This is a genomic window from Streptomyces sp. NPDC093221 (assembly GCF_044753885.1).
Lineage (GTDB): Bacteria > Actinomycetota > Actinomycetes > Streptomycetales > Streptomycetaceae > Actinacidiphila.
Map to the genome: position 1 here is coordinate 172,413 of NZ_JBIVOA010000005.1, position 115,343 is coordinate 287,755.

Annotated in this window: 90 protein-coding genes, 1 other RNA gene and 2 pseudogenes (2 of these 93 cut by a window edge); 47 read left to right on the forward strand and 46 right to left on the reverse strand. The window is 70.2% G+C overall.

Annotated features, from left to right (window positions below):
- Both ACIQCJ_RS21175 and ACIQCJ_RS21180 read left to right on the forward strand, forming a co-directional pair.
- A protein-coding gene (locus ACIQCJ_RS21175) for a polysaccharide deacetylase family protein (protein WP_402712198.1) crosses the window boundary here: on the forward strand, positions 1-601 show its 3' portion. 209 nt of this gene lie to the left of the window's left edge; only the last 601 of its 810 coding nucleotides appear in the window; the start codon falls outside the window, past its left edge; its stop codon occupies positions 599-601.
- A complete protein-coding gene (locus tag ACIQCJ_RS21180) occupies positions 601-1,878 on the forward strand; it encodes a hypothetical protein (RefSeq protein WP_402712199.1) in 1,278 nt (425 codons plus the stop codon). Before ACIQCJ_RS21175 ends, ACIQCJ_RS21180 begins: the two co-directional genes overlap by 1 nt.
- Positions 1,879-1,939: 61 nt before the next feature.
- Here ACIQCJ_RS21180 and ACIQCJ_RS21185 read toward each other — a convergent pair whose 3' ends face one another.
- The 3 genes from ACIQCJ_RS21185 to ACIQCJ_RS21195 form a co-directional block, all read right to left on the reverse strand.
- Complete coding sequence (locus ACIQCJ_RS21185) at positions 1,940-3,040, reverse strand: serine hydrolase domain-containing protein (protein ID WP_401853089.1); 1,101 nt, start codon at positions 3,038-3,040, stop codon at positions 1,940-1,942.
- The gene (locus tag ACIQCJ_RS21190; protein ID WP_402712200.1) at positions 3,006-3,275 is read right to left on the reverse strand and encodes a hypothetical protein; all 270 of its coding nucleotides are present in this window, start codon (positions 3,273-3,275) and stop codon (positions 3,006-3,008) included. The genes ACIQCJ_RS21185 and ACIQCJ_RS21190 overlap by 35 nt, the downstream gene beginning before the upstream one ends.
- Before the next feature lie 71 nt (positions 3,276-3,346).
- Entirely contained in the window at positions 3,347-4,651 is a 1,305-nt protein-coding gene (locus ACIQCJ_RS21195; protein ID WP_401714899.1) for a multidrug effflux MFS transporter, read from the reverse strand.
- A gap of 103 nt (positions 4,652-4,754) precedes the next feature.
- On the opposite strand from ACIQCJ_RS21195, the gene ACIQCJ_RS21200 reads away from it, so the two are divergent.
- Positions 4,755-5,771 (forward strand): Gfo/Idh/MocA family oxidoreductase, encoded by a 1,017-nt coding sequence (locus ACIQCJ_RS21200; RefSeq protein ID WP_355334584.1) that lies wholly within the window; start codon positions 4,755-4,757, stop codon positions 5,769-5,771.
- A 156-nt stretch (positions 5,772-5,927) separates the two neighbouring features.
- On the opposite strand, the gene ACIQCJ_RS21205 is transcribed toward ACIQCJ_RS21200, so the two are convergent.
- Positions 5,928-6,248, reverse strand: a complete 321-nt coding sequence (locus tag ACIQCJ_RS21205) for a 4a-hydroxytetrahydrobiopterin dehydratase (RefSeq protein WP_402712201.1) — start codon at positions 6,246-6,248, stop codon at positions 5,928-5,930.
- A gap of 86 nt (positions 6,249-6,334) precedes the next feature.
- Here ACIQCJ_RS21205 and ACIQCJ_RS21210 point away from each other — a divergent pair, with 86 nt between their 5' ends.
- Positions 6,335-7,090 carry an SDR family oxidoreductase gene (locus ACIQCJ_RS21210; protein ID WP_402712202.1) on the forward strand — a complete coding sequence of 252 codons (756 nt, stop codon included), beginning with the start codon at positions 6,335-6,337 and terminating at the stop codon, positions 7,088-7,090.
- A 67-nt stretch (positions 7,091-7,157) separates the two neighbouring features.
- Entirely contained in the window at positions 7,158-8,018 is an 861-nt protein-coding gene (locus ACIQCJ_RS21215; RefSeq protein WP_355334593.1) for a PhzF family phenazine biosynthesis isomerase, read from the forward strand.
- A gap of 18 nt (positions 8,019-8,036) precedes the next feature.
- On the opposite strand, the gene ACIQCJ_RS21220 is transcribed toward ACIQCJ_RS21215, so the two are convergent.
- A complete protein-coding gene (locus ACIQCJ_RS21220) occupies positions 8,037-8,909 on the reverse strand; it encodes an SAM-dependent methyltransferase (RefSeq protein WP_402712203.1) in 873 nt (290 codons plus the stop codon).
- Positions 8,910-9,108: 199 nt separating this feature from the next.
- Between ACIQCJ_RS21220 and ACIQCJ_RS21225 the strand changes: the two genes are divergently transcribed.
- Positions 9,109-9,948: a polysaccharide deacetylase family protein gene (locus ACIQCJ_RS21225; RefSeq protein WP_402712204.1), complete on the forward strand. Its 840-nt coding sequence runs from the start codon at positions 9,109-9,111 to the stop codon at positions 9,946-9,948.
- Positions 9,949-10,001: 53 nt separating this feature from the next.
- Positions 10,002-11,018 (forward strand): acetylxylan esterase, encoded by a 1,017-nt coding sequence (locus ACIQCJ_RS21230; RefSeq protein WP_402712205.1) that lies wholly within the window; start codon positions 10,002-10,004, stop codon positions 11,016-11,018.
- A gap of 160 nt (positions 11,019-11,178) precedes the next feature.
- On the opposite strand, the gene ACIQCJ_RS21235 is transcribed toward ACIQCJ_RS21230, so the two are convergent.
- The 8 genes from ACIQCJ_RS21235 to ACIQCJ_RS21270 form a co-directional block, all read right to left on the reverse strand.
- Positions 11,179-15,321, reverse strand: a complete 4,143-nt coding sequence (locus ACIQCJ_RS21235; RefSeq protein ID WP_402712206.1) for a beta-galactosidase — start codon at positions 15,319-15,321, stop codon at positions 11,179-11,181.
- Positions 15,322-15,666: 345 nt separating this feature from the next.
- Positions 15,667-16,683 (reverse strand): ABC transporter permease, encoded by a 1,017-nt coding sequence (locus ACIQCJ_RS21240; RefSeq protein WP_355334606.1) that lies wholly within the window; start codon positions 16,681-16,683, stop codon positions 15,667-15,669.
- Between the two features lie 61 nt (positions 16,684-16,744).
- Complete coding sequence (locus ACIQCJ_RS21245) at positions 16,745-18,487, reverse strand: sugar ABC transporter ATP-binding protein (protein ID WP_402712207.1); 1,743 nt, start codon at positions 18,485-18,487, stop codon at positions 16,745-16,747.
- Positions 18,487-19,584 carry a substrate-binding domain-containing protein gene (locus ACIQCJ_RS21250; RefSeq protein WP_402712208.1) on the reverse strand — a complete coding sequence of 366 codons (1,098 nt, stop codon included), beginning with the start codon at positions 19,582-19,584 and terminating at the stop codon, positions 18,487-18,489. The genes ACIQCJ_RS21245 and ACIQCJ_RS21250 overlap by 1 nt, the downstream gene beginning before the upstream one ends.
- A 453-nt stretch (positions 19,585-20,037) precedes the next feature.
- Positions 20,038-21,543, reverse strand: a complete 1,506-nt coding sequence (gene araA, locus ACIQCJ_RS21255) for an L-arabinose isomerase (protein WP_402712209.1) — start codon at positions 21,541-21,543, stop codon at positions 20,038-20,040.
- Positions 21,540-22,397 carry an L-ribulose-5-phosphate 4-epimerase gene (locus ACIQCJ_RS21260; protein ID WP_402712210.1) on the reverse strand — a complete coding sequence of 286 codons (858 nt, stop codon included), beginning with the start codon at positions 22,395-22,397 and terminating at the stop codon, positions 21,540-21,542. Before ACIQCJ_RS21260 ends, araA begins: the two co-directional genes overlap by 4 nt.
- A 75-nt stretch (positions 22,398-22,472) precedes the next feature.
- Positions 22,473-24,149, reverse strand: coding sequence for a ribulokinase (gene araB, locus ACIQCJ_RS21265; protein ID WP_402712211.1), 1,677 nt, complete (start codon positions 24,147-24,149; stop codon positions 22,473-22,475).
- A gap of 238 nt (positions 24,150-24,387) precedes the next feature.
- Positions 24,388-25,446 carry a substrate-binding domain-containing protein gene (locus ACIQCJ_RS21270; protein WP_391043637.1) on the reverse strand — a complete coding sequence of 353 codons (1,059 nt, stop codon included), beginning with the start codon at positions 25,444-25,446 and terminating at the stop codon, positions 24,388-24,390.
- 209 nt (positions 25,447-25,655) lie between these two features.
- Between ACIQCJ_RS21270 and ACIQCJ_RS21275 the strand changes: the two are divergent.
- Positions 25,656-26,458, forward strand: a pseudogene (locus ACIQCJ_RS21275) (IS5 family transposase).
- Here ACIQCJ_RS21275 and ACIQCJ_RS21280 read toward each other — a convergent pair.
- Complete coding sequence (locus ACIQCJ_RS21280) at positions 26,450-26,938, reverse strand: DUF5959 family protein (RefSeq protein WP_401853119.1); 489 nt, start codon at positions 26,936-26,938, stop codon at positions 26,450-26,452. The pseudogene ACIQCJ_RS21275 and the gene ACIQCJ_RS21280 overlap by 9 nt on opposite strands.
- 356 nt (positions 26,939-27,294) lie before the next feature.
- On the opposite strand from ACIQCJ_RS21280, the gene ACIQCJ_RS21285 reads away from it, so the two are divergent.
- Positions 27,295-28,215, forward strand: coding sequence for an aminoglycoside phosphotransferase family protein (locus ACIQCJ_RS21285; RefSeq protein WP_402712212.1), 921 nt, complete (start codon positions 27,295-27,297; stop codon positions 28,213-28,215).
- 50 nt (positions 28,216-28,265) lie between these two features.
- Here ACIQCJ_RS21285 and ACIQCJ_RS21290 read toward each other — a convergent pair whose 3' ends face one another.
- The 5 genes from ACIQCJ_RS21290 to ACIQCJ_RS21310 form a co-directional block, all read right to left on the reverse strand.
- Positions 28,266-28,433 (reverse strand): hypothetical protein, encoded by a 168-nt coding sequence (locus tag ACIQCJ_RS21290; RefSeq protein ID WP_402712363.1) that lies wholly within the window; start codon positions 28,431-28,433, stop codon positions 28,266-28,268.
- Between the two features lie 9 nt (positions 28,434-28,442).
- Positions 28,443-29,351, reverse strand: coding sequence for a hypothetical protein (locus tag ACIQCJ_RS21295; protein WP_402712213.1), 909 nt, complete (start codon positions 29,349-29,351; stop codon positions 28,443-28,445).
- Positions 29,352-29,612: 261 nt separating this feature from the next.
- Positions 29,613-30,827, reverse strand: a complete 1,215-nt coding sequence (locus ACIQCJ_RS21300) for a GDSL-type esterase/lipase family protein (RefSeq protein WP_402712214.1) — start codon at positions 30,825-30,827, stop codon at positions 29,613-29,615.
- A gap of 6 nt (positions 30,828-30,833) precedes the next feature.
- Positions 30,834-31,412: a WHG domain-containing protein gene (locus ACIQCJ_RS21305; RefSeq protein WP_355334633.1), complete on the reverse strand. Its 579-nt coding sequence runs from the start codon at positions 31,410-31,412 to the stop codon at positions 30,834-30,836.
- Between the two features lie 215 nt (positions 31,413-31,627).
- Positions 31,628-32,562 (reverse strand): IS5 family transposase gene (locus ACIQCJ_RS21310; protein ID WP_402712215.1). Its coding sequence is split into 2 segments (ribosomal slippage): positions 31,628-32,224 and positions 32,227-32,562, totalling 933 coding nucleotides; the frame shifts between segments, so codons are not numbered across the junction.
- A gap of 69 nt (positions 32,563-32,631) precedes the next feature.
- On the opposite strand from ACIQCJ_RS21310, the gene ACIQCJ_RS21315 reads away from it, so the two are divergent.
- Complete coding sequence (locus ACIQCJ_RS21315; protein ID WP_402712216.1) at positions 32,632-33,375, forward strand: hypothetical protein; 744 nt, start codon at positions 32,632-32,634, stop codon at positions 33,373-33,375.
- A gap of 70 nt (positions 33,376-33,445) precedes the next feature.
- Here ACIQCJ_RS21315 and ACIQCJ_RS21320 read toward each other — a convergent pair whose 3' ends face one another.
- Complete coding sequence (locus tag ACIQCJ_RS21320; RefSeq protein ID WP_402712217.1) at positions 33,446-33,892, reverse strand: GNAT family N-acetyltransferase; 447 nt, start codon at positions 33,890-33,892, stop codon at positions 33,446-33,448.
- 510 nt (positions 33,893-34,402) lie between these two features.
- Positions 34,403-34,954 carry a winged helix-turn-helix domain-containing protein gene (locus ACIQCJ_RS21325; protein ID WP_402712218.1) on the reverse strand — a complete coding sequence of 184 codons (552 nt, stop codon included), beginning with the start codon at positions 34,952-34,954 and terminating at the stop codon, positions 34,403-34,405.
- A gap of 76 nt (positions 34,955-35,030) precedes the next feature.
- On the opposite strand from ACIQCJ_RS21325, the gene def reads away from it, so the two are divergent.
- On the forward strand, positions 35,031-35,624 hold the full coding sequence (def, locus tag ACIQCJ_RS21330) for a peptide deformylase (protein ID WP_355334644.1): 594 nt from the start codon (positions 35,031-35,033) through the stop codon (positions 35,622-35,624).
- A gap of 40 nt (positions 35,625-35,664) precedes the next feature.
- Here def and ACIQCJ_RS21335 read toward each other — a convergent pair whose 3' ends face one another.
- Both ACIQCJ_RS21335 and eno read right to left on the reverse strand, forming a co-directional pair.
- Positions 35,665-36,264 (reverse strand): molybdopterin-dependent oxidoreductase, encoded by a 600-nt coding sequence (locus ACIQCJ_RS21335; protein WP_391047229.1) that lies wholly within the window; start codon positions 36,262-36,264, stop codon positions 35,665-35,667.
- A gap of 353 nt (positions 36,265-36,617) precedes the next feature.
- Positions 36,618-37,910, reverse strand: a complete 1,293-nt coding sequence (gene eno / locus ACIQCJ_RS21340; RefSeq protein WP_402712219.1) for a phosphopyruvate hydratase — start codon at positions 37,908-37,910, stop codon at positions 36,618-36,620.
- On the opposite strand from eno, the gene ACIQCJ_RS21345 reads away from it, so the two are divergent.
- Together ACIQCJ_RS21345 and ACIQCJ_RS21350 are read left to right on the forward strand one after the other, a co-directional pair.
- Positions 37,891-38,028 carry a hypothetical protein gene (locus ACIQCJ_RS21345; RefSeq protein ID WP_402712220.1) on the forward strand — a complete coding sequence of 46 codons (138 nt, stop codon included), beginning with the start codon at positions 37,891-37,893 and terminating at the stop codon, positions 38,026-38,028. The genes eno and ACIQCJ_RS21345 overlap by 20 nt on opposite strands.
- A 50-nt stretch (positions 38,029-38,078) precedes the next feature.
- A complete protein-coding gene (locus ACIQCJ_RS21350) occupies positions 38,079-38,981 on the forward strand; it encodes a winged helix-turn-helix transcriptional regulator (protein ID WP_402712221.1) in 903 nt (300 codons plus the stop codon).
- 15 nt (positions 38,982-38,996) lie between these two features.
- Here the strand turns inward: ACIQCJ_RS21350 and ACIQCJ_RS21355 are convergent, their stop codons facing one another.
- Positions 38,997-39,752 (reverse strand): AraC family transcriptional regulator, encoded by a 756-nt coding sequence (locus ACIQCJ_RS21355; protein ID WP_401714936.1) that lies wholly within the window; start codon positions 39,750-39,752, stop codon positions 38,997-38,999.
- 46 nt (positions 39,753-39,798) lie between these two features.
- Between ACIQCJ_RS21355 and ACIQCJ_RS21360 the strand changes: the two genes are divergently transcribed.
- The 3 genes from ACIQCJ_RS21360 (at position 39,799) to ACIQCJ_RS21370 (ending at position 42,635) form a co-directional block, all read left to right on the forward strand.
- Complete coding sequence (locus ACIQCJ_RS21360) at positions 39,799-41,004, forward strand: MFS transporter (protein ID WP_402712222.1); 1,206 nt, start codon at positions 39,799-39,801, stop codon at positions 41,002-41,004.
- Positions 41,005-41,067: 63 nt separating this feature from the next.
- Complete coding sequence (locus ACIQCJ_RS21365; protein WP_366823727.1) at positions 41,068-41,280, forward strand: hypothetical protein; 213 nt, start codon at positions 41,068-41,070, stop codon at positions 41,278-41,280.
- A 188-nt stretch (positions 41,281-41,468) separates the two neighbouring features.
- Complete coding sequence (locus ACIQCJ_RS21370; RefSeq protein ID WP_402712223.1) at positions 41,469-42,635, forward strand: type III polyketide synthase; 1,167 nt, start codon at positions 41,469-41,471, stop codon at positions 42,633-42,635.
- A gap of 171 nt (positions 42,636-42,806) precedes the next feature.
- Here the strand turns inward: ACIQCJ_RS21370 and ACIQCJ_RS21375 are convergent, their stop codons facing one another.
- Both ACIQCJ_RS21375 and ACIQCJ_RS21380 read right to left on the reverse strand, forming a co-directional pair.
- Positions 42,807-44,963, reverse strand: a complete 2,157-nt coding sequence (locus ACIQCJ_RS21375) for a SpoIIE family protein phosphatase (protein WP_402712224.1) — start codon at positions 44,961-44,963, stop codon at positions 42,807-42,809.
- A gap of 531 nt (positions 44,964-45,494) precedes the next feature.
- Complete coding sequence (locus ACIQCJ_RS21380; protein ID WP_402712225.1) at positions 45,495-46,196, reverse strand: hypothetical protein; 702 nt, start codon at positions 46,194-46,196, stop codon at positions 45,495-45,497.
- A 102-nt stretch (positions 46,197-46,298) separates the two neighbouring features.
- Here ACIQCJ_RS21380 and ACIQCJ_RS21385 point away from each other — a divergent pair, with 102 nt between their 5' ends.
- The 9 genes from ACIQCJ_RS21385 to ACIQCJ_RS21425 all read left to right on the forward strand — a co-directional run bounded on the left by ACIQCJ_RS21385 (position 46,299) and on the right by ACIQCJ_RS21425 (position 56,672).
- Positions 46,299-46,811, forward strand: coding sequence for a very short patch repair endonuclease (locus ACIQCJ_RS21385; RefSeq protein WP_402712226.1), 513 nt, complete (start codon positions 46,299-46,301; stop codon positions 46,809-46,811).
- A 42-nt stretch (positions 46,812-46,853) separates the two neighbouring features.
- The gene (locus ACIQCJ_RS21390) at positions 46,854-47,045 is read left to right on the forward strand and encodes a hypothetical protein (protein WP_402712227.1); all 192 of its coding nucleotides are present in this window, start codon (positions 46,854-46,856) and stop codon (positions 47,043-47,045) included.
- Positions 47,046-47,307: 262 nt separating this feature from the next.
- On the forward strand, positions 47,308-48,612 hold the full coding sequence (locus ACIQCJ_RS21395) for a DNA cytosine methyltransferase (RefSeq protein ID WP_402712228.1): 1,305 nt from the start codon (positions 47,308-47,310) through the stop codon (positions 48,610-48,612).
- Between the two features lie 218 nt (positions 48,613-48,830).
- Positions 48,831-51,458, forward strand: a complete 2,628-nt coding sequence (locus ACIQCJ_RS21400; protein WP_402712229.1) for a Z1 domain-containing protein — start codon at positions 48,831-48,833, stop codon at positions 51,456-51,458.
- Positions 51,455-52,489: a PD-(D/E)XK motif protein gene (locus tag ACIQCJ_RS21405; protein ID WP_402712230.1), complete on the forward strand. Its 1,035-nt coding sequence runs from the start codon at positions 51,455-51,457 to the stop codon at positions 52,487-52,489. The genes ACIQCJ_RS21400 and ACIQCJ_RS21405 overlap by 4 nt, the downstream gene beginning before the upstream one ends.
- Positions 52,486-54,426 carry a hypothetical protein gene (locus tag ACIQCJ_RS21410; RefSeq protein ID WP_402712231.1) on the forward strand — a complete coding sequence of 647 codons (1,941 nt, stop codon included), beginning with the start codon at positions 52,486-52,488 and terminating at the stop codon, positions 54,424-54,426. Before ACIQCJ_RS21405 ends, ACIQCJ_RS21410 begins: the two co-directional genes overlap by 4 nt.
- Before the next feature lie 38 nt (positions 54,427-54,464).
- Entirely contained in the window at positions 54,465-55,349 is an 885-nt protein-coding gene (locus tag ACIQCJ_RS21415; RefSeq protein WP_402712232.1) for a hypothetical protein, read from the forward strand.
- The gene (locus tag ACIQCJ_RS21420) at positions 55,346-56,116 is read left to right on the forward strand and encodes a DUF6339 family protein (RefSeq protein WP_402712233.1); all 771 of its coding nucleotides are present in this window, start codon (positions 55,346-55,348) and stop codon (positions 56,114-56,116) included. The genes ACIQCJ_RS21415 and ACIQCJ_RS21420 overlap by 4 nt, the downstream gene beginning before the upstream one ends.
- A 226-nt stretch (positions 56,117-56,342) precedes the next feature.
- Positions 56,343-56,672 (forward strand): DUF6602 domain-containing protein, encoded by a 330-nt coding sequence (locus ACIQCJ_RS21425; RefSeq protein WP_402712364.1) that lies wholly within the window; start codon positions 56,343-56,345, stop codon positions 56,670-56,672.
- A gap of 462 nt (positions 56,673-57,134) precedes the next feature.
- On the opposite strand, the gene ACIQCJ_RS21430 is transcribed toward ACIQCJ_RS21425, so the two are convergent.
- From ACIQCJ_RS21430 to ACIQCJ_RS21440, 3 genes are all read right to left on the reverse strand, one after another.
- Entirely contained in the window at positions 57,135-58,220 is a 1,086-nt protein-coding gene (locus ACIQCJ_RS21430) for a hypothetical protein (RefSeq protein WP_402712234.1), read from the reverse strand.
- A gap of 150 nt (positions 58,221-58,370) precedes the next feature.
- A complete protein-coding gene (locus ACIQCJ_RS21435) occupies positions 58,371-60,275 on the reverse strand; it encodes a hypothetical protein (RefSeq protein WP_402712235.1) in 1,905 nt (634 codons plus the stop codon).
- Positions 60,275-63,733 (reverse strand): helicase-related protein, encoded by a 3,459-nt coding sequence (locus ACIQCJ_RS21440; protein ID WP_402712236.1) that lies wholly within the window; start codon positions 63,731-63,733, stop codon positions 60,275-60,277. Before ACIQCJ_RS21440 ends, ACIQCJ_RS21435 begins: the two co-directional genes overlap by 1 nt.
- A 912-nt stretch (positions 63,734-64,645) precedes the next feature.
- Between ACIQCJ_RS21440 and ACIQCJ_RS21445 the strand changes: the two genes are divergently transcribed.
- The 5 genes from ACIQCJ_RS21445 to ACIQCJ_RS21465 all read left to right on the forward strand — a co-directional run bounded on the left by ACIQCJ_RS21445 (position 64,646) and on the right by ACIQCJ_RS21465 (position 77,627).
- Positions 64,646-69,355 carry a sacsin N-terminal ATP-binding-like domain-containing protein gene (locus tag ACIQCJ_RS21445; protein ID WP_402712237.1) on the forward strand — a complete coding sequence of 1,570 codons (4,710 nt, stop codon included), beginning with the start codon at positions 64,646-64,648 and terminating at the stop codon, positions 69,353-69,355.
- Positions 69,352-70,872, forward strand: a complete 1,521-nt coding sequence (locus tag ACIQCJ_RS21450) for an NERD domain-containing protein (protein WP_402712238.1) — start codon at positions 69,352-69,354, stop codon at positions 70,870-70,872. Before ACIQCJ_RS21445 ends, ACIQCJ_RS21450 begins: the two co-directional genes overlap by 4 nt.
- Positions 70,869-74,054 (forward strand): helicase-related protein, encoded by a 3,186-nt coding sequence (locus ACIQCJ_RS21455; protein ID WP_402712239.1) that lies wholly within the window; start codon positions 70,869-70,871, stop codon positions 74,052-74,054. The genes ACIQCJ_RS21450 and ACIQCJ_RS21455 overlap by 4 nt, the downstream gene beginning before the upstream one ends.
- Positions 74,035-75,843: a DrmB family protein gene (gene drmB, locus ACIQCJ_RS21460; RefSeq protein WP_402712240.1), complete on the forward strand. Its 1,809-nt coding sequence runs from the start codon at positions 74,035-74,037 to the stop codon at positions 75,841-75,843. The genes ACIQCJ_RS21455 and drmB overlap by 20 nt, the downstream gene beginning before the upstream one ends.
- 470 nt (positions 75,844-76,313) lie before the next feature.
- Positions 76,314-77,627: a hypothetical protein gene (locus tag ACIQCJ_RS21465; protein ID WP_402712241.1), complete on the forward strand. Its 1,314-nt coding sequence runs from the start codon at positions 76,314-76,316 to the stop codon at positions 77,625-77,627.
- A gap of 638 nt (positions 77,628-78,265) precedes the next feature.
- Here ACIQCJ_RS21465 and ACIQCJ_RS21470 read toward each other — a convergent pair.
- Together ACIQCJ_RS21470 and rnpB are read right to left on the reverse strand one after the other, a co-directional pair.
- The gene (locus tag ACIQCJ_RS21470) at positions 78,266-78,733 is read right to left on the reverse strand and encodes a hypothetical protein (protein ID WP_402712242.1); all 468 of its coding nucleotides are present in this window, start codon (positions 78,731-78,733) and stop codon (positions 78,266-78,268) included.
- A 184-nt stretch (positions 78,734-78,917) separates the two neighbouring features.
- Positions 78,918-79,323: RNase P RNA component class A (gene rnpB / locus ACIQCJ_RS21475), an RNA gene on the reverse strand.
- 254 nt (positions 79,324-79,577) lie between these two features.
- Between rnpB and yaaA the strand changes: the two genes are divergently transcribed.
- Together yaaA and eda are read left to right on the forward strand one after the other, a co-directional pair.
- Positions 79,578-80,363: a peroxide stress protein YaaA gene (gene yaaA / locus ACIQCJ_RS21480; RefSeq protein WP_355345317.1), complete on the forward strand. Its 786-nt coding sequence runs from the start codon at positions 79,578-79,580 to the stop codon at positions 80,361-80,363.
- A 93-nt stretch (positions 80,364-80,456) separates the two neighbouring features.
- Positions 80,457-81,074 carry a bifunctional 4-hydroxy-2-oxoglutarate aldolase/2-dehydro-3-deoxy-phosphogluconate aldolase gene (eda, locus tag ACIQCJ_RS21485; protein ID WP_391047249.1) on the forward strand — a complete coding sequence of 206 codons (618 nt, stop codon included), beginning with the start codon at positions 80,457-80,459 and terminating at the stop codon, positions 81,072-81,074.
- A 76-nt stretch (positions 81,075-81,150) separates the two neighbouring features.
- On the opposite strand, the pseudogene ACIQCJ_RS21490 reads toward eda, so the two are convergent.
- From ACIQCJ_RS21490 to ACIQCJ_RS21500, 3 genes and pseudogenes are all read right to left on the reverse strand, one after another.
- Positions 81,151-81,846: pseudogene (locus ACIQCJ_RS21490) on the reverse strand (histidine phosphatase family protein); the annotation flags it as partial.
- 20 nt (positions 81,847-81,866) lie between these two features.
- Complete coding sequence (locus tag ACIQCJ_RS21495) at positions 81,867-82,610, reverse strand: zinc ribbon domain-containing protein (RefSeq protein WP_402712365.1); 744 nt, start codon at positions 82,608-82,610, stop codon at positions 81,867-81,869.
- Positions 82,607-83,530 carry a Nif3-like dinuclear metal center hexameric protein gene (locus ACIQCJ_RS21500; protein WP_355345323.1) on the reverse strand — a complete coding sequence of 308 codons (924 nt, stop codon included), beginning with the start codon at positions 83,528-83,530 and terminating at the stop codon, positions 82,607-82,609. The genes ACIQCJ_RS21495 and ACIQCJ_RS21500 overlap by 4 nt, the downstream gene beginning before the upstream one ends.
- Before the next feature lie 326 nt (positions 83,531-83,856).
- On the opposite strand from ACIQCJ_RS21500, the gene ACIQCJ_RS21505 reads away from it, so the two are divergent.
- Positions 83,857-85,227, forward strand: a complete 1,371-nt coding sequence (locus ACIQCJ_RS21505; RefSeq protein ID WP_402712243.1) for a hypothetical protein — start codon at positions 83,857-83,859, stop codon at positions 85,225-85,227.
- Positions 85,228-86,064: 837 nt separating this feature from the next.
- Here the strand turns inward: ACIQCJ_RS21505 and ACIQCJ_RS21510 are convergent.
- Positions 86,065-86,718, reverse strand: a complete 654-nt coding sequence (locus ACIQCJ_RS21510; RefSeq protein ID WP_355345326.1) for a TetR family transcriptional regulator — start codon at positions 86,716-86,718, stop codon at positions 86,065-86,067.
- A 157-nt stretch (positions 86,719-86,875) separates the two neighbouring features.
- On the opposite strand from ACIQCJ_RS21510, the gene ACIQCJ_RS21515 reads away from it, so the two are divergent.
- Positions 86,876-88,345, forward strand: a complete 1,470-nt coding sequence (locus tag ACIQCJ_RS21515; RefSeq protein ID WP_401304176.1) for an MFS transporter — start codon at positions 86,876-86,878, stop codon at positions 88,343-88,345.
- 394 nt (positions 88,346-88,739) lie between these two features.
- Here ACIQCJ_RS21515 and ACIQCJ_RS21520 read toward each other — a convergent pair whose 3' ends face one another.
- The 3 genes from ACIQCJ_RS21520 to ACIQCJ_RS21530 form a co-directional block, all read right to left on the reverse strand.
- Positions 88,740-89,678, reverse strand: a complete 939-nt coding sequence (locus ACIQCJ_RS21520) for a 3-oxoacyl-ACP reductase (RefSeq protein WP_401304179.1) — start codon at positions 89,676-89,678, stop codon at positions 88,740-88,742.
- Positions 89,679-89,692: 14 nt separating this feature from the next.
- Positions 89,693-90,778: a Zn-dependent alcohol dehydrogenase gene (locus ACIQCJ_RS21525; RefSeq protein WP_355345335.1), complete on the reverse strand. Its 1,086-nt coding sequence runs from the start codon at positions 90,776-90,778 to the stop codon at positions 89,693-89,695.
- 118 nt (positions 90,779-90,896) lie between these two features.
- On the reverse strand, positions 90,897-91,772 hold the full coding sequence (locus ACIQCJ_RS21530) for a MaoC/PaaZ C-terminal domain-containing protein (RefSeq protein ID WP_402712244.1): 876 nt from the start codon (positions 91,770-91,772) through the stop codon (positions 90,897-90,899).
- 318 nt (positions 91,773-92,090) lie between these two features.
- Here ACIQCJ_RS21530 and ACIQCJ_RS21535 point away from each other — a divergent pair, with 318 nt between their 5' ends.
- Genes ACIQCJ_RS21535 through ACIQCJ_RS21545 form a run of 3 tightly spaced genes read left to right on the forward strand, consistent with a single transcriptional unit; the run spans position 92,091 to position 95,238 of the window.
- Entirely contained in the window at positions 92,091-93,146 is a 1,056-nt protein-coding gene (locus ACIQCJ_RS21535; protein WP_401853161.1) for an ATP-binding cassette domain-containing protein, read from the forward strand.
- Entirely contained in the window at positions 93,143-93,874 is a 732-nt protein-coding gene (locus ACIQCJ_RS21540) for an ABC transporter permease (RefSeq protein WP_355345344.1), read from the forward strand. Before ACIQCJ_RS21535 ends, ACIQCJ_RS21540 begins: the two co-directional genes overlap by 4 nt.
- A complete protein-coding gene (locus ACIQCJ_RS21545) occupies positions 93,871-95,238 on the forward strand; it encodes a sensor histidine kinase (protein ID WP_402712245.1) in 1,368 nt (455 codons plus the stop codon). Before ACIQCJ_RS21540 ends, ACIQCJ_RS21545 begins: the two co-directional genes overlap by 4 nt.
- A gap of 27 nt (positions 95,239-95,265) precedes the next feature.
- Here ACIQCJ_RS21545 and ACIQCJ_RS21550 read toward each other — a convergent pair whose 3' ends face one another.
- From ACIQCJ_RS21550 to ACIQCJ_RS21565, 4 genes are all read right to left on the reverse strand, one after another.
- The gene (locus ACIQCJ_RS21550) at positions 95,266-98,955 is read right to left on the reverse strand and encodes a LamG-like jellyroll fold domain-containing protein (RefSeq protein ID WP_402712246.1); all 3,690 of its coding nucleotides are present in this window, start codon (positions 98,953-98,955) and stop codon (positions 95,266-95,268) included.
- Between the two features lie 268 nt (positions 98,956-99,223).
- Positions 99,224-100,825 (reverse strand): FG-GAP repeat domain-containing protein, encoded by a 1,602-nt coding sequence (locus ACIQCJ_RS21555; protein WP_402712247.1) that lies wholly within the window; start codon positions 100,823-100,825, stop codon positions 99,224-99,226.
- 140 nt (positions 100,826-100,965) lie between these two features.
- A complete protein-coding gene (locus ACIQCJ_RS21560; RefSeq protein ID WP_402712248.1) occupies positions 100,966-101,616 on the reverse strand; it encodes a PRC-barrel domain-containing protein in 651 nt (216 codons plus the stop codon).
- A gap of 298 nt (positions 101,617-101,914) precedes the next feature.
- On the reverse strand, positions 101,915-102,280 hold the full coding sequence (locus ACIQCJ_RS21565) for a nuclear transport factor 2 family protein (RefSeq protein WP_355345356.1): 366 nt from the start codon (positions 102,278-102,280) through the stop codon (positions 101,915-101,917).
- A gap of 219 nt (positions 102,281-102,499) precedes the next feature.
- On the opposite strand from ACIQCJ_RS21565, the gene ACIQCJ_RS21570 reads away from it, so the two are divergent.
- Positions 102,500-103,105: a response regulator gene (locus ACIQCJ_RS21570; protein ID WP_391047638.1), complete on the forward strand. Its 606-nt coding sequence runs from the start codon at positions 102,500-102,502 to the stop codon at positions 103,103-103,105.
- A 4-nt stretch (positions 103,106-103,109) separates the two neighbouring features.
- Here ACIQCJ_RS21570 and ACIQCJ_RS21575 read toward each other — a convergent pair whose 3' ends face one another.
- Positions 103,110-103,712 carry a TetR/AcrR family transcriptional regulator gene (locus tag ACIQCJ_RS21575; RefSeq protein ID WP_402712249.1) on the reverse strand — a complete coding sequence of 201 codons (603 nt, stop codon included), beginning with the start codon at positions 103,710-103,712 and terminating at the stop codon, positions 103,110-103,112.
- Between the two features lie 184 nt (positions 103,713-103,896).
- Between ACIQCJ_RS21575 and ACIQCJ_RS21580 the strand changes: the two genes are divergently transcribed.
- From ACIQCJ_RS21580 to ACIQCJ_RS21590, 3 genes are all read left to right on the forward strand, one after another.
- Positions 103,897-104,886, forward strand: coding sequence for an SDR family oxidoreductase (locus ACIQCJ_RS21580; protein ID WP_402712251.1), 990 nt, complete (start codon positions 103,897-103,899; stop codon positions 104,884-104,886).
- A 118-nt stretch (positions 104,887-105,004) separates the two neighbouring features.
- Complete coding sequence (locus tag ACIQCJ_RS21585; RefSeq protein ID WP_402712366.1) at positions 105,005-105,454, forward strand: SRPBCC family protein; 450 nt, start codon at positions 105,005-105,007, stop codon at positions 105,452-105,454.
- Positions 105,455-105,540: 86 nt separating this feature from the next.
- Positions 105,541-106,101 (forward strand): hypothetical protein, encoded by a 561-nt coding sequence (locus ACIQCJ_RS21590; RefSeq protein ID WP_402712252.1) that lies wholly within the window; start codon positions 105,541-105,543, stop codon positions 106,099-106,101.
- A 212-nt stretch (positions 106,102-106,313) separates the two neighbouring features.
- On the opposite strand, the gene ACIQCJ_RS21595 is transcribed toward ACIQCJ_RS21590, so the two are convergent.
- Positions 106,314-106,667, reverse strand: a complete 354-nt coding sequence (locus ACIQCJ_RS21595; protein WP_402712253.1) for a hypothetical protein — start codon at positions 106,665-106,667, stop codon at positions 106,314-106,316.
- Positions 106,668-106,819: 152 nt separating this feature from the next.
- Entirely contained in the window at positions 106,820-107,473 is a 654-nt protein-coding gene (locus ACIQCJ_RS21600; RefSeq protein WP_355345373.1) for a hypothetical protein, read from the reverse strand.
- A gap of 810 nt (positions 107,474-108,283) precedes the next feature.
- On the opposite strand from ACIQCJ_RS21600, the gene ACIQCJ_RS21605 reads away from it, so the two are divergent.
- Positions 108,284-109,261 (forward strand): helix-turn-helix transcriptional regulator, encoded by a 978-nt coding sequence (locus tag ACIQCJ_RS21605; RefSeq protein WP_402712254.1) that lies wholly within the window; start codon positions 108,284-108,286, stop codon positions 109,259-109,261.
- Here ACIQCJ_RS21605 and ACIQCJ_RS21610 read toward each other — a convergent pair.
- Positions 109,212-110,666: a DHA2 family efflux MFS transporter permease subunit gene (locus ACIQCJ_RS21610; protein ID WP_391116493.1), complete on the reverse strand. Its 1,455-nt coding sequence runs from the start codon at positions 110,664-110,666 to the stop codon at positions 109,212-109,214. The two genes, ACIQCJ_RS21605 and ACIQCJ_RS21610, sit on opposite strands and share 50 nt — an antisense overlap.
- Positions 110,667-110,804: 138 nt before the next feature.
- On the opposite strand from ACIQCJ_RS21610, the gene ACIQCJ_RS21615 reads away from it, so the two are divergent.
- The 5 genes from ACIQCJ_RS21615 to ACIQCJ_RS21635 all read left to right on the forward strand — a co-directional run.
- On the forward strand, positions 110,805-111,392 hold the full coding sequence (locus tag ACIQCJ_RS21615; RefSeq protein ID WP_402712255.1) for a hypothetical protein: 588 nt from the start codon (positions 110,805-110,807) through the stop codon (positions 111,390-111,392).
- 44 nt (positions 111,393-111,436) lie between these two features.
- On the forward strand, positions 111,437-112,087 hold the full coding sequence (locus tag ACIQCJ_RS21620) for a class I SAM-dependent methyltransferase (protein WP_402712256.1): 651 nt from the start codon (positions 111,437-111,439) through the stop codon (positions 112,085-112,087).
- Positions 112,088-112,276: 189 nt separating this feature from the next.
- Entirely contained in the window at positions 112,277-113,260 is a 984-nt protein-coding gene (locus ACIQCJ_RS21625; RefSeq protein ID WP_355345388.1) for an N-acetylmuramoyl-L-alanine amidase, read from the forward strand.
- A 138-nt stretch (positions 113,261-113,398) separates the two neighbouring features.
- Complete coding sequence (locus ACIQCJ_RS21630; protein WP_355345391.1) at positions 113,399-114,238, forward strand: hypothetical protein; 840 nt, start codon at positions 113,399-113,401, stop codon at positions 114,236-114,238.
- A gap of 234 nt (positions 114,239-114,472) precedes the next feature.
- Positions 114,473-115,343, forward strand: the 5' portion of a protein-coding gene (locus ACIQCJ_RS21635) for an LLM class F420-dependent oxidoreductase (RefSeq protein ID WP_401304218.1). The gene runs 140 nt beyond the window's last position; 871 of the gene's 1,011 nt are visible here — the first part of the coding sequence; the start codon lies at positions 114,473-114,475; the stop codon falls past the right edge of the window.

The window sequence follows — 115,343 nt, forward strand, 5'->3', positions numbered from 1 at the left end:
CGGCCTGCCCGACCAGATCGAGCACGGCCCGCGCGACCGCGAGCGGCTCGCCCTCACCTTCCACGGCCAGGGCGAACCGGCGCTGGCCACGGCGCTGCTGGCCGAGGCGGAGAAGGCCGGGGCGCGGGTGACCGTGCTGGCGGTCGGCGCCTGGCTCGACACGTATCCGCGGCTCGCCCGCCGGATTCTGGACGGCGGTCACGAACTGGGCAACCACACCCAGACGCACGGCGACATCGGCGCGATGGACGCCGCCGCGGCCACCGCGGAGATCGAGGGCTGCGCCCGGCGGCTGACCGAGCTCACGGGCTCGCGGGGCCGCTGGTTCCGCCCGTCCCAGGCGCGGATGGCGACCCCGCTGGTGGTGAGACTCGCCCGCGAGGCGGGTTACCACGTGCTGTCGTACGACGTCGACCCGCTCGACTACACCGACCCGGGGGCCGACCGGGTGCGCGCCGCGGTGGCCGCCCGGGCCCGCGCGGGCTCGGTGGTCTCCCTGCACTTCGGGCACTCCGGCACGGTCGCCGCGCTGCCCGGGATCCTCGACGACCTGCACCGCCGGGGCCTCCGCGCGGTCACGACCTCGGAGCTGCTGACCTGATGCGCCGCATCCCGTTCCGTTCCCCGCACCCGGCCCCCGGCCACTCCCGGCCGCCCGCGGTCTCCGCCCGCACGCTCCTCGTGGCGGGCGCCGCCACCGTCGCCGTACTCGCGGGCGGTGTGCTCACCGCGGGCTGCGGTACGACGGCCACCGGCGGGCACCCGCACGCGACCGCCTCCGCCAAGGCCGCCAAACCCGCCGCCGGGGCGACACCGCAGTCCGCGCCGCGCGTCCCGGCCGCCGGGCAGGGCCTGCCGGGCATGCCGCCGCCGCTCGACCCGAAGGACGTCTACGCCGCCGACCGGCCGAACGCGCTGTCCCCCGTGGTGCGGAACTTCCCTTCGCGGGTCTACGTGCCGAACACCGACTCCAACACGGTCTCGGTCATCGACCCGAAGACGTACAAGGTCATCGAGACGATCCCGGTCGGCGAGCAGCCGCAGCACGTGGTGCCGTCGTGGGACCTGAAGACGCTGTGGGTGAACAACGACGTCGGCAACACCCTCACCCCGCTCGACCCGGCCACCGGCAAGGCGGGTCCGACGGTCGACGTGCACGACCCGTACAACCTGTACTTCACGCCGGACGGCAAGTACGCGGTGGTGATGGCGTCGCTCGACCGCGAGCTGGTCTTCCGTGACGCGCACACGATGGCGGTCAAGAAGACCGTGCCGGTGAGCTGTTACGGCGTGAACCACGCGGACTTCTCGCCCGACGGCCGGTACTTCATCGTGTCCTGCGAGTTCTCCGGCGAGCTGCTGAAGGTCGACACGGCGGAGATGAAGGTCGTCGGCCAGCAGCGGCTGCCGTTCGAGGGCGCGATGCCGCAGGACGTGAAGATCTCGCCGGACGGCAAGACCTGGTACATCGCCGACATGATGGCCGACGGCGTGTGGGTGATGAACGGCGACACCTTCTCCAAGCCGACGCTGCTGCGCACCGGCAAGGGCGCGCACGGCCTGTACGTCTCGCGCGACTCGAAGGTGATGTACATCTCCAACCGCGGCGAGGGCTCGATCTCGCTGCTCGACTTCGCCACCGGCAAGCTGGTCCGCAAGTGGCACATCGAGGGCGGCGGCAGCCCCGACATGGGCGGGGTGTCCGCGGACGGCAAGGTGCTGTGGCTGTCCGGGCGGTACGACGGCGAGGTGTACGCGATCGACACCGCCGACGGGCGCACCCTGGCGAAGATCCCGGTCGGCTCGGGTCCGCACGGCCTGGCCGTCTACCCGCAGCCGGGCCGCTACTCGCTCGGCCACACCGGCATCTTCCGCTGAACGGCCGCACGGGCGTCTCATGTTCAACGGCCGCACGGGCGACCCGCGTTGAACAGGCCCGCTACCCGGGCCCCGCGGTTTCGGCCTTGAGGATCGCCCTGGCCAGTCCGGTCGCGGCGGCGGCGCGTGGCGCGCTGCCGTCGCGCCAGGTCCTGGTCGGGTGGACGGAGTTGGCGAGCAGCACGAGAAAGCTGTCGCTCTCCGGGTCGACCACGAGGCTCGTGCCGGTGAAACCGGTGTGCCCGTACGCGCCGCGCCCGGCCAACTCGCCCATGAACCACGCCTGGTCGGTCTCGAAGCCGCCCCAGGGCCCGCCCCGGTCGAGCAGCGCCCGGCAGAACAGCGCCAGGTCCCAGGCCGTCGAGAACAGCCCGGCGTGCCCGCTGACCCCGCCCATCGCGTACGCGTTCTCGTCGTGCACGCTCCCGCGCACCATGCCGCGGTCGAGCCTGCCCCACGGCCGCCGCTGGTCCTCGGTGGCGGCGATCCGCGACAGCGCGGCGGACGGCGGGTTGAAGCCGGTGTCGAGCATGCCGAGGGGGCCGGTGACCTCCTCGCTGATCAGCACCGCGAGCGGGCGGCCCGTGGCGGCCTCCAGCGCGTACTGGACCGCGATGAGGTTCAGGTCGGAGTAGACCCGCAGGGTGCCCGGCGGGTGCACCGGCTCCTCGTCCCACAGCATCCGCGCCCGGCCCTGCGCCGTCGGCCGGTCGTAGAAGGGCAGTTCGGGGCGCAGGCCCGAGGTGTGGTCGAGGAGCTGCCGCACGGTGATCGCGCCCTTGCCCGCCGCGCCGAACTCCGGCACGTACGCGGCGACCTCCCGGTCCTGGTCGAGGTGGGTGGCCGCGACGGTGGCCGTGAAGAGCTTGGTGAGCGAGGCCAGGTCGAAGACGGTGTCCTCGCGCATCGGCACCCACTGCCCCGGCGGCAGCTCCACGCCGACGTCCGCGCTCTCGTCGTACGCGCCGTAGCGCACCGCCCAGCCGACCGCCTCGTGCAACGCGACGGTCCTGCCCCGGCCGGCCAGCACGACGGCGCCCGCGCACCAGGGGTGCGCGGGCGCCGGGCGCGTGTACGCGGCCAGCGCGGGGACGATACGGCTCAGCTCTGCGGCGTCGAGACCCGCCTCAGGGCAGGTACCTCTCGACAGCGGCGGCGCCATGTTCCTCCAGTGCTCTGCGGGCCTTCTCGATCCGTTCCGGCGTGGGCTCACGGCCGGAGAGCAGTACCAGGTCCTCCGGGCTCACCGAGCCGTCGGCCGCCCCCTCCGCGCCCGTGCGCAGGGAGCTGTCGGCGCTCTTGAACGCCCATGTGCGCTCGTCGTCGCCCGGCTCGGCGAGCCGGTCGGTACGCGCGCCCACGCTGTTTCCGGGGCTCTCGTCCGCGGTATCGGACATCGCATCCTCCTGATGGCCCGCGGGCCTCCTGATGGTCCGCGCCGCGAGCCGCCTGATGGCCCGCGTGCCGCCTAGGGTCCCTCCACGGTACGACGCCCGCGCACGCACAGCCCGACGAAACAGGCGACGGCCACGAGTGCGCAGGTCAACTGCACGAGGGCCATCGGCACCGCGGTGCCGTCACCGGCCACTCCGGCCAGCGGCGACGCGAGGGCGCCGATCAGGAAGGACGAGGTGCCCACCAGCGCGGACGCCGAGCCCACGTCCCGCTTGACGCGCAGCAGCGCCAGTGTGTTCGCGGTGGGCAGGGTCAGGCCCATCGACGCCATCAGCACGAAGAGCGCGGCGGAGACGGCGGGCAGTCCCGCCCGGCCGAAGACGCCGGTGGTCAGCAGCACCAGGGCCACCGAGGCGGCGGTGATCAGCGCGAGCCCGATCGTGAGGATCTTCTCCATCGCGACCCGGCCGACCAGCACCTTGCCGTTGAGCTGGCCCACGCCGACGATGCCGATGGAGTTCAGCCCGAACAGCAGGCTGAAGGTCTGCGGCGAGGCGCCGTAGATGTCCTGGATGACGAAGGCGGACGCGGACACGTAGGTGAACAGCGCCGCGAAGGCGAAGCTGCCCGAGAGCACGTACCCGGTGAAGATCCGGTCGCCGAGCAGCCGCTTGACCGCGCCGAAGGTGCCCAGCAGCCCGCCGGAGTGCCGGCGCTCGGGCGGCAGCGTCTCGTGCAGCCAGCGCCACACCACCAGGGTGAGCAGGACGCCGATCACGGTGAGGACGGCGAAGACGCCGCGCCAGTCGGTGATCCGCAGGATCTGGCCGCCGATCACCGGGGCGACGATCGGGGCGACGCCGGAGATCAGCATCAGGGTGGAGAAGAAGCGGGCCATCTCCACGCCGTCGTAGAGGTCGCGGACGACCGCGCGGGCGATGACGATGCCCGCCGCGCCCGCCAGGCCCTGGATCAGCCGGAAGGTGATCAGCAGGCCCGCCGAGGGCGCGAAGGCGCAGACGGCGGTGGCGAGGATGTAGATGACCATGCCGGTCAGCAGGGGACGGCGGCGTCCCCAGCGGTCGCTGAGCGGCCCGACCACGAGCTGGCCGAGCGCCATGCCCGCGAGGCAGGCGGTGAGGGTGAGCTGCGCCGTCGCCGCGGTGCTGTGCAGGGCGTCGGTGACCTGGGGCAGCGCGGGCAGATACATGTCCATCGACAACGGCGGCACCGCGGTGAGGCCGCCGAGAACGAGCGTGACGAGCAGGCCGGTACGGCGCTGCGTGCCGATGGTCGGGGTAGGGGTGGTGGTGTGGGTGGTGGTGACATCGGTGATGTCAGCGGTGTGCGCGGGTATGGGCGGCCCGGCGTCCTGCACGGCACTCTCCGTAGGTGGTAGTTGAACCGTTCTCTATCCTTCCAGTGATCGCGCACGACCGAGACCACGTTTTGACCCTGACCGACGAGTGGGAGACCGACCGATGAGCGACGACGGCGTACGGACCATCCGCTGGGGCATCCTGGCGACCGGCGGGATCGCCGCGACCTTCACCGAGGCGTTGCTGACGCTGCCGGACGCGGAGGTCGTCGCCGTGGGCTCGCGCACCCTCGAGGGCGCGAAGGCGTTCGCCGAGCGGTACGGGATCGCGCGCGCGTACGGCTCCTGGGCGGAGCTGGCCGCGGACGACGGGGTCGACGTGGTGTACGTCGCCACGCCGCACTCCGCGCACCGCGAGGCGACCGGGATCTGTCTGGAGGCCGGGCGGGCCGTGCTGTGCGAGAAGGCGTTCACCATCAACGCCCGTGAGGCGCACGAGCTGGTGGACCTCGCCCGCGACCGCGGCCTGTTCCTCATGGAAGCCATGTGGATGTACTGCAACCCGCTGATCCGGCACATGCTCGCGCTCATCGCCGAGGGGCTGATCGGTGAGGTGCGGGACGTCTCGGCCGCCTTCGGATTCTCCGGGGACTTCCCCGCCACCCACCGGCTGCGCGACCCCGACCAGGGCGGCGGCGCCCTGCTCGACCTCGGCGTCTACCCGGTCTCCTTCGCCCAGCTCCTGCTCGGCGAGCCCGACGAGGTCCGGGCGTGGTCCCACCTCACGCCCGAGCGCGTGGACGACAACACCGGCATCGTCCTGGGCTGGAACGACGGCGCCGTCGCCACTTTGACCTGCTCCATCACCGCCGACACCGGCGCCCGCGCCGTCGTCACCGGCAGCGCCGGCCGCATCGAGCTTCCCGAGGGCTTCTTCAACCCTGAGCGCTTCGTCGTCCACCGCCAGGGCGAGGAGCCCCGCACCGTCCTCTTCTCCGACGTCGTCGCCGACGGCCTCACCCGCGGCACCATGGCCTACGAGGCCGCCGAAGTCATGCGCTGCCTCCGCGCCGACGAACTCGAGTCCCCCCTCGTCCCCCTCGCCGGCTCCCTCTCCATCATGCGAACCCTCGACACCATCCGCGAACACACCGGCGTCACCTACCCCGGCATCGACTAGGGCCTGTCCGGGACGTGCCCCGTCACGGGCGCCGGGGGCACCTCCCGGCCGAAGGCCGGGGGAGGAACCGCGCGAGCAACCCGTCACCGGCGGGTGGTCCGGAGACCACCGGACTGTCCCGCCGGGGCGGGTGGTGATCCGCGGGAGCGCCGCGGCTCAGGCGGCGGAGTGGGCCGGGGCGATGGCCTCGATGCGGGCGGCGAGGTCGAAGTCCTTGGCGGTGAGGCGCCCGCCGGCGGCGTGGGTGGTGAGGGCCACCGTCAAGGTGTCGTAGCCGAGGGTGAGTTCCGAGTGATGGTCGAGCTCGGCTTGGATCCCCGCGATGTGCAGCGCGAAGATCGCGGCGGGAAGGTGCGCCAACCGGTAGACCCGCCGGAGCGAGGCGGCCCCGTCACCACCGGGCAGCACCTCCCAGCCGGGAAGCCCGGCGAGCCGCGCGGCCGCCTGGTCGGACGAGAGCGGTTCGGCGTAGGGCATCCGGGGGCCTCCACGGAAAAGGGGCGGGCGGGTGGGCGGGCGGGCGAATTCATCCTCGCACCGCCCAGCGCATAACCTGCGGTGCCATGAGCGAGAACGAGCGAGTCGCGGTCGTCACGGGTGCGGGTTCGGGCATCGGCCGGTCCGTCGCGGTGGAACTGGCGGCGGCGGGCTGGACGGTACTGCTGGCGGGCCGCCGCGAAAAGACGCTGGCCGAGACGGCGGAGCTGGCGGCGGCCGGCCCCGGACGGACACTGACCGTACCGACCGACGTCACCCGTCCGGAGGACGTGGAGCGGCTGTTCGCGCGGGACACCGCCCCCGGCCGCCTGGACCTGCTGTTCAACAACGCCGGGATGTTCGGCCCGCCGGTCCCGGTCGAGGACCTGTCGTACGACGAGTGGCGCGCCGTCGTGGACGTGAATCTGCACGGCGCGTTCCTGTGCGCGCAGGCGGCGTTCCGGCGGATGAAGGACCAGGACCCGTCCGGCGGCCGGATCATCAACAACGGCTCCGTCTCGGCCCACGTCCCGCGCCCGCACAGCATCGCGTACACCGCGACCAAGCACGCCATGACCGGCCTGACGAAGTCGCTGTCGCTGGACGGCCGCCCGTACCGCATCGCCTGCGGCCAGATCGACATCGGCAACGCGGCGACCGAGATGACGGCCCGGATGCGGACCGGGATTCTCCAGGCGAACGGCACCACGGCCGTCGAGCCGGTGATGGACGTCGCCGACGTGGCCCGTACGGTGCGGCACATGGCCGAGCTGCCGCTGGAGGCCAACGTGCAGTTCGCGACGGTGACGGCGACGACGATGCCGTTCATCGGACGCGGCTGAGGGCGCGCCGCGCCCGGCGGCGACAGCCACGGGAATACGCGCGGGACGGCGCCGGGTTGGAGCGGTCATGACGACACCCTCGGGGCCCGACATCCTGCGCTACACGGCCTTCTCCGACGACCCCGAAGGCGGCAACCCCGCCGGGGTCGTCCTCGACGCCTCGGCGCTCGACGCCCCCGGCATGCTGGCCGTCGCCGCCGACGTCGGCTACTCCGAGACCGCCTTCGTCACGGCGACGGACGGCCGCACGCTGACCGTGCGGTACTTCAGCCCGAAGGCGGAGGTCTCCTTCTGCGGCCACGCCACCCTCGCCACCGCCGTGGCGGTGGCGGACCGACTCGGCGCGGGCGACCTGCTGTTCCGCACCCGGGCGGGCGACGTCCCGGTCACCGTCTCGACCGGCCCGGACGGTACGCCGCTGGCGACGATGACCAGCGTCGAGCCGTACGTCGAGGACATCGCGCCCGACGCCCTCGCCGAGGCGCTGGCCGCCCTCGACTGGCCCGCCGCCGACCTCGACCCGGCCTTCCCGCCCCGGGTCGCGTACGCGGGCGCCCGGCATCTGGTGCTGGCCGCGGCCACCCGCGAGCGGCTGGCCGACCTCGCCTACGACTTCGACCGGCTCGCCGCGCTGATGACCGCCGTGGACCTGACCACCGTCCAACTCCTGTGGCGCGAGAGCCCGTCGGTCTTCCACGTCCGCGACCCGTTCCCGGTCGGCGGTGTGGTCGAGGACCCGGCGACCGGCGCCGCCGCGCTGGCCCTGGGCGCGTACCTGCGCGACCTCGGCCTGGTCGCCCCGCCGGCCACCCTCACCCTCCACCAGGGCCACGACCTCGGCCGCCCGGCCACCCTCACGGTCACCGTCCCGCCGCCCGCGACCCCGTACATCCAGGTCACGGGCACGGCCGTCCCGATCCCGGCGTAAGGCCACCGTCCCGGCGGGTCAGACCGCTTCCTTCTCCCATACCGAGACGTGCCGGGTGCTGTCCTGCGTGAACGGCTCGCGCGACCAGCCCGCCCACCGCTCCCGCAGCCGCATGCCCGCCAGTTGGGCCATCAGGTCCAGCTCGGCGGGCCAGACGTAGCGGAACGGCGTCGAGGTGACCTGTCCCCTGCCGTCCTCGGTGACCGTCACGTAGTGGCAGGTCGCGTCCTGCGTGACCGTGTCGTAGACGGTGTACGAGCAGCCGTCGGGGCCGGTGTGGAACGGCACGACGTTCTGTCCGTGCGGGATCTTCCGCAGCTCGGGGACCATGACCTCCACGACGAACCGGCCACCGGGGCGCAGGTGCGCCGCCGCGTTGCGGAAGCAGGCGACCTGTGACTCCTGCGTGGCGAGGTTCATGACGGTGTTGAACACCAGGTAGGCCAGCGCGTATCCGCCGCCGTCACCGTTCCCGTTCCCGTCCGCGGTCCCGTCCGTGCTCGCGTTTCCGCCCGCGGTCCCGTCCGTGCGCGCGTTCCCGTCCGCGGTCCCCGCCGCGTACCCTTCCGCCGTCGTCGTCGCGATGTCCCCGATCGTGACGGGGATGTCCCGTCCGCCGGGCTTGGCCCGCAGCCGGGCCACCATCGCGCGCGACATGTCGATGCCCGCCACCGGCACACCGCGCTCGGCGAGCGGCACCGCGATCCGGCCGGTCCCGATGGCCAGTTCCAGCGCCCGCCCGCCGCCGGCCTGGTCCGCGAGGAAGTCCACCGTCCGCCGCACCACGCCCGGATCGAACTCCTCACTCGTGTCCGCGTCGTACCGCCCGGCCACGTCTTCGCCGAAGTACCCGTCGTCATGTCCGTCGTCGTGTCCGTCGTCATTGCTCACGCGCCGGACGCTAACCCGATCCCCGGGACGGCCGCGCCCGATTATTCCCGGCCACCGCGGCCTGCTCCGGCCTGCTCCGCCGCCCCGGCCGCCCGCGCTGTCCTGGCCGGGGGGCCGTGAGGTGGGCGGATACGGCGTGGATAGAGTGCTGGACGGTCCGCGCGAGCGGGCGTCCGTCACGACGAGGGGGAACTCGCGCATGCGCAGCACGACCGGGGCACGCAGGGCCGGAATCGGGGCCGAGGCCAGGCGGCGGGTGCGACTCGGGGCCGCGGTCGTGGTCACGGCGGCGCTGGGGCTCGGGCTGGCCGGGTGCAACGGGTACCAGAGCACGTCGCCGTCGGCCGCGCGCAAGCATGTGGCGGCGGACGGCACGACGGCCGCCTTCGCGCAGGGTGCGGACGGGCCCGTGGACTGCCGGAAGGCGAAGTGCGTGGCGCTGACCTTCGACGCGGGGCCGAGCGTGCGGGCGCCGCAGATCATGAGCATTCTGCGGAAGTACCACGTGCACGCGACCTTCTTCACGCTCGGCAAGAACCACGTGATGAAGCACCCGCAGATGGTGCGGGACATGGTGGCGCAGGGCGACGAGGTGGAGACGCTGACCTGGTCCCACCAGATCCTCACCAAGATCAGCTCGTCCGAGATCCGCAAGGAGATCACCGAGGGGCGGGACGCGGTGCAGAAGGTGACCGGCGTCCGGCCGATGCTGCTGCGCCCGCCGCAGGGCCGTACGAGCAGCAAGGTGACGGCCATCGCGCGGGACCTGGGCATGGCGGAGGTGGTGTGGAGCGCCAACGGCCAGGACTACCGGACCACCGACTCCGCGCTGATCGCCAAGCGCATCCTCCAGCAGACCAAGCCGGACGGCATCATCCTGCTGCACGATCTGGTCGACCCGACGAACAAGGGCTACAACGGCACGGTCGCCTCGATCGCGCCGATCGTCTCCACGCTCCAGGCCCGCGGCTACACCTTCGTCACCGTCTCCCAACTCCTCGCGCCGGGCACACCGCAGCCCGGCAAGGTCTACAAGTAGCCACGCCCCGAACGACGTTCACAGCGAAGCCCTGACTGACGAAGGCGGACCCGATGGCCCTGTTCGACCTGCCCCTCGACGAACTCCGCGCGTACCGCAGCCGGTCCGCGGAGCCCGCCGACTTCGACGCCTTCTGGTCGCAGACCCTGGAGGAGGCCCGCGCGCACCCGCTCGAGGCGCGGTTCGAGCCGGTACGGACCGGGCTCTCGACGGTCGACGTGTACGACGTCACCTTCGCGGGCTTCGGCGGCCAGCCGGTCAAGGGCTGGTTCGTGGCGCCCGCCCACGCGGCCGAACCCCTGCCGCTGCTGGTCGAGTTCGTCGGCTACGGCGGTGGGCGCGGCCTGCCGCACACCCATCTGCTGTGGGCCTCGGCCGGTTTCGCGCACCTGGTGATGGACACCCGTGGCCAGGGCAGCGGTTGGTCCGTCGGTGACACCCCCGACGAGGCGGGCAGCGGGCCCGCCGTCCCCGGTTTCATGACCCGTGGCATCGAGGACCCGCGATCCTTCTACTACCGCCGGGTGTTCACCGACGCGGTGCGCGCCGTCGAGGCGGGCCGCGCGCACCCGTTGACCGACGCCGCGCGTACGGTCGCGCTCGGCACCAGCCAGGGCGGCGGGATCACGCTGGCCGTCGCGGGCCTCGTACCGGACCTGGCGGCCGTCGCCCCCGACGTCCCCTTCCTGTGCGACTTCCCGCGCGCGATCCGGCTCACCGACCGCGACCCGTACCGCGAGGTGGGCCGCTACCTCAACACCCATCGCGCGAGCGTCGACCGGGTCACCCGGACGCTGTCCTACTTCGACGGCGTCCACTTCGCGGCCCGCGCCAACGCCCCCGCCCTCTTCTCCACCGCGCTCGAAGACCAGACGTGCCCGCCGTCCACCGTCTTCGCCGCCTTCAACGCCTACGCGCACGCCGACAAGCAGATCGAGATCTACGACTTCAACGGCCACGAGGGCGGTGGTCCTCACCAAGAGGCCACCCGCCTCGACTGGCTCCCCAACCACCTCACCCCCCGCCGCCCGGCCTCGGAGGACGGGAACCCCGCCCCGTCGGGGCCGTGAACCCTCGCCTCAACTGCGCGCAGGAGGACGACCTGCGCGACGCCCCGGACCTCGGCCCGTTGGAGGAGTAGCCGCTCCGCGGAGAAGAGGCAGCGCGACGACGAGCCCGCGCACCGCGGTCGCGGTGGCGCGGGCTCGTCGTCGCCGCTGTCGGCCGCGGTCAGCCCGTGCAGGTCAGGGTCGGATTGACCCAGTCCCCGTGGTCGTTGCCGTTGCCGTCGCCTCCGTCGCCGACGCCGAGGTCGATGACCTGGCCGCCGGTGACCGGCACGTCGATCGCGACCGGGGCCGAACCGCCGTTCAGCACGGGCGTGGTGGTGAGCGCCTTGCCGTCGAGGGTCACGGAGAAGGTGACCGTGCCCGGATCGCCGTTGTCGACGCCGACCAGGGCGGTGAACCTGGTGCAGCGCCCGTCGAGGTAGATCTGCACGTCGCTGGGCGAGTTGGTGCCCAGGCCCTTGGCGTAGGTGACGCCGCCCAGCTTCAGCGGGGTGCCGTCGCCGGACGCGGTGTCGCCGACGCTCTGGTCGCGTTCCACCGGTCCCCAGCCGTTGGTCGCGGACAGGAACTCCAGGTCGCTGACCTGGTTGTCCCCGGCCGGCGGCGGCGCGGGCACCGCCCCGACGATCCGTACGTCACGCGGGGCCGTGGTGGACCGGCCCTGCGTCAGACGGGCCTTCACCGTCAGGGAGTTGACCTTGGCGGGGCTCTGCGGCGCGGTGACCTTCCAGGTGAAGGCGGCCGAGGAGCCGCCGCGTATCCGGTCGACGGCGGCGGGCGCGGACCGCGGGCTCACGGTCCACCCCGACGGTACGTCGAGTGCCGCCGTGACCTTGGTGGCGGTCCGGCCGCCCTTGGGCACGGTGACCGTCGCGGTCGCGGTGAACGTCGCGCCGCCGCCCACCGATCCGGGGACCTGGAGGGAGACCGCGGAGGCCGGGTCGCCCGGCATGGCGTAACGGGCCTTGTCGTAGCGGGGGCTCTGGTTCCGGGCGACGGTCAGCGAGGAGGCGTAGCTGCCGTAGTCGGTCAGCGCGACCTTGCCGAGTCCGCCGGTCGTGCCGTCGAGATTCCACACGGCGAGGCTGACGGTGTTCCTGCCGTGCGGGTCGATGACGCCGTTGGGCAGCGGGAAACTGTGCTGCGGGCCCACGTAGTTGACGTAGTTGCCCATGTTCCAGCCGTTGACGTAGATCTCGACGCGGTACTTGCGGGACGGGTCGTCGGTGAAGGTCAGGCCGAGCGAGGTGTCCTGGCCCTTGGGGAGGTCGAGGTTGACGTCGGTGGTGTACCAGGAGACGCCGGGCGTGGTGTCGGTGGTCGGCAGGGTGACCGGCGTCCAGCCGTCGGTGGGGTGGCCGGGCAGCGGGTATCCGGCACGCTCGCCGTACAGGCCACCGGAGTTGAGCGGGCCGCGCACGGTGTCGACGGGGGTCTCGCCGCCGCGTACGCCCTGGAGCCGCCAGGTGATCGTGTCCAGCGGCGCGCCGGCCAGTGAGGCGCCGGTCAGGCCGCGGGCGGCCTTGTTGCCGTTGGGCGGGTTGTAGTCCTCCTCGTGGCCCATGTTGACGGTGAGCACCGAGACGACGTTGTCGCCGGTCGTCTTGAGCACTCCGGCCGGGAACGCGTACGTCTTCTGGCCGTCCGCGGTCGCGCTGCCGAGGAAGGTGCCGTTGAGCCAGACCGAGGAGGCCGCGGCGCCGCCGCCGCTCTGCGCGGACAGCGTGATGCCGGTCTCCTTGCCCGTGGCGGTGAACCGGCCGCGGTACCAGGTGCTTCCGGTGTGGAAGCCGTAGTCGTCGGCGAACAGCACCGGCAAGGTGGCGGGCGTGGTGCGGCTGTTCGAGGTGGTCTTGTCGGCCACCTGCCAGGTCGAGTCGTCGAAGCCGGCGGCCGACTCGGGCGACTCCTGGATGTGCTTCCAGCCGGTCAGCGCGGGCAGGCTGACGGCCGCCGCGGTCGGTACGGTGCCGGTCCTGCTGCCGGTGGCCGTGGTGGCGGTACGGACGTTCTTGCCGTTCCACGTCACGGAGTCGGCGGTGCTGAAGACCTCGATCGCGCCGTCGGTGGCGACGTCGCCGGTCAGGGCGAGCGCCGAGCCGTTCGAGACCGCGCCGCGCAGCAGGTGGGTGCCGCGCACCAGCACGGGCCCTGCGGCGGTGTCCTGCCGCCAGAAGGTCTTGGCGGTGTCGGTGTCGGCGAGCAGCAGGAGCAGCGGGTGCGCGCCGCCGCTGATCCGCACGCGGGTCAGGCCGGTGTGGGCGTAGTTGAGCCGCAGGTCGCCGGTGGCCGGGTCCCAGGCGGAGGTGACGGCGCCGCCGGTGGCGGTGACCGTCGGGCGGGTCGCGTAGTGCAGGACGGTCTCGCCGTCGGAGCCGTGGTCGCCGTAGAGCACCGCGACATCACGGCCGCCGATGGTGGCGTTCGTCATGATCTCCGAGGTGCTGTACTGGAGTTGGTTACCGCCGAGGCTGTAGTCCGCGACGATGATCTTGCTCTGGCGGCCGTTGAGGGTCAGCGCCGTGCCGGGCTGCTGCGGGACGGTGTAGACGGGGGCGGTGGAGCCCTGGCCGTTGTCGACGTCGATCGCGTCGATGGTGACGAACTGCCCTGACGCGGCGGTGTTCTTGGTGCCGGTGGCCACGATCTTCAGGGTGTGCGCCCCGGCGGCGAGCCCGGTCGCCCGGTAGGCCACGTACTGGTTCTGCTTGGTCGCGCCGTACAGGTCGACGGTCTTGACCTTGGCGCCGTCGAGGTAGACGTCCGCGATGCCGTGGTTGCCGTCGAGGTTGGTGACCCACTTCACGCCGGTGCCGGTGAAGCCGACCGAGACGCTGTCGCCCGCGGTGTCGGAGAACGACTCGGTGTGCTGGTAGTCGCCGCCGGTGTAGTTCTGTTCCGCGCCGACGTGCGACCAGGCGCCGGTGTACGCGAGCGCCGGGTCGACGTCGTCGTACGTGTAGCCGGGGTGCGCGCCGAGGTCGATCGTCACGTGCCCGCTGTCGGTGGTCGTCGCGGTGGAGTCGGAGTGCCGCAGCACGTGGAACTGCGTGCCGGTGTCGGGGTTGCGGCGCGCGGTGTCGACGATCTTCGCGTTGTCGGTCGGGGTGGCGGGCAGCGCGTCGGTCTTGGTGAGCGGCGCGAGCGCCTGTGTGAAGTAGCCGATCAGCTTGTCCTGGTCGTACTTCGGGTCGAGCTGCCGGTTCTCGCGGATCGCGGCGCCGTAGTCGTACGACGTGTAGTTCTGCGGCTCGCCCAGCCAGCCCCAGTTGGTGCCGCCGTAGAGCATGTAGAAGCTCTGCGAGGTGGCGCCGACGGCGATGTTCTGCTTGTAGAACACGTCCGCGAACTGGTCGTTGATGAGCTGCGCGCACTTGTCGTAGCCAGGGCCGCCCCACGGGTCGAAGGCGCCGCCCTGGAACTCGGCGGTGGCCAGCGGCTTGCCCGGGACGTGGTCGTAGCTGATGTCGGGCACGCCGTTCCACCGGGTGGGGTTGGAGCAGTTGAAGCCCTGCGGGTAGGAGTCGGCCGCGTCGACGGCCAGTTCGGCGTCACCGGAGTTGAAGGTGCCGTTGTTGTTGCCGACCAGCGGCACCTTGATGCCGTCCGCGGTGGCCTTGTCCTCCAGGTGCTTCATGTAGGCGCGGCCCGCCGCGCTGCCGTTGTAGTACTCGTTCTCGACCTGGTACTCGATCACCGAGCCCTTGCCGTCGGTGAGTTGGTGCCGGGCGATGATCCGGTCGATCTGCGTCTGCCACTCGTCGCTGTACTTCAGATACGCCGGGTCGCCGGTGCGGGTGTCCCCCGCCTTGGTGGAGAGCCAGCCGGGGAAACCGCCGCCGTCCACCTCGGCGTTGATGTACGGGCCGGGTCGGGCGACCACGTAGATGCCGAGGTCGTCGGCCATGTCGAGGAGCTTGTCCACGTCGCGGACGCCGGTGAAGTCGTAGACGCCCGGGGCGGGCGAGTGGTAGCCCCAGTCGAAGTAGAGGGAGACGGCGTTGAATCCGGCCGCCTTCATCTTCTGGAGCACGTCCAGCCACAGATCCTGGCTCGGCAGCCGGTAGTAGTGGAACTCGCCGCCCCACAGGTAGGTGCGCTTTCCGTCGATCATGAACGAATAGCCGTCGTAGGTGACCGAGTGGGTGGCGTGCGGGGCGCCCGCGTGCGCCGTGCCCGGCGCCCGCGCCGGCGGTTCGGCGGCGGCCCCCACGCCGACGCCGAGACCGACCATGAGCGCGGCGGTGACCCCCAGGGCCAGACAGCGCCGCAGCACCCGTCGGTACGTGCGATGAACAGCCATTCCTACCTCCACGTCACGTGCGGGAGTGGTCGCGAGCTTCAGCGGTCGCTCATGAACAGCCAGGAAAGAGCAGATTCCCTGTTGATATATGTGCGAACGAGTCGCATAGCGACGGGAAGTGTCGCAGTCTCCGATGGGTAACGCAACCATTCGGGCCGAAACGATTCAGCCGGATTCGAAGGAGGGCGGCGCCACGCGGCGCGGCCCCCGGACGGCCGTGCGTCCGGGGGCGGAACAGTCCCTGATCGGCGGCCGACCGGCGGGCGGGCGACGGTCGGTCAGCGGCGTGGCGGCGGGCGGCCAGTGGCCCGGCGGCGGTCGGGCGGCGGTCGGTTGGATGCCGGGTCAGCCGCGGCGGGCCACGCTTCTCGCCCGCAGCCGGTCGGCGGTGATGGCCAGCCCGAGCACACAACCCAGCACGATATTGGTGTAGTTGGAGTTGATCTGAAGCGTCGTCAGGCCGTTGTTGATCAGTTCGAGCAGGATCGTGCCCGCCACGATGCCGAGAATCCGGCCCTGTCCGCCGACCAGGCTCACCCCGCCGATGACGGCCGCGGCGATGGCCGACAGCTCCCACCCGACTCCGACGCCGCTGGCCGAGCCCACACCCATCCGGCCGAGCACGAAGATCCCGGCGAAGCCGGACAGCAGCGAACTGGTCACGTACATCGAGACGATGCGGCGGTCGCCGCGGATGCCCGCCAGCCGGGCCGCCTCGGGATTGCCGCCGACCGCGTACACCTGGCGGCCGGTGTAGGTGCGTTCCAGGAAGAACCACGCCGCCACGGCCACGACCGCGAAGACGATCAGCGGGAGGGGGATCTGCGCCACGTACGTCTGTCCCAGGTCGCCGAAAGTGCCGTCGATGCCGGTGATGGAGGTGCCGGAGGTGATGGCCAGCGTGACGCCCTGCGCGACGGTGTAGGTGACCAGGGTGACGACGAAGGGCGGCATTCTCAGCCGGGTGACGGCGAGGCCGTGGACGAGGCCGACCGTGCCGGTGACGGCCAGCGTGAGCAGGATCGCGAGCGGCGCGGGCAGTCCCGCGCGGACGTTGAACCAGGACATCAGGATGACGCTGGTGCCCAGCAGCGCGCCCACCGACAGGTCGATGCCGCCGGTCAGGATGACCAGGGACTCGCCGATCGCGATCAGCCCGTACTGGGACAGGTCGAAGCCCATGCCCTGGAGGTTGACGGCGCTGGCGAACGTCGACTTGTCCAGCGCGAGCGCGACGAAGACCACGACGCAGGCCGCGACCACGCCGACCTCGGGCGTCTCGGCCAGGCGGCGGACCGGCGACGTACGGCCGCCGCTCGCGGCGTCCTCCGTGGCCTCGATCGGTGCGGTGCTGGTGGTCATGGCCTCGCCTTCCCGTGAGTGCCGACGCCGACGGCGGTCATCGGCAGGGGCCTGTTGTCGTTCATGCGCGTGCCTTGCCCTGACGGTCGGCGACAGCGTCGGCGCCGGTCCGCGGCCCGAGCGCCCCGGCCTGTTGCCCGGCCTGTTCCCCGGTTCCGTCCCGCGCCCCGTCCCTCTCGCGCGTGCCGGGCGCGCCGTTCCGCGTACCGGCCGCGGCGGTCATGATCGCTTCCTTGCCGAACCGGTCGCGGGGGAGGTCGGCGACCACCCGGCCGTGCGCCATCACCACGATCCGGTGGCAGATCCACAGCAGTTCCTCCAGCTCCGAGGAGGCCACCAGCACCGCGAGGCCGTCCTGCGCCGCGGTGTCGATGAGGCTGTAGATCTCCGCCTTGGCCCCGACGTCCACGCCGCGGGTCGGCTCGTCCAGGAGCAGCAGCCGGGGCTCGGTCGCCAGCCAGCGGCCGAACACCACCTTCTGCTGATTGCCGCCCGACAGGTCCGAGATGAGCTGTTCCTGGCTGCGCAGCCGCACCCCGAGGTCCTGGACGATCCGGGCCGCGTGCGCCTTGTCCGCCCTCGGCCGCAGGACTCCACGTGCGCTGATCCGGCGCAGCGTGGCCAGCGTGACGTTCCAGCGCACCGAGTGCGCCGGGAGCAGCGACTGGACCTTGCGGTCCTCGGGCACCAGTCCGATCCCCGCCTCCACCGCGTCGGCGGGGCGGCGCGGGCGGAAGTCGGCGCCGTCGAAGACGACCGTGCCACCGGTACGCGGCTGCGCGCCCATCAGCGCGTGCAGCAGGCGGCTGCGCCCCGAGCCCATGAGCCCGGCCACGCCGACGATCTCCCCCGCCCTCACGTCGAGGTCGACGGGCCCGAGGCCGTCCGCGGTCAGCCCGCGTACCGACAGGGTCGTCGTGCGCTCGACGGAGGACGGCGGGGCCAGGTCGGCGCGGGCCAGCTCACTGCCGACCATCTCCCGGATCATCCGCTCCTCGCTCGCCTCCGCCGGGGCCAGATCGGCCACCATCCGGCCGCTGCGCAGCACGATCACCCGGTCCGCGACGGCCTGGACCTCGTCCAGGCGGTGGCCGATGAACAGCACCGCCCCGCCGGCCGCCGCGTGCGTACGGGCCAGGCCGAGGACGCGCTCGGCCTCGACCGGGCCGAGCGAGGAGGTGGGTTCGTCCAGGATCAGCACCAGCGGATGGTGGCCCCACGCCTTGGCGATCTCGATCATCTGCCGTACGGGGACCGGGAATCGCTCCACCGGCCGGTCCACGTCCACCCCGCTGACGCCGACTTCGGCGAGCAGCGCGCGCGCCTCCGCCCTCGTACCGGCGCGGTCGTAGACGACCCGGCCCAGGGTGCGGGACGCCGCCCGCGCGGGACGGCGGCCCAGCAGCAGGTTCTCCGCCACGCTCAACTGCCCGACGAGCGGGAACTCCTGGGCCACCAGGGCGACGCCCAACTCCTTGGAGTGGTCGGGCCGTCCGGCGTGGAGCGGCGTACCGGCGATCTCGATGCTGCCGGTGGTGGGCGTGACGGTGCCGGACAGCACGCCCATCAAGGTGGACTTGCCCGCGCCGTTCTCCCCCACCACCGCGACGATCTGTCCACGGGCCAGGTCCAGGCTCGGGATGTCGAGCACCTTCACCGGCCCGTACGACTTGCTCACCGACCGCAGCCGGACGGCGACTTCGGGGGCCGGGGCCGCGTCCGGGGCGGAGGCCGGGCCGGAGGCCGGGGTCTGAGCCGGGGCCGGGGACCGCGGGGCCTCGTACGGGGCCGGACCCGAAGCCATCAGCCGATGCCCAGGTCGGTCAGCTTGGTCTGGTACGCGGCCAGGTTCGCCTGGGTGACCAGGCCGACGCCCGAACTGAGCGTGGTGCCGTCCGACTCCAGATACGGCTTGACGATCCGGAGGGTGGCCTCCTTGCCGAGCACCTTGAACGCGGCCAGCAGATAGGCGCCGGTGTAGCCCTGCTGGTAGGGCTGTTGGAGGACGGTGGCCTGGATGACACCGGATTTGATGAACTTCAGCGTCTGCGGGTCGCTGTCGTCCGAGATGATCTTCACCCGGCCGGACTTCCCCGCGGCCTGCACCGCCTGCCCGGCTGACGGTCCGTCATAGGAGTAGACGCCGTACAGGCCGTTGATGTTCGGGTTGGTCTGGATCGCGGTCTGCGCGTTGGTGAGCGCCTTCGCCGCGTCCATGCCGTCGCTGAGCTTCTGCGCGACCTTGATGCCGGTGCCCTTGAGCGCGTCCTCGAAGCCCTGGATCCGCTCCACCGCGTTCGACGTGGTCAGCGAGCCGACGAGGACGACGACCTGGCCCTTGCCGCCGAGCGCCTGCTTCATGGCCTCACCGGCCTTCTGGCCCGCCTGGTAGTTGGGCGTGCCCAGATACAGGTCGGCGCCGTCCTCCGGCGGCAGCGGGGAGTCGATCGCCAGCACCGGTATCCCGGCGCTCTTCGCGGACGCGATCGGCGCCTTGATCGCCGTCGGGTCGATCGCCGACACGCTCAAGCCCGTGATGCCCTGGCCGCGCAATGTCTGGATGAGGGAGAGCTGCTGGTCCAGACGGCCGTTGGCGGGCGCCTGGTAGACACCCTTCACGCCGAGGTCGGCCAGGCCCTTGGTGAAGCCGGACTTGCCCGCGTTCCAGTAGTCGACCGCCACGTTGACCACCATGGCCTCGTGCAGCTTCGACAGGTCCTTCCCGGCCAGCGCGGCCTTCAGCGCCGCGTCCAGCTTCGCGAGATTCGCGTCGTTGAACGCGATGTCGCCCTTGATCGTCACCGCCGCAGGGCTCCCGCCGCTCGCCGCGTCGGCCGCGGACGAGTCACCGGCACCGCTCTTACTGCACGCCGTCGCGGACAGGGCCACTGCCAGCGTCACCGCTGCGGCTCCCCATCGTCCGTGGCGGGCAAGGGCCTTTCGGGCGTCGCGCATGGCTGCATCCTGTTCGGGCAGTGGCCTCTCAGCCAGTTTTGTGAGCGCTAACAAATAGTGAGGAACAGAATCACGCAGAGCGGGACATCTGCTCTCTCCTCGCGGTAACTCGCCGATCTCTTACGGCACCAACGGGTGTTCCGGCCGCTGAGCGCGCCGCTGAACAGGCCGGACCCACTGACCCGATCGCCAGGCGCGCCGTCAGCTGTCGCCTATGAGTGTTAGCGCTCACTGATCGGTCGTCAAGACGTTGCACAGAGAAAAACCCGCCTCCGGCGCGGTGGCCGTCGCGGTACGGCTCCCCCCGCGGCGGGGCGCGCGGACAGGGCCGCACCCGCGGACGCGGTCGGCCGTACGGCGCGGGGCGGGTGCGGGGGCGAGGGCAGCTCCGACGGTCAGTCAGAGGCCGCCCGCCAGGCGGTAATACGCCTGATTCCAACGGATCTCCTGGGTGAAGCGGCGCAGTTGGGTGTCGTGGTCGATGAGGAGGAGTTCGGTGCGGAGCATGTCGGCCAGGTCGGCCAGTTCCTCGGCGCCGACGGCGCTGGAGAGCACGGTGTGGTGCGGGCCGCCCGCGGTCAGCCAGGCTTCGGTGGAGGTCCGCAGATCGGGCGCGGGCCGCCACACCGCGCGGGCCACGGGCAGTCGGGGCAGCGGTTCCGCGGGCGCGACGACCTCGATCTCGTTGGCGACCAGCCGGAAGCGGTCGCCCATGTCGGCCAGGCCCACGACGACCGCGGGCCCCGGCCGGGCGTCGAAGACGAGCCGTACCGGGTCCTCCCGGCCGCCGATCCCCAGCGGGTGGATCTCGCACGAGGGCCGGTGCGCCGCGATCGTCGGGCAGACCTCCAACATGTGCGCGCCCAGGATCACTTCACCGCCCGGCGTCAGGTCGTAGGTGTAGTCCTCCATGAAGGAGGTGCCGCCCGGCAGACCGGCCCCCATGACCTTCACGGTGCGCAGCAGCATCGACGTCTTCCAGTCGCCCTCGCCGCCGAAGCCGTAGCCGTCGCCCATCAGCCGCTGCACCGCGAGGCCCGGAAGTTGCCGAAGGCCGCCCAGATCCTCGAAGTTGGTCGTGAAGGCGGAGAAGCCGCCCTCGGTGAGGAAGGCGCGCAGACCCAGTTCGATCCGGGCCGCGTACCGCAGCGCGTCGTGGCGCTCGCCGCCCGCCGCCAGCTCGCCCGCCAGCCGGTAGGCGCTCGCGTACTCCTTGACCACCTCCGAGACGGCCGCGTCGTCCACCTCGTCCACGACGGCCACCAGGTCGTTGACGCCGTAGGTGTTCACCGAGACGCCGAACCGCAACTGCGCCTCCACCTTGTCGCCCTCGGTGACGGCAACGTCGCGCATGTTGTCGCCGAAGCGGGCCACCTTCAGACGGCGCAGCGCGTCGTGTCCGAGGGCGGCGCGCATCCAGGTGTGGACGCGGGCCACGACGGCGGGATCGGAGACATGGCCCGCGACCGTCTTGCGGGCGATGCCGAGCCGGGCCTGGAGATAGCCGAACTCGCGGTCGCCGTGGGCGGCCTGATTGAGGTTCATGAAGTCCATGTCGATGGTGGACCACGGCAGTTCGACATTGGCCTGGGTGTGCAGATGCAGCAGCGGCTTGCGCAGCAGGTCGAGGCCCGCAATCCACATCTTCGCGGGCGAGAAGGTGTGCATCCACGCGATCAGACCCACGCACGCCCGGCTGGAGTTGGCGTCGACGACCGTGCCGGTGATGCCGGAGGCGTCGGTGAGCACCGGCTTCCACACGATCCGCACCGGGCCGCCGGGGGTGGCGGCGAGCCGGTCGGAGATGGCGCGCGACTGCTCGGCGACCTGCCGCAGCGTCTGCGCGCCGTACAGGCCCTGGCTGCCGGTGAGGAACCAGACCTCGCGCTCGTCGGACGGTGTCATGCCAGGGCTCCTCGGTCGGCGGGGGCGGCGGGATCGGCGGGATCGGCGGTGTCAACGGGTTCGGCCGGACCGTCGTGCACGACGGCCTGCGGCTCCTGGCCGGCGGGGGGCGGCCCGGCGGGGCCGCCGGAATCGGCGCTATCGGCGGAATCAGCGCGATCGGCCGCCGCCTGCTGCCCGTAGACATTCTGGTAGCGGTCGTGGAGCCGGTCGATGTCGGCGCGGGTAAGGGGCAGCGGATCGCCCAACTGCCGGGAAATGTGCACGGTACGGGCCACGTCCTCGCACATCACCGCCGCTTTCACGGCCGCGCGGGCGTCCTTGCCGATGGTGAACACCCCGTGGCTCTTCATCAGTACCGCCGGCGAGCGGTGCCCCGCCAGCGTCTCCACGATGCCCCTGCCGATCGAGTCGTCACCGATCAGCGCGAACGGCCCGACCGGGATCTCGGCCCCGAACTCGTCGGCCATCGCGGTCAGTACGCACGGCACCGACTCGCCGCGCGCCGCCCACGCGCACGCGTACGTCGAGTGGGTGTGCACCACCCCGCCGACCTCCGGCAGGTGCCGGTAGACGTAGGCGTGCGCGGCGGTGTCCGAGGACGGCGACAAGTCGCCTTCCACCACCCGCCCTTCGAGGTCGCACACGATCATCGCGTCCGGTGTCAGCCGGTCGTAGTCCACACCGCTCGGCTTGATCACGAACAGGCCGTGCCCCGGCACGCGCGCCGAGACATTGCCCGCCGTCCAGACGACCAGCCGGTAGCGGACCAGCTCCTGATGCAGGTCGCTGACCTGCTGCCGCAGGCGTACGACGGCCTCTGCGGCAGGGGGCGGAAAGGGGTGACTGCTCATACGGGACCTCGGCAGGGAGTGAGCGTTAACATTCTGGGTGAGCGCTAACAAAGGGCGGTGCCACGAGACGCCGCCCTACGGCTGAGCCGGGGTGTCCGCCTGCGCCCGCCCTCGGAGCGCCCGCAGGCGGTGCATGACATCGCTGCCGCCCCGGCCGAAGTGGTCGTGCAGGGAGCGGTATTCGGCGTAGAGGTCGTCGTAGGCGGCGGCGCGTGCGGGGTCGGGCAGATAGGCGTTGCGGCGCAGGCGGCCCATCGCGGCCGAGGCGGTGCGGATGTCGGGGTGGGCCCCCGCCGCGACGGCCGCGTGGATCGCGGCGCCCAGCGCCGGGCCCTGCTCCGAGGACAGCACGTTGACCGGCCGGTTCAGCACATCGCTGTAGGTCTGCATGAGGAAGGTGTTCTTCAGCAGGCCGCCCGCCGCCGTGAAGTCGGTGACCGGCACCCCCGCGCCCTCGAACGCCTCCACGATGGTCCGCGTGCCGAAGGCCGTCGCCTCGACCAGCGCCCGGTAGATGTCCTCGGGACGGGTGTCCAGCGTCAGCCCCACCAGGAGCCCCGACAGGTGGTGGTCCACCAGTACGGAGCGGTTGCCGCTGTGCCAGTCGAGCGCCAACAGCCCGTGTCCGCCGACCGGTTGGGCGGCGGCCTTCTCCGTCAGCAGCTCGTGCGGGCTGATGCCGCGCCGCCGGGCCTCCAGCGCGTACGGCTGCGGTGTCGCGGTCCGCACCGCCCAGGCGAAGATGTCCCCCACCCCGCTCTGGCCCGCCTCGTAGCCCCACAGGCCGGGGACCACGCCGTCGCGGACCACCCCGCACATGCCCGGCACCTCGGCGAGCACGTCGGAGTTCATGATGTGACAGGTCGAGGTCCCCATGATCGCCAGCAGATGGCCGGGGTCCAGGGCCCGCGCGGCGGCGCTGGTGACATGCGCGTCGACGTTTCCGACCGCCACGACCGTGCCCGCGCGCAGCCCGGTCAGCGCGGCGGCCGAAGCGCTCAAACGCCCTGCTGCGGTGCCCAGTTGGGACAGCGGGTGGTCCAGCTTCGCCGTGAAGCCGGCGAAGTCCGGGTGCAGGGAGGCCAGGAACGTGGCGTCCGGATAACCGCCGTCCTGGTGGATGCCCTTGTAACCGGCCGTGCACGGATTGCGGTTCTCGGCCCCGGTCAACTGCCAGACGATCCAGTCGGCCGCCTCGATCCACCGGTCGGCCGCCGCGTAGACCTCCGGGTCCTCGCGCAGCACCTGCAACGCCTTGGCGTACTGCCACTCGCTGGAGATCCGCCCGCCGTAGCGGCCGAGCCACGGCTGCCCGGACTCCCCGGCGCGGCGCACGATCAGCTCCGCCTCCGGCTGGGCCGCGTGGTGCCGCCACAACTTCGGGTAGGCGTGCGGGCGTTCGGCCATGTCCGGCAGCTCGCACAGCGGCGTGCCGTCCGCCGTCGCGGGCAGCACCGTACAGGCGGTGAAGTCCGTCGCCACCCCCACGACCTGCTCCGCCCGCACCCCGGCGGCCTCCAGCGCGCGCGGCACGGCGAAGCGCAGCACGTCCCGCCAGTCCTGCGGAATCTGCAACGCCCAATCGGGCGGCAGCTCGCGGCCGTTCGGCAGCGCGCCGTCCACCACCCCATGGGTGTACTCGTGGACGGCGCTGCCCAGCTCCTTGCCGTCGTCGACCGCCACGACCAGGGCGCGCCCGGACAGCGTGCCGAAATCGATGCCGACGGTGACGGCGGGAGGATCGGTCATCATGCGTGTCTCCCCATGCGCCGGGGGCTCCGGCAGCAGGTCGCGTACCGATTGCCCTGCGGTGTGAACTCTGCGGCGGTGCGGTCCTGTTCTGTCCTGCGGGACGTGCTGCGAGAGGTGCTGCGAGAGGTGCTACGGGATGTGTGGCCGGACTCGGTGCCGGTCCGGTGGCCGGACCTGTGGCGACGCGTGCTGCGATCCGTGCCGCGGTGCCGTGCGCCGCCCGTACGGACCGCCGCCCTCAGGACGGGTTGCTGCTGCTGCGGACGATCAGGCGCGGTTCGATGACGACGCGTTCGCCGCCGCGGGTGGTGCCGGACTCCAACTGGTCGACCAGCAGGCGGATGCTGGCCTGGCCGACCGCGGTGAAGTCCTGCCGGACGGTGGTCAGCGGCGGCGCGAAGAACTCGGCTTCAGGGATGTCGTCGAAGCCCGCGATGGCGACCTGGCCCGGCACCGAGAGACCGGCCTCGCGGAAGGCCCGCAACACCCCCAGCGCCATCTGGTCGTTGGCGACGAAGACGGCCGACACCTCGGGTGAACCGCGGCGCCCGGAGCCCGCCGAGACCCGGCCCGCCAGCTCCTGTCCCGCGCGGTAGCCCGACAGCGGCGTCCAGTCCCCCACCAGCGGCGACGGCACCTCGACGCCCGCCTCCTCCAGCGTGGCGCGCCAGCCCTGCACACGGGCCTCGGCCTCCAGCCAGTTCTGCGGGCCCGCGACATGCCAGACCGTGCGGTGGCCGCCGGCCAGCAGATGGCCCGTGACCAGCCGCGCGCCCAGCTCCTGGTCCACCGAGACGCCGGGGATCGGCAGGCCGTGCCCGCCCTCCACCGTGACGACGGGGAACGGCAGCTTCAGCTCGGCCAGTGCGGCGACGGCCTCCCGCTCCGGCACTATCACCACGATGCCCTCCACCCCCCAGTCGCTGAGGTGGTCGATCGCGTCCGCGAGCGCCTTCGGGGTGTGCCGCCGCAGGGTCACCGCGGAGACCATGTAGCCCTCGTCCCGCGCCGCTTCCTCCAGCCCGAACAGCGTGCTCGCCGGGCCGAACAGCGTCGGATTGCACGCCACCACCCCCAGCGTCAGCGTCCGCCGCGTCACCAGCGCCCGCGCCGACGAGTTGCGCCGGTACCCCAGCGCCTCGATCGCCCGCAGCACCTCCGCGCGCGTGGTGTCCCGCACATTCGGGTGATCGCTCAGCACCCGCGACACCGTCTGATGCGAGACGCCCGCCACCTGGGCGACATCCGCCATGGTGGGGGCCCTGCGGGGCGCTGCCGGGTCCGCGGTGCGAGACATGGCTCTCCGTTCCGTGATGCTGCTAAGTGTTAGCGCTCACAGTCCCATCCGTCAAGGCCGTACGCTCGCGCTTGGCGGAGGAAGACGGGCCTTTACCAGGCCCCCCGCCGGGGGCGACCCTCCCAAGGGCTTGGGCCCCTTAGAACTCCTAACGAAATGATCTTCAAGGTGATTGGATCACTCCGGGACTGATGATCCGGGGGCGTGGGATGGCTCAGCCGAAGCCGTGGCATGTTGATGACGAGCTATGGGCGGTGGTTGAGCCGCTGTTGCCGAAGGTGGAGCGTCGGGTTCGGTATCCCGGGCGCAAGCGGCATCCGGACCGGCTGGTGTTCCAGGGCATCCTGGTCGTGCTGCACACCGGGATCGCCTGGGAATATCTGCCGCAGGAGCTCGGCTTCGGCTCGGGCATGACGTTCTGGCGCCGCCTGGCCGAATGGACCGAAGCCGGCGTGTGGCCCCGGCTGCGTCAGGCTCTTCTGGCCGAGCTACGCGCTGCGAATGCCCTGGACTTCTCCCGGGCAGCGGTCGACGGCTCCCACATCCGGGCGTTAAAGGGGCCCGCAGACCGGACGAAGCCCTGTTGATCGGGGCAGAACCGGCAGCAAGCACCACCTGATCACCGACGCCACCGGCGTTCTGCTCGCCATTACCCTGAACGGCGGCAACCGCAACGACGTCACCCAGCTCATCCCGCTGCTCGAAGCCGTGCCGCCGGTACGCGGCAAGCGAGGCCGCCCCAGGCGTCGTGCTCGGCGACCGCGGCTACGACCACGACAAGTACCGCCGCCTCGTGTGGGCCCTCGGCGTGAAGCCGGCGATCGCCCGACGCGGCACCGAGCACGGCTCCGGGCTCGGAACCCAGCGCTGGGTCGTGGAGCGTGCGTTCGCCCATCTGCACTGGTTTCGTCGGCTGCGGATCCGGTGGGAGACCCGCGACGACATCCACGAAGCCTTCCTTGCCCTCGGCTGTGCGCTCATCTGCTGGCGGCGGCTTGTCTCCCTACCCTGACAGCAACGGCGCCCAGTAACTCATCACCTGGTGCAGGCGCTGCCGGTGGTCGGCAATCCAGTCGTCCGGCGGGACGAGGGGGACGCGCACGGTGACCATCGACCCCGACTCGTCCTCAACGACCACCTCCGGGCAGTCACGCTCGCCGGTGAGCTGGATGAAGATGGACGGCCCTCTGCTCATCTCCATCCAGGCGACGTCTTCGCCGGCGTCGAGCCGGCCCAGTGCGTCGGCCCAGCTTTCCAGGTCGGAAATGTACAACGCCAGATCGATGCGGCCGGACACGAAGGGCGTCCTGACGACGATCTCGGCGTCGAGTCCTGCGGTCCACCTGGGATTACGTCCCAGAACGTTGACCGTGACGCTGTTCCCCTCGTCATCAGAGAGGGAGATGAGTTCCCTCGGAGGACTGTCGCCCATAGCGGCCCTTTCATCGCTGAGTACTGAGCGATCCTCGCCTGGACGGAGCCCATCCTTCATCTCATTTTGTTAGAAGTTCTTAGGGCACGGGGAAAGCGCGCCGCGCTGGCGCAGGGCCTGCCTTTAAGGGGCGCGGGGAACTGCGCGCTCAGCCGAAGCGCTCCCGCACCTCACCACCCGCCCCAGCGGGGCAATCCGGTTGTCCCCGGACCACCGGCCGGTGGTGGGTTACCCGCGCAGTTCCCCGCGCCCCTGACGGGGCACCGTCTCTCGCCCGGACGGCGAGCCGATCCTTTCAGCGGCGCGGGGAACGCTCCCGCACCTCACCACCCGCCGGAGGGGGCGGGCGGCGCGGACGGCGCGACTGTGGGGATACGGTCACAGAGGGAACCTCACGGCGAGAGGCGGGACGGCGCGTGGTGGAAGTGGACGGGCACGGGCACGTGACGGCCGACGCGGAGGTCGTGCGGTGGCTGGTGCGGGAGCAGCACCCGGACCTGGCGGAGCTGGAACTGCGTCCGGTGGACGGCGGCTGGGACAACCAACTGTGGCGGTTGGGCGAGGAGTTGGCCGTACGGCTGCCGCGTACGCCGCGCGCACCGGCGCTGCTGGCGAAGGAGCGGCGGTGGCTCCCGCTGCTGGCACCGCGCCTGCCGCTGCCGGTTCCGACGCCGGTACGCGACGGTGAGCCGTCCGCGCGCTTCCCGCGGCCGTGGGCCGTCACGAGGTGGGTGCCGGGGAGCCCGGCGGACCTCACGCCGATCGGCCGGGGCGAGCACGCGGCCGACGCGCTCGCGGGGTTCCTCACGGCGCTGCACCGGAAGGCACCCGCCGACGCACCGGCCAACCCGGACCGCGGTGTCCCGCTGAAGTCCTTGGCCGACGGGTTCGACCAGGGCGTGGCCGCCCTCGCCGAAGGCGGCCTCGACGCGCGCCTGGCCGACGGCGCCCGGCGGGTGTGGGCGGACGCCGTCGCCGCCCCCGAGAGCACCGCCCCGCCGACGTGGCTGCACGGCGACCTCCACCCCGCGAACGTCGTCGTCACGGACGGCACCCTCGCGGGCGTGATCGACTTCGGCGAGCTGTGTGCGGGCGACGCGGCGAACGACCTCGGCGCCGCCTGGCTGCTCCTGCCCGCGGGCGCGGCGCCCCGCTTCTTCGCCGCCTACGGCCGTACGGACCCGGCCACGATCCGCCGCGCCCGCGGCTACGCGGTCCGGGCCACGCTGGGTCTCATCAGCGTCGGACAGGCGGCCGAGAAGGGCCTGCCCGGCGGAAAGCCCACCTGGGGAGTCGCCGGGCGCGCGGCCCTGGAGCGCGTACTGGCCGACGTCTAGGCCCGGTTGACCAGTCCGGTTGACCAGACCGTCGACCAGCCCCGGTACGCCTACGCCCGGTCGGCCGGTTCGTCGTCGCGCCGCCCACCCGGCTGCCGGGACCCGCGGACCTGGCGGCGCGCCCACCAGATCCAGAAGTCCACTTCCCGGAGGCTGAGTTCACCGACGAGCGCGGCCACCTCGGGATCGTCGGGATCGCGGCCCGCGTCCATCCGCAGCGCCGCGACTCACTCGCGGGCGATTCCACGACCAGTCCGCGTACAGCGCAGCGGTCTGAACGCGGACCGGATGTCGGACGTGGACGGCGTGACGTACACCTCGGACGGCGGCCCGGTGTCGATGGTGCCGTAGGTGGTGTACGACAGGTAGCCCGGGCAACTCCCGCCGCCGATCTGCACAGTACGGCTCGACACGAGCTTGCCGGTGCGCAGTTCGAACACCTTCACCGGGATCGCGATCTTGCGGAATCTCACCTCGCGGGGGAAGTCGGGCAGCAGCTTGTTCTCGTACGGGCAGGTCGTGACCGTCGTGCCGTAGTCCTTGTCGCCGACGCAGACCACGAGTACCGCCTTGGTGACGTCGTCGGCCGACCAGGAGCCGGGCAGTTTGCGGGTGTACTCGTCGTCGCCGTAGAACAGCGCGTGGTGGGTGCCCTTGCGGTAGGGCGCGGCGGCGCTGTACTTCGCCGGTTTCGAGCAGTAGTCGGGCTCGGTGTCGGTCGAAGTGCCCAGCAGCGTACGGACGTTGTCCAGCTCGATGGTCAAGGTGGCCTGCTCGACGCCGCTGCGGGCCTTGGCGGCGAGCCGGTCGCCGGGGTACTGGTCGAGCTGCTGCTGGTAGCGGTCGCGGGCCTTCGCCCACTCCTTGGCCTCCATGAGGTCGTCACCGCAGCCGACGAGCGCGGCGGGCGCGGTCTTCGGGACGACGGCCGCCGCCCGGCCCAAGTCGCCCTGGACGGAATTGTGTTGGCGGAGCCAGTCGGTGACCGAGACGGTGTCGCAGGGCACCTTGGTGGGCAGTCGGCCGAGGAAGCCGTTCAGCACGGTGTCGACCATCTTCTCGTGGCCCGGCAGATCCGCGAGTACGGCGGCCAGGCGATGGCCTGGCCCGCGCGCCGCCGTCCTCGTTCCCGTCAACGGGGCCCGGACGCTGCCCCAGCAGATAACCCGGCGGGGGCCCCGGCGGCGGTCGCAGCGGGGGCCCCGGCGGCGGTCCCGGCGGCGGCTTCGGCACGCCGTCCTGTTCGGATACGTGCCGGGGCTCGGGGTCCGGTGCGGCCTGGGGCGGGTGGTCCCTCTCGGTCCCCTTCGTCGGGCGTGGGCGGTGGCCGTCGCCCATTGTCACCACCTGCGCCGGGAGGGGTCCCGGACGCACATCCGCCCTGTTCAGGGGTACTGCTACCGGCTCGCGGCGAAGGCGCCGCTCTCCGCGAAGGCCCGCTCGGCGAAGCGTTCGCCGATACGCCGGTGAGTGGCGGCGTCCGGGTGCAGCTCGTCGGGCAGCGGCAGTTCGGCGTAGTCCGCCTCGCCGTAGAGTTCGCGGCCGTCGAGGTAGTACAGGTGCGGGTCGGTGGCCGCGCGCTCGGCGACGATCCGCTCCAGTTCCGCGCGGATGACGGTCAGGGTCAGCTTGCCCGCCGCCAGCTCCGCCGGGTCGCCGGTGGCGCGGAACCGCAGCTTTCCGGTGCTGAGCGCTTCGAGGTCGAAGGCGGCGGGGCCCGGGGTGTTCTCGTGGATCGGGCTCAGGATCGGCGAGACGACCAGCAGCGGGGCGTCCGGGTGGCCCTCGCGGATGGTGTCGAGGAAGCCGTGCACCGCGGGGCCGAAGGCGCGCAGCCGCATCAGGTCGGCGTTGACGATATTGATGCCGATCTTCACGCTCACCAGGTCGGCGGGCGTGTCGCGCAGGGCGCGGGCCGTGAACGGGTCGAGCAGTGCGCTCCCGCCCAGGCCCAGATTGATCAGTTCCACACCGCCGAGGGAGGCCGCGAGGGCGGGCCATGTGGTGGTGGGGCTCGCCGCGTCGGAGCCGTGGCTGATCGAACTGCCGTGGTGCAGCCAGACCTTACGGCCCCGGTCGGGGACCGGCCCGACGGGCGCGTCGGTGCGCAGCGCGACGATCTCGGTCGTCTCGTTGTGCGGCAGCCAGATCTCGATGTCCTTGTCCGCGTCGGGCAGTTCGGCGAAGCGGAGGGTGCCGGGGTCGCCGGGCTTGTGCTCGGCGGTTCCGGTGCTCATGTCGACGGTCAGGGTGTGGCCGCCGGCCACGCTGCCCTGGCCCGCGGGGCGGCCGTCGACCAGCAGGTCGTAGAGGCCGTCGGGGCGCGGCGGCGCGCCCGCGTACACGCGCTTGGTGGGCAGCGTGTCCAGCTCCACGGTGGTGGCGCGGGTGCGGAACACCAGCCGTACGCCGGAGGGTTGGGACTCGGCCATGGCGAGCTGGGCGTCGGCGCACTGGGCGCGGGCCCGCGCGGGCAGCCGGTGCGGCAGTACGCCGTGTCCGGTGGGCTCCAACTCCAGCGCGCCGCGCACCAGTTCCGCGCCCTCGGGCGTGGTGAACAGGGTCGTGGTCCAGTCGCCGTGCTCGGTTCGTGCGTCGTTCTCGGTAGGCATTGCTTTTCAACTTCCGTCTTTTTCCGGCCAGTTCTTCAACAGGGCGTCGAGGGCGTCGATGACGCGTTCCCAGGTGTCCTGGGTGTCGGGCGCGCTGTGGCTGAACCCGCCGCCCATCTCCAGGCCGACGTAGCCGTTGAACACGCTCCCGAGCAGCCGCACCGCGTGCGTCTGGTCCGGCTCGTCGAGGTCGTAGCCGCGCAGGATCGCCCGTGTCATCTCCGCGTGCCGCCCGCCCGCGCTCGCGGCGGCGGCCTGCGGATCGAGCCGGAACTGGGCCGCCGCGTACCGTCCGGGGTGCTCCCGGGCGTAGTCGCGGTACACGTTCGCCAGTCCGGCGAGCGCGTCCTTCCCGGCCCGGCCCGCCAGGGCGGCGGCACCGCGATCGGCCATTTCCGCCAGTGCGAGCTGCGCGATCCCGGTCTGGAGATCGTGCGAATTCCGCACGTGCGAATACAGGCTCGCGACCTTCACGTCGAACCGCCTGGCCAGCTCGGAGACGGTCACCGCGTCGAACCCGACCTCGTCGGCCAGCTCCGCCCCCGCCCGCACCAAACGCTCCCGTGTCAGCCCTACGCGCACCACAGCCGTCCTCCTCATTACCTAAGTCCATCATGCACATACCTAAAGCCTTTAGGCAAATGACCGCAGCCCGATGTGACGACGGACCCCGCTCATGGTCGGACCGCCGCCGTGAGGCCGCGCGGCGTGGGACCGCTCGCCGCGGGGGCCGTTCGCCGTAGAGCCCGCTCGCCGTGGGACAGAAAAGCCCGGGGCCCGGCTAGGAGCTGTCCGGTCGATCATGTGCGGAGCCAGATGACGAGGGCCGCGACGGTGACGGTGCCGAGGTACACATAGCCGCGTTTGTCGTAGCGCGTGGCCACGGCCCGGGACTGCTTCAGCTTGTTGATGACCCTCTCGACGGTGTTGCGTTTCTTGTAGCGCTGCTTGTCGAAGCCTGGTGGCCGTCCGCCGCGTGACGCCTTGCGGTGACGAGCGGCCTGGCTATCGGTCTTCTCCGGGATGGTGTGCCGGATGTTCCGTCGGCGCAGGCTGTCCCAGCAGGGCCCATTGCTGTAAGCCTTGTCCGCGGCGAGGCTGTCGGGCTTCTTGCGGGGCCTGCCCGGCCCGGTGCGCGGCACTCGGACCTTGTCGAGCACCGGCTCCAACTGGGTGCAGTCGGCCCGCTGCCCGGGCGTGATGACCAGGGACAGCGGCCGGCACCGACCCTCGGCGCTCAGGTGGAGCTTGGTGGTGAAGCCACCCCGGGAGCGGCCCAGGCCCTCACCTGCTTCACCACCTCCACCAGGCGGGCGTGAAGGCTTCGCCACGGCGGTTCGCGCTGATGTTCCACGCCCGCGTCCCCTTTTGGCTCGCCCGGCGCGGGCGGCGGGGTGATGCGGGCTCCCGCCGCATGCTGGTGTGCGCGCACTACCGTGGAATCCACACCGATGTCCCAGTCGAGCTCACCTGCGGCATCGGCCGCGGCCTGCACCTGCTGGAGCAGCCGCTCCCAGGTTCCGTCCGCCGACCACAGCCGGTGCCGCTCATAGATCGTCTTCCACGGGCCGAAGCGTTCGGGCAGGTCACGCCAGTGCACGCCGGTCCGCACCCGATGCAAGATCCCGTCGATCACCTGCCGGTGATCCCGCCACCGCCCGCACCGACCATTTCCCATCGGCAGGAACGGCCGCAGCCGTTCCCACTCCGTGTCCGTCAGATCGCCCCGCCCCATGGCCCAGACAACGATCCGAGGGGGTGACAGTCACACGAGCCGACAATTCCCTGGCTTACGCTCCCGAGCATGACCAAGTTCTTCGCCACGGTGTGCCTCCCGCCGACCACACCACGGAAGGTTCCACAGGCGATAGCCGCAGCCATGGCGCCCTACGACTTCAACCTCGACCCCGAGGGCTGGAATCCGGGTGGCCACTGGGACTGGTGGACCATCCACTCCACCGCGAACAACGCCTACCTCGTATTGCCCACGCACGACGGCGACCCCCGACTCCTCACGGCCTCAACCGTGCCACGCGGGAAGGCCGAACTCGATGCCCTCGGGCCACTGGAATGCTACGGCGGACCCCGGGGTCTGCTCGACTTCGACGCCATGCGCACCCGAGCGGCGAGCAAGCACGACGCCCTGTTCGGCGTCTGGAGTGAGCTGACCGCCGTACACCCACCGGCCCACCCGCTCACCGACTTCGTCGCTCGCCACAAGGCGGAGCCTGGCAGATACTCCCTTGCCGACGCCAAGCGAGAGCACCTGGCCCAGCCGCTGGTGCAGGACGTGGCCCAGCGGGCCGCCGAGGGAGACCCCTACTTCGACACCTCGTTCCTGCTCAACGACCCAGTCGCGTACTTCGCGCAGGAACACCAGGCCGCCAAGTCGTGGTCGGTACGGTGCGCCGTGCCCGGCGCAGCCTTGATCACCCTCGATGGCTCATGGATGAACGCCGACCACGACGACTACTGGGATCAGGCCAACCGCTACCTTAACGACCTCGACGCAGAGGCCGTCGTCCTCGACCTCCTCTGTCACTGCTGAACCGCGGGCCGCACTCGTAGAGATCGGCCCGGCACCTCCGGACGGAAGCCCATGATCGGCCGGACAGGCCCTAGTCGATCGGGAAGCGGTAGACCGTCGACTCGCGGGCCCGGAAGCCCAGCCGCTCGTAGAGCCGGTTCGCGGCGGCGCGGTCGGGGCGGGACGTCAGGTCCACCGTCCGGGCGCCCGCCTCGCGGGCGAGCCGCACGGCCTCCTCCGTGAGGAGCCCCGCGATGCCCTGACCCCGCGCCGCGCTGTCGACCACGACGTCCTCGACCCGCGCCCGCACTCCCGACGCCAGGGGCAGCAGCACAAGCGTCAGGGTGCCGACGATGCTCTCCGCCGTCCGGGCGACGAGCGGCGTGTGGGAGTCGCACGCCACCAGCCGGTCGATCGCCGCGGCGTCGAGGGGCCGCGCCGTCGCGGACAGCTGCGGCAGCAGCCGGGCGAAGGTGTCGACGAGTTCCTGACCGGTCTCCGGGCTGATCTCCCGGACGATCTCCACGCGGGCGTCCATGCGGGGAGCCTATCCATCCGTTCCGGCCGCACCGACGCGCCGGAGCCGGGGCGGGCTTGGCCGTAAAACCGGTTGGGCGGGCGATGCGCCGTTGGTAGCGTCCGCAGGACCGTCACACCAGGCGAGGAGGTGGCATCCATGAAGGCCGGTTCTGACGGGGTGCTCCCTGTCCTCCTCACGGCGTGGACGGCCCGCGTGGACGTCACCGCAGGCGCCGGGATCGCCCGGTCGCTTCCCGAGCGCAACACCGCCTGTCTTCTGTGCGGTTCACCGCGCGGACGACGCCAAAAGGCGTCCGTGAACGAGACGTCGCCATGGGTGAGGTCAATGGCCCGCTCCGGCCGCCGCTTTCCCGCCCAGAACAGCCGGCGCTCCTGCTGCTGGGCCACCTCGGCGGCCCGCACAAGAAGGCGCCGCGGACGCTGGGGCGCGCGCAACGCCCTGTGACCGACGCCGGTTCTCCCGCGCCGGCCCCCGTACGCCCGCATCGACACCCTGCGACCTCAGGCCCTAGCCCTCGTCGGGCAGCAGCGGGAAGAGCCGTGCGACGACCGCGACCGGACGGGCCGCGGCGGGGCGGGCCGCCGGATTCGGCTCCCGGTCGCGGTAGCGGGCGAGGGTCTGCCGGATCGCGTCGGCCACGGCGGCCATCTCCTCCGGGGTCAGATACGCGACCGCGCTGAACGCCTCGTCCTGCCGCCACGGGGCGGGAGCGCTGTCGCGCTGGGTCTGCCAGCGCCGGTAGCTCTCGTCCTCCAACCCACGGGCCAGCTCCCCGAATTCCGTCGCGGGACCCTCCCCCTTCTCCGGCTCCCCCGCCTGCCGGATCCGCCACGGCCGGGCGCGGCCACCGCTGTGCGGGGCCTCCTCGATGTAGCCGTAGCGCGCGAGTTGCCGCAGATGGAACGAGCACAGGCCGGAGCTGTAGCCGAGCCGCCCGGCCGCCTGTGTGGCCGTGACCGTACCGACCTCGGCGAGCAGGCCGAGCAGGTCGCGGCGTACGTCGTGGTCGGGCAGACCGCTGTCAGCCGACGTTCCGGCCTCCGCTTCTTCTTCAGTCACTTTGCAAAGCCTGCTACTTTGCAAAGAGCTTTGCAAGCTCCTGGCCGACGCCACCGCTCCGAGGAGAGTGAGCCCCTTGGTCTCCCGCCCCTTCGACGTGTCCGAGCGCGCCGTCGTGCGCGCCATCACCGTCACCGGCGACGACATCCTGCACCGCCCCTGCCGCGAGGTGACCGAATTCGGGACCACGGAACTGGCCGAGCTGATCGAGGACATGGTGCTCACCATGCACGTCGCCGACGGCGCGGGCCTGGCGGCCAATCAAGTGGGCGTCGGCCTGCGGCTGTTCGTGTACGACTGCTGGGACGACGACGGCGTCCACCACACCGGGCACCTGGTCAATCCCGTGCTCGACGAACCCGCGCCTGCCGACCGGCGGCTCGTCGACGACGCCGAGGGCTGTCTGTCGGTGCCGGGCGCGACGGTGGACGTGCCGCGCACGGACCACGCCGTGGCGCGCGGCTTCGACCAGTACGGCGAGCCGGTCGTCATCGCGGGCAACGGCCAGTTCGGGCGCTGCCTCCAGCACGAGACCGACCACCTGGACGGCCGCCTCTACCTCGACCGCCTCTCACGGCGCGACCGGCGCGAGGCGCTGCGTCAGATGGCCGACCGCCGCGAACACGTCTTCGCCCTGCGCGCGGCCAGGGCCGCCGAGTTGGGCCGCTGACCTCCGCGCACGGGGCTCGGGGGACGCGTCAGGCCGGTCGTCACACCGCCGGGCCGTCGCCGTCCTCCTCCTGGTGGGTGTAGCGCTGCTCCTTCCAGGGGTCCGCGAGGTTGTGGTGGCCGCGCTCCTCCCAGAAGCCGCGCCGGTCCGTCGTCATGTACTCGATGGCACGGAGCCACTTGGGCCCCTTCCAGCTGTACAGATGCGGTACGACCAGGCGTACGGGGAAGCCGTGTTCCGCGGTGAGCTGGTCACCGTTGTGGTGGGTGGCCAGCAGGGTGCCGTCGGCGGTGAAGTCGGCGAGCCGGAGATTGGCGCTGTAGCCGTACTCCGCCCAGGCCATGACATGGGTGGCGTGCGGCGCCGGTGGCGCCAGGTCCAGCAGGGTGCGGGCGGTGACGCCGAACCACTCGTGGCCGGTCGAGGTCGTCCCGGACGCGCAGTGCAGGTCGGCGGCGACCGTGGCGCGCGGCAGCGCGCTGAACTCCTCAAGGGTCCACGTGTGTTCGCCGCCGGCGGCGGTGGCGCCGAACACCTTCAGGCTCCACCGGTCCGCCCGGAATCTGGGCACGGGTCCGTAGTGCGAGACGGGCCAGCCCCTGACCTTGCGCTGTCCCGGGGGAAGCTCGTCGTTTCCCACTGGGTGATCGTCCTTCCCTGCGGGTCGATGCGGGTCGATGGCACGGCGGCGGTCCCGGTGGTGCGGTGGAGATCCAGCGGCGCGCTGGAATCCGGTGGCGCGGTGGAGATCCAGCGGCGCACTGGAATCCGGTGGCGCGGTGGAGATCCAGCGGCGCACTGGAATCCGGTGGCGCGGTGGAGATCCAGCGGCGCGCTGGAATCCGGTGGTGCGGGGAGATCAGGCGTCCGCTCATGCGAGGCCAGACACCGTTAACGATTATCACATGCGGCGGCATCTGGCCCTTTCACCTCGCATTCGCCGGGCGCCCCACGAAAACCGTTCCCTGGACCCGCTCGCCCCCCGGACACGCCCTAGCGCCGCAGCCCGAGCGCCTCGCGGCCCGCGTACCGCGCCTGCGTCCCCAGCTCCTCCTCGATCCGGATGAGCTGGTTGTACTTGGCGGTGCGGTCGGAGCGCGACAGCGAACCCGTCTTGATCTGGCCGCAGCCGGTCGCGACGGCCAGGTCGGCGATGGTGGTGTCCTCGGTCTCGCCGGAGCGGTGCGACATCACGACGGTGTAGCCCGCGCGGTGCGCGGTGCCGACGGTCGCCAACGTCTCGGTGAGCGTGCCGATCTGATTGACCTTCACCAGAACGGAGTTGGCGACGCCGTCGCGGATTCCCTCGCGCAGCAGCGTCTCGTTGGTGCAGAAGACATCGTCACCGGTGAGCTGGCAGCGGTCGCCGAGCCGCGCCATGAGCAGCCGCCAGCCGTCGCGGTCGTCCTCGGCCATCGGGTCCTCGATGGACGCCACGGGGTAGTTCGCCACCAACTGGGCCAGGTACTCGGCGTGTTGCTCGACGCTGCGGCGTACGCCCTCGCCGGTGTAGTCGTAGACCCCGTCGCGGAAGAACTCCGACGCGGCGGGGTCCATGACGACGGTGATGTCGGTGCCGGCCTTGTACCCGCTGCGCTCGACGGCGCGTACGACGAAGTCCAGCGCCTCTTCGGCGGTCCGCAGGTCGGGGGCGAAGCCGCCCTCGTCGCCGACCGCGGTGCTGTGCCCCGCGGCCAGCAGGTCGCCGCGCAGGGTGTGGAAGACCTCGGAGCCGATGCGTACGGCCTCGGCGAAGGTGGCCGCGCCGATCGGCGCGATCATGAACTCCTGGAAGTCCAGCGGATTGTCGGCGTGCGCGCCGCCGTTGACGATGTTCATCATCGGCACCGGCAGCAGCCGGGCGTCCACGCCGCCGACGTAGCGGTAGAGCGGCAGCCGGTGCGCGTGCGCGGCGGCCTTGGCGGTGGCCAGGGAGACGCCGAGGATCGCGTTCGCGCCGAGCCGGGACTTGTCGGGCGTGCCGTCCAGCTCGATCAGCGCCGCGTCCACGGCGGCCTGGTCCTCCGCCTCCAGGCCGACGACGACGTCCACGATCGACTCGTTGACGGCGTCGACGGCCCGCCGAACTCCCTTGCCGTGGAAGCGGGCCGGGTCCTCGTCGCGCAGTTCCACCGCCTCGCGGGCGCCGGTCGAGGCTCCGGAGGGTACGGCCGCGCGGCCGGTGGAACCGTCGGCCAGCTCGACGTCGACCTCGACGGTCGGATGGCCCCGGCTGTCGATGATCTCGCGGGCGACGACGCGGGTGATGGTGTTCCTGGCGGCCATGGCGGTGGTGCTCCTCACGTGCGGTGCGGACGACAACGACGCGGACGACGACGACGCGGACGACGACGACGCGAACGGCGACGACGCGGATGACGATGACACGGACGGCGACGAATAAGTTCCGAGCGAGAACAAAGTGAGTTCAGAAAGTGAATGTACTCTGTGCGGATGAGGATGCACAACGCCGACGAGGACTGCGGGATCGCCCAGGCCGCCGTGGTGATGGCCGACTGGTGGAACGTGCTCGTGCTGCGCGAAATCGCGCGCGGCCACGTGCGGTTCGACGCCCTGGCCTCCGAACTCGGCCTCTCCCGCAAGGTGCTCACCGAACGGCTCGGCGCGCTCGTCGCCCGCGGCGTCCTGCGGCGCAGCCTCTACCAACGCCGCCCGGTCCGCTACGAATACCTGCTCACCGACTCGGGACTCGCCCTGCTCCCGCTGCTGGTGGCGATGCAGGACTGGGGCGACCGCTGGGTCCTCGGCGACGGGTCGGCCACGGCGACCGCGCCGCCGGACGGGGCGGAGCACGCACGCGTGCACGCCCTGGCGGGCGGCGGTACCGGTACGGGTACGGGTACGGGTACGGGTACGGGCGCGCGGCTGCCCGCGGATCTCCGACTGCCCGCGAGCGACGGCGCCGAGCGCCCCGTCGTCGCCCCGGACGCCGCCGCCACCGTTCTGTTCACCTACCCCGGCACCGGCGTCGACTGGGGCGAGGACCCGATCCCCGGCGCGCCCGGCTGCACACTGGAGAACCGGCTCTTCCGCGACGCCTACGCCGACTTCCGCCGCGCCGACGTCGCCGTTCACGGCGTCAGCACCCAACTCCCCTACGAACAGGCGGCCTTCGCCGCCGCCGAAGCCGTCCCGTACCCGCTGCTCTCCGACGCCCAGCAACGTCTGGCCGCCGCCCTGCGGCTGCCGACCTTCCGCGGGGCCGGGCGGCTCCGCCTCAAACGGCTCATCCTCGTCCTCGCCCCCGACCGCACCGTGCGGCACGTCCTCTTCCCCGTCGAGGACATTCCGGCGGCCGTCGAGGAGACGCTGCGCCTGGCGACGGCAGGCCCCTGACCGTCCGCGCAGGAGCTATCCAGCCTGGTCCCGCGACTGGTGGGCGCCCGGCGTATGGCCGAAGGTGCGGCGGAAGACGTCGATGAAGGCGCTGGCGGACGACCAGCCGCACCGGTGGGCCACGGCGGTGACCGAGGTGTTCTCGGCGAGCAGCACCAGAGCGTGGTGCAGGCGGAGTTGGGTGCGCCACTGCGGGAAGGTCATGCCGAGGTCGCTCTTGAAGAGCCGGGACAGCGTACGGTCGCTGGCGCCGACCTGGCGGCCGAGGGCGGTCAGCGTACGGTCGTCGGCCGGGTCGGCGCGCAGGATCGCGCACAGGGACCGGAGTTGGGGCGCGGCCGGCCAGGGCAGGTGGAGCGGCTGCTGCGGTGAGGCGCGCAGTTCGTCGAGCAACACCGCGCGCAGGCGGGCCCGTTCGGGGCTGCCGTCGTCGGGGGTGCGGGTGTGGGCGAGGAGCAGTTCGCGCAGCAGGGGGGCGACGGCCAGGACGGTCGGGGTGTCGAGGCCGAGCGGGTTCTCGTTCTCCGGGAGGCCGACCAGGTGGAGTTCGAGTTCGCCGTGGGCCTGGTGGGCGTGGACCGTACCGGCGGGGACCCAGATGGCGCGGGTGGCGGGGGCGACCCAGGAGCCCGCGCTCGTGGTGATGGCCAGCACTCCGCGTCCGGCGTAGACGATCTGGTGGTCGTCGTGCCGGTGCGGGTCGATCTCCGCGCCGGGGGCCAGCCGCTCGGTACGGGTCGGCGCGACCGGCTCATGGCGGATTTTCGTCATTGGTTGGCAGTTTATCGGAAGCCCGACATATCACCGCCTGAAGACCATGGGTGACGTGCCGAAAAACACCTCGATCACGCTGCTGTCCTTCGGGCATGCCTGCGTCGACATCTACCAGGGCGCCGTCGCGGCGCTCGTCCCCTACTTCGTCGCCGAACGCGCCTACAGCTACGCCGCCGCCTCCGGCATCGTGCTCGCCGCGTCCGTCCTGTCCTCCGTGGCCCAGCCGCTGTTCGGCCTGCTCACCGACCGGTGGGCGATGCCGTGGCTGCTGCCGGTGAGCACCGTCCTCGGCGGTGCGGGCATCGCACTCAGCGGCGTCAGCGGCTCGTACGCGCTCACGCTCGTCTTCGTCGCGGTCTCCGGCGTCGGCGTGGCCGCGTACCACCCGGAGTCCGCGCGCGTCGCCCGCCTCGCGAGCGGGGGCAGCCACAGCGCGATGGGGTGGTTCTCGGTGGGCGGCAACATCGGCTTCGCGCTGGCCCCGCTCATGGTCGCCGCCGTCGTCGCGACGGGCGGCCTGCGCCTCACCCCGCTGCTGGTGCTGCCCGCGCTCGTCGGCAGCGTGCTGTGCCTGCCGGTGCTGCGCGAGCTGGAACGGCGGCGCTCCACCGGGACCTCGGCCGCCGTCGCCGCCGGGCGCGACGACAGGGCGTCCTTCGTGAAGCTCTCCGTGGCCGTGGTCTTCCGCTCGATCGTCTTCATCGGCCTGAGCACCTTCATCTCGCTGTACGCCAAGCAGCGCATGGGCGGCAGTGAAGTGGCGGGCACCGCCGCGCTGTTCGTCCTCTACATCGGCGGCGCGATCGGCTCCGTCCTCGGCGGCTCGCTGGCCGGCCGCTACGACCGCGTCACCGTCACCCGCTGGTCGTATCTGGTCTCGATCCCGTCCGTCGCGGGCGTCATCCTCGTCCCGGGACCGGCCCTCTACCTCTTCGTCGCCCTCACCTCGATCGGCCTCTACGTCCCCTTCTCCCTCCAGGTCACCCTCGGCCAGGACTACCTCCCCACCCGTGTCGGCACCGCCAGCGGCATCACGCTCGGGCTCACCGTCAGCATCGGCGGCCTCGCCACCCCCGTCATCGGCGCGGTCGCCGACGCCACCTCGCTGCGTACCGCTCTCGCCCCGCTCATCGTCATGCCCGCCCTGAGCTGGCTGCTGTTCCGGTCCCTCCCCGAGCCCACCGCGCCCCGCTCGTCCCCCGCCGCCGCGCCGGAGGACGCGGCCACCGACCCCGCCCTCGCGGGCTAATCCGCGACACGTCGACCGGGCCGCCTCCCGCGCCCCCGGGCCACGGCCCACCAGACTGTCCCCATGTCATCCCCCCGCCGCCGCTGCCCCCAGTGCGGCCGAGAGATCGCCGTCGTGGCGGGCCGCATCGCCCGCCACGACCCACCCCCCGGCCCCCGCACCGCCACCCTCGTCTCCTGCCCCGGCTCCAAATCCCCCGCCGCCCCCACCGCCGCCCAACGCACCCTGGACGGCTACACCATCCCCGACTTTCCCGGCCAACTCCCCTTGTTCTAGACATATCGCCGCACCCACGGAAACGGCGGTCCGCACGGGCCGCTGAATCCGGCCGAGTTGACCGGTCAGATCGGTGAATTCCTAGACAGATAGGTCGAAACGGTCAATGTGGAATCCGGACTTCCGTTTCGGGGAGAGGGACAATACGGTGATACGGCGCCGTCCGGGCGCCGGGAAGGGGGTGCGGGATGAGCGTGTACATGTGGCCTCCCGCCGTGGTGCCGGGGCCGTACACCATCACTACCGAGGAGATCCTCGCCGAGGTCAACGGCCGTCACCCGGGGGCGAGTTGGCTGAAGCGCGCGGACGGGATGGCCAAGAACACCGGGATCGGGGAGCGGCGGTGGATGCAGCCCCTGGAGGCGATCACGGCGCCGAGCCGCAGCGGCTTCCCCGGGCCCGCGGCCTCAGCGGCGGGCGAGACGGGCGAGACCGGCACGCCGGCCGAGGCGGGCCCGCCGGTGCCGCAGACCGTCGAGGAGCGCACCGCGTCGGTGTGGGTCACGGTCCAGGACTGCGCGGAGCGGGCGGCCCGCCAGGCGCTGGAGACCGCGGGAGTCACCCCTGACCAGGTGGATTACGTGGTCACCAGCAACTCGACCACCCCCGCCCTGCCGGGCCTGGACATCGCCTTGTTCAACCGGCTCGGGCTGCGCGAGGACGTGCTGCTGCTGCCGTTCTCGCAGTGGGCCTGCATCGCCGGTACCCGGTCGCTGGCCACCGCTTCGAAACTGCTGGCCGCCGACCCCGGCGCGACGGTGCTGATCGTCATCGCGGAGGCGCTGAGCACCACCTACCAGCCCGACGACACCGGCATCGACTCGCTGCTGATGCGGCTGCTGTTCGCCGACACCGCGGTCGCCGCCGTCGTCCGCGGCCGGCCGGACCAGGGCGCGTTCCTGCGGCTGGACGCCGCGTGGCACCGCACGGTGCCCGGCACCGCCGACATCCACCGGCTGCACACCCGCGCCGACGGGGTGCACTACGAGATGGACCGCTCGGGGCCCAAGTGGGTGCAGTCGACGCTCCCGCCGATGTGGGAGTGGGTGCGCGGCCGTCACACCGACCCGGACTGGCACCCGGACCTGCTGGTGGCCCACCCGGGCGGCACCCGCGTCCTGGAACTCATCCAGGAGAGCGTCCCGAGCTCCTGGCCCGACGTCCCGGGGCCCTGGACCGACCACCTGCTGGACCACTCCTGGAGCAGCATCGTCACCGGCAACCGTGGCGGCGCCGCCGTATTCGACGTCCTCGACCGCGCCCTCAGCGCGGGCGTACCCGCCGGAGCCCGGACCGTGCTGTACGGAGCGGCGCCGGGACTGACGGCCACCGCGATGGACGGAGTGTGGCTCTAGCCCGCCGTACGGGACGCGCGGATCACAGGGCCGGTCCGGGCCCAACTGCCCGCCGCCGACGGTCAGTCCGGGTGACACCTACTCGCCGCCAGCGTTCAGTCCGGGGCGCAGCTGCCCGCCGCCGACCGTCAGTGCGGATCACGCCCACCCGCCGCCGAGAGTCGGCCCTGGTCACAACTGCCCGCCCTTGACAGCCAGTTGCGCCCACACCGTGCGCTCCCCCGCGGTCTCCCCGAGCCGCGTCCCCCACGCGGCACTCGTGTGCTGGACGACGAGGAGCCCGCGTCCGCTGGTCTCGGACACCGCGGGGCGGGCGGCCCGCGGCCTGCCGTGCGAGGGGCCGGTGACCTCGCAGATCAGACGGTCGGACAGGTGCAGCAGCCGGAGGGTCACCGGGCCGCCGGTGCCGAACCGCAGGGCGTTGGTGACGAGTTCGGACACCACCAGGGCGCTGCGGCCGTGGGGGTCGGCGATGCCCCACTCGGCGGTGCGGGCGCCGGTCCACGCCCGTGCGCGGGCGACCGCCGTGAGATCGCCCGCGGGCAGGCGGAGTGCGGGCATGTCGGCCGCGGGCAGGCCGTCCATGCGCGCCAGGAGCAGCGTGAGGTCGTCGTGCTGCGGCGGCGGCCCGGTGACGTGGTCGACGACCGGGCCGACGACGGCGCTCAGGTCGCCGGTCGCGTAGTGCCAGGACAGTGCCTCCAGCAGGGCGGTCATCCCGTCGTCGAGGTCGCGGCCCGGGTGCTCCACGAGGCCGTCGGTGTAGAGCCCGATCAGGGCGCCCGGCTCGGCGGTGACCTCCAGGGCCTCGTACGGTTCCTCGCGGGCCGTGCCCAGCGGCGGGTGCAGCGGCGGGGCGAGCAGTTCCGCGGCCCCGTCCGGGTGGACCAGCACCGGCGGCAGGTGCCCGGCGCTGACCACGGTGAGCCGCCGGGCGGCCGGGTTGTACACGGCGTAGCAGCAGGTCGTGCCCAGCGCCGCCGCCGCGGCGCCCAGTTCGCCGTCGGTCTCGGCGGTCGCGTGCAGGCTCCCCACGAGGGTGTCCAGGTGGGTCATCACCTCGACCGGCGGGTGGTCGGCGGCGGCCAGGGTCTGGGCGGCCTGGCGCAGTGTGCCCATGACGGCGGCGGCTGCCAGGCCGTGTCCGACGGCGTCGCCGATCACCAGCGCGATCCGGCCGCCCGACAGGCCGATGACGTCCATCCAGTCGCCGCCGAGGCCGGCGCTGTCGGGTGCGGCGGGCCGGTAGGCGCCCGCGGTGTGCATCGCCCGGCTCGGCGAGTGCGGCGGGCGCAGCCTGCGCTGGAGCGCCAGGACCTGCCGGTGCTCGCGCTGATGACGGCGCCCGTGCTCCAGATTCATCGCGGCGCGGAAGGCCAGTTCCTGGACGGCGAGCTGGTCGTCGCCGTCGAAGGCCCCGCGGGGGTTGTCCTCACGCCGCCAGACCGCGACCGTGCCGAGTACGCGCTGCCGCCGGTCGGCGTCGGGGACGGTCAGCGGCGCGAAGGCCACCGCGAGCGGGCCGTGGTCCGGCACCAGGGCCCGTATCAGGTCCGGGTCGTCGCCCAGGGCCCGCTCGATGGCGGCGCGGTCGGGCAGCACGGTGACGCCGGGGTGACCGGTGGTGTCGGAGGCGGGGTGGGCGGGCAGGTCCGGCAGGCGCTCGCCCAGGCGGAGGAAGCCGCGCGGCCACGGCCGGTTCCCCGCGCGGGCGTACGCGGCGCGGCACAGCGGCTCGGTCCGATCGGGCAGGTCCCCGCTCCACAGGCACTGCGCCAGCGACACCGTGACGGCGTCACCCCAGGGCAGCAGCCCTTCGGCGAGCTGGCGCGCCGTCGTTTCGATCTCCAGGGAGGTGCCCAGGGTCGAGGAGGCGGCGAAGACGTCGAGCTGGGCGCTGACGTCGATCAGGCTGATCACCACCCGGCCCGGAGCCGCCGGGAGGACCGAAAGCGACACCACCGCGGGCGTTCCGTCCGGCCGGATCATGCGCTGGACCCGCGCCAGCAGCGGGCGGCCGGTGGCCAGTACCCGCTCCACCCGGGCGGCGATCGCCGCCGCGTCCTCGGTCGGGAAGAGGTCGGTCGCCCGCGCGCCCGATCCGTCGACCACCCCGTCGAGCCAGGTCCCGGCCAGATCGGCCTCCAGCACGGTCAGCCGCTCGTCGACGACGATGATGCCGAGCGTGTCGTCCGACCCCGCCCCCGACGGCGCGCTCAGCGCACTGGGCGGCTGCTGCGGAATCATCTCCGTCAGCACGGCACCGACCCGGCCGCCCGCACCGGACGCACCCTCGGAAGAAGCGTGGCTGGAGTTGGGGCTGGTCATCACGGCAAAGTCCGATCATCCGCCAACGGTTGATTTCAGACATTACGGACAATTAGTCAATAAAAACATAAAGAGCAGGTAAAGCGACTCTTTGTTCACCATGACTCACACGGTGTACGGGCCGCGCGATCAGCCCCTCCCGGTGGACCCGCACGCCCCCACCTGCGGTCCACGTGCCGCGCGACTCCCGGCAAGAGCCCTCGGGACACCCAGGAGCACATCAAGGACGCACGACGCCGCCCGCCCGACCGCGCTCGCGCCACCCGTACTCGACGCCCTGCACCGATTCGCCCGGCGCTGAGACCGGCCGCGTGCACACCGGACCTCCACGGCACGGGCTCGCCAACAGGGTCGGGCCGCCGGTGTCCGCCCAGCGCCCCGGGCGAGCCCAAGGGGGCGGTGGCGGGAGACGAGTCGAGCTGTACGCCGGGGACGGTACTGGGCCTCGGCGTAGGGGGCTCTGAGCTGCGGAAATTGCGCAGTCTCCCAGTCGTGGTGCACATCGCGTGCACACCCTGTGAATGCTCATGGCTAGGCATGGGTGGCGTTCCCCTCTCGCTCGGCGCACGCCACCAGTGCAGCCACCGACAGACCCGGCGGGGCCGGAATGCCGTAGAGCTCTGCGAACGATGCGGGCGCGTGGTCCCAGTCCACCTCCCATACGAGATAGCCGTATGTGTCCAGCGTCTCCGCCAGGCGTGCGTGACGCATCCGCGCCTGGACCTTGCGTGGCTCGACGCCGGAAGCCACCAGAACCGCGTCAGCGAAGTGCCGCAGGTCCCGGAACGTCGTCCCCTGCGGCACCTTGATCCCCCGGGCCCGGGCCTTTGCCTTCGCCAGGTCGAAAGCCCGGCACAGTGCGCCTTCCCGTACCGGGGTCCAGTAGCGGGTCACAGTGACCAGGTCCGCGTACTCCTCGGGGATCGGTGGCAGGCCGCGCCGCTCCCGCTTGCGAAGCGCCGTGGGCGGCAGCGGAGCCCGCCAACGCGCCAAGTGCGCCTTGTACTCGGCCAGCAGGAACGAGCCGACCGCCAGCGGCGCCTTGCTGGCATCCGTCTTCAGCGGGGCCGCCCTGCCACGCTGCCGCTGCTCCTCGACGAGTTGCCGACCCGGTACCGACTCCATGTCCGTACGACGCACTCCTGCAGCTTCCATGGATCGCAAGGCTTGAAGCGCCCCGAACCAGATCAGCAACCTGTAGTGAGGGTCGATGTCATCGGCCAGGGCCACCATGTGCTCCCAAGGCGCTCGGACGAGTACCCTCTGATACCGACCCGTTGTGAGCGAATCACCGGCTTGGCCGGTGTCACAGATCCCGCCCTCCTCCCAGGAACCATGATCGAGAGCAGCGCACGCCGTAAGGATGGCACGGCCTCCTGGGCATCAACGCCTGGCACGCAGCGCAGCATGCAGTCGAACACAAGCCGAGACACGAAACCCGAGAAGGCTCTTCGCCAAGCGGTTCACTCTTTGGGTCTTCGGTACAAGGTGTCGATCCGCCCACTCCCGAAGGTCAGGCGCACCGCAGACCTGGTCTTCACGCGGGTTCGCCTTGCCGTCTTCATGGATGGCTGCTTCTGGCACGGCTGCCCAGGCCACCACACGTTGTCAGCGACCAATACGGACTACTGGACCAAGAAGTACGAGGTGAACCGTCGACGCGACCGGCAGACGGACGAGTGGCTCCGTGAAGCCGGATGGGAAGTCCTCCGTTTCTGGGAGCACGAAGACCCGAAGACCGCCGCGCAGGGGGTACGCGAGGTGTACAACCGGCGACGGAATGAGATCGATCAAGTTCATGCCGAGCGTGCAAAGGCGCGCCAGAGGCGGAACGCATCACGCTCTTGACTTCAGCCTCGTCCGACACCGGGGCCTGCCAGACTGAACGGCATGATTCGCGAACCTGCGGAAATCAAGATCGACGAGAACGGGCGCGTCGAGCTGCCTCTCGGGCTCCTCGCCGAAGCCGGCCTCTCCCCCGAGAGCTCGATCGTGGCCTTCAGCCGAGGCGACGGGCGCATCGTGCTTCGGCGAGCCGAGGACGCCATGCGCGACCTGGTCGAGAATGGGACGTTGGACTGATCACGTGCCGGTAGGTCGAAGCCCTTGCGCCATCCGGCTGATCACGCCTGGGCCGGTGATCACCCGTTGTCCGGCGGCGACGGGCGCGCAGGGAGCTGATCCGTGTCACCCACCAGCCAGCGCAGGAACTCGATCACGTGCGCGTTTATGTCCGAGTCGACCTCGGCTACCGCCCACTTCGCTCGTTCGTAAAGGTCAGGAGGCGGACGGAAGACGACCGCCGGATATCTGTGTCGACTCGGCATACCGATAGGGTCCCACGGTGGCCGGCCACCGTGAACAGGCGTTATTCTGTCAGATCGACGATGACGACCCGCTGAGGGGAGATCGAGGCGGCCACGTTCGGGACATCCTCGTGATCGCCTCCGCGGACCGCATACAGCCTGGAGACTACGTGCCCGACCCCCTGATTGTGGATCTTTTCGCCGGTCCCGGTGGGCTGGACGTGGCTGCCAGTTGGCTGGGGGTCCCCGCCGTCGGCATCGAGCTGGACTCCGAGGCTTGCGCGACGCGCACGGCGGCAGGCTTGGCCACCGTGTCAGGCGACGTGAAGGCCTACCGCCCGGCTGATTTTCGGGAGGCGAAGGTTCTTGCCGGGGGTCCTCCCTGCCAGACGTATACAGTCGCGGGTGGGCGCGATGGAGGCGCTGGGCGCCGGGCACTCACGCAGGTACTCCGCTTGGCCGACCTCATGGCCGAGAGCAAGAACAACAAGAGGAAAAGGGCCAAGGTCGAAGCCGAACTCACCGAGCTCGCCAAAGCCCCGGGAGACAAAGGCCGAACGGGCTTGGTGCTCGAACCTCTGCGGTGGGCGCTGACCGCCGCGGCAGAAGGGGAACCGTACGAAGCAATCGTGCTGGAACAGGTCACCACCGTGATGCCCGTATGGGATGCCTACGCTGCGATCCTGAGGGACGAGGGCTATTCGGTCGAGACCGCCGTGCTGCGTGCTGAGGAGTACGGGGTGCCGCAAACCCGTAAGCGTGCGGTGCTGATCGCCCGACGTCGCGGACCGGCAATGCTGCCGGAGAAGACCCACCGCCCGTTCCGCAAGAAGCCCACGCCGGAGGAAGAGGGCAGGCGGTCCTATGTGACGATGGTGGACGTGCTCGATCGTCTGGCGCCGTTCGAGGTCATCTCCAACTACGGCACCGGAGGAGACCCCAAGGCGCGTGGCAGGCGGCAACACGATGAGCCGGCGTTCACCGTCACGGGAAAAATTCGCAGAAACAAGGTGGGGCCTCCGGGCCAGCCCGACGCCGATCCTCGTTTCGACGACGCCGAGGCCGGACAGCTGCAGAGCTTTCCCAGGGACTTTCCGTGGCGAGGGAAGGATATTCCCCAACAAATCGGCAACGCCATCCCCCCCCTCCTCGGCGTCCACATCCTCGCCGCCGCGCTGGGCCTGGGGAACGAAGCTCGCGACGCCGCCGTGAAGAAGGCCATCGCCTGCCATGCGGCGGCACCGGAGTCGGCGCCATTGCCAGCCGGACACCGGAGCAACGGGGTGGAAGTGCCGGAGCTGTTCCCCCTTCAGGTGGCTTCGCCGCTTAAGCAGCCGGTGTGAAACAACACGTCGTGGCGGGCGAATGTGCCCGTCCGCCATAGCGCGCACTCGACCGCCGGCCCCGTTCCGATAGTGCCAGCATGCGAGCCGATACGGGCGAGCCGGCGTCGTTGTCGGTGCTGATCGGTAGCGTAAGCAAGTGGAAGTACGTCGTGTCGGTCAGGCGGGGGACGCCGACTGGCCGTGATCACTTGTGAGGCATGGTGGGAGATCCGCGTATGGACGCGGCCTGGGTGCGTTTTCAGAGCATGCTCGACGGGATGCTCCCGCACGAGGCCACGCAGCAACTGCACGATCTCTTCGTTCCCGACGAGGTGATCGAGGAGATGCTGCGGCGCCACGAAGCTGCCACGACGGAGATCGTCAGCCTTCGTGAGCCGTTGGCAGTGGGTCGGGAGAACGCCGTTCGCTGGTACGGGGGATCGCGAGCAGGGGACAAGAACTGGCCGGCGTTCGAAAAGCGTCTGCGGCGCTATCTGGACCCAGATGAGGTCAGGAAGATCGATGAGGCCTCCGGCCGGGTCGTCGCGATGCTCGATCACCCGAAGACCCCGAACTTCCGTTCCCGAGGCCTGGTCATCGGGCACGTGCAGTCCGGCAAGACGAGCAACTTCACGGCCGTGGTGAGCAAGGCCGCAGACCGCGGCTACCGCATGTTCATCGTCTTGTCCGGCGTGCACAACTCACTGCGGCGGCAGACGCAGACCCGGCTCATCCGAGATCTCGTGGATCTCAATCCACCGCTGTGGCATCAGATAACCAAGCCCGAGCACGACTTCCAGCCTCCGCCGAACGCTCAATCCTTCCTCGCCTCCAAGGACCAGTACCTGCTCCTGGTGGTCAAGAAGAACGGCCCGGTACTCAAGAAATTGCGAGACTGGCTGGAGCAGGCACGAGAGCAGCTCGGGAACTGCCCCACGTTGATCATCGATGACGAGGCCGATCAAGCGACCCTCGCCACGCGCCGGATCAACCCGCTCATCCGCGATGTGATCGGCCGCATCCCCAAGGTCTGCTACGTGGGTTACACCGCGACGCCTTTCGCCAACCTCCTCGTCGACCCGGTGGACGAGGAGGACTTCTACCCTCGAGACTTCATCCTCAGCCTTCCTCGTGGAGAGCGATACCAAGGACCCGAGACCTTGTTCGGCCGGAATCCGCTCGACCATGAAGACCCGTCCGAGGTCCCCGGCGGACTCGACATGATTCGCAGCATCCCCGTCGACGAACTGGCTGCACTGCGGCCCGCGAAAAAGGCCGACGTACCTGGCTTCGCCCCCGAAGCGACTCCTTCGCTTCGCCGCGCCGTCCTCTGGTTCTGGCTGGCCACCGCCGCACGGGATGCACGGGGACAGAGCGACCAGCATTCCTCGATGCTGGTCCACGCACACTCCGATACGCGTGTCCACGACTCCTACGGCCCCGTGCTCCAGAGGCTTCTCGACGAGGTCGTTCAGGGAATCCGCGAGCGGAACGGCGTAGTCGAGGAGCTGCGGGCGCTCTGGAACGAGGAGTCCCGCCGAGTGGAACCGACGGATGCGAAGCGGGGCCTGGACTTCGAGGCCGTGTCGCCGGCGCTGGACTCGGTCGTTTCGACGACGAGAATCGTGATGGACCATTACCGCAGCACCGACCGTCTGGATTATGACTCCGGGCCGGTCAACGTCATCGCAGTGGGCGGGAACACCCTGTCCCGGGGTCTCACCCTGGAGGGGCTCGTGGTCAGCTTCTTCGTCCGCTCGTCCAACGTCTACGACACGCTGCTGCAGATGGGGCGCTGGTTCGGGTATCGGCCCGGTTACGAGGATCTCCCCCGCATCTTCATGCCGGACGAGACCCGGCGCTGGTTCGCCCATCTGGCGACGGTCGAGGCGGAAATGCGCGTCGAGATCGACCGCTACCTCACCGAGCACCTCACGCCGCTCGATTTGGCGCCTCGTATCAGGTGTCACCCGAAGATGAAGGTGACCGCCCCTTCGAAGTCCAAGAGCGCGGTCAGGGCCGCGGCCTCGTACGGCGGTCAACTCGTCGAGACCCGCTACTTCCCGCGTGAGAAGAACATCGAGGACGAGCGGTGGCATGCCGAAAACGCCGTAGCCGTCAGGAAGTTGTTGGCCGGTGCGCATCGCGACGGGACCGTCGACAGCGGTGTCACCGCCGGTCGTGCCCTATGGCGGGGTGTGCCGATGGATCACGTGCTCACGTTCATCGATGAGTACGAATTCCACCCCAAGGCGCTCGACGCGGCTCGTAGCCTGATGCGGGACTACGTCATCAAGAGGAACAAGAATTCCGGCGCGTTGGCCTTGTGGAACATCGGGGTCATCGGGAAGAAGCCGACCGCCCCAGGCGACCACATCGATCTACCGAACGGTGCAGCGGTCGATCCCGTGGTCCGCACCCGCCTCGCGTCGAGCGGCGATGAATCGGTCGCCGACATAAAAACCCTCACAGGTTCCCGCGACGAGGCCCTCGACCTCGCCGTCCCGAAGGACGAGGAGCAGGTGAACCGCATCGTCCTCCAGCGGTTGAGGGTGGCCCAACAGCCCGAGCGGGGCCTCGTCCTCCTCTATCCGATCGACGCCAAGGCCCCGGTGCCGATCACCCGTAGGAACGGTCAGGAGCGGCCTGTGGAGGGGCGCGCCCCGCTGGACGCTCCCGGCGTGATCGTGTGGGGCGTCGCGCTCGTCTTTCCGAAGCCGACCAGCGGGCACGACCTTGGCGTCGAGTACGACTACCTTCAGGCCGATCTCTCTCGCGTGTTCCCCTCCGCGGGGGAGGACGAAGACGAAGATCTCTCGGTACTCGAGCAGGACCTCGACGCCAGCGCGGAGCCTGTCGCATGACCGACCACCGCTGGTCTGTGGCGTCTCTGCGACTGCGAGAGCTCCTCGAAGGCCTTTGGGACCGGCTCGATCGACAAGCCCTCATGGAGACCGAAGGCGCGATGATCACGACGGCACTGGAAGCCGGCACTCCACACGGGGCACTTCGCCTGGGGCGGGATGCCGACGGGCAGCGCCATCTGCTGGTGCCCATCGGTTCGAGCGACCGAGTCGACGACGATCTCCGGAGCGCCGGTATACACCTGACCACGCGGACATTGTCGAGCGACGACGAACTTCCCGTCCGATACGCCGACATCGCCTGTCGGCGGCATGATCTCGCCGGGACGTTCACGGGACTGGTCGCGGACCTGACCGGCCTGATCGCCGTGAATCCCGATCGGGCGCCGTCCCTCATCGTCCGTACGCTGCACGCCTGGAGGCTCCTGCTCGGCGGTACCTCCAGCAGGTGGACGGTCCCGCGACTTGCGGGCCTATTCGCCGAACTCGTCGTACTAGAGGACCTGTTGGAAGTGGATCCGCGCGCCGTCCGTGCCTGGCTGGGCCCACTCGGCTGCCCTCAGGACTTCCGCGGCGCCCACCATGCCATCGAGGTCAAGGGGACCGTTGCCGCCGAGGGCCGTATCGTCCACATCCACGGTGCGGACCAATTGGAAACACCCGAGAACGGGACACTCGCCCTCGTCTGGATGCGCGTCACGGAGTCGACGGGCCCGGGGGCCCGGTCGATTCCCGAGATCCTCGCCGCATGTCGTGAGAAGATCGGCGACCTCGGAGCCTTGGAGACCAGGCTGGCGGCCCTCGTTCTCCCCGAGAGCGACGAAGGGCCGATGGGCGGAACCCGCTTTCTCCCGACGGAACAACGCTGGTACGAAGTGGTGGGCGATTTTCCCCGCGTCGTCCCCCAAAGTTTCGTCGACGGAGCCGTCCCCACCGGGGTCCATGGCCTGGAGTATCAGATCGATCTCGACGCGGTCTCACATCTCACCGAGTGGGAGGTCGTCCTGGACCGCTTGGGAGCCGACCTGTGAACGAGCCCGGCTGGTACGCACAACCCTTTCGCGCCGACGGCGGGATCACCGCCAGCGGCCTCCTCGGCCAGCTCGGCCGTCCCAGCCTGTCGCGTCTGACGCTGCTCGTCCGCGAAGCGGCCCAGAATTCCTGGGACGCCCGCCTGCCCGGTCACCCCGTCGTGCACTTCCGTCTTGATCTGAGCACCGTCGGTCCCGCGCACGTTGCTGCCTGGCGCCGCATGTTCTCGCTCGGTTCGTCGAGTACCGGGTACCGGAACGGGATGTTCCAGCGGCTCGCCCAAACCAGGGCCATCCGCTATCTCGCCGTCTCCGACCGCGGGGCCTCCGGGCTCGCCGGGCCGACCCGATCCGACGCCGGGAGGGCGGAGAGGAGCGAATGGGCACGGTTCGTGTTGAACAGCGGTGACCGCGACGGGGCTTCGGCCTCCTCGAGCGGGGGCACGTACGGCTACGGCAAGAGTGCTTTGTTCCAGCTGTCGAAGGTCGGCTGCGTGCTCGTCTACACGCGCTTCGAGGACGATGACGGACGCCTGCGCTCACGGTTCATCGGTGTCGCAATCCGGGAGGCCTTCTGGGACGGCGAGTCGCGGTACACCGGACGGCACTGGTGGGGGCTGCCGGAAGAAGAACACTGCGAACCCCTGATCGACGCTCAGGCGGACGCGGTCGCCCGAGAGCTGGGCATCCCGGGATTTCACGCGGCGGAGACGGGCACGACCCTCGTCGTGGTCGATCCCGACCTGACGGATCCCTCGCTCCCGGACTCGGACACGACGCCGGAACTGTCCGTGCCGGATGCGGGCACTTTTCTCGCCGATGCGGCGGCCTGGAATCTGTGGCCGATCATGCTCACGGACCGGGCCGTCCACATGGCGGTCCGGGTCACCGCGAACGGCATCGACGTCACTGTGCCGGGCGCCGAATCCGACGCAGCGCTCGCCTTTTTCGCCTCCGCTTACCGAACCGTCGCGGAAGGCTCCGGCCAGATGCTGGCCTGTGGCAAGCCGCGCAAAGATCTGGGCCTGTTGGCACACCAGTACACATACGGCGCGTCCGTGACCTCGCTCGCCGCGCGTGAACTCGGTCTCGAGGGAGCCCCTCACCACGTCTGTCTGCTGCGTGGCCCCGAGCTCGTCGTCCGCTACCACTCCGGACCAGAGAGATCGAGCCCCGACGCAGGCTATGCCGCCGTGTTCAAGGTGACCGACGAGCTGGACCAGACGTTCGCACGAGCCGAGCCACCGACCCACGATGGGTGGGAACACCAGCAGCTGCAAGGACGAGAAGCGACCTTCGTACGCACTGCCGGACGTCGTCTCAAGGAGCAGTGCGACAGACTGAGCGGCGCCCAGGCCCGGAGAGCCGTCAAGGTCGGTGCGTACGCCCTGGGCTCAGTGGCGCAACGGCTCGGACATCTGCTGGCTGGCCCCGGCGGGACCGGAACGGCTGTGCTTACCTCCAGCCCCCTCCCCGGCACTTCACGGGCTATCACGACTCCCATGAACCAGGATGGTTCTTCCGGAGTCCAGAAGCCTGCCGTGTCTTCGTACCCTCCCCCACCAGGTGATGAGGGAAGACAGGGTGGCTCCTGGTATCCGGACGGAAGAAGGCGTGGCGTCCGCAAGCCGACGTTGACCTCAGAGCCCTACTTCGAAGTGATCGATGGATTGCCGGTCATCGGGCAGCGTGTGCGGCTTCATGGACCCGGCCGGGTCGAGGGCTTCGTACGGGTCCTCACGGGTGACGGCGGAGCGGAGGGCCAGACGCCCACGGGCGCGACGCAGCCGGAGGTCCATGGTTGGCGCCTACCTCCGGACGGACGCATCGTGACCGGAGAAGTCCTCTACCACTCCGGTGATGCCGTGGACGTCGAGATGATCGTCACGGCCGTCGCCGACGTGCTCATCGACATCAACGTGGTGGGGCGTTCATGAGCGTGCGAGTCTGGCCCTACCGCAGGCCCGTAGGCCGAGTGCACGCCGAACAGTGGCGATCGGGCGACGCCACGGGCGAGCCGGCGCCGCCGGCGCTGACCGCATGGGACTACACCACCGGTCTCGTTCTGGGGCGGGTGATCGAAATCGACCTCGCCGAGCTCCGCGAAGACTGCGGGCTGGCACCGGATGCGCCTCTGCGTCTGTGCGTACGGTACTGGCCGTCTACGTCGCTTCTCCGCAGGTCCGCATTCGTGCAGAACCTCCCCGCCCTCACGGCCCGCACGGCCTGCGAGGTGCAGATCTCGGCGGACAGCACTCAACTCGGCGGATTCTTGACCGTCGAGACGCTGATAGAGCTGGCCGCCGATCTTCCCTCCGACAGGCAGTTCGTCGCCACCCGCGCAGGCTCGATCCTGTGGAGCGACCAGGTCCGAATTCATCTGGAGGGCGGTGCTGGGCTGTTGCCGGTGGCCCCGGTGTCGTTCAGCGAGGCCGGGCTCCCCGCGGGCTCCGCCTGGTATGTGAGCATGGATGGCGGCGACTGGCAACAGGCCGCGATGGGCAGCCTCCTCGTGCTCCTCAACGAGGACAATCCCGCCGTCAAGGAGGCCATGGAGTCCGCTCAAGGAGAGCTGTCCGGGGTGCTCTGGAGCATCCTCGAGGCCGACATCGTCACCGACCTGGTGGGGCGCGCTCTAGACGACGAGGCGTTCGTCGACGAAACCCCCTCGGACGATCCCGACGGCGACTTGACGATGGCGGGTCTGGTACGCGCCCTCGTGCGCATCTACCTGGCACGCCCGGGTGAGTCTGCCGAACAGGCGATCAAGCGACTGCGCGACGAACGGCGCAGGGATCCGTCGCGGTTCCGCGCCGATGTCCACGCCGGTGTCAAGTTCCCCCGGGAGGCTACGACATGAGCCTGCTCTACCCGCGCCTCCTACCCAACGAGACCGAGCGGCGCTTCCGCATGCTCCACGAGATTTCCCCCGATCGGCACCAGACGATGGTGGCCAATCACTCTCCACGAGCCGTCTATGCCGCCACGGGGGGCCGCCGGATCTCCCGGGAAGAACTCGATCAACTCCGAGACAGTGTGCTTCGCGTCGCCCGTGATCAAGGTTTCCCGAACTCCCGATCCACCGTGCAACGGAGCATCTTCGACCGGGAGACGGCCCAGATCCTTTGCGAGCAGTCGCTCATGGTGCCCGGAGAAGCTTCCCAACGACAGGTCTGGGCGTTTCTCTCGCTCGTCCTACTTCCCGACGTATGCGCCTGGAGATGGCCGGCCGATTCGGACGGCCGATATGTGGCCGACCGATTCAAGGGCACCGACCTGACACGCCACGCGTTCGCCCGTCTATGGACCCGGGCCCACGTGCTCCGCGACCCGACGGCAGACGATCCTTACCTCCTGTTGGATGTCCTGGGGGAGTCCGACCTCGACCAGATCATGGCCAGACGCTCGGCTCTCGCCGCTTCACCCGCACTGGTGCGATCGATCGTCAGGGCGCACCGTGATGACCGGCACGACAGAAACGTCTCCTCTAGGGACGTGCTCCGAGAGAGCCTGATGCGACTTCTCCGCCTCACGGCGTTCCTCGACCTCGACTCGGCTTCGGAACCCGAACTTGGGCACTTGGTGAGGCGAGTCAGAGCCGAGGCGCGTGCCGCGTTGGCGAGTTGAGGGGCGTCTCCACTTCACGCAATCAGCTCACCACGCTGGTGAAGACCTGGCTCAAATCGGACGCAGTACCGGCCCGGTCTCATCGAGGACCTCATGGCCAAGACCGAGGCCGACCTCCAACCGCCGTAACCCGGCCATTGAAGATCTACGGATACCGAATATGGTCTACTATCGACGCATGTCACAAGACGCGTTGGCGATTATTCTGCGTTCGGTCGCGAAGCGAATGAGGGCCGATTTCGAGCAGTCGAAGGTGTTCAGTCACAACGGTGAAGCAGGAACTTCGAGAGAGGTCTTGGTCCGTAGTTTTCTTTCATCCTGCTTACCGGCACATGTACAGGCAATCCATAATGCAGAGATCGTTGCCAGCGACGGCGGTGTCTCACGGCAGTGCGATGTGGTGGTTGTCAATCGGGAGACACCTCCCCTCACGTCGTTGGATGGATATCGAGTAATTCCTAACGAGTGCGTTTACGGGTTGGTCGAAGTGAAAACCAACTTGACTCGCAAGATCTCCTTGACTCCTGCGAGAAGATCGCAAACGCTCGGCGACTGAGCAAGATTGCATACCGAAGGGTTCCGGACCCTATAGTGCGAACGACGAATGCCTATGGTCGCACTTACGACCATTTCCCAACTTCTGGGATCGTGGTCGCGTTTGAAGGGTTGAATCTGAAAACCCTGGGTGATCACCTTGTTGAGTGGTGTCGGGAGCGCCCCGTTTGGGAGTGGCCAGACAGTATCTGGGTTCTTGGGAAGGGGGCGCTCCAGTGGAGGCATGCAACGAGCGGGTTGCTGGCCCGGACGCCGTCACCTGGGGCTTGCCTAGTGCAGATAGACACCCTCGAAGGTGAAGATGTCCTACTACCTCTGGCGCTCCATCTGAACATCCACTTCTCCGAGGCTTGGATGCATCCGCTTGACCTAGTACCCTACGCCGGTAAATCTGTGCTGGGCACAGCGGTTAGGGAATGGACCGTCCCGTAATGGGCAGAAACTCGTGAACGCAGAGAATCGCTCACAGAGATCTCTCGAATCCTCCATTCTGAGTAGGGTAGACCAGCGACGTCCCGTGGTCCTGCAGTAGTTCCTCGATGTCCCTGTCAGGGTGTCCCGGAAGAAGGATCACGGTGCCGGGCCCACGCCGGTGATCGCGCATCCTGACATACCTGCGGTAGTCCAGGAGTCGCCCAAGGGCTATTCTTACAGAATCACGGTCGCTCGCGCCTTGCGCTTCGTACAGAACGTGGTCTGTTGCATCGAACAGATCGGTTCGTAGAGTCGAATTCTTTCCCTCAATTTTGATTTGGAAAGATCCGACTGTGTGACCCTGTGATTCGAGATGGGCCGCGTAGGACTCGATGAGTAGCGCCTTCTTCTGGCGGACGACAGTTGCCGCTGATGCCGCCCTCGGGAACTCAGGTGTGTGCACCTTGCCGACTTGCACGAGTTTCCCTTTCGCTGCGGCGGTCAACATGGCCGATGTATTAGCACTCCTTAGGTCGGGCGCCACGAAAGCACCCTTTGTGACTGCCGCGCTTTGCAGCATGTCGATCGTCACAGCGCGCGGAACAAATTCTGCTGTGGTGCTGGGGGCAGGCATGAGTACGTCAGCCTGGGATCTCTCGAACTGTCCATAAGGTCGCAGGCGGAAGACGATTGTTGTGCGCGACTTTCCGTTGGCATCTAAGCCCTGTCGGGGGACGAATGGTAGTTCGTCATCCAAGGAAAACATCCCGACATAGCGATGGGTCTTTGCGCCACCCCCAAGGACTTTTCCTGCGCGAACGAAGAGATGAAGAGTGCGTCCTTGTTGGGAATGGCGAAGTACGGCGCGATTTCCGCTTCCTCTCGCCCCCGCGAAAGTTTGGTCGCCATCCGATCCGGCCCCAGTGTATTCGTAGATCGGCCCCTGAATGTCTTGCTCGGAAAGCCACCCATCCTGGTACCCCCAGACTGCCGCCTCTTCTGGATCAGAGAAGAGGACCACACTTCGCTTTTCGATGGAGGGAGCAATGCCGCGTTGCGGGCTTCCGCCGAAAACCGCGTGGATCTCGGCGCGAGTTCGGATTTCCCCGGGAAGGATCACGTGATCACCAGTCATCCCGCCAGCTTAGGTCTTGGCAGTGACAGCCTCGCCCGCGTCCGTAGTGGCGCAGTTCGCTGGCGCGGTCGGCTCTCGCTCATGCCAGCGCCGCCGGGCCACGACCGACGAGCCGGACCACTAACGCGGCCGACACAGCCGGTCTCACGGCTAGAGCATCGGATCCCAGTAGCCGATCTTGACGCCATCCGGTGACCCGAAGAGGTGCCATCGCGACAAGTTGCGATTCCAGTGCTGACACGCCGTTTCCGGGAGCTGCAGACAGCCGTGGTCCGCCCCCTTGTTGGTGAGCATGCAGTTCGGGTCGTACAGGCACGAGTCGTTGTCGACCGCCCTGGTCACGACTGCGTCCAGGTTCTGTTCGAGGACGGTGCGCAGGGCGCCGAGGGTGAAGTCGCTGCCTCCGTTGGGGTAGACGGCGAAGGCCAGATCGTGCGGGAAGAGGTACTCGGACAGGCTCGTCTCGCTGTAGCCGCTGTCGACCGCGAGGGCACGGACCAACTGGTGGGATAGGGAGTGCAGCAGTCCGAAGAGCTCGTACACCGCGTGGTCGGAGTGGCCCTCGGGCGGTGGCGTGTCATGGGAGAGCGACTCACGGCCGCTGCGGGCGAGCTGGTGCACCAGCCATTGCGCCACTCCCCCGGCTTCGGACAAGTCGTTTTGATCGACCAGGTCGTTTCGCACGAGCCAACGTGTGATCCTCGCCCTGTCCACCGGGAACAGCAGCGCCTCCGCCTGCGACGGGTGTGCGTAGAGGAGCGTCTTCTCGGGGGTGCCACGTGCGGCCCGGCCCCGGTAGGGGACGAGATCAGCCTCATCGGGGCTGAACCCGGTACGGCTGTAGCCGATGGCGAGGTATGTGATGGGCAGCTCGGTCACGAGGCAGGTCTGTTCACCGTCGAAGCCGGCTCGCGAGAGCACCTCCGGGTAGCGCTGATACAGAGACCGGCGCGCAGGAGTGCGTGCCTCCTTGGCCAGGCGCGGGATGTCGAGGCGATCCAGGTTGCGAACCCGCTGGTAGGTGTGCAGCTCTGCTGCGAGCGCGCGGGCCTCCTCGCCGTCCACGTCGAGGCCGAGCGTCTTGCCGACCTGCTCACGCAGGCGATCCACCTCAACCGGCATGAATCTCGCCCGCAGCGCCCGAGCCTGGTCGACGAGGCCCGCCGCTTCCATGGCCCGGACGCTCACGATCACCTCGTCGGGGACGTCGACCGTGAGCCCGTCGGTGAGGCGTCGGAACTCGCGCTCGCTGATCTCTTCCAGCCACCGGCCGAGCACGGCCACGGTGTAATTCGGGGTGCTCTGCCGAGCTGCTTCCTCCGTCGTCGTGACGTTGACGAGAGTGAGCCCCTGACCGACGTGCGCGGTCCCTGCCGTGTGCAGCAGAGGGCTCATGAGCTTGTCCGCGTAGCCACATGAGGAGTTGGCACAGCTCCTCTGCACTGCGAGTGGAAAGCCGCAGGTCATGCACTCCCAGCGGAAGTCACGGAACCGGCTCGGGCGGTCGTCGAGCTTGAACTGTGTATGCCCTCTGGGGCATTTCTGCGGCGGATACATCGGAGAGATCTCTCCGCAGCGATGTGCGAAGACGAACTGGAGCTGACGGTTGCCGACGCCGTTGCCGCAGCGGGGGCAAGCCGGCGGCCACTCGTCGGTTCCGGGGCGCGGATCACCGGCCGACCAGACGTGCCCGCAGCCGGAGCTCGAACAGCGAACGACCCGAGGCCAGACGCGGCAGAAGACCTTGCCGGGTACGACCACTTCGTAGTGCCGCGCGGCAAGACGGTCCTCGTCGCCGGGGAACTCGGGGGCCCGGTCCCCGCCAGCGGCGTGCGCCCGGCCCGCGGCCCGCCAGCTCCGTACGAATCCCATGGCGGCCTGGACCAATTGTCCACGGTCGAGCGAGGGGCCGTCGAATTCGTCATCGCGGCCGTACTGCATGACCTGGGCGGTGTATCCGCCGCGGTGGTCGAAGGTCTGCCCCGGGCGGAAGCGGTAGAGGACCTGGCCGCGGTCGCGGGACATGTCGTGTTCCCTGGGCTTGAACGCAGCCATCACGACCTCCGACCGTCGGACACGATGTGGAACGGGATGCCCTCCGAGACATCGCGAAGGCTCGTCATGGGTCGGTACTCCAGACCCAGGTAGTCGCCGGTGGCGCGGTACCCACGGTTGTTGCCCCCCGCGAGACCGGCAGAGGCGCCGGCGGAGCGAAGGCTCGTGAGGGCGTGCTCCACCATGTTCTCCAAATCCGTCCGGAGTTCTTCTCCTTCCGGGCGTTCGGATTGGAAAACAGCGTGCATCGTCTTCAGAAGTCCGGTGAGCTGAACGGCGGACAGGCCGCCGGCCGACGGATCACGCAGCGCAGCCTGCATCTTGGACAGGTCGTGCAGATGCCCGGGGGCGTTGCCCTCACGCCACCAATCGTGATTGGCGATCTGCAAGACCTGGCCCATGAGGATGCCGGGCAGTGTGCGCTGGACCGCAAAGCGGCTCCAGCGGTTGATCGCGACCGGCTCCACCATGCGGTCCAGATACTCGTGGAATTTGCCGTGATAGCGGTAGTGCGATCGGTCTCGCTCTCGCACGGGGTTGAAGAGCATGAACACCAGGCCGTGATAGGCGCGGCCGACCCGGGATGACGCCTGGATGTACTCGGCCATCGAGCGGGGCATGCCGTTAAACAGCATGACGTTCAGTCGGTCCACGTCCACACCGTGACTGGCCATGCTGGTGGCCACGACCATGCCCGTGTTCCCGTCGGTGGTGCTCAAGTCTTCCAGGACACCGCGCACCCCGTCGAGGCCCCGGTTGTTCTCGCTCTTGAGCTCGGCCACTTGGAGGTCGGGGAAGCCGTACCGACGCAGGGTCTCGTTGACCTGAGTGTCCAGTGAACGACGGATCTTCCCGAAGTCGACGAGCGAGGTTACGTACGTCAGGCTCGTCCGATAGAGGTCGACGGTCGCCGCCAGCTCTTTCTCCGGCCACTCGGCGAACTCATCCGGCAGATCCTGGCGCAGGACGAGCTTCCACAGCGCACGATGCGCCGAGGTGAGCATCCTGACCAGCGTCATCTCGGCAGTGCCGCGAGTGGGCATGACCCCGACGAAGCGACGCATGGGCCGATTCCGGTCCAACTTCCAGTAGAAGCTTTCATCCAGGCTGGGCCCGGGAAGCGGCACGACCACCGAAGGGAGCCCGAAGAGGTGCTCGCTCTGGCGGTCCTCGCCTCGAATGGTGGCGGTGGTCGCCACGACCTTCATCCGCACGCCCCTACCGTCGGCGCGCTGCCGGGCCGACAGGGTGCGCTGGACCTCGACGAGCAGCCCCTCGTAGTGCCCGGAAAAGGCACCCAACTCCTCGTTGACCATGTGGAGTTCATCGATGATCTCCAAGGACGGGGACGCGTCGTACAGAGGCTCCCGCAGGGGCCTGGGGGACGTCTTCGGGTGCCCCGGCGCATGACGCTCGTGGCATTTTCCACCCCGTCCGAAGCCGTGCTGCGGGCAGCGGCAGTCAACGTCGCCGAAGAGAGCGCCGAACTTGTCGGACAGGCCGATGTTGGCGAGCTTGTCCAGCGTCCCCACGACCACCGTGGGGAGATAACGGTAGATCTCCGTGTCCACGACGATGATAGGCAGGGTCTTTCGACACCCCTCATTGCCGCATACGTGCTTCAGTCGCAGTTCTTGCCGGTCGGGAGGCGGGATCTCGACCGAGGCCTCACCACAGTAGGGGCACTCGTGTACCAGACGGTATTCGTGACGTGCCTCCTCGCTCGAACGCAGCCGGTCGAGCATCCCGTCCGCGAGCAGGGAGTTGGGCGTGTTCCCGCTGCCGGCGTAGAAGCCGATGAAGAACGGCCAGTCCGCGCCTCCCACGGCCATGATACGGTCGGCGTTCCGGCGGCGCACGGTGTCGGCCGCGGCGACGACATCGAGCTGTCGCTGCGTCTGCTGGAGGGTCAGCAGACGCAGCGGGAACCTGCACCACGCCGAGACGCCCTCCTTCTTGCCGCGGGCCCGGTCGTAGAACATGCAGACCACGACGAGCCCCAGGTAGGCCTCGGTCTTGCCGCCGCCCGTGGGGTACCAGACGACGGTCGCGGCCTCGGTGGGATCGACGTTCTGTTCGTCGCCCCAGAGCCCCGCCGCGAAATCCGCCGCCGGGTGCTCACGCCATGCCAGGGCACCGAGCTGGCTGACGATGGCCACGAGCTGGAACAGACGCCATCCTCGACTCGGTTTGCTACGACGGCTGTTGAGTTCTGCCATGGACTCGTTGGCCAGCCGGAAAGCCAGCAGCAGCCGCTCGTCGCGCCTCAACCAGGCGATGCCATCACGGAACCGCGCCACCTCCAGCGCAGAGACCTCCCTGTCGGCCTCCTTCCGGCGGGCCAGTTCCGGTTCGTCCTGAAGATCGTCCGTGCTCCACACAGGATCCGACAGGTACGCCTCCATCGCGTCTGCGAGCTCGCCCAAGGCCGGCAACGGGTCGGCGGCCAGCGCGCCGTAGGCCCATCGTTCGTCGGTGCGTGCCACGGCACGGTGCGTGTCGTGCACCGGTACGGGAACGCTGCCAATGGCGACGAGACGGTCACCGTGCCAACGAGGCTTCACCCCACAGTTGTTGGCATAAGCGCCCAGCTCGCCGGAGTAGCGGTAGGCGTCGGCGCCGAGGTCCATCTCGATGGGGAGCAGACGGTCTCCCTCGATCTCGAGGCCCGCGCGGAAGAGGGTGTGATCCCTGACCTCATCCCGCCGGGATCGCCCTGAGTTGCTGCCACGCCCCTGGACGGTGATCACCGCGTCGGTCGCGAGATTCTGCAGGGTCGCGGTGACCCGAAGCCGGCCGGGCGCAACGGGACGCGATGTGATCACGACGTGCGCATCGGGGGACGGCACGACGGGTTCACCGACCGCTTCCCGGGCCAGCCACTGCTCGAAGGTCGCCTCGTCCGCCATGACGGTGGGAGGGACCATTCGCTCCCGACGATCGTGCCCGTTCCGGCGGTCGATGCGTGGGTCGCGGAGCGCCTGCCGAAGGGCCTCGTCGAAAGCCCGACGGAATTCGTTCTCCAGGGTCCTCGTCTGACGAAGGCCCGATTGGCCGAGTACGGCATCGACGGGGCCGACCGTGACCTCGAGCCGCCGGAACACGGGCGCGAGCCGATACGGCTCCGTACGCTCGCCCGCCCACTGCAGCTGCTGGTCACGGGTCGGCAGGACGGCGTAGTAGAAGGAGGCTCGGGCCTTCACGGTGATCTCGCTGCCGTTCTCGGCCTCGAACTCGAAACCGAGGCTGTCCGGAGCAGTTCGGCCGTAGCTCGGAGAGGAGCCACCGGGTCCCGCGTTCGGTGCCAGGCTCGCCATGTAGTAGCTAGCGCTTGGGGGTTCGCCCAGGCAGATGTCGCCGTCCGATTCGCCGGTCGCATCACATACGACGGCGGCGACGAGGTGGTCGACGATCGCCGTCTGCTGAGGGATGGTCGGCTCGAAGTGCGGTGTGCTCATCGAGTCCTCCCGGCCGTGGTCCCAGGACGGCGGACGCCGATCGATGCGGTGGAAGGACACCAGGCAGCGCGGAACGAGAAGGGGTCTTGCGCGAGGGCCGGGTCGGGCGGGCACGCCGAATCGGCCCGTAAGACGTGGAAGTCCACGGGATCTCCAGGTTCGCGAGTCAGAAGCCGCCTAGGCACGGCGCCAAGACCGGATATCTCCTGCTCTTCGAACGCGATCAGCATGAGCGGATGCCCTGCAAGATTTCAAGCGGGTAGCCGAAGTTGATCGAATTCGACGAGAATCGACCGGATACAGCGTGACGCCGCTGGCGGCCGCGATCAAGATTCAGCTGGCCCCGCCGGGTTCCGGGCGGCCATCGGCGGACGGAGACGCACGGAACGGCGACTTGACCGGCCGAACTGTGGAAGGCTGATGACCCACGCTTCGACGCCCCGCTGAGTGGGACGACTTGAGGATGTCCAAGAAGCAGGAACTTCGTCATGGTCAAGGCGGCCCGAGGGAACGGCGCCGTCTTCCACCCGCCGCTGTGTGTTCAACTCGCTTGGCAGCACCGGAGCTGCCGCATCACCCCTGCCCGAGGTCCTTGGTTCTTGTCACCTTTGTCGGTCGCGTCGTCTAGATTCATATGTAGTCCGGATAAACGGCGTTACACACGTCCGACCGGCGTACGGCGTCAACGTGGGGGCTGGGATTGCAGGACTGGGATAGCGCGGGGTCACGGGGCGTCGTCGCCGAACGAGCCACCGGGTGCCTGAGCGTCCACCCGACGGGGGAGCTTCTAGGCCTTGCTCGTGTGGCGATCTCACAGCCGACGGCCTTCGGTCGCTCGGCCGTTCAAACCACTCTGACCGGACCTACATCTGGTGGCAGCATGGGTACTCCGGCCGCGAGGTGTGCTTGCTCATGACAAGGACGCGACGGTCTTGGACGCCGGACGAGAATCTTGCGCAAGAGGTTAGGGATCAGTTCGACAGGGCCATCGCCTCTTATCGGGCGAATACATACCTCGTCGCCGAGCATGCGAACCACGAGGAGTCCATCCGGGTAGGCGGCTATGCCCATCGGACACTCCTCGAACTGGTCCAGAACGCCGCCGACGCCATGTCGGGGGCAGGCGACGGCCAAGGGGACTCCGCCGGTCGCGTCGAGATCGTCCTCGACATGGAGGGGCAAACCCTCTACTGCGCCAATGCGGGTCGTCCGTTCTCGAAGAGCGGGCTCACAGCGATCACGCACGCGCACCTCAGTGGCAAGAGAGGCGACGAGATCGGGCGCTTCGGCCTCGGGTTCAAGTCCGTGCTCGCCGTTTCGGATGTTCCGCAGGTGTTCAGCCGCTCAGTGTCGTTCGAGTTCAACTCGCCCTCGTCTCGGGGCGAGATCGCCCGGATCACGCCGACCGCGAAGCGCCATCCGATCCTTCGCACCCCGACCCTGATCGACCCGGTCGCCGCGTTCGCCTCGGATCCCATCCTGGCAGAGCTCGCCGAGTGGGCGTCTACCGTCGTGAAGCTCTCACACGCGTCAAGCCTCGGACGGATCCGCAGAGAGATGCAGGAGTTCTCCTCGGAGTTCCTCCTCTTCGCCGGTGCCGTGCGAGAGGTGAAGCTCAGGGTGCTCGGTACCGACGCGTTCGAGACAAGTCACACCTCTCGCGATCTCGGTGGGGGCGTATTCAGGATCGAGGACCCGGACGGCAGCGGCGACGAGTGGATCGTCGAAGACCGGATGCACGAGCCGTCTCCGAACGCTCGAAAGCAGGTCGGAGAAGCCGTCTCGCGTGCACAGGTGAAGGTCACCGTGGCGATCCCGAAACGCCATGCGCAGCGGCGCATCGGGCGGTTCTGGTCCTACTTCCCGCTCCAGGATCAGACCTCGGCATCGGCACTCTTCAACGCTCCGTGGAGTGTGAACGACGACAGGACCACGCTGCTCAAGAACGACTACAACCGAGAGATCCTCGGGACGCTGTCGAAGATGTTCGTCGGCATGTTGCCGCGGGTGGCGACCCCCGACGACCCGGCGGCCCACCTCGACTACATGCCGGCGCGAGGAAGGGAGCAACTCTCGTTCGGGGACGAGCTGCTCTGCGCACACGTGCCGCGGAAGTCGGCGTCCCTTGAGCTCGTTCCCGACGCCACGGGCGCCCTGAAGCGCGCCGCCGAACTCCGCCCGCTCGATTTCGCCGTCGAGGTCGATCCGGCCGTCCATCAAGCGTGGATCGCGTCTTCGAACACCGGAGACAACGTCCCACATTGGCGGTGTTACACGTCCCGGCAGCGGTTCACGCGTCTCCGGCAGGTCTTCGCGGCGTCGGTGTCCGACAGTCTGCTGGCCCGCGACGACAGGGACATGAAGCGCGCCCTCGAGCTGCTGCCGAAACGAGGGTTTCTCTCCTGGCTGCGCGAGTGGGCCGAGGGCGCGGACGACGTGTCCGCCGCAAATGCGTTCAAGTTCACGCTCGGAAACAGGAACCTGCCCGATGCCGATCGGGCCAAGGTGATCCCCACAACCGACGGCATGCGCACGCTTAAAGACAGGAGCACCGTCTTCCTGCATCAGGAGGAGGGCGTCGAGATCGAAGGAGCGGTCTTCGTCTCCCCCGGTTTCCTGGCACAGCCCGGGGTGGAGGACGGCCTCAGGAGGTCCGGTTTCCGGGACCTGGACCCGCTCGCGATCCTCAACGCACGCCTTGCCGTTCTCTCGGGCACATCGGGCGACGACGAACTCTCCAAACTCTGGGAGGCCGTCCGGGGAGTACCCGATCTCGCCGCGATACAGACGTTGGCCCACCACTCGACCACGGTCAAGGTCCCGACACTCGATGGCGGATGGGCATGGCCGCATCAGGTCTTCGACCTCGGGGAGCCCTTGGGCGACGAGCACGCCAAGAGGACGCTGGACCGGCAACGCTGCACGCCCTCGGTCGCCCACCAGCTTGGGGTCGTTCGCAAACCCGCGAAAAATTACTCCCTCGAGGACGAGCCCTGCCTTGAGCACTACCGGGAGTGGGTCCTGGCGACCCTCAACGCGAAGCAGGGCCTAGGCGAACGTCCGATCGAAAACATCGAGTTCTACCCCGGCGAGGGTCCGGGCCCGTTCTCCATATTGCTGATCCTCGGTGACGCCGGGGCACCGAAGGAGTTGCGCGAAACCTGGACCGTCGAGCTGCTTCAAGCCAGCGGCTCCGATTGGACCTGTGAGGATCTCGACACGGGCAGGACTCACACTGTTCGGCCGCCGGTTCGCTGGGCAGCGGACCGTGCCGGTCTGCTGCGGTCGAACCGCGGATTTCACTCGCCGGCCGAGGTCGTCGCACCGTCTCTCGTCAGGTACGCGAACCTCCTCCCGCTGTATAAAGGGCCACGGCAGGTAGCCGAAGTCCTGGAACTCCCGGACCAGCTCGATGCGGTGCCACCTGGCGTTCTCAAGGAAGCGCTCGAAGCAGATCTGTTCGCGCCGGGCACCGAGAACACCGTGCTCGTCGAATTCATCCGAGCGGCGTGTCGCATCGCCTATCCGGGCGCCCACCCGCCCAGCATCCCCGCCAGAGTCAAGCGCGCGATCGAGCCGCGCTCTCCGTCGGCGGTGTACCTCGCCACAACGGACGATCAGGAGGAGTACCTCTCAACACGCCAGCGCCCTTACTTGAGGGTGACGGACGATCAGGTCGACGAACTCCTGAAGTCCGTGGGTTGCCGCCGGTTCGAGGACAGCTTCGCGTTCTCGATGGTGATCGAAGGGGACCAGGAGAGCGAGCGGGTGGTCGATGTCTTCACCGGGCTCCGGACCACGCACGTCGCCGACAGACTGGTCAACGCGACGATCACACGGGCGGTCCAGGTGGTCAAACGTGTGACCGCGGAGAACGGTGTCGAGGACCAACCACTCCCGTGGCACCTTGACGGGCTCAATCTGGTGGCTCGCGGTGATGCCGACGAGCGCCGGCTCCTCGGCATCGTCAACGAGGCATTCGACCTGCGCCTCACGAACGCGGACCTCGAGGGAGTCCTCAAGACGGGCCTGGACAATCGGCTCCAAACACTTCGGCAGGAGGCCCAGGCCGCCTCGACCGACGCAGAGCGGCTTGACGTCTATTTCGGCCCGGACGACCTGCGCGACGCGCTGCCCAAGGGGCTTTGGCCGGCGCTCGAGGCTCAGGGGCTGGTCGATGACCGCACTTCCGTCCCCGATCTCTTCCTCAAGGTGTACGGCTCGGACTCGATCAAGCTGCTCGTCGATCCGTTCCGGGAGGTCGGCTTTCCCGACGTTCCGACGAAATGGGCAGGTGGCGCGACGACCATCTCGTGGCTGAGGAAGATGGGATTCTCAGCCGAGTACGCCGGTCGTCACAGAGAACACCAGCCCCATGAGTTCATCGTCCCCGGTGCCGTGAAACTCGACCCCCTCCACGACTTCCAGGAGGAGATCAGCCGACAGCTCAGTGCCGTGCTCACACTTCGTGAGGCGGATGGTCGTCATCGCAAGGCGATGGTGGAGCTCCCGACCGGTGCGGGCAAGACTCGTGTTGCCGCGGAGACCGTGCTCAGGCTCTTCATGGACGAGAGCCTTCGTGGCCCCGTGCTGTGGATCGCACAGTCGCAGGAGCTCTGTGAACAGGCCGTGCAGACCTGGAGCACGGTGTGGCGGGGGCTCGGGGACGAGCGCCCGCTGACGGTCGGGCGTCTGTGGGAGAACGGCACCGTGCACGAGCCCGACACCGAGTTCAGTGTGATCGTGGCGACGGATGCCAAACTCGATGTCATCCTCGGCAACGCCGAATACGAATGGCTCAGCAAGGCATCGGCGGTCATCATCGACGAGGGGCACCGCGCAGGTGCTTCCGAGCTATACACGCGGATCCTGAATTGGCTCGGGGTGGCCGGCCGCGGCTGGGAACGCCCCCTGGTCGGCCTTTCCGCGACGCCGTTCAAGGGCACGTCCGAGACGGCGACCGCAGCACTTGCGAGCCGGTTCGGCAACCGCAAGCTCAAAGCCTTCGAGGGAAACGCCTACAAGGAGCTCGCGGAGATCGGAGTGCTCGCGCGGGTCCACCACGAGGTGCTGGACGGCATCGAGGTCGACCTCCTACCGGAGGAGATCGCCGAAGCCACACGTCAACGAAGGATCAGTCAGACCGTTCTGGAGCGGATCGGCCAGAACCAGGCCCGCATGTCGATTCTCGTCGAGCACATCATGAGCCTCGACGAGACCTGGCCGGTGCTGGTGTTCACTCCCAACGTCCTCTCTGCCCAGGTGCTCGCCGCGACGCTGCAGTATCGCGGCATCGAAGCGGCCTCGGTGAGCGGACAGACCGGTAGGCAGCAGCGCCGCGACATCATCGCGAGATTCAAGGACAACGAACTCCGCGTTCTTGCGAACTGCGATCTGCTGATCCAGGGCTTCGACGCGCCGGGCGTCCGTGCGCTCTACATCGCCCGCCCGACCTTCAGCCCGAACGCGTACATCCAGATGGCCGGCCGGGGCCTCCGCGGGCCTGCCAACGGTGGAAAGGAGGAGTGCCTGATTGTGGACATGGCAGACAACTTCGGGGACGTCACCGAGCTGCTCGGGTACCGCGAGTACGAAGACCTCTGGCAGGAGCAGCGCGCATGATCCTCGTTCCCGACCTGAAGGACATCGAACGGAACGCCGTCAGTGACGCCGAGCGCAGAATCGCCCGTCTGCTGCGGGAGATCGACGGCGAACCCGATGCAGTCGCCTTCCATTCGGTGAAGTTGCGCACCCACGCACACAAGCAGCAGGCCGAGGCGGATTTCGTCGTTCTGTGGAAGAAGGTCGTGATCGTCGTTGAGGCCAAAGGCGGAGGAGTCAGCAAGCACGACGGAGTCTGGTACAGCGTCGACCGACGCAACGACTGGCACAAGCTGTCCGGCTCGCCGATGGAACAGTCGCAGTCCGCCATGTACGCGCTGAGGGACATCCTCCAAGAGGAGGGCGTCGGCTGGTTCGCACACGAGGCCATCGTCGTCACGCCCGATGTCTACACTCCTCCGCACGCGATCGAATGGCAGCCGACTCATTGGCTGGCCAAGGACGACATGAGCGTCACGGGATTGGCCAGCGCTCTCGAATCGGTGGCGAAGGCCGCACGAACACCGCCCGCCGGCCGGAAACGCGCAAGCGCCGAGGACCTCCGGGCGCGCCTATTCGGAGAGTTCACGAGGATGCCCGTGATCGATGCCCAGCGGGGAGCGGTCATCGAGGAGCAGAACCGCGCCACGGCGGGCCAGTCCAGAGTCCTCGCCTCGTTGGCGCGGAACCCCCGGGTCATGGTGTTCGGCGGCGCGGGCACGGGGAAGTCGCTCGTCCTGGTCGAGGCGGCCAAGCAGGAGGCGGATCAAGGACGATCCGTACTGATCACGTTCCGCTCTCCGGAGCTCCTGAGATTCTTCGCTCCACACGTGGTCGATCGCGGCATCGCCCTCACCCCATTCGCACAGTTGGGACCGGACAAGGCCTACGACGCGGTGTTCGTCGACGAGGCACAGGACCTGATGACCGCCGAGGACATGGACACGCTCGACGCGGTCGTCGTCGGTGGACGAGCCTGGGGCAGGTGGCGCATGTTCCTCGACATGAACAACCAGGCGCACGTCGACGGAGATTTCGACGAGGACGTCTTCGAGCTCATCGCCCCCGAAGCACTCTCTGTCGACCTGGGCCTCAACGTCCGGAACACCCGGGCGATCGTGCACATGGTTCAGGAGTACCTCGGAGCGGACGTCGGAGACCCGGGCATCGTTCACGGGGAGAAGGTCCAGTGGCACACACCTGACGCGGAATCCGACATCGACCAGGCCGAGTCGGTGGCCAGGCGATTGGTGGCCGACGGAGCCCGCAGGGACGACATCTGGATCATCGACGCGACGTCTAGCGCTGCTCCCACCGTGACGGCCGACGGCTTCGTGGTGACAAGCCCGCGGTACGCGAAGGGCCTGGAAGCGGAGCACGTCGTCGTCTGCAACCTGCCCCCGGTCTTTGGAGATGCCGAGACAGCAGCCTTCTACGTCGCCGTGACACGTGCTCGTGTCTCGCTGCACATCGTCGCATCCAAAGACGACAGGCGACGCCTCCAGCAACTCGTCCGACGGCGGTTGGTGACGCAATGATCCTGACCAGGGCGCAAGAGCGCGCGCTGAAGCACCTTCGTGCGGCCTACGTCGGACCGGACGGTGACGACGACGAGGTCGTGTACAACAGGCCGGATCGTCAGTACGCCGTAGGGATGTTGTTCCCGTCCGGATCGTCGGCGCCCCGCCCCGAGAAGGCTGAGCAAGAGCCTGATGTCGAAGCCGATGTGGTCTCGGGAGACGTTGAGGAAGGCGGAGCAGGCGTGCCGCTGGCCGAGGACTGGCGCCCCTCATCCGTCGCGATCTCCTTCGTCACCGACCGGCCCGCGGTCTACTGTGCCTTCTCGGGAGGGACCTATCAGCCGATCGCCGGAGACGGACCTCCGCGTTGGCGACGCCGTCTGTTCCGGTTCGGGAAAGACGAGCTGGAGCTCGCCCAGAAGATCCCCCCGAAAACGCTCAAAGCGGGTGGCGTCTCGATCGAGATCGGATCGCGATGGCGCCCCTACGGCGACGCCTATCTCGTGACGGTGCACGCACGCGTGCGGTCAGAGTCGACGGGGAACGACCGACTCGACATCGGTCGCATGCTCTTTCAGGTCGCACTCAACGTGACGCCTGCACCTGGTGGGCGGTTCCTGGAGTACGACACCTCGAGGTCGTTCGATCTGGACGACGAGTCGAAAGAACTGCGACTCCGCTACCGGAACAAAAGAGTCTACGCAGTAGGCCACGGCATGGCGGCCGACTGGGAGCTCGAAAACGGTGAGTGCGCACGCGTCTTCCTCGACCCTGTGCCGGCGTTCGTCGTCCCCGCAGTCGAGACCATCGGGTTCGATACCGAGTGCGAGGCCGCCAATGCGCTTCGTCTCGACAATCTGTCACGGATCGACGCGTGTCCGGACGAGATCGTGCCGATGCTGGACGAGTTCGTCAGAGCTTTCTCCCATTGGGTCTCGGAGCAGGAGGACTGTGTCAACGGCTTCGGAGCCGACGCTCCGGCCGCGCGATCCATCACCGACCGCGCGCGGAAGGCCTTGGGCCGTATGGAAGTCGGCGTCGACCTGTTGCGCGCCCCGGAGCAAGAGAAGCTGAGAAGCGCCTTCGCGCTGGGCATGGCCGCTATGCGACTGCAGATGCGTCAGACCTCGGTCAAGCGTGGTGCCGAGCCGGGCAGGGTGGAAGAGCCCCGATGGCGCCCCTTCCAGCTCGGCTTCCTGCTGGTGGCGCTGGCGTCCACGGTCGACGAGACCCACGATGACCGACAACTCGTCGACCTGATCTGGTTCCCCACCGGTGGCGGAAAAACGGAGGCGTACCTCGGCCTGGCGGCCATCGAGATCTTCCGCCGCCGAATCACTCATGGCACAAAGGGCGCGGGAACCGCGGTGATCACGCGCTACACCCTCCGCCTCCTGACATCCCAGCAGTTTCAGCGGGCCGCCTCGCTCGTCTGCGCGATGGAGCTTCTTCGTCACGACGACCGCCGGGCGAAGGGCATGCCCCGATTCTCCATTGGGCTCTGGGTCGGCAACGAGGTCACTCCCCGTACGAAGGCGGATGCCAAATCCGCCCTCGAGCGCCTACACAAGGCCGCGAGGCCCGAGGAGGCGAACGGGTTCCAGATCGAGAGCTGTCCGTGGTGCGGTGCCGCCCTCCTGCCCGAGTCGAGGTCCCACGATCTGGATCGATACGGCTTTCGTCGCGACGGCAACGACGTCGTCATCCACTGCACCAGTGGGAGCTGCCGATTCAACCGCGAACTCCCCGTGGCCGTGGTCGACGACATCCTCTACGAGGAGCCGCCGACCATCCTGCTTGCGACCGTGGACAAGTTCGCCCGCCTTCAGTTCAACACCAAGGCAGGCAGTCTCCTCGGCCTCGATACGCCGTTCCGGCAACCGTCGATGATCATCCAGGACGAGCTGCACTTGCTGTCGGGGCCGCTCGGCACGACGGTCGCCGTCTTCGACGCCGTGATCCAGATGCTCCTGAACAGAGGCGGTACGGCACCCAAGATCATCGCCTCGACGGCCACGATCCGCGCGTCCGAAGAACAGGTCCAAGGGCTGTACGGGCGAGGCGTCGCATTGTACCCGCCGGCAGGGTTGGACGGCGATCGGACGTTCTTCTCCCGCCCTGTCGAGAACGGCGAAGGCCGCCTGTACATCGGTCTGATGCCGCAGTCCCTCTCACAGATGTCCGCAGTCGTCTCCGCAACCGCGCCTCTGATCGAGATCCCGGCGGTGCTGGCCGAGCAGCCCGATCCGGGTACGACGCGGGACTCCTACTGGACGGCCGTGATGTACCACAACAGTCTTCGCGAGCTCGGCCGATCGGGCACGCTGGTGGTCGACGACGTGAACGGGCGGCTGGAACCGCGTGCAGACCGTTTGGGTCTGCCATTGCGTCGTGTCCGAGCCGGCCGCGTCCTGGAACTCACCAGTCGGCGAGGCCCGGAGGAGCTCCCCAACGATCTGCGTGAGCTCGGCCGGAGTGCCGATCTCACCGATCAGGCCATCGACGTCGTCCTCTCTTCGAACATGCTGTCGGTCGGCATCGACATCCCCCGTCTCGCCCTGATGCTGATGGTCGGCCAGCCGAAGACGACCGCCGAGTACATCCAGGCCACCAGCCGAGTCGGCCGTGGGGACAACAACGGCATCGTCACGACCTTGTTCCGGTCGAACCGGGCGCGCGACCGGTCGCACTTCGAGACCTTCCGCGCCTACCACGAGGCGCTTTACCGCAACGTCGAACCGACGAGCGTCACCCCGTGGTCGACGGCGTCCCGCGATCGGTCGTTGGCGGGCGCCCTCGTGGCATTGCTGAGGCACTCCGTGCCCGTTCTCGCGGCGAACGACTCCGCGTCTCGTCTCGACCTCGACGACGGCCGAATGCGTGGCGCGATCCAGAGGCTCGTCGCGACCTTCGTCGACCTGGTGAGCCGCTCGGAGCGCATCGAAGCCGAGGAGACCGAGGAACAGGTGTGGCACCTCCTGCACGAGTGGGATCGCCGGGCAGGGCTCGCACGTGAAGCCGGAACCTCGTTGCTGTACGACTACAGGAAACCGGACGATGAGGCGCTGCTGAAACGGTTCGGTCAACGCAGGGAAGGATGGCTGGTCGCCGACTCGATGCGATCCGTCGAGCCGAACGTCGCCGTCCAGGTACGTGAGGCGTTGGAAGGAGGGGTCGGCCGTGGAGCGAATCCTGCATGACCTGCGTCTCTCGGAGACCATCACACCGTTCGGCGTAGGGGCCATCGTGGATGTGCTCGGGCAATCGCTGATCGCACCCGACACGTCTTGGTGGGAGCGCAGGTCCGCTCCCGAGATCAGTTGCGAACGGCTCCTCGCGCGGCTGGGCTCCGGTGTCCTTCGGCAGGCGCCCGCTCACGCAGGGCGCGCGGCGAGGGAGACGGCCCACCTGCTCTACTGGCGCTTCCCGGCTTGGCGGTTCTGCGAGCGTTGCACGAAGCTCTCTCAGCTCACTGGCAAGAACAAGGGCCGCTGGAGTAACAAATGCGAGTGCGGTGGCTCCCTCGTACCGATGCGCTACGTCGCGGTCTGCGAGAAGGGCAGCCACATCCAGGACGTTCCCTGGTTCAAGTGGGCACACCGCGGCAACGACGAAGGCGTCACCGAAGCCGTGCGGCTCTGTCGCGCGTACAAGGAACTGAAGTTCGAGCGTTCATCACGCCACGGGGAAGGTCTGGCCTCTCTCCGTGTCCACTGCAACGGGTGCAAGCGGTCCCGTCCGCTCTCCGAACTGGTCGGCAAGGCGTCGCTGCACCGCGACAACATCCGCTGCGACGGCGTCCAGCCGTGGGAGGAACAGAGGCCCGGCAACTCCTGCGAGCATCGCCTCACCGCCGTCCAGCGCGGTGCAACCGGCAACTACATCGCCGAACGCCTCTCGGCGCTCGACATCCCCGAGGAACGCCCGCAGTCCGCGGAGAAGGCTGATCGCGTCCGCAGCCACGTCTACTTCGAGAAGGTGGTCGCCGACAACGGAGGTCCGCAAGCGGAAATGGTGGCCGGGTGGATCGCAGACGAGATCGGGGTGACGGCGGAGGATGTCCTCAGTCTCGCGGCCGGTGGCGATGACTCCGCAGACTCTCCGCTCCTCGATCTGAAGGACGGCGAATGGGCCGCGTTCCTCAAGAAACTCGAGGGAGGCAGGGATCACGGCGCTGGCGACTTCGTCGTCGACGGCTGGAAGGTACCCGCAGAGTCGAAGTGGCCGTCGGCACTGACCAGCCGACTCGTCGGCGTGGGCCAGGTGCGTCGCGTCCGGGAGGTCAGAGCGCTTCGCGGCTTTCGGCGCCACTGCGCCGAGGCTGACTTCATCCTCGCCGACCTCGGTCCCGACCGAAGGCGAAAGCCGGTTTACCCAGCTGTCGAGATGTTCGGCGAAGGGATCTTCCTCCGGTTCGACGAGAACCGGATCTCCGAATGGGAATCCCTGGCGGAAGTCCGCAAACGGGCTGGCATCCTGGTGGAGCGGCGGCAGTCGAGTCAGTGGGCTCACCGCCTTGACGTACCTGAGCCGCGCTTCATCGGCTTGCACACGATCGCTCATCTACTCATCCGCAGATTGGCGTTCGCCAGTGGCTACTCGTCGGCGGCACTCCAGGAGCGCATCTACGCCAACTCCGATCGCCGAGATCGCACTGCGGGCATCTTGATCTACACGGCGGCCGGCGACGCGCAGGGGACGCTCGGCGGACTCGTTCGGCTGGGCGAACCGAACAAGATCATCCCACTGCTGTTGGCCGCCTTGAGTGACGCAGACGTCTGCTCGAATGACCCCGTGTGCATCGAGAGTGACCATCAAGGCTCGTCGCAGCTCAATATGTCGGCGTGCCATGGATGTGCGCTCGTCAGCGAGACATCGTGCGAGACGGGCAACCGTCTGCTGGACCGTCAGCTCGTCCTCGGCGGAGCGAACGTGCCCGGTCTCCTCGACCATGTGCTCGATCAGGTGCGGCACAGGACGGGCTCGTGACGAGGTTGAAAGACGATCTTCGATACGGCCAGTGCCCATGTTCTACGACTTGTCTCCCCCGCCCCACAGAGATGACAGGCAAGGCACCCATACCGTGTGTGGGGAGGGCTCCGACTGTGGCGGCGACCAACAGTACGCAGGCAGTCGGGTTGCAAAGCGCGGCGTATCCCAGGGGCATCCCGGCTCCGTCAGCGGTCGTCACGATGAAGTACACGCTCTGGCCCGGCAGCGGTTCGCCGCGGGCGGTCAGCCGGGCGGGCAACGTGAGGACTGCGCGGCACTACCCGAGCTACCCTTCCTCTACTGATCACCCGACCATGGACCAACCCCCTCGCGGATCACCCATACACGACTCCGGCTACTGCCCCACCCACGGTGCTCAGGCACTGGCCGGACCTTCCACTGCCACCCATGCGGGGCATCATCCCCTGCACCTCGGTAGAGTCCGCGCTGCACAGAGGGGGTTGCTGATGAGTAGACAGGTCGTGGAGCTGCCGGACATCCCCGGGGCCGGCGAAGAACTCGAAGACTACGTCGCCGCGTTGTTCCAGGCGTCGGGCCACTTCGTGGAGAAGCAGATAGTGGAGTCCGATCCTGCGGACCTCCTTGAGCTCGACATCGTCACCACCGACTACGCACACGAAGAGCCCGTGCGGCGGCTGATCGAGGTGAAAGGCGGGAAGTGGGGGTACACCGACCTCTTCAAGGTCGTCGGCTGGATGCACTACCTGGAGATTCAGCGTGGCGCCTTCTTCATAACCCGGTGGGACGACCGCGCGACCGCCCCGAGCCGGATGGGTCCGCTAGGGCTTGATGTCGTCTGCGTCGACGACTTCGAGGCGGCTCCGGAGCACTTCGCCGAGAAGGGCTTCGGGACGGTCGCAGCGCGGGAACTCATCGAACTATGGCGCCACTCGTACGGTGTGGAGCGCAGGTTCGTCAAGATCATCCATAGGGAAGCGAAGAGGGGAGAGGAAGGAGCCAGGGCGGCGAAGACCTACCATCGCCAGATCAACGACGGTACCTTTTTCGCGCGAGCGCCCGAAGAGTCTCTGGCGATGCTTTACGAGGCATACGGCGAGCACCCCAAGCTGACGCGCGGCTACGCTCATGAGCTCGACGGAGTTGCCTTCGACCCCCAGTCGGAATCTGCCGACAGCGCGAGCTACAGGGCCATGTTCGAGGGGAAATACCCAGAGCTACAGGCTTGCGCCTATCTCGAGCACCGCGCCCGGCTCTCGATCTTGAAGGCGGCGGTCGACTACGCGCTCGCGCACCCCGATGGTGCTCCGGAGCCGCTCTTGAAGGACGGCAAGAGGTGGGTCTTCGAAGGGCTGACCTACCATGCCCTCCCCTCGACGTTCCACAGGGGCATGACCTGGCTGCGCGAGCAGCCGAGCTTCCGTCGCTACGCCACCTTCTGGCAGCAGCTCCTCTGGGGATGGGGCGGGTTCTACCTCGACGACCGGGAGGAGCAGGAGTTCGAGTGGATGTCGAAGTACTCCGGCATCCCAACCGATGAGATCCCTATGGTGCTTGAGGCATTCGACCAGTTCTTCCCGATCCCTGGCGGCTGGTTCACCACGGCAGGGGCCACGGATATGCGCATGGTCAAGATGGTGCCGTGGATCTTCCAGGGGATTGGCGCCCATCATCGCCGTGTCCAATACGGCCTGAACGACCAGCCTAACCTTTCCGCACTGAACCCGAGTTCCTGGTACACCCTCAGCGATCTCGGCAAGCGCATCAACTGCACCGTCGAATTCCTGCTTTCTTCCATCTGAGCAAATCCGGGGCCGTCGGCACCTCGTCGGCGGTTGCGGTACGACCACGGCCAGCCTCGGAGCCCATGGCGTGCTCCGACCCGATCAAGACGGGACGGCCCACGCGGCAGCTCGTTGTCAGTCAGGTGCAGACCTGCGTCTGGTGCGCGGTTCCGGCCAAGACGACGTGGCCGCGGCCCGGGCGGGGCAACCCGTCGGGGCGAGCCGGTCCCAGGTGTCGGCGGGTGGCCCGCGCCGGGATCACGGTGTGGGTCGTCCGTATGGCCCGGTATAGACATCGGAAGGTCTGCGTTTGAGGAGGCAGATAGCTCGGTGCAAGTGCCCCCCGCGCGCGGGAGGGGTGTCGTCACGCTCTCGGCTTGACACCTGCATGAGCCGCTGGTGGCGCGGAGTCCTGGGAGCGGATCGCGGTTACCAGTGTCCGTGATCTGCTCACCCCGATACGGAGGCGCTTGCGCAAGGTCTCGGCCGAGATCGGCCGCAGGTGCTCTGCTCGGTGGCGTTGGTCTTCCAGCCACGCGCGTCGGATGAGATCGTCCCCCTCCGGGGTCTGCGCCATGGTCATGGATTCACCCGGAGCCAGGACGGAGCGTTCGACGACCGAGGGGCCCGCGAGTACGTCGCTCATCGCGCCTGGCTCAGTGTGGGGCGAAGTCGCGGCGGTCACCGCCTGGAGCAGGCCGGGGCCCACCTCCGCCCAGCCGATGAGCAGCAGCGGGCCCACCGCGTCGAAGGCCGCCCTCCCCCCACAACCCCGCGATCAGCGGGTCGGCAACGTTCAGAGCGAGCGTCATCACGCTGGAGAAGACGAGAAGCTGGCGCGCCGGCCGGAGCTGTTCGGGGCGCCCGCCATGGAGCACCAGGTAGCGGGTGCCCACCAGCAGGCCGACTACCGACAGGTCGACAGCAGGAGCAACCAGCGGCGCCACCCACGCCGGGACCCCGAGACGCAGGGCGAGCAGCCACACGTTGCCGAAACCGAACAAGAAGGCCAAGGCCACGACCGCCACCATGATCAGGGTGACCCCGCGCACAGCGATACGCGCCTCCAGCGAAAGCGTCCGGCCAAGGTCCGCAACGCCGCGTTCGGGAAGGGGAGCACTCATCGCCTGCCCCCGAACCCGGGCCACGGAGCCTTCTGCACTCCTCGGTCGGACGTAGCCTGCGCCAGTGCACATCCAGTGCACAACCGCGCGGGAACTCCCGCGAACTCGCAGGAAAACCGGGGAAGTACGGCGGCCGGGAAACAGACGCTCACCAGGGCATACGCCCAGGTCAGGGAGGGAAAGGCAGACGAGTCGAGCTGTACGCCGGGTTCTGTCGCCGGGCGGCCTCGCGGCCGGCCGGGAGACGGCCATCCATCTAGGGCCGGCGTTGCCACCGGCCTCGTGCGGTCTACCCGCGGACTCGGGCGGGCAGCCCTCGAACGTCCGCGCGGGTGCCGTATCGCTACGACGCCCTCTTGACCTTGCTCCGGGTGGGGTTTACCTAGCCGTCCAGGTCACCCTGGACGCTGGTGGTCTCTTACACCACCGTTTCACCCTTACCGGGGACCGAGATCCCCGGCGGTCTGTTTTCTGTGGCACTGTCCCGCGGGTCACCCCGGGTGGCCGTTAGCCACCACCCTGCCCTGTGGAGCCCGGACGTTCCTCGGGAAGCCCCCGAAAGGGCTCCACGCGGCCGTCCGCTCGGCTCGTCTGCCGTGTGGACCATGGTAGTGGCTGCGCGGGGGCGAAGAGCACCGCGGGGTCGGCGGCGAGCGTACGGCCGCCCGCCGGGGCCGTCCGGCCGGGCGCGGGCGGACAGGTCCCGTGGGCGGCCCGCCCAGGTCCTACTCTGGTGCGGGCCCCCCGACCAGGCGCGGGCGGCCCGAGCGCGAGCCGTACGACCCCGCGCACCGTACGACCGCCTGGACCGTACGAACCGCAAGAACCGTATGAAGGAGATGCCGTGCTCGTCCTGTTGCCGCCGTCCGAAGGGAAGGCCACCGGAGGGACGGGGGCCGCGGTCGCGCTGGACTCGCTGTCGCTGCCGGGGCTGAACGAGGCGCGGGCGACGGTCCTCGACGAGCTGGTGGAGCTGTGCTCGGGCGACGAGGAGAAGGCGGCGGAGGTGCTGGGGCTCAGCCCCGGCCTGCGCGGCGAGGTCGCCAAGAACGCGGCGCTGCGGACGGCGCCCGCGATGCCCGCGGCGGAGCTGTACACCGGAGTGCTGTACGACGCGCTGGGCCTGGCGACGCTCGGACGGGCGGCGCGGCGCCGAGCCGAGGAGTCGCTGCTGGTGTTCTCCGGGCTGTGGGGCGCGGTACGGCTCGGCGACCGCATCCCCTCCTACCGCTGCTCGATGGGCGTCAAGCTGCCGGGCGTCGGCGGCCTGGCGGCGTACTGGCGGCGGCAGATGGCCGATGTCCTGCCGGCCGAGGCGGGCGACGGCCTGGTGCTCGACCTGCGCTCGTCGTCGTACGCGGGCGCCTGGAAGCCGGCCGGGGAGGTCGCCGGGCGTACGGCGACGGTCCGGGTGCTCCAGGTGACGGTGGTCGGCGGGGTCGAGAAGCGGACGGTCGTCAGCCACTTCAACAAGGCCACCAAGGGCCGTCTGGTCCGCGCCCTGCTGGAGTCCGGCGCCCGGCCGAAGGACCCCAAGGGCCTCGCGCGAACGCTGCGGAAGCTGGGTTTCACGGTGGAGGAGCAGCCGGGTACGGGTCGGCTCGACGTCCTGGTGCGCGAGATCCACTGAGGCGCGCGGCGCGATGGTACGGAGCAAGACCCTCGTTGCACCCTGCGCAACGGCCGTTGCGCACGCTGGCGCCCGCCAGGCAGGATGACGGGCATGACTTCCGTGCTCGACCTCGCCCCCGTCATCCCTGTGGTCGTCCTGGAGGACGCGGCGGACGCCGTACCGCTGGCGCGGGCGCTGGTGGCGGGCGGGCTGCCCGCGATCGAGATCACGCTGCGGACGCCCGCCGCCCTGGACGCGATCCGGGCCGTCGCGGACGGCGTCCCCGGCGCGGTGGTCGGCGCGGGCACGGTGCTGACGCCGGAGTTGACGGACGCGGCCGTGGGCGCGGGGGCCCGTTTCCTGGTCAGCCCCGGCTGGACGGACCGCCTCCTCGACGCGATGCGCGGCGCGGGCGTGCCGTTCCTGCCGGGCGTCTCGACCGCCTCGGAAGCACTCGGGCTGCTCGAACGCGGCGTCACCGACATGAAGTTCTTCCCCGCCGAGGCGGCGGGCGGCGTCGCGTACCTCCGCTCCCTGGCCTCACCGCTCCCCCGGGCCCGCTTCTGTCCGACGGGCGGCATCGACGCGGCCCGCGCGCCCGAGTACCTGGCGCTGCCGAACGTGGGGTGCGTCGGCGGTACGTGGATGGTGCCGGGCGACGCGGTGCGGTCCCGGCGGTGGGATCTCGTGGAGAGCCTGGCGCGCGAGGCGGCGGCGCTGCGGGGCTGACGCCCTCAACAGCCGTACGGAGAAAGCCCGTACGGGAAAGGCCAGCACGGAGAAGGCCCGTACGGGGAAGGCCCGTTCACCGCAGGTGGGCCGTCTCGTTCAGCGACCGCAGCGACGCGTTGCCGTCCGCGTAGTACGCCACCTCCGAGAGCGACGCCGGGGCGAGGTACATGCGGAAGAGCGCTTCGGGCGGCGCGTCCAGGGCGAGGCGCGCGAGCGTCTTGATCGGGGTGACGTGGCTGACGAGCAGGACGGTATGGCCGCGGTGGGCGGTCAGCAGCGCGTCGCGGGCCGCGGCGACGCGGGCGGCGACGTCGGTGAAGCTCTCGCCGCCGGGCGGCGGGACATCGGGTGAGCCGAGCCAGGCGGTGAGTTCGGCGGGCTGCCGGTCCCGTACCTCGGCGAAGGTGAGGCCGTCCCAGGCCCCGAAGTCCGTTTCGCGCAGGCCCTCTTCGAGGTGGACGTCCAGGCCGAGGCGGTCGGCGGCGATCCGGGCGGTCTCCCGGCAGCGGGCGAGCGGCGAGCTGACGACGGCCTCGATGCCGCGGCCTTCACTCAGTCGCCCTTCGGCGCGCACCGACTCCTCAGCGCGCACCGGCCCTTCGGCGCGTACGGCCAGCGCCGCCGCGGCCCGTTCGGCCTGGCGCCGCCCGGCGGCCGACAGCGACGGATCGCTTCCGCCGCTCCCGGAGAACCGCTTCTCCCCCGTCAGCGCGGTCTCGCCGTGCCGCAGCAGGACGAAGGTGGTGGGCGCCGCCATGTCGGGCGCCGCACCCTCGTGAACCAACGCCACTACAGGCCGGACTCGGCCGTACGCACCAGGATCCGGCGGCAGTTCTCGCACCGTACGACGGTGTTGGCGGGCGCGGCCCTGACCTCGTTCAGCTCGGTGATGTTGAGTTCGAGGCGGCAGCCCTCGCAGCGCTTCTGGTAGAGCCGCGCCGCGCCGACGCCGCCCTGCTGCCCGCGGAGCTTGTCGTACAGCTTGATCAGGTCGTCGGGCACGGTCCCGGCGATGACCTCGCGCTCCTTGGCCGCCGTGAAGCCCTCCGCGTCGATGCCCTCGATGGCCGCGGACTTGCGGGCCTCGGCCTCGGCGACCTTGGCCTGGACGGACTCGACGCGCGCGGCCAGTTCCGTGGCGCGCTCCTGGGCGCCCTCGCGGCGCTCCATGACGTCCAGCACGACGTCCTCCAGGTCGCCCTGCCGCTTGGCGAGCGAGGTGATCTCGCGCTGGAGGTTCTCCAGGTCCTTCGGCGAGGTGACCGCGCCGGAGTCCAGACGCTGCTGGTCGCGGGCGGAGCGCTGGCGTACCTGGTCGACGTCCTGCTCGGCCTTGGTCTGCTCGCGCGCGGTGTCGCTCTCCTCGGTCTGCGCGGCGACCAGCAGGTCACGGAGCTGCGCGAGGTCGGCGCCGAGCCGCTCCAGCTCGGCATGCTCGGGCAGGGTCTTGCGCTTGTGGTCGAGTTGCGCGATACGCGAATCGAGGGCCTGGACTTCGAGAAGTCGGATCTGGTCGGCGGGCTCGGCGTTCAGCGGGGGGCTCCTGTGCGGCTGGAAGGGCGGGAAGTGGATTGCGGGAGTTCCCGGCCGCCCCGGAATTCCGGGGTGTCCGAGCGCTCCGGGGCGACAGCGTGCGCTGTCCACGGGTCGGTGACCGCGTACGAGACATGGGTGCGCAGCGCCCAGCCGTGCCGGTCGGAGATCTCGTCGAGCTGCGCGGCGGCCTGCTCGCACCACGGCCACTCGGTGGCCCAGTGCGCGGCGTCGACCAGCGCGGGCGGGCCGGACTCGCGCGCCTCGGAGACCGGGTGGTGGCGCAGGTCGGCGGTGACATACGCGTCGACGCCCGCCGCGCGGACCTCGGCGAAGAGACTGTCGCCCGAGCCGCCGCAGACCGCGACGGTACGGACCGTGGCCTGCGGGTCGCCGGCGATCCGCAGCCCGGTGGCGGTACGCGGCAGCCCTCGCGCCGCCCGCTGCGCGAATTCGGCCAGCGTCAGGGGTGCGGCGGTCTCGCCGATCCGGCCGAGGCCGCGGCGGCCCGCGGGGTCGGTGGGGTCGGGTACGAGCGGGCCGGTGATCCGCAGGCCGAGCGCGGCGGCCAGGGCGTCCGAGACGCCGGGGTCGGCGCGGTCGGCGTTGGTGTGCGCGACGTGCAGCGCGACCCCGTTCCTGATCAGGTCGTGGACGGCGCGGCCCTTGAAACCGGCCGGGCCGGTCGGCGCCACCGTCGTCGTACCGCGCAGATAGAGCGGGTGGTGCGTGACCAGCAGGTCCGCGCCGATCCGTACCGCCTCGTCGACGACTTCCCGCACCGGGTCGACGGCGAACAGCACGCGTCCGACCTCGGCCTCGGGCTCGCCGCAGACCAGGCCGACGGCGTCCCACGCCTCGGCCAGCTCCGGGGGCCAGAGGGCGTCGAGCGCGGCGATGACGTCGGACAGTGTGGGCACGGTAGGAAGGTTACCTGGCCGCCCGTGTCCGCCGGATGCCGTACGCCGTGACCGCGGGCGCCGGGGGGTGCCACGACGGGTGCGCGGGCCGGTCCGTCAACCGTGCGGCACCCGTTCGGCACTCGTTCGGCACCCGTGAGTCAAGGGCGCGCGGGGCGCATCGGAGGTCCGAGGGGAGCGCGACCGCTCGCCGGGCGGAGCACATCTGCCCCTTCGCGCGGAGCAGAACGGGAAAACCCGCACTCTTACGTGTGAACCGCACCGAGTCGCGTTGATCGTCCGGAAAAAGGAAAACTACGGTCCTGTGCCGGAGGTGGGTGAGTCATATGAGCGCCAGTACAGATGCCAGTGCCCGTGCCATGGAGATCCCCTCGGCCGTCCGCGTACTGCGCCGGTCGGGCTTCACGATCGCCGCGGACGGGTCGTACGCGGCCTGCCTCGCCGAGGCTCGTGTACCCGCGCCGGAGGGGGACGGGGACGTGGACGAGTACGGCGGGGGCGGCGTCAGCGGCTGGTTCCCCGAGCGGTGGACGCTCGGGCCCGAGCCGTACGCGGTGCCGCTGCCCGGCGCCCAGCCGGAGGAGGCCGGGACGCAGGTCGTACCGCTGCCTGACGGCCGCGTCCTGATCCGGCGACGGGTCGCCGACCGCCACGACCTGGCGCTGCTGTATCCGGCGGGGGCCGGTACCGGGGAGGTGCCGATCGGGTCGCTCGGCGGGGATGCAGTAACGCTTCTTCCCCCGTGCCCCTTGGGTGGGGCGGCTTTCGCGCTTGTGTACGAGGGGGGTTCCGGCGAGAGGGGATCCGCTGATGGGGGTTCTAGCGAGGCGGGTTCCGGCGAGGGGGACTCTGCTGAGGGGGACGGGGTCACGACCGTCTGGCAGGTGTACGGCGCCGGGAAGGACGGGCCCGTCGCCGTCATGCGCGTGCCCGGCCGCTGCACCGGCGGCGTCTGGCTCGACCGTACGGGGCGGCTGCTCGCCGTCGACCGTACGCTCGCAGGCCGCACCAAGGCCGTCGCCGTCGACCTGCGACTCGGCGAGGCCAGCCCGCTCCTCCAGATCACCGAGGACAGCGACGACCGGCTCGTCCTCGCGGAACCCGACAGCGGGCTGCTGCTCCTGCGCAGCGACGCCACCGGGGAGGCGCGGCTCGGCTGGGGCGTCCTCGGCAGCCGTCGGCCGGTACGTTTCCCCGACGCGCTCCAGGTGCCGGGCATCCTGCTCACGCCGGTCGCCGCGCAGCCGGGGCAGATCCTGATGCCCGAGGCGGCGGTGGTCGCGCTCCGCGCGGAGGCGCCGGGCGGGGCGGAGTCGCTGGCGCTGTGGCGGCCGGGTGAGCGGCGGCTGCACTGGCGGGCGTCCCCTCCGGGGTGGCTGGGGGCGACGGGGTACTGGGGGGCCGACGATTTGCTGCGGCTGCCGTGTTCGGTGCCGGAGTGGCCTTGCGGGGTGGCGCCGTACGAGGCGCCACGGGTGCGGCCTGCGGCCGGGGCTTCGGGGTCCCGGCGTGGGCGGGGTGCGGTGCCCGCCGCTCTGCCTGGACCTGGTTCTTCCGCCGGCCTCGGCTCTTCCGGTGCTCGCGGCTCTTCCGGTGGCCTCGGCTCTTCCGGTGCGGCTCTGCCCGCGCCGACGCGGCTGCCCTGGCGGGTGCTGCCGCTTCAGCAGGCGCCGCTGGCTGCCGCCAAGGCGGGGTGACCCCCATGACCGTGACGTCGACCCCGCCAGTAGACTCACCCGAAGCCGCGCATCCGGGCACTCCGCGTGACCACCGCGGGGCGGCTTCGCCGCAGTCCGGGTCGAGTTTGTTCGCGCGCTTTCGGCGTAGGCCGGTTCGTTGTTCCACGGGGATTTCGGGGAGATTCAAGAAGATGACGTCCGACGCGCGTTCCTCTCACGACCACGGGGGGTCCGGGGACAGCTCGGGGCGCCACCGGGGGCCTGCTTCTTCCTCTGAGGAGGGGGAGGCTCAGCCTCAGGGGAAGCATCGGCGTCCTTCGGACGATTAGCGGGTTTTTCTTTCCCGCCCGCCCACCCGTGCGGGTGTTTTCTTCGTCTGCGGGTGCCGCTTGTGCCTGGGTCGGTGCCGGTCCGGGGTACCTCCTCGAAATCCGTCTCACCTGGTCCTGGGGATTCGGTGCCGTTCCTGTTGACGTATTTCTGCGGGGGCACCCCGGCCCGTCCCCTTCCGGTACGTCGGCGTCCGCCTGTCCGGTGGGGGTGGCCGGGGAGGGGGGTGGGTGGGCTGGGGTGCGTCGGCGGCCGCCTGCCCGGAGCGGGTGGGTGGGGGTGAGGTCGTCGGCGTCCGGCGGTCCGCTGGTGCCGGGGCGGGGGTGGGTGGGCTCGGGTGCGTCGGCGGCCTGCTGTCCGGTGGGGGTGCCGGGAGGGGGTGGGCTCGGCTCCGCCTGTCCGCCGTCGACCCGCCCGCATAGGCGGGAAGGGGGCTCGGGTGCGTCGGCGGCCGGGGGTGGGGGGCCGCAGGCTTATGGGAGCCGTCCTCGATGCTCGGGGGCGGGGCCGACTCAGGTCGCCGACTCAGGCTTTGGCTTTGGCTTGGAGGCGGAGGCCGGTCAGGGTGAGGTCTAGGGCGGCGCGGAATTGGTCGATGTCGTCGTGGCCGTCGAATTCGTCGACGATTTCGTGGACGAAGGGGAAGTCGGCGGGGTCGAGTTCGCGCCAGGTCTTGGCGAAGCGGCCGAGGAATTCGTCGCGGTTGACGGCGCCGTTGAGGACTTCCGGCGGGGGCTCCTGGCCGAGGTCGACGGCGGAGCCGACGACGACGCCGACGATCGCGGAGACGGCGTGGAAGCGCTGCCGGGCCGTGAGGTCGAGGCGGAGGGTCTGTTCGCCGAGCTTCTCGTAGACGAGCAGGGAGTTGGCCTGCACGTCGGTGTTGCGCATGAAGTAGGCGCCGAGCCAGGGCCGGCGGACGATCGCGTCGAAGAGGCGCAGGGCCATGGCGCGAAGGTCGTCGATCGGGTCGTCGCTCCGCGGAAGGGCCTCGACGTCGGCGAGGATCGCGCCCATCGCGTGGTCGGTGGCCCGGTCGAGTAGTTCGTCCTTGCTCTCGACGTACCAGTAGATGCTGGCGACGCCGCCGCCGAGGCGCTGCGCGAGGGCGCGGAAGGTCAGGCCGGGCGCACCGGCCTCGTCCAGGAGGGCCACGGCCTCCGTGAGGACGGACTCCATCGAGTGGGAAGCCCGTCGGCGTCCCTGGGTCGAGCGGTCTTGCAGGCGTGCCATGGCTCACATCCCCATCGCGATCTTGCGTCGTATCGAACGTTGTTCTATCGTAGCGGATCGTACGTTGTTCGATAACCGAATGACGTTCGATTGGAGGACTGCCATGACCACTCCCACGCTTGAGAAAACGTCACACACCTACCCGTCCCTGAGCGCGGCGTGGATTCCGCTGGCCGCCCTCTGCCTGGCCTTCTTCGTCGAGATGGTCGACAACACGCTGCTGTCGATCGCGCTGCCGACGATCGGCCGCGACCTCGGCAGCGGGACGACCGCGCTTCAGTGGGTCACCGGGGCGTACTCGTTGACCTTCGGCGGCCTGCTGCTCACGGCGGGGTCGATGGCCGACCGGCTCGGGCGCCGCCGGGTGCTGCTGGTCGGACTCGCCGTGTTCGGCTCGCTGAGCCTGTGCGTCGTCCTCGTCACCACGGCGGGCCAACTCATCGCCCTGCGGGCCGCGCTCGGCGTCGCCGCCGCGGCGATGGCGCCGATCACGAACTCACTGGTCTTCCGGCTGTTCGACGACAAGGCCCTGCGCATGCGCGCGATGACGGTGATGATCGTCGTCGGCATGTCCGGCTTCGTCCTCGGACCGCTGCTCGGCGGCACCGCGCTGGCGCATGTGCGCTGGGAATGGCTGCTGGTCGTCAACGCCCCCATCGCCGTCATCGCGTGCGTCGGCGTCCGGCTCGGCGTCCCGGCCGACCGGCCGGAGGACCTGACCCACGACAAGCTCGACCTGCCGGGCGCCGTCCTGAGCGTCGCCGCCATCGGGCTCGCCTGCTACTCCCTGACCAGCGGTGTCGAGCACGGCTGGCTCTCCGCGATCACTCTCGCGTCGATCGCGGGCGCCGTCGTGGCCGCGATCGCCTTCGTCCGCCACGAGCGCGGCACCCCGGCGCCCATGCTGGACCTCAGCCTCTTCTCCAACGGCACTGTCCGCGGCGCCGCCATCGCCCAGATCGGCACGTCCATCGCAATGGCCAGCGTGATGTTCGGGCTGATCCTCCACTTCCAGTACGCCTACGGCTGGAGCCCGGTACGCGCCGGACTCGCCAACCTGCCGATCATCGTGACCATGCTCGCCGCGACCCCCTTGTCCGAATGGCTCGCCCGCCGCTTCGGCCACCGCATCGCCTGCCTCGTCGGCGCGGCCTGCCTGGCCGGCGCCCTCGCCGGTCTCTCCTGGGGCGTCGACCACGGCTACGCCGCCATCGCCGTCTGCATGGTGATCATGACCATCGGACTCCGCACCGTCATGACGATCTGCGCCGTCGCCCTCGTCGACGCCATGCCCAGCAACCGCACCTCCATCGGCGCCGCCCTCAACGACACCGCCCAAGAAGTCGGCTCCAGCGTCGGCACCGCCATGGTCGGCACCCTCATCGCCGCCCTCGTCACCACCCAACTCCCGCCCGGCACCTGGAGCAGCGACCTCGTCGCCTCCTTCTTCCACGGCGAACGCGTCACCTACGCCCTCCTCTCCCTCCTCGTCGGCCTCATCGCCGCCGGCGGCGCCCTCACCCTCACCAACTCCCACACCCTCGAAGACCCCCCCACCGATTCCCCCGCCTGACCCCCCAGCCCCCTACCGACAGCAACCAGCACCACAGCGGCCCGTCGAACGCCCCCGCACCCGAGCCGACCCCCCACCCACCCCACCGGCGGCCGGACGCCGACGCCCTCACCCCCACCCACCCCCGCCCCGGCACCGCAGCGGACCGTCGGACGCCCCCGCACTTCAGCCCACCCCCCTCCGGCCACCCCCACCGGCAGGCGGACGCCGACGTACCGGAAGGGGACGGGCCGGGGTGCCCCCGCAGAAATACGTCAACAGGAACGGCACCGGATACACAGGACCAGGTGAGACGGATTTCGAGGAGGTACCCCGGACCGGCACCGACCAGGCACAAGCGGCACCCGCAGACGAAGAAAACACCCGCACGGGTGGGCGGGCGGGCAAAGAAAAACTACGAGCGGCGCAGCCCCAACACCTCAACGGCAGCGAAAGACCCCCGCTCCCCCCCTTCGAAATACGGCGTCAACACCCCATCAAGCTCCCCATACGAAAACACCGACTTCGCCGTCTCGAACCGCGCCGCCACCACCGGCCGTTGCAGAACGGCCACCATCCCCCCGTGCACAACGAAAACCTGCCCGGACACCCCCGCGGCAGCGGGCCCGGCAAGGTACCCGACCAGCGGAGCGACATGCTCGGGAGCCAGCGGATCGAGCCCCCCGGGCTCGGCAGAGCCGAACACATCAAGAGTCATCCGCGTCCGCGCCCGCGGACAAATGGCGTTGGCGGTGACCCCGTACCGCCGAAGCGCCTCCGCCGTGGACGTCGTGAGCCCGACGATGCCCCCCTTGGCGGCGGCGTAATTCGGCTGTCCGGCCGACCCGGCGAGAAACGCCTCGGACGCGGTGTTGACGATGCGCCCGAAAACCGGAGCCCCGGAGGACTTGGCGCGCGAGCGCCAATGCGCGGCGGCGAACCGAATGGTGTTGAAGTGGCCTTTGAGGTGCACCCGGATGACGGAGTCCCACTCGTCCTCGGTCATGGAGAAGACCATGCGGTCGCGGAGAATCCCGGCGTTGTTGACGAGGATGTCGAGCTGCCCGTTGTGCTCGACGGCCAACTGGACGAGTTCCGACGCCTGTTCGTGGTCGGCGACATCGCCGTGGTGGGCGACGGCGCTGCCGCCGGCGGCGGCGATCTCGGCGACGACCTCCTGCGCCGGGGTGGCGGAGGAGGCGCCGGAGCCGTCACGGCCGGGCTGGCCGAAGTCGTTGACGACGACGTGCGCCCCGAGCCGGGCGAGTTCGAGCGCTTCGGCGCGCCCGAGTCCGCGCCCGGCCCCGGTGACGACGGCGGTCCGTCCGGCGAGCGGGAGTTCACCGTTCGGCATTGGCTGATCCCCCATCAGATCGTGATGCTCGTACGCAGCGCGACGCCCGTCCGCATCTGGTCGATCGCCTCGTTGATGTCCTCCAGGCGCACGCGGTGCGTGATCAGCCCTTCGAGGTCGATGCGCCCGGCGCGCCAGAGCCGGATGACGCGGTCGTAGGAGCGCAGGACGTCGCCGCCGCCGTAGAGGGACGGCAGGATGCGCTTCTCGTCGAAGAACAGCTCGAACATGTTGATCTGGAGGTTGTCGTCCATGGCGCCCGCGCCGACGATGCACAGGGTGCCGCCGCGCCGGGTGGCGTCGTACGCGGCGCGCGCGGTCGCGGACTTGCCGACCACCTCGAAGACGTAGTCGAAGCCCTCGCCCGCGGTGAGCCGGTTCTTGGCGTCGGCGAGGCCGTCGGGGTCGACGGACTCGGTGGCGCCGAAGCGGACGGCGGCCTCGCGGCGGGACTCGACCGGGTCGACGGCGACGATCTCGGCGGCGCCCGAGGCCCGCGCGCCCTGGATGACGCTGATCCCGACGCCGCCGCAGCCGATCACGGCGACCGACGAACCCGCCTCCACCTGGGCGGTGTTGAGGGCGGCGCCGATACCGGTGGTGACCCCGCAGCCGATCAGCGCGGCGATCTCGTACGGCACGTCGTCGGGGATCGGCACCGCGCACCTGGCGTCGACCACGACCTCCTCGGCGAAGGTGCCGGTCCCGGCGAAACCGAAGACGTCGGGTGAAGCGGCGCCGGGGCGGCGGTAGTTGGCGGTGCCCGCGTTGAGGAATCCGGCGATGCACAGCTCGGTCTGGCCGCGCTTGCAGGACGCGCACTCGCCGCACGCGGGCAGCCAGCAGACCAGGACGCGGTCGCCCGCCGTGACGGACGTGACGCCCTCGCCGACCTCGGCGACCTCGCCCGCGCCCTCGTGGCCCGGCACGAAGGGCGCGGGCTGCGGCAGGACGCCGCTCATCGCGGACAGGTCGGAGTGGCACAGTCCGGTGGCCTTGACGCGGATACGTACCTTGCCGGGCCCGAAGCCCGCGGTCTCGATGTCGTCGACGACTTCGAGCTTGTCCTGGCCGGTCTCCTGCTGGATGGCTGCGCGCACGGTACGGCTCCCCTCGGATGGTGCGAAGACGGTGGTCGCTACGGAGGCCCGGCCGACGACCGGGCCGAAAGCTGCTGAGCCGAGAGCCGCCGGGCGCGGCCCGGTGTGCCCCACGGGCTCAGGTGTGCTCGATGACGGTGTCCGCCAGGACCGGCGCCTCGTCCCGCTCCACGGCCGACACCGCGGCCACGATCCGGCCGGAACCCGCGCCGCCGCCGTCCCCGTCCGCCCACATCCGTACCCGCAGCGTCTCGCCGGGGTAGACGACGCCCGCGAAGCGCGTCGCGTACGAACGGATCCGGGCGACGTCGCCGCCGAGCAGCGTGTCGGTGACGGCCTTGAGCGTGGCGCCGTACGAGCACAGTCCGTGCAGGATCGGGCGGTCGAATCCGGCGGTGGCGGCGAATTCGGGGTCGGCGTGCAGCGGGTTCCAGTCGCCCGACAGCCGGTAGAGCAGCGCCTGGTCCTCGCGGACGGGTACGTCAACGGCCTTGTCGGGGGCGCGAGTTGGCGGTTTCGGGCGGCGGGAGGGACCGCGTTCGCCGCCGAATCCGCCTTCGCCGCGGACGAAGATCTCGTTGTCGGAGGACCACAACGGGCCGTCGTCGTCGGCCACTTCGGAGCGCAGCACGATGACGGCGGCCTTGCCCTTGTCGTAGACGGCGGCGACCGATCCGGTCCGTACGGCACGGCCGCTCACCGGCAACGGCCGGTGGAGTACGAGGCGTTGGCCGCCGTGCAGGACGGCGGCGAGGTCCACGTCGATGCCGGGGCCGATCGAGCCGTCCACCGAGCCGGGCCCGCCGCCCGCGACGGTGGCGAAGCTCGGCAGGACGTGCAGCCGGCTCTCCAGCGTGTAGCGCAGTTCGTCCGCGTCGGTGGCCGGGCGCCCGGCGCCGATCCCCAGGTGGTAGAGGAGAACGTCCTTGTGGTTCCAGGCGATTTCGGTGCGGCGCGGCTCGGCCGCGAGGGCCTTGGCGACGTCGATGGGCATGGTCCCTCCGGGGCACTTCCGGTGGCGGCTACTTCCGGTGACGGGTACTTCCGGTGACGGGTACTTCCGGTGACGGGTACTTCCGGGACGCTGGCTAGAACGTGTTCTAGAGATGGCCCCTGTATAACGCAAAGCCCAGGAAGTGAGAAGAGCTGACACATCGTCAGCTGGAGGGATTCCCGGCCCGCCCCGCCCGTCGACGCGGCGGATTCCCGGCCGCCCCGCCCGCCGGGGCACCGCACCCGTGACATTTGTCCTGCCCCCCTGCGGACATTCCCCTCTGCCCGCCACCCCTCCCCCCTCCGTAGCGTCGTGGCCATGGAGAAAACCCCGTCCACGCCCCGGCCCGACACCCCGCCCGACACCTCGTCCGACACCTCGTCCGACACCTCGTCCGGCGCCCGGCCCGACACCTCGCCCGCCGTCCGCTTCACCGCCGTCCACAAGAGCTTCGGACCGGTCAGGGCCGTGGCCGGGATCGACCTGGAGATCGCGCGCGGCGGCACGATGGCACTGCTCGGCCGTAACGGAGCAGGGAAGTCGACCACCATCAGCCTGCTGCTCGGCCTGGACCGGCCGGACGCGGGCGAGGTGCGGCTGTTCGGCGGCCCGCCGCAGGAGGCGGTCAGGGCCGGGCGGGTCGGCGCGATGCTCCAGGACGGGCGGCCGATCCCGCGCGCCACCGTCAAGGAACTGGTGACGTTCGTGGCGGCCACGTATCCGCGGCCGATGCCCGTCGCCGAGGCGCTGTCGCTGGCCGGGATCACGGAGCTGGCGGGCCGCCGCGTGGACAAGCTGTCCGGCGGCCAGACGCAACGGCTCCGCTTCGCTCTGGCCGTCGCGGGCAACCCCGAGCTGATCGTGCTGGACGAGCCGACGGCCGCCCTCGACGTGGAGGCGCGGCGGGTGTTCTGGCGGTCGATGCGCGGTTACGCGGCGCGCGGCAACACCGTGCTGTTCTCCACGCACTACCTGGAGGAGGCCGACGAGCACGCCGACCGCATCCTGGTGATCGACCAGGGCCGTACCGTCGCCGACGGCACCGGCGAGCAGATCAAGCAGGCCGTCGGCGGCACGCTCGTCTCGTTCGACCTCGCCGGGTCCGGCTCCGCGGGCCTGCGCACGCTGCCCGGTGTGACCGCCGTCGAGATCCGCGGCGACCGGGCCCTGCTGCGTACCTCCGACTCCGACGCCACCGTCGTCGCCCTCGCGGCGAGCGACCGCGTCCGCCGTCTGGAGGTCGTCCCGGCCAGCCTGGAGGACGCCTTCCTGACCCTGACCGCACCTCACCCGGCGACCGGGACCCCGGCCGCCGAATCCCCGGCGCCGCGCTCCACCCCCGCCCATCCCCTCCAGAAGGAAGCCGTCCGATGACCGAGTACGTGAAGCTCGAAGTCCGGCGCGCCCTGCGCGACCCCGGCTTCATCGTCATGGGCTTCGCCATGCCCGTGCTGATGTACCTGCTCTTCACCAACCTCGGGGTCGGCGGCGACGGCCAGGACAAGATCGACTACGCGCGGTACTACATGGTCGGCATGGCGGCGTACGGCGCGCTCGGCGCGTCGATGGGCATCGGGACCGGCGTCGCCGAGGACAAGGGTCTGGGCTGGCTGCGGCAGCTCCGCGTCACGCCGCTCAGCCCGTTCCGTGTGGTGGTCGGCCGGGCGCTGACCGCCGGGGTGACCGTCCTGCCCGCGATCTGCGCCGTCCTGCTGGCCGGGGCGCTGGTGAACGGCGTGCACCTGGCCGCGTGGCAGTGGGTCGCCACCGCCCTGCTGCTGTGGGTGGGCACGATCCCCTTCACCCTGCTTGGCCTCGGCAACGGCTACGGGCTGACCGCGCAGACCACCGGCGTCACGAGCATGGCCTGCATGATGGGCCTGTCGATCGTCGGCGGCCTGTGGATTCCGGTCGACGCCTTCCCGCGCTGGCTCGCCCGGATCTCCCAGTGGACGCCCGCCCAGCGCTTCGGCCAGCTCGGCTGGAGCGTGCTTGACCGGCACGCGCCCGGCGCGGGTACGGTGGCCGTGCTCGGCGGATGGCTGGTCGTCTTCGCCGGTTACGCCGTCCTCTCCTACCGGCGGGGTGCGCGGACCGCATGACGACGACGCGGCAGGCGACCTCCCGCCGGGACACGTACAGCGCGTACCGAACGGGGACGGTGACCGCCATGACGGCGAACAGCGGCATGGCCGACGGCGTGACCGACCGCCCGGCAGGCGGGGCGGACCACCCGGCCGAGAGCACGGACAAGCCGTGCGGCAGGGCCTGGTGGCGGCGCGGCACACCGCACGACTTCGCCCGCGAGATCGAGCACATCAAGTCTCCCGACGGCAACGCGCTCTACCCCTGGCTGCTGATGGTCATCGGCCCCGGCACCGACATCGCCCAGGGCCAGGTCCCCGCCCCCTGGCTCGCGGGCTGCGGCCTCGCGCTGTTCTGCCTCCTGTACGTGTTCACGGTCCGTTCGGCTTTCCACGAGCGGTGGCGCGGGGGGCCGGTCCCGTACCGTCTGCTGGGTGCGCTGGCCGTCTGTACGGCCACGCTGGCCATCGCCTACGGCGGGAATTTCCTGCTGCTGTACACGCTGGTCTCGCTGAGCGTCGGGGCCGTGGCCTCCACCCGCCGCGGCCTCGGCCTGATGCTGACGCCGCTGAGCGCGACCGCCGGAGTCACCGCGAGCACGCACGGCCAGGGCTTCTGGGGCACGGCGGGCCTGGCGTACGGCACCTTCCTGTCCGGCCTGGTCGTCTCGGTGATCATCACGCTCTCCTACGCCGTCGCCCAGCTCAGGGAGACCCGGCAGGAGCTGGCGCGCAGCGCGGTCGCCCAGGAGCGGATGCGGTTCTCACGCGACCTGCACGACCTGCTCGGGCACACCCTGTCGGTGGTCGTGGTGAAGTCCGAGGCCGCGCGCCGGATCGCGCCGCGCGACATCGACGCGGCGCTCGCCCAGGTCGCCGACATCGAGGCGGTCGGCCGCCAGGCGCTCACCGAGATCCGTGAGGCCGTCACCGGCTACCGCGAGGGCAGCCTGTCCACCGAACTCGACCGGGCCCGGTCCGTCCTGACCGCCTCCGACATCGAGGTCGTCGTCCAGGAGTCGGGCCCGCCCCTGCCCCCGCAGACCGAGGCGCTGCTCGGCTGGGTCGTCCGCGAGGGCGTCACCAACGTCGTCCGGCACAGCGGCGCGACGCTGACCCGTATCGAACTCGCCACCGGGCGCGGCCGGGCCCATCTGACCATCAGCGACAACGGCCGCGGGTCCTGCCCGTCGCCGTCCGGTCAGGACGGCGACATCAGGACCCGCACCGGTACCGGCCTGCGCGGCCTGACCGAACGCCTCGCCGCCGCCGGCGGCTCCCTCACCTCGGGCCCGGCCGCCGACGGCGGCTTCCGCCTGACGGCCGCCCTCCCGGTGGAGGAGGACGCGGCCCCGGCCGGTCACGCCGTGTCGGCGCGCTGACCGGCCGGGGCCGCCGTCCGACCGGGGTCAGCCGTCGATGACCGACGTGATCTGGTCGGAGTCGGTCATCGCGCCCGACCAGACGCGGATGTCCTCGATCTGGCCCGCCAGGTAGTGCCCCCACGTCCCGCCGACGTAGGCGCGGCCGCCGGTGAAGTCGCCCGCTCCCTGGACGGCGGTGAAGGGCTGGGTGTCCTGGAGGTTGTCGCCGAGGTAGAGGCTGACCGTGCCGGACTGGGCGTCGAGGACGCCGGTGACCTGGACGGTGCCGTCGGCGCTGCCGCCGCTGGGGTCGTCGTTGGGCGAGACGGCGCCGGTGAAGGTGCCGTCGGTGGCGACCCGGCCGAAGAGCCACTGGCCCTGGGGGACGGTGATGACGTTGCCGTCGTCGTCCAGTGTGGTGGTGGTGCCGGTGTACTTGAACCACACGCCCCACGAGGAGCCGTCGGCCGAGCGCTGCCCCGCGATCTGTTCGGTGTAGCCGACGGGGTGGGTGACCAGGGCCGCCGCGTCGAGCTGGGTGCGGGTGGTGACCGTGAAGGAGCCGGTGTCGTCCACGACGGAGCCGGGCGTGGAGACCGAACCGGTGGCGCCGTCGAGGGCGATGGTGTCGCCGTCGAGGGTGGCGCCGCCCGAGGTGGTCAGGGTGCGGCCGTAACCGGAGGCGGTGTCGGCGAGGGTGGTGCCGGAGGCGCCAGACGGGTCCCAGGCCGCGGTCAGTTCGACCTGGGCCTTGCCGTCGGTGCCGAGCAGCCGCGCCTCGTCGGAGGCTTCCTGCGAGGTCAGCGTCCGCTGCCAGACCTTCACCTCATCGATGCTGCCGGGGAAGTTGTACTGGTACGTCCCCCACTTGTACCGCCCGATCTGGAAGGCGCCGGTCGCCGACCACGAGCCGGTGGTGGTCGCGGTGCCCTGGAGCACGCCGTTCACGTACAGCGCGCTCTGCGAGGTCGCCGGGTCGTAGCTGCCCAGCAGGTGGGTCCACACCCCGGTCCTGGGCGGGGACTTGGCCGCCACTCCGTAGTACGCGGTGCCGGTGTTGGCGTCCTGCTGCTTGACCCCGAAGAACCAGGTGCTCAGGCCGTGGTCGTAGGCGAGGATGAACGGGCTGTACGTCACCCCGTCCTGGGAGAGCACGATGCCGTTGGGTGTGGTGGTGTCCAGCTTCACCCACGCCGAGACGGTGTACGCCGAGCGGGTCTCCAGTACGGGCCCCGCCGTCGAGGCGTACCCCGACGTCCCGTCCAGGTGCAGGCCCTTGTCCGGGGTGCTGCCGCCGTTGCCGTCCGGCAGGTCGCCGCGGCGGCCGTTGGCGTCGCGGACCGCGCCGGTGCCGGACAGCGTCGCGTTGTGCTGCTGCGCCGCCACGGTGGTCGAGGTGTCGACGGCCTGGCCGCCGCTCTCGTCGAAGCTCCACTGCCCGACCGGACCCGCACCAGCCGCGACCAGGAAGTCCTTCACCGTCTCCGCTCCCCAGCGCCCGACGACGTCCTTGGCGCGGACGTCCAGGTGGTACGTGCCGGAGGCGGGCGGGGTGATCGTCGCGCTGGTGACCCCGGCCGCGAGCGCGATCCACGCGTCGGACGAGGACAGCTTGTACTCGTAGGCGGTGTTGGTGTCACCGGACGCGGGCCCGAAGACGACCTTGCCCTCCACGCCGGGACCGCCCGCCGGAACACAGGTGTTGGGCAGGCACTCGCTGTAGGTCCGCGCGAAGGTGACCGTCGGCGCCTTGGGGGCGGTGGAGTCGACCTTGAAGTAACACCAGCCGGTGGTCGAGCCGTTGGACGGTCCCGCCAGATAGCTGCTCTGGTTGTCGTAGTACGAACGGGTCCATGTGCGGTACCGGTACAGCGTGCCGTCGGTCAGGGTCGGCGCGGTGGCGACGCCGGGTGAGACGTTGTCGCCGACGAATCCGGTCGCGGGCCGCACGATGTCGCTGAACGCGCTCGACCAGGTGGCGCTGGACGCCGTGTACTTGTCCATGCTGAAGACCGAACGCAGCCGCGCGCCCGACTCGCCGCCCGCCGCCGTCTGCGGCACCGACGACAGCGCGGGCGTCGGGTCGGAGATCACCGACGGGTCGGCGCTCTTGGTCGAGCACACCACGCCGCTGCCCGTGACCAGACCGATCTTCGTCGGGAGCGCGGGGTTGGCCACGTAGTTGACGGACAGCGCCGCGTTGTTCTTGAACCGCTTCCACGCGGAGGTGTCGGACTCGTCGTGCGCGCGCAGTTCGAGGGTGAGCTTGGCGAATTTGCCCGCGGCGAAGTCCGCGACCGTGGGCGTCAGATTCTCATTCGTCTCGTCCGGGTTGTCGGCGAATTCGATCGGCGCGTCAGGGGAGTTGGGGTCGCAGGTCGAGCCGCGGCCGGCCGAGAAGGAGCGGTCGACCATCAGGTCGAGTTCCTTGGGGCGTGACGACCAGGTCGTGGACGACGAGAAGTTGTTCGTGCGCTCCAGGTCCGTCCAGCGCGCGTCGCACTGGAACGCCCAGGGCGAGGTGACGCGGAAGGTCGCCTTCAGGACCTTCTTGCCCTTGAGGGCGCCGGGGGTGAACTGGAAGTAGAGCCGCTGCGTGTAGCCGGGACCGCAGTAGTAGCCGTTCCAGGAGCCGCAGTGGCCGTCGCCCTCGCCGTTGGTGCCGTTGCCCCAGCCGTAGCTGCTGTAGCCGTCGCTGCGCAGGAGCGTGCGCTGCGGGGCGCCCGAGGCGAGCGACACGTCGGGGTCGATGTACAGCGGGTACGCGGCGGTGTCCTTGGCCGCGAGGAGGTGGGGGTCGGGGACGACGGCGACGGAGGTGCCGGTGACGTCCAGCGGGGTGGTGGCGGTGGTGGCGCCGGGGGCCGGGCCGTCTTCGGGGGCGAGGGCCTCGGCGGCCTCGGCGCTGGGCGCGGCCTTTGTGGTGGGCACGGTCTTGGCGCTGGGCGCGGCCTTTGTGGTGGGCGCCGTCTTCGCCGTGGGCGCGGCCGGGTTGTCGACCGGGTCGGACGCCGTACCGAGCGAGTCCCACATCTGGGCGGCCGAGGACGTGAACAGCTCCTGCCCGTCGGGGCCGACCGCGCTCAGGCCGCCGCTCGCGGTGTCACTGACGTCCAGCCCGGAGGCGCGCATCCCGAACTCGATCCGCTTCAGCGCCGGATTGGCCGCCGCGGTCGGCGTCTTGACCACCAGCACCTCGCGGTAGCCCTGCGTGGTCGCCGTCATGCGCAGGTCCACGCCCGGCAGCACGTCGGCGTACACGGCGCTCTCGCCGTCCAGCGTCGGGGCGGGCAGCGTGCCGGGCCAACTGAAGGCCAGCGTGCGGCCGTTGCGCCCGATCGTCACCAACGGGGCGGTGCCGCCGCCGGAGAAGGCCAGATCCACCACGGCCGCCTTCGGGGCCAGGCTCCCGTCGGCCTTCCTGGCCAGGGTCGCGTCCGGCTCGGCCCAGGAGCCGTCCGCCCGCGCGACCCGTACCGGGGCCGTGAACTGGTCGAGCCGCATGGTGATTCCGTCGGGATTCGCGTACGTCGTCGTGTTCTCCGTACGCGCCCCCACCACCTCCACCGGCTGCCCGGACGCCTGCGCCTGGTCCAGGTCCCGCTGCGCCTCGGTCTGCGGCACGGGCGCGGGGTCCGCCGTCGCGTCCAGGGGCGCCAGCCCCGCCCACGCCACCGTGGCCGCCGCCCCCACCGCGACCCCCCGCCACGCCAGCTTCCGCGCTCTGCGCCGCATACGAATATTCACAGTCCGCCCCCACCCCGTTCCACCCGAACTCCCCTATGAGCGAAGTGGATTCTGCGTCCATCTAACGAAGCGCGTCAATCCTTTCAGGAAAAAATTAAGTGGAATCCCGCCTTCTGCACCTGCCGCCACCTGCTCCGATACGTACCTCGGGGTTCACGAACCCCGAGGTACGTACAGCCTTTTCCCGCCACCCTTTCCGCGGGCCGGATTCCGGGACGAATTCCCCCCGCAGCCCCTTTATCCGCTTTTCCCCCGGTCAGTCCGCCGCCACAACCCCCGCCCAATCCAGCCCACCCCGCGCCCCGACCCCGGACGCGTAGCCGCCGCCGGGCAGACCGGCGAAGAACTTCAGCACGCCGTGCTTGGTGGCCGCGTAGAGGTCCGGTATCCCGTCCCCGTTGGCGTCCCCGGCGCTGAGGATGCGCGGGTAGGCGGCGGCGGTGAAGCCGGTGCCGTACGCCGTCCAGTCCGCGGGAGCCGCGACCGTGCCGTCCGCGTTGCCCGCGGCCAGCTCGAGCGTGCCGGAGGAGTCGTCGCGGACGAGGATGTCGGGTATGCCGTCACCCGTGATGTCGCCGGGGGTGATGACGGTGCTGTGGTCGAGGCCGGTGGCGATCACCGTGGGCGCCAGCGGGCCGTAACCGCCGTTCCACCGCAGCAGCTTGCCGTTCTCGACCGTGAGCAGGTCGCCCAACCGGCCGGAGGGACCGCCGCTTCCGCTGTTGCCGTGCAGGATCTGCCGGGCGACGGTCCAACTCGTGCCGTCGGCACGGCTCCAGGGTGCGCTCATCGACCCGGACCGGCCGAAGTCGCCGAGTCCGTCGTTGACGTAGAAGGACGCGTAGCCGGCGCCGCTGAAGCGCAACACGTCCTGGTAGCCGTCGAAGGTGCTGTCCCCGTTGCGCACGATGACGCCGGGCGCCCAGTCGTCGCCGCTGTCGGCATAGGTCACGGCCTTCTTCAGCGTGCCGTCGCCCTTGCCGTAGAGCACGTACAGCTTGCCGTCCGAGCCGGTGGCGAGCAGGTCGGCCTTCCCGTCACCGTTGAGGTCGCCGACGTGGTCCCGCTCGGCGGCCGAGGAGACGGAGAAGGTGTACGTCACCGCTCCCGAGATGTTCCCCGCGCGATCCACGGTCTGGACGTAGAGGAAGTTGGTCCCCCACTGCGTGGGCGTCAGCTTCACCCTCGCGGTGCCGTTCGGCCCGACCGGCACCGACGGGTTGCCCCCGACGGCCGGTTGGCGGTTGAGCGAGTACTCGAAGCGGACCACGTCCTCCGAGGCCGGCCCCGACACCTTGAACGTGAAGGTCCCGGTGGTGCGGACCGGCGGCGCCGGATTATCCGCCGAATTGCTCGGCGGGAAGGTCTTCGACTTCACGACCGGCGCCGCGGGCGGCGTATGGTCCGCGATGAAGTGGCAGTCGCCCGACCAGTCCGAGGCGGCGCCCGTCCGGTCCACGTCACGGGCACGCCAGGTGTATGTCACGCCGTCCGTGAAGTCCGTCGACGGCAGGGTCAACCAGCGCTGCCCGCCTCCGAGTCCGGACGCCGAATAGTCGTACGGCGCCGAGCCGTCGTCCGGCTGCACGAGGAATTCGGTGTCGTAGAGGATTCCCGGATTACCGTTCGACGTCGCGTTGAACGTGATTCCGGTGTTCCCGATGTATCCGTACGGCGCGTCCGCCCCGCACCCGTCGTCGCTCCCCCCGCCCACCGGGGCCGGGGTCGTACGCAGCCCGCTCGGCGCGGGTCCCCCCGCCTCGGCGGCCCGTGCCGCCGTCGGTGCCACCGTCAACGCCGCCGCGGCGGCGAGCAGTACGGCGGCCACCAAGCCGCCGTGCCGCCTCGATCTGCGCATGCTCGCGCGCATCCCTGTCATCGTCCCCCCCTGGGAACCGGCACATGTGGGTGCCGGTAATCATCCGGTGATCGTCGGTGACGACCACGCGAAGAATCTACGCCGGGGGTCTGACAACGCCAACGGGATTCTTGGGGCGCCTAGGACCTGTCGTCGGGGGCGGGAGGGGGCGGAGGGGTGGAGGGGGTCGCCTCGGGTGTCGGGGTGGGGGGCTCGGAGGAGGCGGCGGGCTCCGCAGGGGTGGGGGGCTCGGAGGGGGTGGGGGGCTCGGAGGGGGTGGATGCGGGTGGGGTGGTTTCGGCGGGGGTGGCCTTGCGGAGGCGGGAGCGGGTGGGGGCGGGGGCCGGGTCGTCGGAGAGTTCCTGGATGTCGTCCATGCCCTCGTCGTGGCCGGTGAGGGGGGCGGTGGGGCGGTCGGCGCCCACGCCCGGGGCGCCGGACGCCTGGCCCTCCGGCGGGAGGAGCCCGTAGTGGGCGTACAACTCCTGCTCCTGGTCGAGTCCGAGGTGCTGCTCGGCGTCCTCGCGCGGCGCGGCCTTGATCGTGTCGAGGTCGTACGCCACCCGCAGCACACCGCCGCCCGTGTCGCGCCCGATCTCGTGCTCGGCGCCGGCCAAGGGGACGAACGTCTCCTCGAAGCCGTGCATCCCGGTCCTCACCGTCACCCACTGCGGCCGACGGTCCCAGTCGTCCACGTACACATGGCTGACCCGGCCGATGAATTGCCCGTGCCGGTCGTGGATCGTCAGCTCCCTCAATGCCTCGGAACTCCCGAAGACGTCATCCGTCATACGAATTCACTCCTCTACGACGTGCCTGCGGCCCAACCGGAAAAGGTGCGGCACCGTCCTCCCGCGAACCGCGTGCCCGACGAGGCCACCTTCTCCCATCCCGACCGCTACCCCGTGGCGGGACACCTAGGGCTTTTCTTTCAGATCATCGGATCTGCGCGCGAGGTCGTCCCGCCAAGGCGGCTTCCGGCGAGGCGGCTTCTTCCGGCGAGGCGGCCGATCCCGGTGCCCTCCCCTGGCACGACGTCCTCGCCGAGGTCACGTCGTGGGGAACTCGGGGGCGGCGGGGGGAATCGGCCTACTTGATCTCTCCGGCGAAGACGATGACCTGGTCGATGAGGCTCCGCCGCAGATGGACGACGTCGGTTCCCGTCAGGCGGGGGCCTCCGTCGGGAGTGGTGAAGACCCACTCGTACCGGGCCCACTCGTCGGGCATGTCCACCGCCGAGCAGCGCTCCATCGTGCCGGCCCCCGCCGGATGGCGCCGGATGTCCAGCACGAAGCGTTCGACCGCCTCGATCCCCTCGCTGCGTCCCAACGGCCCCCAGAAGAGGACATCCGAGGTCAGGGCCTGGGAGAGCAGCCCGGTCACATAGGTGTCGTCCGACGCGTTGAACGCGGAGATGAACGTGTCGATCGCGGACTGCGCGGTCTCTTCATGCATGTACCAGTAGTACCAGCCCACTCGCGGCAATAGTCGCCGTGCGAGCCATGTCCCGGACACGGCGGGCGGACCGCGCGGGCGGGGGCTGTCTAGGGTGGCGGCTGCCTAGGGCGAGGGCTGTCTAGGGCGAGGGCTGTCTAGGGTGGGGGGATGACCGACGGGGAGACAGGGCAGGGCGGGGAGCGGGGCGGCGAGCACGGCGCCCGGCGGGACGGGGCGCTGACGCGGGTGCTGCTCGCGGAGGACCAGGGGATGATGCGGGGCGCGCTCGCGTTGTTGCTGAATCTGGAGGACGACCTGGAGGTCGTCGCGCAGGTGGCCGCCGGGGACCGGATCGTGGCGGAGGCGCTGGAGGCGCGGCCGGACATCGCGCTGCTGGACATCGAACTGCCGGGGCGCAGCGGCCTCGACGCGGCGGCGGAGCTGCGCGAGCGGCTGCCGTCGTGCCAGGTGCTCATCCTCACCACGTTCGGCCGGCCGGGGTATCTGCGGCGCGCCATGGAAGCGGGCGCGGCCGGATTCCTGGTCAAGGACGGGCCCGTCGAGGAACTGGCCCACGCCATCCGCCGTGTCCTGCGCGGCGAACGCGTCATCGACCCGGCGCTGGCCGCGGCCGCGCTCAGCGCGGGACCCAGCCCGCTCACCCCGCGTGAGCGCGACGTGCTCAACGCCGCCGCGGACGGCTCCACCGTCGCCGACATCGCGGCCCGCGTGTTCCTCTCCGAGTCCACCGTGCGCAATTACCTTTCCGCGGCCATCGGCAAGACCGGCACCCGTAACCGCATCGAAGCCGTACGCCACGCGCGCCAGAACGGCTGGCTCTGACCCCTCACGCCAGCGAGGCGAGGAACGCTTCGGCCGCGTCGTCGACGCGGGCGCGGTCGCCGGTGGCGAGGAGGTCGAGGAGCAGGCCGCGAACGGTGGCGATGACGAGGGTGGCCGTACGCACTGCCGACTCGGGTGATACGTCGGGCCCTTGGGCGGCGCGCAGGGCGTTCATCCAGTCGGTGACGACGTGGTCGAGGAAGTCGGAGAACTGCTCGGGCGCCTGGAGCGCCCGCCCGTAGACGGCGAAGAAGAGCCGAAACTCGGCGCCTTGGCGCGGGTCCGAGGCGCGTCGCCAGACGGCGCGTACGGACGTCGCCAGATCGGGCTGGTGTCCGGCCGTCTCGTTGGTGGCCTGGAAGATGCGTTCACGCAGGCGCCCGAGGACGGCCTGGAGCATCTGCTCCTTGGTGCCGAAGCGGTGGACGAGGGTCGTGGGCGACACCCCGAGGGCGGCGGCGACCGGCCGCCACGACACCTCGGAGAAGCCGTGCTCGACCGTGTAGTCGACCACCGCGTCGAGCAGTTCCGCGCGCCGCTGGTGGTCGACGGGGCGCCCCGCCATCGCTGCCTCCGGTTGATCGTCGCGGTCGTTCGTGATCGTCACGGTCCGTCGCGACCGTCGCGGTCCGTCCTGTTCGTCGCGGTCCGCCGTCGTCCATCCTCCCTCGCGCACCGGCCGCCGTCACCGCTTGACTTTTCTTGCACGACCGTACAAAGAATAGAGGGTGACCGCAAGGCCGCCCGCTACGGATTCGCCGGACGGGCGCGCCCCTTTCTGGAGGTTCCCCATGCGCGTTTTCGTCACAGGAGCGTCGGGCTGGGTCGGCCGCGGGCTCGTACCCGAGCTGATCACCGCGGGTCACTCGGTCGTCGGGCTCGCCCGCTCCGATGCCGCAGCCCGGACCCTGCGGTCCGCGGGCGCCGAGGTCCTGCCGGGCTCGCTCGACGACCTCGGCACGCTGCGGGAGGCCGCCGCGTCGTCCGACGGGGTCGTCCACCTGGCGTTCAAGCACGACATCGCCTTCGCGGGCGACTTCGCCGGTGCCACCGACGCCGACCGCGCGGCGATCGAGACCTTCGGCGAGGCCCTGACCGGTACGGACAAGCCTTTCGTCATCGCCTCCGGCATCCTCGGCGTGCTCGGGCTGGCGCCCGGCGTCGTCGCCACCGAACGCGACGGTCTCGCGCGGGCCGCGAGCACGGAGGGCGACACCGATAGCACCGACGGCGGTGACGGCACCGGTGCCACTGACAGCACCGATGCCCCGATCAGCGGCTCCGGCGGCCGGATCGGCAACGCCCACTACGTGCAGGCCCTCGCCGGCCACGGCGTCCGTTCCAGCGTCGTACGCCTCCCGCCCGCCACGCACGGCACCGGCGACAACGGGTTCATGCCGGTCGCGATCGGCTTCGCGCGCGAGAAGGGCGCCGCGGCCTACGTCGGCGACGGCGCCAACCGCTGGCCGTCCGTCCACCGCGACGACGCCGCCCGGCTGTTCCGCCTCGCGCTCGAATCCGCGCCCGCCGGTTCCGTGCTGCACGCGGTCGCCGACGAGGGCGTACCGATCCGCGAGGTCGCCGAGATCTTCGCCGCGCATCTCGGCGTCCCCGCCGTCTCCGTCACGGCCGAGCAGGCCGGGGAGTACGTCGGCTGGCTCGGCCGCTTCTGGGCCGTCGACGGCCCCGCCTCCGCGCGGATCACGCGCGATCTGCTCGACTGGCGGCCGACCCGCCCCGGCCTGCTCGCGGATCTGAAGGACGGCCACTACTTCGGCTGAGCGCCGCGGGATTCCCGCGATGTCCGATTCGTTCAAGAAAACGGCGCCGGTCGGCCGTAGCGTCACGGTCATGGACAACAGCAACGGCATGGACAGCACAGGCAGGGACAGCACACGCATGGACGGCGCAGGCAGGGACGGCTCAAGCAGGAAGGGCGCAGGCAGGGAATCCCGGCACCTCGGCATCCGTATCGACCGTCCCGTCAAGGACGTCTACGACTACGCCTCGGACCCGGCGAATCTGCCGGAGTGGGCGCACGGGCTGGGCGGCTCGATCGAGGAGATCGACGGTCAATGGGTCGCGCGATCCGCCCCCTTGGGGCGGGTGACCGTCGCCTTCTCGCCCGCCAACGAGTGGGGCGTGCTCGACCACGACGTCACGTTGCCCTCCGGGCGGACCGTCTCCAACCCGGTCCGGGTGATCGCGGACGGCCCGGCCAGCGAGGTCGTCTTCACGCTTCGGCGACAGCCGGAGACGAGCGACGACGAATTCCGGCGCGACGCCGAGTCCGTCACCGCCGACCTGGCCCGGCTCAAGAGCCTGCTCGAAGCGGCCGGACGGCCGTAAGACGCCCCCGCGGGTGTCAGTGCCGTGCGATAGACAACTCCTCACAGACTCCGGCGGTAGCGGGAACGAGCGATGAGGGGGCCACCATGGCGGTCGAGGGCGCGGCGGCGGATACGGAGGCCGGGCTGGCCGGGCGTACCGAGGTGGTCGGCGGGATCGAATCGCTGGTCCTCGACGGCCGCCGCCTCTGGTTCGGCTTCGACTTCACCTCCGACCAGGTGCTCTCCCCGCTGATCGACGACGCGGGAGCCATGGCGCGGTTCGCCGCGCGGCACATGCGGCAGCGCACCGGCGCCCACGACGAGGCGTACTGGGCGGAGCTGGTCGCGTCCGCCGTCGACAGCTCGGACCTGGTGTGGCGCGACGAACAGCGCGCCTTCACCACGAGCGCCTTGGAGGCCGGGGACGCGGGCCCGGCGGCCGGACACCTGCTGTACCTGCTCGACGCGGCCACCGAATGGGACGGCCACGCGCCCGCGGACCTCCCAGCAGCCGGCCTCCCGGCCGATGTCCCCGCCGACCTCCCCGCCGACGCGGAAGAGGCCGAACAGACACTGCGCGCCCACCACGCCGTGGGCAACTGGTCCCTGCTCTTCGCCCCCTACATCCGCGGCCTCCCGCACAAGACGTCCGCCCGCGGGCGGTAGCCGGGGACAGGCATCTCGCGTACACGAACGACGCCGTCGCCCGCTGCGTCAGGGCAGACAACGTCAGGGTCGAGTCCGTCGTGCCGAGCCGCCGCGGGGTGGTGTCTTTGGGCCGCGGTTCGGGCACGGTCACGCATATGCAGGGGCGCAAGAAGATGCTCTCCGGTGCCTCCGAACTGTGACGATCGACGGTGGCCGGGCGGGGCGCGGGTCTAGCTCTGGTCGAGCTGAGCCGGATGCGGGTCCCACCCGGCGGAGTACGACCAGGCCAGGTCGGACATGGGTGACAGCGTGAACGTGATCTGTGCCTGCTTGCTGGTGGAGGCGAACCGTATTTCGTTCACGGTCGGCGTCACCTGCGTTGGGATGCAGCGCAGGGGGAAGCTGAGCCCGGAAGGTTCGATGGCGACGGTGAGTGTCCCGGTGCCTTTGCAGTTCACGGCGATGGCCAGGGTCTTGCTCGCCCGAATGCCGCCTATGAGAGGGAACTCGGTGTCCTTGCTCAGGGAGGCCGCCGACGCCAGGGTGGGGACGTTCACCTCGCTCAGGTTGGGGGCCTTGGCCACCGACGGTGCGTGTGGGTCGACAGCGACCGGCACGGTCGGGGAGCCCGTGCGCGTCGGTGTCGGGTCAGGGGCGGAGTGGCCGGTCGTGCACCCTGCGAGCACGGCGGCAAGGGCTGCGGCCAGTGCGGCGGCGCTGATCCGGTGGGCGGGCACTAGTTCTTCGATTCGGAGATGTACCAGCCCACATGGTGCGGGGTGTAGCTGGTGACGGTGACGTGAGCCGTGGTGGCGCAGTTGGTGTAGTAGTGGTAGCTCACGCCCTGGTTGCGCAGGCGGTAGACGCCGTACGTCGCGAAGGTGGTGTAGTGCGCCGGTGTGGTGATGGACGAGGAGTTGGAGAATCCCACCGACAGTGAACTGCTGAGCGACACGTCGTACTTCGTCTCGATCTTGGCGATCAGCACACTGACGCTGGTGCTCAGTGTCCCCGACAGGGACACTCCGACCGTACCGGTCGTCGACGAGCTGAACGTCGATGTCATCGACCTGCTGGTCGCGTTCGTGTTGGCCTGCGTGGGCCCGACGGCGCGCATGTGGTAGCCGCCCTTATACGTCGGGGTATACACCGAGACCGGGTCGCAGTACTGGCCGCCGGGGTGATTGCCTCCCCCCGGAGGCGTGCTCGGGATGTCCGGCTCGGTGCCGAGCTGGCTTGCCGGAACGTCCACCGCGTCGGATTCGTCGACGTCGTCGACCGGCGTCTCGTGCACGGTCGACGAGTCGCCGACCGTGTCGCTGTCGTCAGCGAAGGCCGCCTGCATGCCGACCCCGCTAAACAGGACGAGCGCGGTTGACGTGCCCGCCACCGCTCTGACGGCACGACGGCGCAACGAGTGATCACGCATGACGATGTACCCCACCCTTTCTGGCCCGAGCCAGATTTCTGCTGGTCAAAGGCTCCCTGTGGGAGAGCTGAGCAGACCTTGCGGCATCCGCCACAAGATCGTCAAGGAACTCGGAGGCCACTTGAGCCTCCCCTGAGAAACACCAAAAGGGACATCCGGTCGGCCTGCGGCTCCCCCAACCACCCGCTCGCGCCCCGCAGTGGCCCACGCCCCGCGCGGTCGGACCGGAGAACGTCGCCGCCCACAAAGAGAATTGACGAACCGCCAGCCGGAGCGCCGCCATGGACGTCGGCGGCGGGTGGCAGTTCCGCCTCACTGGCACCACCGCCGCGAGCATGCCAAACATTTACCTCCCGCATATGCGAGGCATACCGACGTGCGACCGCGGCTCGGGCCCGGCCGGCCACCGGTTGACGGTCGGCCAGAGCGCGGCCGGGCAGGAAGATCCGTGTGCCGCAGTTGCCGCAGGCACCGCGCGGAGCCTCTCGGCCTGCCGTGCGTGGTCAACGACGATGCCCGGAAAGGCGGTTGCTGACCGGATCGTTCCGTTACGGGCAGGCACTCGGCGAGCAGGTCGATGACGTCCCGCCAGGCGCGCTGTGCGCGCTGTGCGTGGTGTGGGTGGTGGCCGACCCCGGGGACCGGGGAAGTCGACGTGGCCACCGAGTGGACCGGCCGGGTGCCCGCGGACCTCGGCGCAGTCGCCCGCGGGCGGTAGCCAGGGACAGGTTCTCCCTGGCTAAAAGGGCGGCGGGCTCGGAGAATGGAAGGGTGATCGACAGGACAGGGCTGGCCGACTTCCTCCGCCGGAGGCGGGAGGCGCTGCGGCCCGCGGACGTCGGCCTGGCCGAGGGGGTACGGCGGCGGACGCCGGGGCTGCGGCGCGAGGAGGTGGCGCAGCTGGCGGGGGTGTCGACGGATCACTACACGCGGCTGGAGCAGGCGCGCGGCTCGGCGCCGTCCGAGTCCGTCGTGGCGGCGCTCGCGCGTGTGCTGCGCTGCGACCCGGACGAGCGGGACCACCTGTTCCACCTCGTCGGGCTGTCGGCGCCGCCGCGCCTGGCCGGGAACCGGATCCGTCCGGGGCTGATCAGCCTCGCGAGCCGTCTGGTGGACGTGCCGGTGTGCATCTACACCGACCTCGGCGAGGTGGTGTGGACGAACGCGCTCCAGGACGCGCTCACCGGCCGGGACGTCACGGGCCCCGGCCGCGAGAACAACATCTTCTGGCAGTGGTTCACCGATCCGGCCTGGCGCGCGCGGGTGCCGGAGGAGGACTGGCCGCGGATGTCGGCGGCGCACGTCGGCGACCTCCGCTCGACGTACTCCCGCCGCGCCGGGCACCGGGGCCTCGCCGACCTGGTGCGGGATCTGCTCGACAGCAGCGCCGAATTCCGCGCGCTGTGGGAGCGGCACGAGGTCGCGGTGCGCCGCGCGGACCGCAAGAACGTGCTGCACCCGCGGGTCGGGCTGGTCCGGCTGCGCTGCGAGGTGCTGCTCACACCCGAGGACGACGTACGGATGCTGGCGTCGTTCCCGGTCGAGGGCACCGACGCCGCGGAGAAGCTCGCGCTGCTCCGCGCCGACGCGACGGCGGCCCCGACCACAGGCCCGGCTACGGCCACAGGCCCGGCACCGGCACCGGCACCGGCACCGGCACCGGCACCGGCTACGGCCACAGGCCCGGCTACGACACCTGCTACGACACCGGAACGATCTTCGGAGTCGGCTTCGGCAACAGCGCCGTGAGCGCGGTGCCCACGACCAGGAAGGCCGCGCTGATCAGGAAGGCCAGGGAGTAACCCGAGGTCAGCGCGCGGGCCGCCGACGCTCCCGCGTGCCCGCGGGAGGAGATACGGCTGGCGGCGGCGGTCGCGAGGATCGTGAGCCCGAGTGCCCCGCCGAGCTGGCGGGAGGTGTTGAGGAGGCCGGAGACGAGCCCCTGTTCGCTCATGCCGACACCGGAGGTGGCCGCCGCCGCGATGGGGGTCATCATCAGGCCCGCGCCGAACATGGTGAGGACACCGGGCCCGAGGATCGAGGTGAGGAAGGCCCCGTCCACGGTGAGCCGGCTCTGCCAGGCCAGACCCGCCGCCGAGATGAGCCCGCCCGCCGCGCCGACGATCCGGCTGTCCACGTAACTCATCAGCCGGGGCGCCAGCTTGGAGCCGACGATGATGCTGACGGTGTGCGGCAGGAAGGACAGACCGGCCCGCACCGGGCTGTAGTGCAGCACATTCTGCATGTACAGCGACAGGAAGTACCAGGTGGCGAAGGTCGCGGCCCCGGCCGCGAGCAGGACGGTGTTGGCCGCGGACACCGAACGGATACGGAACAGGCGCAGCGGCATCAGCGGCTGGGCGGTCCTGGCCTCGACGGCGACGAAGCCGCCGAGCAGGACGGCGCCCCCGATGATCGGCAGCAGCGCGGTGGCGGACGTCCAGCCGTGCGACTCGCTCTCGGCGATGCCGTACGCGAGGGCGGCGACACCGCCGGTGACGAGGACGGCGCCGGGTACGTCGAGACGGCGGCTCGTACCGCCGCGGCTCTCGGTGAGCCACAGCGCGGCGCCGACGATCACCAGCGCGCCGATCGGCACGTTGACCAGCAGCACCCAGCGCCACGACAGGTAGTCGGTCAGCAGGCCGCCGACCAGGCCGCCCGCCGCGCCGCCGCCCGCGCCGACCGCCGTCCAGGTGCCGATCGCCCTCGTCCGCTCGGGGCCCTCGGGGAAGGACGTGGTGAGGATGGCGAGCGTGGTGGGCGCCAGTACGGCGGCGCCGATGCCCTGGAGGGTGCGGGCGGCGATCAGCAGCCCCGAGGACTGCGCGAGGCCGCCCGCGAGGCTCGCGGCCGTGAACAGGCCGAGGCCGACGAGGAAGACGCGCTTGCGGCCGAAGAGGTCGGCGGCCCGGCCGCCGAGCATCAGCAGGCCGGCGAAGGTGATCGCGTACGCGTTCACCACCCACTGCTGACCGGCCTGGCTCAGCGCCAGGTCCGTACGCATCGACGGCAGCGCCACGTTCACGACGGACACGTCGAGCACCACGAGGAACTGGCCCGCGCACACCGCGACCAGCACCGCCCATGCGGGCGGCGCCGGGCGCCCGGTACGGCGGGGGGTTCGTTCGCGCTGTCCGAGGAGATCGCTCATGGGGACCATGCTGCCGTCCCGACTGTCACGAAAGCATCGGGATTTTGGCCTACGTCCACCCCCGCCGGGGCCTAGGCCGACTTCCGGGGGGTACGTGCTTCGGGACCGGTCCCGGGACAGGTGGGTTTGGCTGTACGCATGAACCATCAGCCTTCCGCGGGCCCGGCCCGTTTCCGTCCGCTCGTCCGTGCCGTGCTGTTCGCGGCCGTGGCCGCCGTCCTCGTATCGTGCGGCGACGGCGGCGCGGGCGGCTCCGGCCGCTCCGACGGCGCGGGCCGGGCCGTACCGGCGTCCCGCACACCGACGACCGCCACGCCATCCCCGAGTCCCACGACCCCCAGCCCGTCGCCCGCCCCGACGCTGCCCGTGCCGTCGGACGGCACGGACACGGAGCTGTGCAGGGACGGGCGCTGCGAGGTCCGGGTGACCGAGGGCGACACGATTCCGGTGCCCGCGCGGTCCGGTGTCGGACGGCTCACGGTGACCTCGGTCGGGGGTCACACGGTCATGCTGACCGCACCGCTGATCCAGTCGCAGTTCGACTCCGACGGCGGCTGCCAGATGAGCGTCACCGGCCCGTCGGACGAGGACTCCGGCTCCACCGACCTGACCTGCGAGGCGGGCACCAAGGGGAGGGTGAACAAGCTGAGTCTCCAGCTGCTCGGCGTCGTGGGCAGGGCCGCCGTGCTGCGTATCGGCCTCGCGGCCTCGGGCACCGGCGCATAAGGCCCCGGCCCGGCCCGCGTCCCGGCGGAAATAAGGTGAACCCCATGACGGATGTGGTGGCGGCGTTCGAGGCCGCGAAGGGGTTCATGCCACGGGACGAGGGCCTGGCCCTGTACGCGGCGGCGAAGGAGGCCGCGGCCGGACTCGGGCTGCCGCTGCTGGAGGTGGGCACGTACTGCGGGCGGTCGACGATCCTGCTGGCGGACGCGGCCCGGGGCGCGGGCACGGTGGCGGTGACCGTCGACCACCACCGGGGCAGCGAGGAGCAGCAGCGGAACTGGGGCAACGGCGAGTACCACGACCCGGAACTGGTGGTGGAGGAGGCGACGGGGCTGATGGACACGCTCCCGGCCTTCCGCAGGACGCTGTACGAGGCGGGCCTCGAAGAGCACGTGATCGCGGTGGTCGGGAGGTCACCGCAGGTCGCCAGGGTGTGGCGGCAGCCGCTCGGGCTGGTGTTCATCGACGGTGGGCACACCGACGAGCACGCGGGCGGCGACTACGAGGGGTGGGGGCCGCTGGTCGCCGAGGGCGGGCTGCTGGTGATCCACGACGTGTTCGCGGACCCGGCCGACGGCGGGCAGGCGCCGTACCGGGTGTACCGGCGCGCGCTGGACTCCGGCGCCTTCGCCGAGGTCTCGGCGACGGGGTCACTGCATGTGCTGCGCAGGCTGCCGGGCCCGTTCGAACCGTAGCCCGCGCGTCCTACGGCCGGGCAGCCGCACGAACCGCGGCCCCGCCCCGCCCCGCACGCCCCGCGCGGCATACGGCCGAGCGGCCCACGCCACCCGTCGCCGTCACGACCACCTCGCCCTCCGTAGCTCCCCGGCCGCGCCGCGCGACCGCCCTTCAGGGATGTCCGCGAGGCCGATAGAGTCGCTGGCGTGTTCAGGAACGAGTCGTACGGGGGCGGCAAGCGCCGCTCTCTGATCATCGCCGTCGCCGTGGTCGTACCGGCGTGCCTGGCAGGTGGTCTGGTGTACCACGCGGTGGGCGATTCCGGGGGCTCGGAGCAGGACAGCGCGGTACGGGCCGCGCCGACGTCCTCGCCGTCGGCCTCACCGACCTCGGCGGGTACCGGCGACGACGGCCAGAAGGGCTCGGCGCCGCAGGCGGACCTGGCGGGCACGGCCCCGACCGCGCAGGCGACGGCCTCCCCCCGACCGCTCAACACCGCGGGCGCGATGAGGCCGTTGGCGGGAAAGGTCGTCGTCCTCGACCCCGGCCACAATCTCAACAACGCCAAGCACACGGCGGAGATCAACAAGCTGGTGAACATCGGCACCGCCCGCAAGGAGTGCGACACCACGGGGACGGAGACCAACTCCGGTTACGCGGAGGCGACGTACACCCTGGACGTCGCGCACCGGGTGCGGGCGATCCTGCTGGCGCGCGGCGCGCAGGTGAAGCTGACGTACGACGGCGACCGGGCGTTCGGCCCGTGCGTGGACGAGCGGGCCCGGATCGGGAACGCGGCGCACGCGGACGCGGCCCTGTCGATCCACGCGGACGGCGCGCCCGCGTCGGCGTCCGGCTTCCATGTGATCGCGCCCACGTCGGTGCACGTGGGCATCGCGGACACCCGTAAGATCGCGGCGCCCTCGTATCTGCTGGCCACGACGCTGCGTTCGCGTTTCGCCGCGGCGACCGGCGAGCACTTCGCCGACTACCTCGGCGGCGGTACGGGGATGACGGTCCGCGACGACCTCGGCGGGCTCAACCTGTCCACCGTTCCGAAGGTGTTCATCGAGTGCGGGAACATGCGCAACGCTCATGACGCCAAGTCGTTGACGGACTCCGCGTGGCGGCAGCACGCTGCCCAGGGGATCGCCGACGGCCTCACCGCCTTCCTCGAAGGGAAGAGGTGACAGGGCTGTAGCAGTCCGGTATGGATCGTGCACCAATGGTCATACCTGGCTGTCCGGACATGATCACACCCGTACGATGGGGCACCGCCCGATTGAGTACGGCCGAGTTAACCGAACTGACAAAGGACAGGACCTGACGTGAACATCCGCTCCCTGACCCGAGGAGACGGCGCGGTGATCGGAGCAGCGGTGCTGCTGCTGATCGCCTCGTTCCTGCCGTTCTTCAGCTTCAAGTCGCCGTTCAACGGCGCGGAAAGTTCGCGGAACCTGTGGCACTCGGACTACTTCCCGATCCTGCCTTCGGTGACGCTGGCCGCGCTGATCGCCGCCGCCGCGGTGGTGCTGGCGCGTACCGGTCCGCTCGTCGGGCGGCAGATCCTGGGGCTCTCCCTTGAGCAGTGGGCCGTCGCGATCTCGCTGTTCGTGGGCTGGACCGCCCTGTGGGCGACGCTGTTCGACAACCCGGACGGCGTCGACAAGGGCGCGGGCAACTGGCTGACGCTGCTGTTCGGCGTCGTCATCGCGGTGGCGGCCCCGCTGTCCAACCGTCTTCCCGCGCTGAAGGCCCCGCTGCTCGGCGCCCCGCGGCCCGCGGCCCAGCCGTACGGTGTCGGCCCCGGCCAGCAGCCGTACGCGGCGGGTCCGCCGCAGGCCGGTTACGGGTACCCGGGCGGCGCGCAGTCCGTCGAGACGCCGTACGGTCAGCCGCAGCAGGCCCAGCAGCCGTACGGTGCGCAGCAGTCGGCGCCGCAGCCGGCCGCCGCGCAGGGTCCGTCCTCGGACTTCACCGCTTTCTGGTTCGCGGTGCCGGTGCCGCGCCCGTTGTTCGCGGAGGACAACCCGGGTGCGCAGATCGCCGAACTGACGCCGGGTACCTGGTACTTGGCCGTGGACCAGCGCGGCTCCGCGCTGATCGCGCAAACCCAGGACGGGCGGCGCGGTGTGCTCCAGGACAGCAGCGGCATCCAGCGCGGCTGATCGTTTCTCCTTCCGGTACGCGACAGCGGCCGGTCCCGCTCCGGACCTCCGGACGCCGGGACCGGCCGCTGTTCTTTTCCGGCCGCCTGCCCGCCCCCCCAGCCCGTCACCCGGCCGCCCGCTGCCTGTGTACGGCCCCGCGCCCGGCCGCCGGTCTTCCGGCCCGCGGCGGGCGCGCGTACCCTCCCACTATTCCTGACGCACCGTCAGATCACTTGCCCCCAGGAGGCGTTCATGCGGCTCGGACTCGCGCTCGGTTACTGGGGCCGCGGCCCGGACCCCGGCCATGTGGGGCTGGCACAGGAGGCGGAACGGCTGGGCTACGACTCGGTGTGGACCGCGGAGGCGTGGGGCTCGGACGCCTTCACCCCGCTCACCTGGATCGCCGCGCACACCAGCCGGATCAGGCTGGGCACGGGTATCGCGCAGATGGCGGCCCGCTCCCCCGCCGCCACCGCGATGCAGGCGCTCACCCTCGACCACCTCTCCGGCGGGCGGATGCTGCTCGGCCTCGGCCTGTCGGGACCGCAGGTGGTGGAGGGCTGGTACGGCCGCCCGTTCCCGAGCAGCCCGCTGACCGCGACCCGCGAGTACGTGGACGTGATCCGCCAGGTGCTGCGCCGCGAGGCGCCGGTACGGCTGGACGGCCGTTTCCACGCGCTGCCGTACGCCGGTCCCGACGGCACCGGGCTCGGCCGCCCGCTGAAGCCCATCACCCACCCGCTGCGCGCCGCCCTGCCGGTGCTGCTGGGCGCCGAGGGTCCCAGGAACATCGCCCAGACGGTACGGATCGCCGACGGCTGGCTGCCGCTGTACTGGTCGCCCTTCCGTACCGACGCCTACGACGCGCCGCTCGCCGACGCGTCGAAGGACTTCATGGTCGCCCCGCTGGTCCGCGCGCAGGTCTGCGCGGACCCGGCCGACGGGCTGCTCCCGGTCAAGGCGATGCTCGGCTTCTACATCGGCGGCATGGGCGCGCGCGGCCGTAATTTCCACGCCGAGCTGATGGGCCGGATGGGGTACGAGGAGGAGGCCGGGCGGATTCAGCGGCTCTTCGCCGAGGGCCGCCGCGAGGAGGCGGTGCACGCCGTGCCGGACGCCTTCG

Bases quoted from the DNA above. Each gene is read 5' to 3' on its own strand.
- ACIQCJ_RS21185 (WP_401853089.1), bottom strand. From the start codon at position 3,040: ATGGCGCCGCCGCTGTCGAGAGGTACCTGCCCTGAGGCGGGTCTCGAC.
- ACIQCJ_RS21405 (WP_402712230.1), top strand. From the start codon at position 51,455: ATGACCGACCACCGCTGGTCTGTGGCGTCTCTGCGACTGCGAGAGCTC.
- ACIQCJ_RS21240 (WP_355334606.1), bottom strand. From the start codon at position 16,683: ATGACCACCAGCACCGCACCGATCGAGGCCACGGAGGACGCCGCGAGC.
- ACIQCJ_RS21565 (WP_355345356.1), bottom strand. From the start codon at position 102,280: ATGCATGAAGAGACCGCGCAGTCCGCGATCGACACGTTCATCTCCGCG.
- ACIQCJ_RS21180 (WP_402712199.1), top strand. From the start codon at position 601: ATGCGCCGCATCCCGTTCCGTTCCCCGCACCCGGCCCCCGGCCACTCC.
- ACIQCJ_RS21390 (WP_402712227.1), top strand. From the start codon at position 46,854: ATGATTCGCGAACCTGCGGAAATCAAGATCGACGAGAACGGGCGCGTC.
- ACIQCJ_RS21355 (WP_401714936.1), bottom strand. From the start codon at position 39,752: ATGACGAAAATCCGCCATGAGCCGGTCGCGCCGACCCGTACCGAGCGG.
- ACIQCJ_RS21365 (WP_366823727.1), top strand. From the start codon at position 41,068: ATGTCATCCCCCCGCCGCCGCTGCCCCCAGTGCGGCCGAGAGATCGCC.
- ACIQCJ_RS21190 (WP_402712200.1), bottom strand. From the start codon at position 3,275: ATGTCCGATACCGCGGACGAGAGCCCCGGAAACAGCGTGGGCGCGCGT.
- ACIQCJ_RS21610 (WP_391116493.1), bottom strand. From the start codon at position 110,666: ATGAGCGATCTCCTCGGACAGCGCGAACGAACCCCCCGCCGTACCGGG.
- ACIQCJ_RS21205 (WP_402712201.1), bottom strand. From the start codon at position 6,248: ATGCCCTACGCCGAACCGCTCTCGTCCGACCAGGCGGCCGCGCGGCTC.
- ACIQCJ_RS21505 (WP_402712243.1), top strand. From the start codon at position 83,857: ATGAGCGCCAGTACAGATGCCAGTGCCCGTGCCATGGAGATCCCCTCG.
- ACIQCJ_RS21620 (WP_402712256.1), top strand. From the start codon at position 111,437: ATGACGGATGTGGTGGCGGCGTTCGAGGCCGCGAAGGGGTTCATGCCA.
- ACIQCJ_RS21360 (WP_402712222.1), top strand. From the start codon at position 39,799: ATGGGTGACGTGCCGAAAAACACCTCGATCACGCTGCTGTCCTTCGGG.
- ACIQCJ_RS21245 (WP_402712207.1), bottom strand. From the start codon at position 18,487: ATGGCTTCGGGTCCGGCCCCGTACGAGGCCCCGCGGTCCCCGGCCCCG.
- ACIQCJ_RS21230 (WP_402712205.1), top strand. From the start codon at position 10,002: ATGGCCCTGTTCGACCTGCCCCTCGACGAACTCCGCGCGTACCGCAGC.
- ACIQCJ_RS21580 (WP_402712251.1), top strand. From the start codon at position 103,897: ATGCGCGTTTTCGTCACAGGAGCGTCGGGCTGGGTCGGCCGCGGGCTC.
- ACIQCJ_RS21225 (WP_402712204.1), top strand. From the start codon at position 9,109: ATGCGCAGCACGACCGGGGCACGCAGGGCCGGAATCGGGGCCGAGGCC.
- ACIQCJ_RS21280 (WP_401853119.1), bottom strand. From the start codon at position 26,938: ATGAAGGATGGGCTCCGTCCAGGCGAGGATCGCTCAGTACTCAGCGAT.
- ACIQCJ_RS21385 (WP_402712226.1), top strand. From the start codon at position 46,299: ATGATCGAGAGCAGCGCACGCCGTAAGGATGGCACGGCCTCCTGGGCA.
- ACIQCJ_RS21515 (WP_401304176.1), top strand. From the start codon at position 86,876: ATGACCACTCCCACGCTTGAGAAAACGTCACACACCTACCCGTCCCTG.
- araA (WP_402712209.1), bottom strand. From the start codon at position 21,543: ATGACACCGTCCGACGAGCGCGAGGTCTGGTTCCTCACCGGCAGCCAG.
- ACIQCJ_RS21530 (WP_402712244.1), bottom strand. From the start codon at position 91,772: ATGCCCATCGACGTCGCCAAGGCCCTCGCGGCCGAGCCGCGCCGCACC.
- ACIQCJ_RS21375 (WP_402712224.1), bottom strand. From the start codon at position 44,963: ATGACCAGCCCCAACTCCAGCCACGCTTCTTCCGAGGGTGCGTCCGGT.
- ACIQCJ_RS21400 (WP_402712229.1), top strand. From the start codon at position 48,831: ATGGACGCGGCCTGGGTGCGTTTTCAGAGCATGCTCGACGGGATGCTC.
- ACIQCJ_RS21260 (WP_402712210.1), bottom strand. From the start codon at position 22,397: ATGAGCAGTCACCCCTTTCCGCCCCCTGCCGCAGAGGCCGTCGTACGC.
- ACIQCJ_RS21270 (WP_391043637.1), bottom strand. From the start codon at position 25,446: ATGTCTCGCACCGCGGACCCGGCAGCGCCCCGCAGGGCCCCCACCATG.
- ACIQCJ_RS21455 (WP_402712239.1), top strand. From the start codon at position 70,869: ATGATCCTGACCAGGGCGCAAGAGCGCGCGCTGAAGCACCTTCGTGCG.
- ACIQCJ_RS21420 (WP_402712233.1), top strand. From the start codon at position 55,346: ATGAGCCTGCTCTACCCGCGCCTCCTACCCAACGAGACCGAGCGGCGC.
- ACIQCJ_RS21320 (WP_402712217.1), bottom strand. From the start codon at position 33,892: ATGGACGCCCGCGTGGAGATCGTCCGGGAGATCAGCCCGGAGACCGGT.
- ACIQCJ_RS21210 (WP_402712202.1), top strand. From the start codon at position 6,335: ATGAGCGAGAACGAGCGAGTCGCGGTCGTCACGGGTGCGGGTTCGGGC.
- ACIQCJ_RS21510 (WP_355345326.1), bottom strand. From the start codon at position 86,718: ATGGAGTCCGTCCTCACGGAGGCCGTGGCCCTCCTGGACGAGGCCGGT.
- ACIQCJ_RS21425 (WP_402712364.1), top strand. From the start codon at position 56,343: ATGAGGGCCGATTTCGAGCAGTCGAAGGTGTTCAGTCACAACGGTGAA.
- ACIQCJ_RS21470 (WP_402712242.1), bottom strand. From the start codon at position 78,733: ATGAGTGCTCCCCTTCCCGAACGCGGCGTTGCGGACCTTGGCCGGACG.
- ACIQCJ_RS21555 (WP_402712247.1), bottom strand. From the start codon at position 100,825: ATGCGCAGATCGAGGCGGCACGGCGGCTTGGTGGCCGCCGTACTGCTC.
- ACIQCJ_RS21585 (WP_402712366.1), top strand. From the start codon at position 105,005: ATGGACGGCGCAGGCAGGGACGGCTCAAGCAGGAAGGGCGCAGGCAGG.
- araB (WP_402712211.1), bottom strand. From the start codon at position 24,149: ATGATGACCGATCCTCCCGCCGTCACCGTCGGCATCGATTTCGGCACG.
- ACIQCJ_RS21350 (WP_402712221.1), top strand. From the start codon at position 38,079: ATGAGGATGCACAACGCCGACGAGGACTGCGGGATCGCCCAGGCCGCC.
- eda (WP_391047249.1), top strand. From the start codon at position 80,457: ATGACTTCCGTGCTCGACCTCGCCCCCGTCATCCCTGTGGTCGTCCTG.
- ACIQCJ_RS21545 (WP_402712245.1), top strand. From the start codon at position 93,871: ATGACGACGACGCGGCAGGCGACCTCCCGCCGGGACACGTACAGCGCG.
- ACIQCJ_RS21615 (WP_402712255.1), top strand. From the start codon at position 110,805: ATGAACCATCAGCCTTCCGCGGGCCCGGCCCGTTTCCGTCCGCTCGTC.
- eno (WP_402712219.1), bottom strand. From the start codon at position 37,910: ATGGCCGCCAGGAACACCATCACCCGCGTCGTCGCCCGCGAGATCATC.
- ACIQCJ_RS21235 (WP_402712206.1), bottom strand. From the start codon at position 15,321: ATGGCTGTTCATCGCACGTACCGACGGGTGCTGCGGCGCTGTCTGGCC.
- ACIQCJ_RS21380 (WP_402712225.1), bottom strand. From the start codon at position 46,196: ATGGTGGCCCTGGCCGATGACATCGACCCTCACTACAGGTTGCTGATC.
- ACIQCJ_RS21445 (WP_402712237.1), top strand. From the start codon at position 64,646: ATGACAAGGACGCGACGGTCTTGGACGCCGGACGAGAATCTTGCGCAA.
- ACIQCJ_RS21215 (WP_355334593.1), top strand. From the start codon at position 7,158: ATGACGACACCCTCGGGGCCCGACATCCTGCGCTACACGGCCTTCTCC.
- ACIQCJ_RS21540 (WP_355345344.1), top strand. From the start codon at position 93,143: ATGACCGAGTACGTGAAGCTCGAAGTCCGGCGCGCCCTGCGCGACCCC.
- ACIQCJ_RS21370 (WP_402712223.1), top strand. From the start codon at position 41,469: ATGAGCGTGTACATGTGGCCTCCCGCCGTGGTGCCGGGGCCGTACACC.
- ACIQCJ_RS21345 (WP_402712220.1), top strand. From the start codon at position 37,891: ATGGTGTTCCTGGCGGCCATGGCGGTGGTGCTCCTCACGTGCGGTGCG.
- ACIQCJ_RS21560 (WP_402712248.1), bottom strand. From the start codon at position 101,616: ATGACGGATGACGTCTTCGGGAGTTCCGAGGCATTGAGGGAGCTGACG.
- ACIQCJ_RS21300 (WP_402712214.1), bottom strand. From the start codon at position 30,827: ATGCCTACCGAGAACGACGCACGAACCGAGCACGGCGACTGGACCACG.
- ACIQCJ_RS21450 (WP_402712238.1), top strand. From the start codon at position 69,352: ATGATCCTCGTTCCCGACCTGAAGGACATCGAACGGAACGCCGTCAGT.
- ACIQCJ_RS21535 (WP_401853161.1), top strand. From the start codon at position 92,091: ATGGAGAAAACCCCGTCCACGCCCCGGCCCGACACCCCGCCCGACACC.
- ACIQCJ_RS21550 (WP_402712246.1), bottom strand. From the start codon at position 98,955: ATGCGGCGCAGAGCGCGGAAGCTGGCGTGGCGGGGGGTCGCGGTGGGG.
- ACIQCJ_RS21440 (WP_402712236.1), bottom strand. From the start codon at position 63,733: ATGAGCACACCGCACTTCGAGCCGACCATCCCTCAGCAGACGGCGATC.
- ACIQCJ_RS21315 (WP_402712216.1), top strand. From the start codon at position 32,632: ATGACCAAGTTCTTCGCCACGGTGTGCCTCCCGCCGACCACACCACGG.
- ACIQCJ_RS21435 (WP_402712235.1), bottom strand. From the start codon at position 60,275: ATGGCTGCGTTCAAGCCCAGGGAACACGACATGTCCCGCGACCGCGGC.
- ACIQCJ_RS21200 (WP_355334584.1), top strand. From the start codon at position 4,755: ATGAGCGACGACGGCGTACGGACCATCCGCTGGGGCATCCTGGCGACC.
- ACIQCJ_RS21430 (WP_402712234.1), bottom strand. From the start codon at position 58,220: ATGACTGGTGATCACGTGATCCTTCCCGGGGAAATCCGAACTCGCGCC.
- ACIQCJ_RS21520 (WP_401304179.1), bottom strand. From the start codon at position 89,678: ATGCCGAACGGTGAACTCCCGCTCGCCGGACGGACCGCCGTCGTCACC.
- ACIQCJ_RS21590 (WP_402712252.1), top strand. From the start codon at position 105,541: ATGGCGGTCGAGGGCGCGGCGGCGGATACGGAGGCCGGGCTGGCCGGG.
- ACIQCJ_RS21465 (WP_402712241.1), top strand. From the start codon at position 76,314: ATGAGTAGACAGGTCGTGGAGCTGCCGGACATCCCCGGGGCCGGCGAA.